The sequence below is a fragment of the Streptomyces sp. NPDC079141 genome, assembly GCF_040686775.1.
Classification (GTDB): domain Bacteria; phylum Actinomycetota; class Actinomycetes; order Streptomycetales; family Streptomycetaceae; genus Streptomyces.
This window is the reverse complement of the sequence record NZ_JBFBLP010000003.1, coordinates 669790-781709: the sequence shown is the minus strand read 5'-3', so window position 1 is coordinate 781709 and position 111920 is coordinate 669790. Positions and strand designations below refer to the sequence as shown.

Annotated in this window: 101 protein-coding genes and 6 pseudogenes (2 of these 107 only partly in view); 53 read left to right on the top strand and 54 right to left on the bottom strand. The window is 71.0% G+C overall.

Features of this window, described 5'->3' with window-relative positions; translation table 11 throughout:
- The 3 genes in view from AB0Q90_RS13285 to AB0Q90_RS13275 are tightly spaced (each overlapping or abutting the next) and all read left to right on the top strand, a layout consistent with a single transcriptional unit that may run on beyond the window.
- A protein-coding gene (locus AB0Q90_RS13285) for a cation-transporting P-type ATPase (RefSeq protein WP_363161933.1) crosses the window boundary here: on the top strand, window positions 1-495 show its 3' portion. The gene continues 2328 nt to the left of window position 1, outside the view; only the last 495 of its 2823 coding nucleotides appear in the window; the start codon falls outside the window, past its left edge; the stop codon is at window positions 493-495.
- The gene (locus AB0Q90_RS13280) at window positions 492-1151 is read left to right on the top strand and encodes a TrkA family potassium uptake protein (protein WP_363161932.1); all 660 of its coding nucleotides are present in this window, start codon (window positions 492-494) and stop codon (window positions 1149-1151) included. Before AB0Q90_RS13285 ends, AB0Q90_RS13280 begins: the two co-directional genes overlap by 4 nt.
- The gene (locus tag AB0Q90_RS13275) at window positions 1148-1807 is read left to right on the top strand and encodes a TrkA family potassium uptake protein (RefSeq protein WP_363161931.1); all 660 of its coding nucleotides are present in this window, start codon (window positions 1148-1150) and stop codon (window positions 1805-1807) included. The genes AB0Q90_RS13280 and AB0Q90_RS13275 overlap by 4 nt, the downstream gene beginning before the upstream one ends.
- A 103-nt stretch (window positions 1808-1910) precedes the next feature.
- On the opposite strand, the gene AB0Q90_RS13270 is transcribed toward AB0Q90_RS13275, so the two are convergent.
- From AB0Q90_RS13270 to AB0Q90_RS13255, 4 genes are all read right to left on the bottom strand, one after another.
- Window positions 1911-2333, bottom strand: a complete 423-nt coding sequence (locus AB0Q90_RS13270; RefSeq protein WP_363161930.1) for an Hsp20/alpha crystallin family protein — start codon at window positions 2331-2333, stop codon at window positions 1911-1913.
- Window positions 2334-2457: 124 nt separating this feature from the next.
- Entirely contained in the window at window positions 2458-3042 is a 585-nt protein-coding gene (locus AB0Q90_RS13265; protein ID WP_363161929.1) for a hypothetical protein, read from the bottom strand.
- Window positions 3039-3737, bottom strand: coding sequence for a CBS domain-containing protein (locus AB0Q90_RS13260; protein WP_363161928.1), 699 nt, complete (start codon window positions 3735-3737; stop codon window positions 3039-3041). The genes AB0Q90_RS13265 and AB0Q90_RS13260 overlap by 4 nt, the downstream gene beginning before the upstream one ends.
- A 46-nt stretch (window positions 3738-3783) precedes the next feature.
- Window positions 3784-4248 (bottom strand): cyclic nucleotide-binding domain-containing protein, encoded by a 465-nt coding sequence (locus AB0Q90_RS13255; RefSeq protein ID WP_363161927.1) that lies wholly within the window; start codon window positions 4246-4248, stop codon window positions 3784-3786.
- Between the two features lie 300 nt (window positions 4249-4548).
- On the opposite strand from AB0Q90_RS13255, the gene AB0Q90_RS13250 reads away from it, so the two are divergent.
- The gene (locus AB0Q90_RS13250) at window positions 4549-6456 is read left to right on the top strand and encodes a PAS domain S-box protein (RefSeq protein WP_363161926.1); all 1908 of its coding nucleotides are present in this window, start codon (window positions 4549-4551) and stop codon (window positions 6454-6456) included.
- A 7-nt stretch (window positions 6457-6463) separates the two neighbouring features.
- On the opposite strand, the gene AB0Q90_RS13245 is transcribed toward AB0Q90_RS13250, so the two are convergent.
- Window positions 6464-7456, bottom strand: coding sequence for a GerMN domain-containing protein (locus AB0Q90_RS13245; RefSeq protein ID WP_363161925.1), 993 nt, complete (start codon window positions 7454-7456; stop codon window positions 6464-6466).
- Between the two features lie 150 nt (window positions 7457-7606).
- On the opposite strand from AB0Q90_RS13245, the gene AB0Q90_RS13240 reads away from it, so the two are divergent.
- Window positions 7607-8554: an ABC transporter ATP-binding protein gene (locus tag AB0Q90_RS13240; protein WP_363161924.1), complete on the top strand. Its 948-nt coding sequence runs from the start codon at window positions 7607-7609 to the stop codon at window positions 8552-8554.
- Window positions 8551-10143, top strand: coding sequence for an ABC transporter permease (locus AB0Q90_RS13235; protein WP_363161923.1), 1593 nt, complete (start codon window positions 8551-8553; stop codon window positions 10141-10143). The genes AB0Q90_RS13240 and AB0Q90_RS13235 overlap by 4 nt, the downstream gene beginning before the upstream one ends.
- Before the next feature lie 127 nt (window positions 10144-10270).
- Here the strand turns inward: AB0Q90_RS13235 and AB0Q90_RS13230 are convergent, their stop codons facing one another.
- From AB0Q90_RS13230 to AB0Q90_RS13220, 3 genes are all read right to left on the bottom strand, one after another.
- The gene (locus AB0Q90_RS13230) at window positions 10271-10711 is read right to left on the bottom strand and encodes an SRPBCC domain-containing protein (protein ID WP_363161922.1); all 441 of its coding nucleotides are present in this window, start codon (window positions 10709-10711) and stop codon (window positions 10271-10273) included.
- An 89-nt stretch (window positions 10712-10800) separates the two neighbouring features.
- On the bottom strand, window positions 10801-11139 hold the full coding sequence (locus AB0Q90_RS13225; protein WP_363161921.1) for a helix-turn-helix transcriptional regulator: 339 nt from the start codon (window positions 11137-11139) through the stop codon (window positions 10801-10803).
- Window positions 11136-11600 carry an SRPBCC family protein gene (locus AB0Q90_RS13220; RefSeq protein ID WP_363162094.1) on the bottom strand — a complete coding sequence of 155 codons (465 nt, stop codon included), beginning with the start codon at window positions 11598-11600 and terminating at the stop codon, window positions 11136-11138. The genes AB0Q90_RS13225 and AB0Q90_RS13220 overlap by 4 nt, the downstream gene beginning before the upstream one ends.
- Window positions 11601-11821: 221 nt before the next feature.
- On the opposite strand from AB0Q90_RS13220, the gene AB0Q90_RS13215 reads away from it, so the two are divergent.
- The 6 genes from AB0Q90_RS13215 (at window position 11822) to AB0Q90_RS13190 (ending at window position 19139) form a co-directional block, all read left to right on the top strand.
- Window positions 11822-13252 carry a family 43 glycosylhydrolase gene (locus AB0Q90_RS13215; protein ID WP_363161920.1) on the top strand — a complete coding sequence of 477 codons (1431 nt, stop codon included), beginning with the start codon at window positions 11822-11824 and terminating at the stop codon, window positions 13250-13252.
- A gap of 38 nt (window positions 13253-13290) precedes the next feature.
- Window positions 13291-14631, top strand: a complete 1341-nt coding sequence (locus AB0Q90_RS13210) for an extracellular solute-binding protein (protein WP_363161919.1) — start codon at window positions 13291-13293, stop codon at window positions 14629-14631.
- Window positions 14632-14686: 55 nt separating this feature from the next.
- On the top strand, window positions 14687-15565 hold the full coding sequence (locus AB0Q90_RS13205) for a sugar ABC transporter permease (protein ID WP_363161918.1): 879 nt from the start codon (window positions 14687-14689) through the stop codon (window positions 15563-15565).
- A complete protein-coding gene (locus AB0Q90_RS13200) occupies window positions 15565-16479 on the top strand; it encodes a carbohydrate ABC transporter permease (RefSeq protein WP_363161917.1) in 915 nt (304 codons plus the stop codon). Before AB0Q90_RS13205 ends, AB0Q90_RS13200 begins: the two co-directional genes overlap by 1 nt.
- Before the next feature lie 5 nt (window positions 16480-16484).
- Window positions 16485-17510: a LacI family DNA-binding transcriptional regulator gene (locus tag AB0Q90_RS13195; RefSeq protein WP_363161916.1), complete on the top strand. Its 1026-nt coding sequence runs from the start codon at window positions 16485-16487 to the stop codon at window positions 17508-17510.
- 117 nt (window positions 17511-17627) lie between these two features.
- Window positions 17628-19139, top strand: a complete 1512-nt coding sequence (locus AB0Q90_RS13190) for a glycoside hydrolase family 32 protein (protein WP_363161915.1) — start codon at window positions 17628-17630, stop codon at window positions 19137-19139.
- Window positions 19140-19186: 47 nt separating this feature from the next.
- Here AB0Q90_RS13190 and AB0Q90_RS13185 read toward each other — a convergent pair whose 3' ends face one another.
- Complete coding sequence (locus AB0Q90_RS13185) at window positions 19187-19405, bottom strand: hypothetical protein (protein ID WP_363161914.1); 219 nt, start codon at window positions 19403-19405, stop codon at window positions 19187-19189.
- 214 nt (window positions 19406-19619) lie between these two features.
- Here AB0Q90_RS13185 and AB0Q90_RS13180 point away from each other — a divergent pair, with 214 nt between their 5' ends.
- Entirely contained in the window at window positions 19620-20624 is a 1005-nt protein-coding gene (locus AB0Q90_RS13180; RefSeq protein WP_363161913.1) for an alpha/beta hydrolase, read from the top strand.
- Here AB0Q90_RS13180 and AB0Q90_RS13175 read toward each other — a convergent pair.
- From AB0Q90_RS13175 to AB0Q90_RS13155, 5 genes are read right to left on the bottom strand one after another with little or no spacing between them, the layout of a single operon-like run.
- On the bottom strand, window positions 20621-21106 hold the full coding sequence (locus tag AB0Q90_RS13175; protein ID WP_363161912.1) for a hypothetical protein: 486 nt from the start codon (window positions 21104-21106) through the stop codon (window positions 20621-20623). The two genes, AB0Q90_RS13180 and AB0Q90_RS13175, sit on opposite strands and share 4 nt — an antisense overlap.
- A gap of 44 nt (window positions 21107-21150) precedes the next feature.
- Window positions 21151-21918, bottom strand: a complete 768-nt coding sequence (gene narI / locus AB0Q90_RS13170) for a respiratory nitrate reductase subunit gamma (protein ID WP_363161911.1) — start codon at window positions 21916-21918, stop codon at window positions 21151-21153.
- Window positions 21915-22628 carry a nitrate reductase molybdenum cofactor assembly chaperone gene (gene narJ / locus AB0Q90_RS13165; protein ID WP_363161910.1) on the bottom strand — a complete coding sequence of 238 codons (714 nt, stop codon included), beginning with the start codon at window positions 22626-22628 and terminating at the stop codon, window positions 21915-21917. The genes narI and narJ overlap by 4 nt, the downstream gene beginning before the upstream one ends.
- A complete protein-coding gene (gene narH / locus AB0Q90_RS13160; protein ID WP_363161909.1) occupies window positions 22625-24142 on the bottom strand; it encodes a nitrate reductase subunit beta in 1518 nt (505 codons plus the stop codon). The genes narJ and narH overlap by 4 nt, the downstream gene beginning before the upstream one ends.
- Entirely contained in the window at window positions 24142-27837 is a 3696-nt protein-coding gene (locus tag AB0Q90_RS13155) for a nitrate reductase subunit alpha (protein ID WP_363161908.1), read from the bottom strand. Before AB0Q90_RS13155 ends, narH begins: the two co-directional genes overlap by 1 nt.
- 219 nt (window positions 27838-28056) lie before the next feature.
- Between AB0Q90_RS13155 and AB0Q90_RS13150 the strand changes: the two genes are divergently transcribed.
- The 4 genes from AB0Q90_RS13150 (at window position 28057) to AB0Q90_RS13135 (ending at window position 31663) form a co-directional block, all read left to right on the top strand.
- Window positions 28057-29325 carry a NarK/NasA family nitrate transporter gene (locus AB0Q90_RS13150; RefSeq protein WP_363161907.1) on the top strand — a complete coding sequence of 423 codons (1269 nt, stop codon included), beginning with the start codon at window positions 28057-28059 and terminating at the stop codon, window positions 29323-29325.
- Between the two features lie 102 nt (window positions 29326-29427).
- On the top strand, window positions 29428-30321 hold the full coding sequence (locus AB0Q90_RS13145; protein ID WP_363161906.1) for a universal stress protein: 894 nt from the start codon (window positions 29428-29430) through the stop codon (window positions 30319-30321).
- A gap of 44 nt (window positions 30322-30365) precedes the next feature.
- Window positions 30366-31163, top strand: a complete 798-nt coding sequence (locus tag AB0Q90_RS13140; RefSeq protein WP_363161905.1) for a thymidylate synthase — start codon at window positions 30366-30368, stop codon at window positions 31161-31163.
- A complete protein-coding gene (locus AB0Q90_RS13135; protein ID WP_363161904.1) occupies window positions 31160-31663 on the top strand; it encodes a dihydrofolate reductase in 504 nt (167 codons plus the stop codon). The genes AB0Q90_RS13140 and AB0Q90_RS13135 overlap by 4 nt, the downstream gene beginning before the upstream one ends.
- Before the next feature lie 241 nt (window positions 31664-31904).
- Here AB0Q90_RS13135 and AB0Q90_RS13130 read toward each other — a convergent pair whose 3' ends face one another.
- The 3 genes from AB0Q90_RS13130 to AB0Q90_RS13120 all read right to left on the bottom strand — a co-directional run bounded on the left by AB0Q90_RS13130 (window position 31905) and on the right by AB0Q90_RS13120 (window position 35578).
- Entirely contained in the window at window positions 31905-33635 is a 1731-nt protein-coding gene (locus AB0Q90_RS13130) for a GAF domain-containing sensor histidine kinase (protein WP_363161903.1), read from the bottom strand.
- Window positions 33636-33759: 124 nt separating this feature from the next.
- The gene (gene gap / locus AB0Q90_RS13125; protein WP_363161902.1) at window positions 33760-34788 is read right to left on the bottom strand and encodes a type I glyceraldehyde-3-phosphate dehydrogenase; all 1029 of its coding nucleotides are present in this window, start codon (window positions 34786-34788) and stop codon (window positions 33760-33762) included.
- Between the two features lie 94 nt (window positions 34789-34882).
- Window positions 34883-35578, bottom strand: a complete 696-nt coding sequence (locus AB0Q90_RS13120) for a response regulator transcription factor (RefSeq protein ID WP_363161901.1) — start codon at window positions 35576-35578, stop codon at window positions 34883-34885.
- Window positions 35579-35825: 247 nt separating this feature from the next.
- On the opposite strand from AB0Q90_RS13120, the gene AB0Q90_RS13115 reads away from it, so the two are divergent.
- Together AB0Q90_RS13115 and AB0Q90_RS13110 are read left to right on the top strand one after the other, a co-directional pair.
- Window positions 35826-36188, top strand: a complete 363-nt coding sequence (locus AB0Q90_RS13115) for a hypothetical protein (protein ID WP_363161900.1) — start codon at window positions 35826-35828, stop codon at window positions 36186-36188.
- Between the two features lie 138 nt (window positions 36189-36326).
- Window positions 36327-36773 carry a pyridoxamine 5'-phosphate oxidase family protein gene (locus tag AB0Q90_RS13110; RefSeq protein ID WP_363161899.1) on the top strand — a complete coding sequence of 149 codons (447 nt, stop codon included), beginning with the start codon at window positions 36327-36329 and terminating at the stop codon, window positions 36771-36773.
- Between the two features lie 14 nt (window positions 36774-36787).
- Here AB0Q90_RS13110 and AB0Q90_RS13105 read toward each other — a convergent pair whose 3' ends face one another.
- From AB0Q90_RS13105 to AB0Q90_RS13095, 3 genes are all read right to left on the bottom strand, one after another.
- On the bottom strand, window positions 36788-37618 hold the full coding sequence (locus tag AB0Q90_RS13105; protein ID WP_363161898.1) for a universal stress protein: 831 nt from the start codon (window positions 37616-37618) through the stop codon (window positions 36788-36790).
- 109 nt (window positions 37619-37727) lie between these two features.
- Window positions 37728-38171, bottom strand: a complete 444-nt coding sequence (locus tag AB0Q90_RS13100; RefSeq protein WP_363161897.1) for a pyridoxamine 5'-phosphate oxidase family protein — start codon at window positions 38169-38171, stop codon at window positions 37728-37730.
- A gap of 113 nt (window positions 38172-38284) precedes the next feature.
- Window positions 38285-38959, bottom strand: a complete 675-nt coding sequence (locus AB0Q90_RS13095) for a pyridoxamine 5'-phosphate oxidase family protein (RefSeq protein WP_363161896.1) — start codon at window positions 38957-38959, stop codon at window positions 38285-38287.
- A gap of 593 nt (window positions 38960-39552) precedes the next feature.
- Here AB0Q90_RS13095 and AB0Q90_RS13090 point away from each other — a divergent pair.
- Window positions 39553-39945: an STAS domain-containing protein gene (locus AB0Q90_RS13090; RefSeq protein ID WP_363161895.1), complete on the top strand. Its 393-nt coding sequence runs from the start codon at window positions 39553-39555 to the stop codon at window positions 39943-39945.
- 128 nt (window positions 39946-40073) lie between these two features.
- On the opposite strand, the gene AB0Q90_RS13085 is transcribed toward AB0Q90_RS13090, so the two are convergent.
- Entirely contained in the window at window positions 40074-41057 is a 984-nt protein-coding gene (locus AB0Q90_RS13085; RefSeq protein ID WP_363164275.1) for a nitroreductase family protein, read from the bottom strand.
- 277 nt (window positions 41058-41334) lie between these two features.
- On the opposite strand from AB0Q90_RS13085, the gene AB0Q90_RS13080 reads away from it, so the two are divergent.
- Window positions 41335-41916, top strand: a complete 582-nt coding sequence (locus AB0Q90_RS13080; RefSeq protein ID WP_363164274.1) for a hypothetical protein — start codon at window positions 41335-41337, stop codon at window positions 41914-41916.
- A gap of 5 nt (window positions 41917-41921) precedes the next feature.
- Here the strand turns inward: AB0Q90_RS13080 and AB0Q90_RS13075 are convergent, their stop codons facing one another.
- Entirely contained in the window at window positions 41922-42776 is an 855-nt protein-coding gene (locus AB0Q90_RS13075; RefSeq protein WP_363164273.1) for a LysR family transcriptional regulator, read from the bottom strand.
- Between the two features lie 68 nt (window positions 42777-42844).
- Between AB0Q90_RS13075 and AB0Q90_RS13070 the strand changes: the two genes are divergently transcribed.
- The gene (locus AB0Q90_RS13070) at window positions 42845-43738 is read left to right on the top strand and encodes an EamA family transporter (RefSeq protein WP_363164272.1); all 894 of its coding nucleotides are present in this window, start codon (window positions 42845-42847) and stop codon (window positions 43736-43738) included.
- A gap of 29 nt (window positions 43739-43767) precedes the next feature.
- On the opposite strand, the gene AB0Q90_RS13065 is transcribed toward AB0Q90_RS13070, so the two are convergent.
- From AB0Q90_RS13065 to AB0Q90_RS13050, 4 genes and pseudogenes are all read right to left on the bottom strand, one after another.
- Window positions 43768-44364 carry a TetR/AcrR family transcriptional regulator gene (locus tag AB0Q90_RS13065; protein ID WP_363164271.1) on the bottom strand — a complete coding sequence of 199 codons (597 nt, stop codon included), beginning with the start codon at window positions 44362-44364 and terminating at the stop codon, window positions 43768-43770.
- A gap of 50 nt (window positions 44365-44414) precedes the next feature.
- The gene (locus AB0Q90_RS13060; RefSeq protein ID WP_363164270.1) at window positions 44415-44642 is read right to left on the bottom strand and encodes a hypothetical protein; all 228 of its coding nucleotides are present in this window, start codon (window positions 44640-44642) and stop codon (window positions 44415-44417) included.
- A 235-nt stretch (window positions 44643-44877) separates the two neighbouring features.
- A pseudogene (locus tag AB0Q90_RS13055) lies at window positions 44878-45063 on the bottom strand (DUF1918 domain-containing protein); the annotation flags it as partial.
- Window positions 45064-45123: 60 nt separating this feature from the next.
- Window positions 45124-45414, bottom strand: coding sequence for a DUF1876 domain-containing protein (locus AB0Q90_RS13050; RefSeq protein ID WP_363164269.1), 291 nt, complete (start codon window positions 45412-45414; stop codon window positions 45124-45126).
- 226 nt (window positions 45415-45640) lie between these two features.
- Between AB0Q90_RS13050 and AB0Q90_RS13045 the strand changes: the two genes are divergently transcribed.
- Entirely contained in the window at window positions 45641-47335 is a 1695-nt protein-coding gene (locus AB0Q90_RS13045; RefSeq protein ID WP_363164268.1) for a sigma-70 family RNA polymerase sigma factor, read from the top strand.
- On the opposite strand, the gene AB0Q90_RS13040 is transcribed toward AB0Q90_RS13045, so the two are convergent.
- Window positions 47332-48819 carry a long-chain fatty acid--CoA ligase gene (locus AB0Q90_RS13040; protein WP_363164267.1) on the bottom strand — a complete coding sequence of 496 codons (1488 nt, stop codon included), beginning with the start codon at window positions 48817-48819 and terminating at the stop codon, window positions 47332-47334. The genes AB0Q90_RS13045 and AB0Q90_RS13040 overlap by 4 nt on opposite strands.
- A 149-nt stretch (window positions 48820-48968) precedes the next feature.
- On the opposite strand from AB0Q90_RS13040, the gene AB0Q90_RS13035 reads away from it, so the two are divergent.
- Window positions 48969-50159, top strand: coding sequence for a helix-turn-helix domain-containing protein (locus AB0Q90_RS13035; RefSeq protein WP_363164266.1), 1191 nt, complete (start codon window positions 48969-48971; stop codon window positions 50157-50159).
- 39 nt (window positions 50160-50198) lie between these two features.
- Here AB0Q90_RS13035 and AB0Q90_RS13030 read toward each other — a convergent pair whose 3' ends face one another.
- The 3 genes and pseudogenes from AB0Q90_RS13030 to AB0Q90_RS13020 all read right to left on the bottom strand — a co-directional run bounded on the left by AB0Q90_RS13030 (window position 50199) and on the right by AB0Q90_RS13020 (window position 56587).
- Window positions 50199-53012 (bottom strand): glycoside hydrolase N-terminal domain-containing protein, encoded by a 2814-nt coding sequence (locus AB0Q90_RS13030; RefSeq protein WP_363164265.1) that lies wholly within the window; start codon window positions 53010-53012, stop codon window positions 50199-50201.
- 462 nt (window positions 53013-53474) lie between these two features.
- Window positions 53475-55112: pseudogene (locus AB0Q90_RS13025) on the bottom strand (glycoside hydrolase 43 family protein); the annotation flags it as partial.
- A gap of 149 nt (window positions 55113-55261) precedes the next feature.
- On the bottom strand, window positions 55262-56587 hold the full coding sequence (locus tag AB0Q90_RS13020; protein ID WP_363164264.1) for an alpha/beta hydrolase: 1326 nt from the start codon (window positions 56585-56587) through the stop codon (window positions 55262-55264).
- Window positions 56588-57220: 633 nt separating this feature from the next.
- Between AB0Q90_RS13020 and AB0Q90_RS13015 the strand changes: the two genes are divergently transcribed.
- Together AB0Q90_RS13015 and AB0Q90_RS13010 are read left to right on the top strand one after the other, a co-directional pair.
- Window positions 57221-59542 carry a beta-L-arabinofuranosidase domain-containing protein gene (locus AB0Q90_RS13015; RefSeq protein ID WP_363164263.1) on the top strand — a complete coding sequence of 774 codons (2322 nt, stop codon included), beginning with the start codon at window positions 57221-57223 and terminating at the stop codon, window positions 59540-59542.
- Window positions 59543-59572: 30 nt separating this feature from the next.
- Window positions 59573-59953 carry a hypothetical protein gene (locus AB0Q90_RS13010; RefSeq protein ID WP_363164262.1) on the top strand — a complete coding sequence of 127 codons (381 nt, stop codon included), beginning with the start codon at window positions 59573-59575 and terminating at the stop codon, window positions 59951-59953.
- 215 nt (window positions 59954-60168) lie between these two features.
- Here the strand turns inward: AB0Q90_RS13010 and AB0Q90_RS13005 are convergent, their stop codons facing one another.
- A complete protein-coding gene (locus tag AB0Q90_RS13005; protein WP_363164261.1) occupies window positions 60169-60822 on the bottom strand; it encodes a hypothetical protein in 654 nt (217 codons plus the stop codon).
- 105 nt (window positions 60823-60927) lie between these two features.
- Here AB0Q90_RS13005 and AB0Q90_RS13000 point away from each other — a divergent pair, with 105 nt between their 5' ends.
- Entirely contained in the window at window positions 60928-61698 is a 771-nt protein-coding gene (locus AB0Q90_RS13000; protein WP_363164260.1) for a transposase, read from the top strand.
- Window positions 61699-61801: 103 nt separating this feature from the next.
- On the opposite strand, the gene dnaN is transcribed toward AB0Q90_RS13000, so the two are convergent.
- Window positions 61802-62941, bottom strand: coding sequence for a DNA polymerase III subunit beta (gene dnaN / locus AB0Q90_RS12995; protein WP_363164259.1), 1140 nt, complete (start codon window positions 62939-62941; stop codon window positions 61802-61804).
- Between the two features lie 111 nt (window positions 62942-63052).
- Here dnaN and AB0Q90_RS12990 point away from each other — a divergent pair.
- Window positions 63053-63968, top strand: a pseudogene (locus tag AB0Q90_RS12990) (IS982 family transposase).
- 120 nt (window positions 63969-64088) lie between these two features.
- On the opposite strand, the gene AB0Q90_RS12985 reads toward AB0Q90_RS12990, so the two are convergent.
- Window positions 64089-65033 carry a hypothetical protein gene (locus AB0Q90_RS12985; protein ID WP_363164258.1) on the bottom strand — a complete coding sequence of 315 codons (945 nt, stop codon included), beginning with the start codon at window positions 65031-65033 and terminating at the stop codon, window positions 64089-64091.
- A gap of 102 nt (window positions 65034-65135) precedes the next feature.
- Window positions 65136-65528: a hypothetical protein gene (locus AB0Q90_RS12980; RefSeq protein ID WP_363164257.1), complete on the bottom strand. Its 393-nt coding sequence runs from the start codon at window positions 65526-65528 to the stop codon at window positions 65136-65138.
- 11 nt (window positions 65529-65539) lie between these two features.
- On the opposite strand from AB0Q90_RS12980, the pseudogene AB0Q90_RS12975 reads away from it, so the two are divergent.
- Both AB0Q90_RS12975 and AB0Q90_RS12970 read left to right on the top strand, forming a co-directional pair.
- Window positions 65540-65731: pseudogene (locus AB0Q90_RS12975) on the top strand (deferrochelatase/peroxidase EfeB); the annotation flags it as partial.
- A pseudogene (locus tag AB0Q90_RS12970) lies at window positions 65731-66523 on the top strand (FTR1 family protein). The pseudogenes AB0Q90_RS12975 and AB0Q90_RS12970, both read left to right, overlap by 1 nt.
- A gap of 98 nt (window positions 66524-66621) precedes the next feature.
- Here AB0Q90_RS12970 and AB0Q90_RS12965 read toward each other — a convergent pair.
- The 3 genes from AB0Q90_RS12965 to AB0Q90_RS12955 are packed head-to-tail and all read right to left on the bottom strand — an operon-like array spanning window position 66622 to window position 70281.
- Window positions 66622-67665, bottom strand: a complete 1044-nt coding sequence (locus AB0Q90_RS12965; protein WP_363164256.1) for an ABC transporter ATP-binding protein — start codon at window positions 67663-67665, stop codon at window positions 66622-66624.
- On the bottom strand, window positions 67662-69248 hold the full coding sequence (locus AB0Q90_RS12960; protein WP_363164255.1) for an iron ABC transporter permease: 1587 nt from the start codon (window positions 69246-69248) through the stop codon (window positions 67662-67664). Before AB0Q90_RS12960 ends, AB0Q90_RS12965 begins: the two co-directional genes overlap by 4 nt.
- Window positions 69249-69261: 13 nt before the next feature.
- Entirely contained in the window at window positions 69262-70281 is a 1020-nt protein-coding gene (locus AB0Q90_RS12955; protein ID WP_363164254.1) for an iron ABC transporter substrate-binding protein, read from the bottom strand.
- Between the two features lie 192 nt (window positions 70282-70473).
- On the opposite strand from AB0Q90_RS12955, the gene AB0Q90_RS12950 reads away from it, so the two are divergent.
- The 5 genes and pseudogenes from AB0Q90_RS12950 to AB0Q90_RS12930 all read left to right on the top strand — a co-directional run.
- Window positions 70474-73059, top strand: coding sequence for an AMP-binding protein (locus AB0Q90_RS12950; protein ID WP_363164253.1), 2586 nt, complete (start codon window positions 70474-70476; stop codon window positions 73057-73059).
- Between the two features lie 191 nt (window positions 73060-73250).
- A complete protein-coding gene (locus AB0Q90_RS12945) occupies window positions 73251-73595 on the top strand; it encodes a hypothetical protein (RefSeq protein WP_363164252.1) in 345 nt (114 codons plus the stop codon).
- The gene (locus AB0Q90_RS12940; protein ID WP_363164251.1) at window positions 73592-74038 is read left to right on the top strand and encodes a MerR family transcriptional regulator; all 447 of its coding nucleotides are present in this window, start codon (window positions 73592-73594) and stop codon (window positions 74036-74038) included. The genes AB0Q90_RS12945 and AB0Q90_RS12940 overlap by 4 nt, the downstream gene beginning before the upstream one ends.
- Before the next feature lie 920 nt (window positions 74039-74958).
- Complete coding sequence (locus tag AB0Q90_RS12935; RefSeq protein WP_363164250.1) at window positions 74959-76011, top strand: methyltransferase domain-containing protein; 1053 nt, start codon at window positions 74959-74961, stop codon at window positions 76009-76011.
- A 394-nt stretch (window positions 76012-76405) separates the two neighbouring features.
- Window positions 76406-76684, top strand: a pseudogene (locus AB0Q90_RS12930) (transposase family protein); the annotation flags it as partial.
- Window positions 76685-77091: 407 nt separating this feature from the next.
- Here the strand turns inward: AB0Q90_RS12930 and AB0Q90_RS12925 are convergent.
- Window positions 77092-80160: a tetratricopeptide repeat protein gene (locus AB0Q90_RS12925; protein WP_363164249.1), complete on the bottom strand. Its 3069-nt coding sequence runs from the start codon at window positions 80158-80160 to the stop codon at window positions 77092-77094.
- 610 nt (window positions 80161-80770) lie between these two features.
- On the opposite strand from AB0Q90_RS12925, the gene AB0Q90_RS12920 reads away from it, so the two are divergent.
- On the top strand, window positions 80771-82765 hold the full coding sequence (locus AB0Q90_RS12920; protein ID WP_363164248.1) for a hypothetical protein: 1995 nt from the start codon (window positions 80771-80773) through the stop codon (window positions 82763-82765).
- Between the two features lie 29 nt (window positions 82766-82794).
- On the opposite strand, the gene AB0Q90_RS12915 is transcribed toward AB0Q90_RS12920, so the two are convergent.
- From AB0Q90_RS12915 to AB0Q90_RS12905, 3 genes are all read right to left on the bottom strand, one after another.
- Window positions 82795-83391 (bottom strand): hypothetical protein, encoded by a 597-nt coding sequence (locus tag AB0Q90_RS12915; RefSeq protein ID WP_363164247.1) that lies wholly within the window; start codon window positions 83389-83391, stop codon window positions 82795-82797.
- The gene (locus AB0Q90_RS12910; RefSeq protein WP_365733055.1) at window positions 83388-84521 is read right to left on the bottom strand and encodes a hypothetical protein; all 1134 of its coding nucleotides are present in this window, start codon (window positions 84519-84521) and stop codon (window positions 83388-83390) included. Before AB0Q90_RS12910 ends, AB0Q90_RS12915 begins: the two co-directional genes overlap by 4 nt.
- A gap of 759 nt (window positions 84522-85280) precedes the next feature.
- Window positions 85281-85775, bottom strand: coding sequence for a Fur family transcriptional regulator (locus AB0Q90_RS12905; RefSeq protein ID WP_363164245.1), 495 nt, complete (start codon window positions 85773-85775; stop codon window positions 85281-85283).
- A gap of 212 nt (window positions 85776-85987) precedes the next feature.
- Between AB0Q90_RS12905 and AB0Q90_RS12900 the strand changes: the two genes are divergently transcribed.
- The 4 genes from AB0Q90_RS12900 to AB0Q90_RS12885 all read left to right on the top strand — a co-directional run bounded on the left by AB0Q90_RS12900 (window position 85988) and on the right by AB0Q90_RS12885 (window position 88808).
- Complete coding sequence (locus AB0Q90_RS12900; RefSeq protein ID WP_363164244.1) at window positions 85988-86101, top strand: hypothetical protein; 114 nt, start codon at window positions 85988-85990, stop codon at window positions 86099-86101.
- A 664-nt stretch (window positions 86102-86765) separates the two neighbouring features.
- Window positions 86766-87758, top strand: a complete 993-nt coding sequence (dhaK, locus tag AB0Q90_RS12895; protein WP_363164243.1) for a dihydroxyacetone kinase subunit DhaK — start codon at window positions 86766-86768, stop codon at window positions 87756-87758.
- 47 nt (window positions 87759-87805) lie between these two features.
- Window positions 87806-88405: a dihydroxyacetone kinase subunit DhaL gene (dhaL, locus tag AB0Q90_RS12890; RefSeq protein WP_363164242.1), complete on the top strand. Its 600-nt coding sequence runs from the start codon at window positions 87806-87808 to the stop codon at window positions 88403-88405.
- Window positions 88398-88808: a PTS fructose transporter subunit IIA gene (locus tag AB0Q90_RS12885; RefSeq protein ID WP_363164241.1), complete on the top strand. Its 411-nt coding sequence runs from the start codon at window positions 88398-88400 to the stop codon at window positions 88806-88808. Before dhaL ends, AB0Q90_RS12885 begins: the two co-directional genes overlap by 8 nt.
- 91 nt (window positions 88809-88899) lie before the next feature.
- On the opposite strand, the gene AB0Q90_RS12880 is transcribed toward AB0Q90_RS12885, so the two are convergent.
- A complete protein-coding gene (locus AB0Q90_RS12880) occupies window positions 88900-89529 on the bottom strand; it encodes a TetR/AcrR family transcriptional regulator (RefSeq protein WP_363164240.1) in 630 nt (209 codons plus the stop codon).
- A 136-nt stretch (window positions 89530-89665) separates the two neighbouring features.
- On the opposite strand from AB0Q90_RS12880, the gene AB0Q90_RS12875 reads away from it, so the two are divergent.
- Window positions 89666-90427: a glucose 1-dehydrogenase gene (locus AB0Q90_RS12875; RefSeq protein ID WP_363164239.1), complete on the top strand. Its 762-nt coding sequence runs from the start codon at window positions 89666-89668 to the stop codon at window positions 90425-90427.
- 27 nt (window positions 90428-90454) lie between these two features.
- Here the strand turns inward: AB0Q90_RS12875 and AB0Q90_RS12870 are convergent, their stop codons facing one another.
- The gene (locus AB0Q90_RS12870; RefSeq protein WP_363164238.1) at window positions 90455-91144 is read right to left on the bottom strand and encodes a glycoside hydrolase family 75 protein; all 690 of its coding nucleotides are present in this window, start codon (window positions 91142-91144) and stop codon (window positions 90455-90457) included.
- A 401-nt stretch (window positions 91145-91545) separates the two neighbouring features.
- Here AB0Q90_RS12870 and AB0Q90_RS12865 point away from each other — a divergent pair, with 401 nt between their 5' ends.
- Window positions 91546-92541, top strand: a complete 996-nt coding sequence (locus AB0Q90_RS12865; protein WP_363164237.1) for a fibronectin type III domain-containing protein — start codon at window positions 91546-91548, stop codon at window positions 92539-92541.
- Window positions 92542-92734: 193 nt separating this feature from the next.
- Window positions 92735-93280, top strand: coding sequence for a hypothetical protein (locus AB0Q90_RS12860; protein ID WP_363164236.1), 546 nt, complete (start codon window positions 92735-92737; stop codon window positions 93278-93280).
- On the opposite strand, the gene AB0Q90_RS12855 is transcribed toward AB0Q90_RS12860, so the two are convergent.
- From AB0Q90_RS12855 to AB0Q90_RS12840, 4 genes are all read right to left on the bottom strand, one after another.
- On the bottom strand, window positions 93268-93825 hold the full coding sequence (locus AB0Q90_RS12855; RefSeq protein ID WP_363164235.1) for a PadR family transcriptional regulator: 558 nt from the start codon (window positions 93823-93825) through the stop codon (window positions 93268-93270). The two genes, AB0Q90_RS12860 and AB0Q90_RS12855, sit on opposite strands and share 13 nt — an antisense overlap.
- 23 nt (window positions 93826-93848) lie before the next feature.
- A complete protein-coding gene (locus tag AB0Q90_RS12850; protein WP_363164234.1) occupies window positions 93849-95864 on the bottom strand; it encodes an NADPH-dependent 2,4-dienoyl-CoA reductase in 2016 nt (671 codons plus the stop codon).
- Window positions 95865-95952: 88 nt separating this feature from the next.
- Window positions 95953-96324 carry a hypothetical protein gene (locus tag AB0Q90_RS12845; RefSeq protein ID WP_363164233.1) on the bottom strand — a complete coding sequence of 124 codons (372 nt, stop codon included), beginning with the start codon at window positions 96322-96324 and terminating at the stop codon, window positions 95953-95955.
- A 119-nt stretch (window positions 96325-96443) separates the two neighbouring features.
- Window positions 96444-97319, bottom strand: coding sequence for a hypothetical protein (locus AB0Q90_RS12840; protein ID WP_363164232.1), 876 nt, complete (start codon window positions 97317-97319; stop codon window positions 96444-96446).
- Window positions 97320-97556: 237 nt separating this feature from the next.
- On the opposite strand from AB0Q90_RS12840, the gene AB0Q90_RS12835 reads away from it, so the two are divergent.
- Both AB0Q90_RS12835 and AB0Q90_RS12830 read left to right on the top strand, forming a co-directional pair.
- On the top strand, window positions 97557-99665 hold the full coding sequence (locus tag AB0Q90_RS12835) for a SpoIIE family protein phosphatase (RefSeq protein ID WP_363164231.1): 2109 nt from the start codon (window positions 97557-97559) through the stop codon (window positions 99663-99665).
- A 105-nt stretch (window positions 99666-99770) separates the two neighbouring features.
- Window positions 99771-100322, top strand: coding sequence for a hypothetical protein (locus AB0Q90_RS12830; RefSeq protein ID WP_363164230.1), 552 nt, complete (start codon window positions 99771-99773; stop codon window positions 100320-100322).
- A gap of 12 nt (window positions 100323-100334) precedes the next feature.
- Here AB0Q90_RS12830 and AB0Q90_RS12825 read toward each other — a convergent pair whose 3' ends face one another.
- Window positions 100335-101141, bottom strand: a complete 807-nt coding sequence (locus AB0Q90_RS12825) for a putative protein N(5)-glutamine methyltransferase (RefSeq protein WP_363164229.1) — start codon at window positions 101139-101141, stop codon at window positions 100335-100337.
- Window positions 101142-101348: 207 nt separating this feature from the next.
- On the opposite strand from AB0Q90_RS12825, the gene AB0Q90_RS12820 reads away from it, so the two are divergent.
- A complete protein-coding gene (locus AB0Q90_RS12820; RefSeq protein WP_363164228.1) occupies window positions 101349-101789 on the top strand; it encodes a MarR family winged helix-turn-helix transcriptional regulator in 441 nt (146 codons plus the stop codon).
- On the opposite strand, the gene AB0Q90_RS12815 is transcribed toward AB0Q90_RS12820, so the two are convergent.
- The gene (locus AB0Q90_RS12815; RefSeq protein WP_363164227.1) at window positions 101786-102460 is read right to left on the bottom strand and encodes a TetR/AcrR family transcriptional regulator; all 675 of its coding nucleotides are present in this window, start codon (window positions 102458-102460) and stop codon (window positions 101786-101788) included. The genes AB0Q90_RS12820 and AB0Q90_RS12815 overlap by 4 nt on opposite strands.
- 92 nt (window positions 102461-102552) lie before the next feature.
- Here AB0Q90_RS12815 and AB0Q90_RS12810 point away from each other — a divergent pair, with 92 nt between their 5' ends.
- Window positions 102553-103269 carry an NAD(P)H-binding protein gene (locus AB0Q90_RS12810; protein WP_363164226.1) on the top strand — a complete coding sequence of 239 codons (717 nt, stop codon included), beginning with the start codon at window positions 102553-102555 and terminating at the stop codon, window positions 103267-103269.
- Here AB0Q90_RS12810 and AB0Q90_RS12805 read toward each other — a convergent pair.
- On the bottom strand, window positions 103266-103988 hold the full coding sequence (locus tag AB0Q90_RS12805; protein ID WP_363164225.1) for a GNAT family N-acetyltransferase: 723 nt from the start codon (window positions 103986-103988) through the stop codon (window positions 103266-103268). The genes AB0Q90_RS12810 and AB0Q90_RS12805 overlap by 4 nt on opposite strands.
- Before the next feature lie 152 nt (window positions 103989-104140).
- Here AB0Q90_RS12805 and AB0Q90_RS12800 point away from each other — a divergent pair, with 152 nt between their 5' ends.
- The 3 genes from AB0Q90_RS12800 (at window position 104141) to AB0Q90_RS12790 (ending at window position 106692) form a co-directional block, all read left to right on the top strand.
- A complete protein-coding gene (locus AB0Q90_RS12800; protein ID WP_363164224.1) occupies window positions 104141-104746 on the top strand; it encodes a sulfite oxidase-like oxidoreductase in 606 nt (201 codons plus the stop codon).
- On the top strand, window positions 104739-105494 hold the full coding sequence (locus AB0Q90_RS12795; RefSeq protein WP_363164223.1) for a ferredoxin reductase: 756 nt from the start codon (window positions 104739-104741) through the stop codon (window positions 105492-105494). Before AB0Q90_RS12800 ends, AB0Q90_RS12795 begins: the two co-directional genes overlap by 8 nt.
- Window positions 105495-105723: 229 nt before the next feature.
- Window positions 105724-106692, top strand: a complete 969-nt coding sequence (locus tag AB0Q90_RS12790; protein ID WP_363164222.1) for an acetylxylan esterase — start codon at window positions 105724-105726, stop codon at window positions 106690-106692.
- 61 nt (window positions 106693-106753) lie between these two features.
- Here the strand turns inward: AB0Q90_RS12790 and AB0Q90_RS12785 are convergent, their stop codons facing one another.
- Complete coding sequence (locus AB0Q90_RS12785) at window positions 106754-107371, bottom strand: GNAT family protein (RefSeq protein WP_363164221.1); 618 nt, start codon at window positions 107369-107371, stop codon at window positions 106754-106756.
- A 201-nt stretch (window positions 107372-107572) separates the two neighbouring features.
- Between AB0Q90_RS12785 and AB0Q90_RS12780 the strand changes: the two genes are divergently transcribed.
- A complete protein-coding gene (locus AB0Q90_RS12780) occupies window positions 107573-108316 on the top strand; it encodes a GntR family transcriptional regulator (RefSeq protein ID WP_363164220.1) in 744 nt (247 codons plus the stop codon).
- Here the strand turns inward: AB0Q90_RS12780 and AB0Q90_RS12775 are convergent.
- The 3 genes from AB0Q90_RS12775 to AB0Q90_RS12765 form a co-directional block, all read right to left on the bottom strand.
- A complete protein-coding gene (locus tag AB0Q90_RS12775) occupies window positions 108286-109071 on the bottom strand; it encodes a thioesterase family protein (RefSeq protein ID WP_363164219.1) in 786 nt (261 codons plus the stop codon). The genes AB0Q90_RS12780 and AB0Q90_RS12775 overlap by 31 nt on opposite strands.
- Before the next feature lie 71 nt (window positions 109072-109142).
- On the bottom strand, window positions 109143-109868 hold the full coding sequence (locus tag AB0Q90_RS12770) for a class I SAM-dependent methyltransferase (protein ID WP_363164218.1): 726 nt from the start codon (window positions 109866-109868) through the stop codon (window positions 109143-109145).
- Between the two features lie 4 nt (window positions 109869-109872).
- Complete coding sequence (locus AB0Q90_RS12765; protein WP_363164217.1) at window positions 109873-110436, bottom strand: PadR family transcriptional regulator; 564 nt, start codon at window positions 110434-110436, stop codon at window positions 109873-109875.
- A 136-nt stretch (window positions 110437-110572) separates the two neighbouring features.
- Here AB0Q90_RS12765 and AB0Q90_RS12760 point away from each other — a divergent pair, with 136 nt between their 5' ends.
- A complete protein-coding gene (locus tag AB0Q90_RS12760) occupies window positions 110573-111400 on the top strand; it encodes a class I SAM-dependent methyltransferase (protein ID WP_363164216.1) in 828 nt (275 codons plus the stop codon).
- A 266-nt stretch (window positions 111401-111666) separates the two neighbouring features.
- Window positions 111667-111920: the 5' portion of a transcription termination factor Rho gene (gene rho / locus AB0Q90_RS12755; RefSeq protein WP_363164215.1), read on the top strand. 892 nt of this gene lie beyond the right edge of the window; the window shows 254 of its 1146 coding nt (coding positions 1-254); the start codon lies at window positions 111667-111669; the stop codon falls past the right edge of the window.

Sequence of the window (111920 nt, the reverse complement as noted above, 5' to 3'; positions counted from 1 at the left end):
CCGCCCCGCGCCCGCCGCGAGCGGCTGTTCTCCGCCGCACTCGTGCGTCGCTTCCTCTTCCTGGGGACCGTGATGTCGATCGGCGTGTGCACCGTGTTCTTCTGGCAGGTGAACTCCTCCGGGATCCCCTACGACGACTTCACCGCCGACGATCCCGCCTACCGCAAGGCCATCACGCTCACCCAGGCGGCGATCGTGGTCGGCCAGTTCTTCAACGCCCTGGCCGTGCGCACCGACCGGCTGAGCGTGTTCAGTACCGGGTTGTTCTCCAACCCCCGGCTGATCGCGGCCGGTTGCTTCGGCATCGGCCTGATGGCCGCCATCAGCTACGCGCCCCCGCTCCAGGAGGTGTTCAACACCGCGCCCCTCGCGCTCACGGACTGGGCCGTCCTGGTCTGCTTCGGGGTTCTGCTGCTGGCCGCGGAGGAGGCCCGCAAGTGGTGGGTGCGCCGCACCCCGGCCACCATCGAGAGGGAGAAGGAGGCAGCGCCATGAGAGTCATCGTGGTGGGCTGCGGCCGGGTCGGTTCCGCCCTGGCCTCGCAACTCGTGGCCGAGGGCCACGACGTCCGGGTCATCGACCGCGACCCGGGGACCCGGCGGCTGCTGCCCGCGGGCTTCGGCGGCCAGGTCCTGCACGGCAACGGCTTCAACCGCACCCTGCTGGAGGCCGCGGGCATCGAACTCGCCGACGCGTTCGTCGCCGTCACCTCCGGCGACAACACCAACATCGTCAGCGCCCGCACGGCGAAGGAGACCTACCGGGTGCCGATCGTGCTGGCCCGTATCTACGACCCCCGGCGCGCCGACATCTACCGCGATCTCGGCATCCCGACGATCGCCAGCGTCCGCTGGACGGTGCACCAGCTGCATCAGATGCTGCTGCACCGCCATCTGACCCCCGAACTGCACTTCGGCAACGGCGAGACGCTGCTGCTGCGCTCCCGGCTGCCCGACTACCTCACCGGCCGGCGGCTGGGCGATCTGGAGGTCGACGGCGAGATCCGGGTCGTCGAGGTGACGCGCGGCGGCCGGTCGTTCCTGCCCACCACCCACTCGGCCGCCGAGTCGGACGACCTCGTCACGTTCGCGGTGGCCGCCGACGCGCTGGGGCGGCTGCGCGGCTTCCTGGACAAGGAGCTGGGCACATGAAGGTCATCGTCGCCGGGGCGGGCCGCCTCGGCACCCAGATCGCCCAGGTGCTGGGCGGCGCCGGCAACCAGGTGGTGCTCGTCGAGCAGGACGAGGACCGTGTCGCCGACCTCCGGGCCCGTCGACTGCCCGTCGAGCTGTGTGTCGGGGACGCCTGCGAACCGAGCGTGCTGGAGGGCGCGGGCGCCCACAGTGCCGACCTCGTCGTCGCCACCACCGGGGAGGACGAGGACAACCTGGTCATCAGCCTGCTCGCCAAGCGCCAGTTCGGGGTGGCCCGGGTCATCGCCCGCGTCAACGACGAGGACAACGCCTGGCTGTTCACCTCCCGCTGGGGCGTCGACACCGCCGTACCGGCCGCCGCGCCGCTCGTCTCGCTGGTCGAGGAGGCCACCAGCGCCACCGACACGGTGCCCCTGCTGCGGTTGAGCAAGGCGGGGGTGAATGTGCTGGAGACCACCATCGGCGCGCACTCGCGTGCGGTCGGCCGCACGCTCGCGGAACTCGCCGTGCCGCCGGACATCGTGGTCGCCACGGTCGTTCGCGACGGTGACCCGCTGCCCCCCGCGCCGGATCTCAGGCTGCGCGAGGGCGACGAGATCCTCGTGGTCTCCCACGCGGCCACGGAGAGCGCGGTCCACGCCGTCTTCCAGTGACACCGCGGGCCGACCTCAGGGACGGCGGGCAGACAGCAACGTGTGCGTGACCGGGGGTCTCCCCGGCCGCGCACACGGCGTGCGGCTCGGCGCGCGACGGCGCTCAGACGGACCGCACCGGCACGGTCCTGGTGCCCGTCTTCTTCTCCGGCACCGGAACCGTGATCGTCAGGACACCGTCCTTGTACTCCGCGGTGGCCTCCTCGCCCTTGGCGCCGGCCGGCAGCTGGACCGAGCGGGCGAACGTGCCGTAGCGGAACTCGGTGTGGTGCTTCTCCTTGGTCTCCTCGGTGCGCTCGGCGCGCAGCGTGAGCAGGCCCTCCGTGATCGTGATCTCGACGTCCTTCGCGGGGTCGATGCCCGGAAGCTCGGCCCGCAGCACGTACGTTCCGTCCGTCAGGTGCTCCTCGATGCGGATGCCGTGTGTCCCCGGAATGGTGTGGGCAGCGGGGAACCCGCCCTCGACCCAGCCGAACAGGTCGGGAAGCATCGGCCAGCCGGGCAACCGCTCGATCATGCCGCTCATGTCACCCTCCTCTTCAATTCGTCCCACTTTCAGGGTCCCGTCGCGGGGCAGGGGCGCGCCTGGGCCGACCGGTCCTGCCGAGGGCCCAGTCGGCCCTGGCGGCGCGCTGCGTCGCGCGTCTGCGTCAGCCGTTCGTCCTGTTGTGCCACTGCGGGCCGATCCGGGCCCATTCCGTCTCCCAGTCCCGCAGGCGGCGCCGGTCCAGGCAGATACGGGCGAGCCGCCCGCAGCCGACTGCCGTGCCCGCGGCGATCAGACCGACCGAGGCGCCGACCAGGACCGGCTGCCAGCGCAGGTCCAGGGTGCTGGGCGGCGGGGCGACCAGGGTGCCCGCGGCGTCGGTCCACACGGTGGCCGTGCTGCCCGCCGCGCTGCCCGGCTCGGTCCTCGCCCGGCCCGTGTGTGTGACGCCGTCGGCGTCGGTCCAGCGCACCTTCGCCCACACCGTGCTGTCGGTCAGACCCTCTCCGGTCGTGACCGGGGTCTTGGGCGCGTCCTCGGTGAGCACGGCGGACACCGGGTGTGCCCGGGCGCGTCGCTCGGCGAGACCGTCGGCCACCGCTGCCCCGGTCGCCTGTGCCGCGGCCAGGCCGCCCAGCAGGGCGAGCACCCAGGTGGCCAGCACGATCCAGGCCTCCGCACGGTCGCTGCGGCGCCGCAGGGCGTTGCGCCGCCACCGCCACAGCCACCGTTTCCTGGTCCTGGTCATGGTCGGCGCCCCTCAGTGCCCGTCCCGGCGCCGTCGTCGGCGAGGTCCGGGTCCAGGGCGGGACGGCGGCGCGGGCCCAGCAGTTCGCAGTCCACGCCCACCACGCCCTCGACGGCCCGCGCCAGGCGTGCGGCGACGGGCACGAGCGTCGTACTGCGCACGCGCCCGGTGAGCCGTACGACCCCCTGGTGGACCTCCACATGGACGGCGTCGGACGCGTCGGGGAAGAGGAACGCGACGACCTCGCCGCGCACCTCCCGCTCGATGGAGGCATCGTCACGCAGGAACACCTTCAGCAGGTCGGCCCGGCTGACGATGCCCTTCAGCACGCCGTTCTCGTCGACCACGGGGAGCCGTTTGATCCCGTGCTGCGCCATGGTCCGGGCGGCTCGTGCCAGGGTGTCGTACGGGTCGGCGGTGACGGCCAGTGCCGTCATCAGATCCACGGCCGTGCGCGCCCCGGCCTTGGTCGGGCCGACGGGCCGGCCGGGGCCGACGCCGTGGGCTTCCTCCTTCACCAGCAGATCGGCCTCGGAGACCACGCCCAGCACTCGATTCGCGTCGTCCACGACGGGCATGCCGCTGACGTGCCACTGCCGCATGGTCCTGACGATGTCCTTGAACGCCGCCCCGCGCCGGACGGCCACGACCCGGTGGGTCATCACGTCGTTCACGATGGTGGGGGTGGCGTCCATGGTGTCCTCCGGCGAGGGTCCGGTGCGATCGGCGCCGGGACGGGGGTCAGGCCCGGGTCTCGCTGCCGTAGGGGGTGTCCAGGTCGAGCAGGCGGGCGCGGGTGGCCGTCAGACGCCGGGCCTCGGCCTCGGCGACCCACAGCGCGACCGCGCGGCCCATCGCGGGATCGTCCGCGCACATCCGGCGTACGGCCGCGGCGTGGAACTCGTGGGCGTGCACCGGTCCCACCGTCTGCGCGCCGAACCGCCACCGGTACGACGGGGACAGCCAGGACCAGCCGAGCAGTTCGCCGCAGCCCAGCGTCTCCAGTGCGACCGGACGGCGGCCGGGGGGCCGCACGTCGAGAGTCACGGCGCCGGACCGCACGATCCAGAAGAGGCCGGCCCGGGAGCCCTCGTCGAACAGACGGGTGCCGGCCGGATAGCGCGCCTCGTGGGCCAGGCCCATCAGACGCCCGCGGTATTCCGCGGAGAGCGTCCTGGTCAGCCGGGGTGTGATCGCGGTCGTCATGATGCGTCTCCTCGCATGCCGACGGGCGCGGCCGTCGTGGCGGGCGTACGTCTCCTCTCCTCAGCGTGGGCGACGGGCGCGGGCGGGGCATGAGCCGAGCGGCCCTGTTCCCGGGGCCCAGTGGGCATACCGCTGAGGCGGGCACCGGAATACGGTCCCGCTGCCGCTTCGATCCGCCCACGTTCCGGTCCGACAGCGGTCAGGATCGACCCGTGGACGGAGAGTAAACGACATCCGGGCGCGGACGCGGCACGAAGGCGCTGGTATGGCTCCACCACTGAGGATGGGGGTCGAGCGCCTATGACCGAGACCGTCGTGACGGAACCGGTACGGACCGCCGGAGCGACCGACGAGGAGCGCTTCCGCAGCCTCCTGGAAGCCGCCCCGGACGCCATGGTCATCGTCGACGACACCGGGATCATCAAGCTCGTCAACGCCCAGACCGAGGCCCTGTTCGGCTACCTCCGGGAGGAACTGCTCGACCACCCCGTCGAGTTGCTCGTACCGCACCGCTTCCAGGGCCACCACACCCGGCACCGCGCCGGCTACTCCGCCAACCGCCAGGTGCGGCCGATGGGCGCCGGTCTTGAGCTGCACGGACTGCGCAAGGACGGCACCGAGTTCCCCGTCGAGATCAGCCTCAGCCCGCTGCAGACCCCGGACGGGCTGCTGGTGTCGGCCGCCGTCCGGGACGTCAGCGACCGCAAGGCGGCCGAGCGGCGGATCAACGAGCTCGCCGCGCTGGTCGAGTCGTCACAGGACGCGATCCTCGCCAAGACCCTCGACGGACGCATCACGTACTGGAACGCGGCGGCGCAGCAGTTCTACGGCTACACCGCCGAGGAGGCCATCGGCCGGCACGTGTCCTTTCTCGCCCCGCCGCAGTGCCGGGACGAGGTCAGGGCGCTGCTGCGGCGGCTGCGGCGGGGCGAGAAGGTCGAGCGCTTCGAGACGCTGCGCGTCACCAAGTCCGGTGACCTGCTGGACGTCGACGTGACGCTGTGGCCGACCCGGGACACGGACGGCACGGTGGTCGGGGCGTGCGCCATCGTGCGGGACATCAGTGAGCGCAAGCGGGCGGAGGCCGAACTCACCGCCCTGTACGAGCAGCAGCGGCGGATCGCCCTCACCCTGCAACGCAGCCTGATGGGCACGCCGCCGGCCATCCCCGGGCTGGCCACCGCGAGCCGCTACCGGCCCGCGACACAGGGCGCCGGCGTGGGTGGCGACTGGTTCGACCTGGTCCCGCTGGGGGCCGGCCGGGTCGGGGTCCTGATCGGCGATGTCATGGGGCGAGGCCTGGAAGCGGCCGCCGTCATGGGCCAGTTGCGCTCGGCGGCACACGCGCTGGCCAAGACCGGCATCCAGCCGCGCCGGCTCATGCAGGCCCTGGACGCCTGTGTCGCCGACCTCGATGTCCCCGACCAACTGGTCACCTGCTGCTATCTGGTGATAGCGCCGGACGCCGGCACCGTCACCGTCTGCTCGGCCGGGCACCTGCCGACGCTCGTCGCCGTGCCCGGCGAGGGGGTGCGGCAACTGCCCGCTCCCGTCAACGCCCCGCTCGGCGTCGGCGGCGTCCTCTACCAGCAGTCCTGCACGGCCGTACCGGCGGGCGCGAGCCTGGTCCTGTACACCGACGGCCTGATCGAGACTCCCGACAGCGACATCGAGAGCAGACTGCACGAACTCACGTCGTTCCTGGAGGAGTTCTTCACCGAGCGGTCCTGCCTCGAATCGGCGGCCGACCATCTCCTGGCCGGTCTGGTGCCCGATCCCGAGAGCCACAACGACGACGTCACCCTGCTGCTGGCCCGGCTTCCCGCCCCGCCACTGGCCACCTTCGCCGCCGAGTTCCCCGCCGTGCCGTCCGCCGTGCCCGACGGCCGCGTGCTGCTCGGCAAGGCCCTCGTCGACTGGAACTGCACCGCGACGGCGGACGACGCCCTGCTGCTGGTGTCCGAGATCCTGACCAACGCCGTGCAGCATGCGGAAGGCCCGCTCGGCCTCCACGCCCGACGCACCGCCACCGACCTCACGGTCGAGGTCAGCGACCGCAGTCCGCACCTCCCCCAGCCCCGGCAGGCGGCCGAGAACGAGGAGTCCGGGCGGGGCCTGCTCCTCGTCCGCACGCTGGCCGACAGTTGGGGGGTGCAGCCCACGGACGAGGGGAAGACGACGTGGTTCTCGCTCAAGCTGGAGACGTGACCTCCGATCACCGCTTGACGTTCAGGTGCACGACGTCCTCGATGACCGCATGACCGTCCTCGGGGGAGTCCCACCACGCCGTGAGCGTGCCGGGACCCGAGCGGGTCGCCTGGTAGGGGATGGTCATGTCGAACGTGCCCCGCGTCCCGCTCCCCGAGGTCGCCAGGCCGTAGACGCTCGCCGCCGTGCGCCCCGCGGCATCGGTGATCTTCAGCCGGAACGTCGCCTCGAAGGTGTTGGCGCTCCCCCACACCCGTACGGGCGTGCGGACGGTGTCGCCGATCAGCGGCGACTCGACCAGGACGAGCGGCACGAGGTCCTCGAAGTCGGCGCGGCCCACGGGCTTGTTGAGGACGACGCCCTCGCCGCCGAAGGCCGTCACCGGCTTGCCGTCCAGCTCGAACTGCACCTTCTCGATGGCGGGGAAGCGGGTCGCGGTGAACACCACCTGGGCGAGCCGGGCCCGCATCGACAGGCTTCCGCCGCCGTCGTCGTAGCGCCCGGACAGGTCCACCGTGGCCACCTTCCGGTGCACGGCAAGGGAGTTCAGCGTCGTGCCCGAGGGAATGGCGGTGGTGTGCTCGTGGCCGCGTTCGTAGCCATTGGGGCCGGCCAGCAGGGCTCGCAGGGCGTTCGCGGCGGTGCTGGGCGCGGTCACGGTGCGCGGGGCGGGCGAGATCTTCTCACCCTGCATGAAGTACACCGCCGTACGCACCTGGCGCGGTTCGCCGCCGGGGCCGGACGGCGTCGCGGAAGGAGTGCGGGTCTCGTCCGGGGCGGGTGATGTGGGAGTGCCTCCGGTTGTGCCGCCGTTGGTGCCGCCGTTGGTGCCGTCGGGGCTCGACGCGCTGGGCCGGCCGGTTCCGGGAGTGGTGTCCGGGGCGCTGTCGCCGTTGCCGCACGCGGCCGCCGCGGATGACACGAGGAGGGCCACGGCAGCCAGGAGGGTCGGTCGCCGCAGCCGGTGGGACGTGTGCCAGGTGGAGATCTCGGTACGCATGGCTCCTCCTCCGACGCTTCCAGGGAACACCCTGGCCGCGCAGGTACCAAGGGCCGTACGGCCCAGGTGACGGGCCGCCCGGGACGTTCGGCCTCTGCCGTGCCGCCGCCCGTTCCGAGATCCTCGGAAGGAGCCGACACAGGAGGGTCCATGTCCACTGTTTCCGCACCACGACGCCGCAGCGTTCCCGACGGCACGGACGCCGCCGCCGTACGCGCCTCGGGATTGGTGAAGACCTTCGGACCGACCCGCGCCCTGGACGGGCTGGACCTGACCGTGGCCGAGGGCGAGGTGCACGGCTTTCTGGGGCCCAACGGCGCGGGGAAGACCACGACCATCCGTGTCCTGCTCGGGCTGTTGCGGGCCGACGCGGGTGAAGTGCGGCTGCTGGGCGGCGATCCCTGGCGCGACGCCGTCGCCCTGCACCGGCGTATCGCGTATGTGCCGGGCGACGTCAGTCTGTGGCCCAAGCTCACCGGCGGGGAGATCATCGACGTCTTCGGTCGGCTGCGCGGCGACCTCGATCCGGTCCGGCGGGACGAGCTGCTGGAGCGGTTCGAGCTGGACCCCACGAAGAAGGCGCGCACCTACTCCAAGGGCAACCGGCAGAAGGTGGGACTGGTGGCGGCGCTGTCCTCCCGTGCCGAGCTGCTGCTCCTGGACGAGCCGACCTCGGGCCTGGACCCGCTGATGGAGAACGTCTTCCAGGACTGCATCAGCGAGGTGAAGGCGGAGGGCCGCACGGTGCTGCTGTCCAGCCACATCCTGGCCGAGGTGGAGGCCCTGTGCGACCGGGTCAGCATCATCCGCGCGGGCCGCACGGTGGAGAGCGGCACGCTGGCCGAGCTGCGGCATCTGACACGCACCTCGATCGACGTGGAGACGGTCCGCGAGCCCACCGGCCTGAGCACGCTGACCGGCGTGCACGATCTGCGCGTCGAGAACCACCGGGCCCGCTTCGACGTCGACACCGACCACCTGGACGACGCGGTGCGCCGGCTCACCGACTTCGGCATCCGCACCCTCACCAGCCAACCACCCACGCTGGAGGAGCTGTTCCTGCGCCACTACGGCGACGAGCAGGGAGAGCGCTCATGACCCGGTCGACGGAGCTCACCGGCACGGGCACGCTCGTCCGGCTGATGCTGCGCCGTGACCGCATACGCGTCCTGGTGTGGACGGTGGCCGTACCCCTGCTGGTGCTGCTCACGGCGGCCAGCGTCAAGGGCCTGTACCCCACGCAGCACGATCTCGACGTGGCGGCCGAGGCCAGCGAGGACAACGCCGCGGCGATCGCCTTCAACGGGCCTCCTCTGGCGCTGGACACGCTCGGCGGCGAGGTGGCTTTCCAGGTCGGTGCCTCCGGGCTGGTCATGGTCGCCCTCATGAGCATCTTCATGACCGGACGCAGCACGCGGGCCGAGGAGGAGGCCGGCCGCGCCGAGCTGATCCGCTCCCTGCCGGTCGGCCGCCACGCGAACGCCGCCGCCACGCTGCTCGTCGTGGCCGGCATGAACGTGGCCGTCGGTGGCGCGGTCGCCCTCGGCCTGCTCGCCATGGACCTGCCCACGGCGGGTTCCCTTGCCTTCGGCACCGCACTGACCTTCCTCGGGCTGATGTTCGCCGCGTTCACCCTCGTCGCCGCCCAGATCTCGGAGAACACCCGGGTCGTGCACGGCAGCACCGGGGCCGTGCTGGGCGCGGCCTTCGTCCTGCGGGCGGTCGGGGACGTCGGCGACGGCACCGCGTCGTGGTTCTCCCCCATCGGCCTCGTCCAGAAGTCCCGTCCGTACGCGGGCGAACGCTGGTGGCCCCTCCTCGTCGCGGCCGTCGGTGTCGGCGCCGCGCTCACCGCAGCGGTCGCCCTGGCCGACCGGCGTGACGTCGGCGCGGGGCTCGTCCCGCCCCGGCCCGGCCCGCCGCGCGCGGCACCCGGACTCGGCCGGCCGCTCGGTCTGGCGCTGCGGCTGCAACGCGGCAGCCTCATCGGCTGGAGCTGCGGTGTGTTCCTCACCGGCCTCGCCTACGGCTGGGTCGCCGCCGACGTCGAGGACTTCATCGGCGACAACGAGACGATGGAGGACCTCGTCGCCCAGTTCGGGACCGCCGACCTGACCGACTCCTATCTCGCCCAGTCCCTGTTGATCGTCGCGCTCATCGGTACCGGTTTCGCCGTCCAGTCCGCGCTGCGCCCGCAGGGCGAGGAGACCGGGCTGCGGGCCGAGCCGCTGCTGGCCACGCCGGTCTCGCGGGCCCGCTGGATGGGCAGTCACCTCGCGGTGGCGCTGGCCGGAAGCGTCATCGTGCTGGCCGTCGCGGGCCTCGGCACGGGTCTCGCCTACGGCGCGACCGGCGGCGGATGGGATCAAGTCCCCCGGCTCACCGGCGCCGCACTCGCCTACACGCCCGCGCTGTGGCTCGTCGTCGGCCTGGCCATCGCGCTGTTCGGGCTGCTTCCCCGGGCCGCGGTCGCCGCGTGGGCTTTCCTGATCGTCTGCTTCGTCATCGGCCTCCTGGGCGGAGTCCTCGACCTGCCCGCCTGGGCCAGGGACGCCTCCCCCTTCGAGCACATCCCGCACCTGCCCGCAGACGACGCGACCATCGCCGCTCCCCTGCTGCTCACCGCGCTCGCCGCCGCCCTGACGGCAGCCGGCCTGGCGGGCTTCCGACGGCGGGACGTCGGCTAGCCGGTGCGCCGGCCCGCTCAGCGGCGCGGGGCCGTATCCATATGCGGCTCCGCCCCGTGGGCGCGGCCAGCCACAACGGCGCCGCGCACGACCGACGGCGCACATCGCGGCGCTACCGGCGGAGCGCTCAGTGCCAGTTGCTGATCCTGACGTCGTGCGGGGCGGGCTCTCCCTTGCCGGTTTCGACCAGCTTCTTGAGGCTCATCAGGAAGGTCGCCCACTTCGTGCTGCAGTGGTACATGAACTCCACCGGCTCCTTCCAGCCCTCGTGCCGGAACAGCACGATCGTGAACTCGCCTTCCTGCTTGAGGTCGAACCGAACGTGCGTGCCGATCCACTCCTCGGGGCCGTCGACGACCTCCCAGAGCACGCGCTCGGCGGGCCGGGCCTCCAGTACCTTCATGTCGAACCCGCCGGGCTCGAAGCGGAACCGGAGCACTCCCCCGACCTCAGCGTCGCCGTCCGTGTCCTGCGTCCACCAGCCGGCCAGCCCGTCGACCGTGGTCAAGGCGGCGTAGACGTCACCGGGGGACGACGTGATTCCGATCCTGTGCAGGATGTCCACCATCTCACTGCCTCTTTCTCGTCCATGCACCCCGCAACGGGGCGCGGTTCATCGGCGCCGCCCACGGATTGGCGACATTCGTTTCTGCGGGGTCAGCCCTCCTGGCTGCGCTGAATCGCCTCGGCGATCCGCTTGATGCGCTGCAGCCGGGCGTCCCAGGCGGCCCCGACCGACGACAGTTGCGCGACGGCACGGGCGAGCTGCGCCTCGTCCACCTGGTAGCGGCGCTCGCGTCCGGACGGGGTGACGTGGACCAGCCCGACGCGGTCGAGCACGCCGAGGTGTTTGGCGACCGCCTGCCGCGTGACCGGCAGTTGCTCGCTCAGCGTGGTCGCCGTCCCGCCGCCGCCGGTCAGCAGCAGGTCGAGCATCCGCCGGCGGGTCGGGTCTCCCACCGCCGACCAGAGCTCGTCGTCGATGGTGAGGCTCATGGCGTCGACACCAGTCGGGCCACATAGGTCACGAGGCGCGGCAGGAAGTGGTCCCAGCCGGTGACGTGTTCGCGGTACTGCTCTTCGAGCACGGCCGCCTCCCAGCCCTTCTCCCGGAACCCCGTCTCGCTGAAGCGCAGCAGCGTGCCCGTGCCCGACGGGACCAGATCGAAGGTCACCAGGAGCGAGTTGGCCGGGGTGGCCACCTCGCTCTCGTCGTACACCCAGCGGAAGGAGAAGCGCCGGGGCGGATCGGCCTCGATCACCGTGACGGGGACGACCATTGCGTCCGGCGCACTCCTGTCGCCGAACGAGATCACGCCGGTGGCTCCGGGCACCGGATCGAGCTCCGCTTCGTCGGGCCACCACTCCCGTAGGTGTTCGGGCTTGCTGACGACCTCGTAGACCACCTCGGGCGTGGCCTCGATGCGAATCTCCCGCTCAATGCTGCCGTACTCCATCCGGCTCACCCATCTCTCGCAACCTTTGGTTGCGTATGACTTTAGAGCGCCACCACCGGATGCGCAACCTTTGGTTGCTCTGGAACGGACGCGGCCGGAGACCCTTTCTCAACGTCCGGAACTGGACCTTCACGCAGAACAGGCAACCTCTGCTCAAACGCTTGACCAAGTGTTACGCCGACTTTACGCTCCTGCTCAAACGTTTGAGCAAGGGGGTCGCGGTGCGACAGCGCGTTTTCTTCCAGCCATCCGACGGCTGGGTGGGGGATGTCATTCCGTTCGAGCAGGACGGTGAGCTCCGGCTCTACTACCTGCACGAGCGGCGGGAGACTCCGAAGCCCGGTACCCCGTGGTCCCTCGTGACCACGCGGGATCTGGTGCGCTTCGAGGACCACGGGGTGGCTCTGGCGCACGGCACCCCCACCGAGGCCGACTTCAACGCCTACACCGGCAGCGTGGTCCGGGACGCCGACGGCGTGCACCACCTCTTCTACACGGGCCAGAACCCCGAACGGACCGGCGCCGACGGGCAGCCGCTCCAGCTGGTCATGCACGCCACGAGCGTGGACGGCATGCGTACGTGGGTGAAGCACCCCGAGCACACCTTCGGCGCCACGGACGGCTACGAGACCGCCGACTGGCGCGACCCGTTCGTCTTCCGCGACGAGCGCCACGGTGTGTGGCGGATGCTGATCGCCGCCCGCCACCGCACCGGCCCCGCACGGCGCCGCGGCGTCATCGCCCAGTGCGTGTCGGCCGACCTGGTGACCTGGGAGCCCGCCGAGCCGTTCTGGGACCCGCGCCGCTACATCACCCACGAGTGCCCGGAGGTCTTCCGGCTCGGCGACTGGTGGTACCTGGTCCACTCCGAGTTCTCCGACGCCTTCGCCACCCGCTACCGCATGGCCAGGAGCCCCGACGGCCCCTGGCTGACGCCGGACCGCGACACCGTCGACGGCCGCGCCTTCTACGCCGCCAAGTCGGCGGAGGTGGCCGGACGCCGCTTCTTCGCGGGGTGGATCGCGACCCGCGAGGGCAACACCGACGACGGCGCCTGGCAGTGGGCCGGCACCCTGTCGGTGCTGGAGGCGGTGCAGAACGCCGACGGGACGCTGGGCTTCTGCGTCCCCGCCGAGATCGTCGCGACGTTCGACGAGGACATCCCGGCAGGCCTTCCGCCCACAGCACTTGAGGCACCGGACGGCTTCGCGTGCGCCGTCGGCACCGAGCCGATGCCGGACCAGTACTACGTCCGCGCGGAACTCGACATCGCCCCCGGCACCACGGAGTGCGGACTGCTGCTCAGGGCGAGCGCCGACGGCGACCACGGCTATCTCGTCCGGCTGGAGCCGAAGCGCGGCCGGATGGTCCTCGACCGCTGGCCCCGCCGCGGCACGGGGGATGCCCAGTGGCAGATCTCCGGTGACGTGCCCTTCGTGATCGAGCTCGAACGGCCCGCCGACCTCGGCGGCGAGTCCCACACGCTCGAAGTGATCGTCGAGGACGACATCGCCGTGGTCGTCCTGGACCGCCAGGTCTGCCTCAGCACCCGGCTGTACGACGGCACCCAGGACCGGCTCGGGATCTTCGCGGGCGAAGGCTCCGTGAAGGTCCGCGATCTCCAGGTGCGCCGACGCGCCACCACGCAGTAACCCCCAGCGAAGCGGAACCCGTTCAAAGGAGAACGCCGATGAACAGAGCCCTCAGGTCGGCCTGGGTGACGTCAGCTGTCGCCTTCGCCCTCACGCTCGCCGGATGCGGCGGCAGCGGCGGTACGAGCCCCTCGGACGTCAACCCCTCGGGCAAGATCGAGCCGCGGGAGATCTCCTGGCTGCTCTCCCGCCCGGCGGACGGCGCGGTCATCCAGACCATGACCGAGATCGCCGACGAGTACGCCGAGGACCACCCCGGGTTCGAGCTGAACCTGATAACGACCCCGGACCGCCCGTCGTACATCCAGAAGTACGAGACGCTCGCCGCCGCGGACAAGCTGCCCGAGCTGTTCGACACCGACGCCACGCCGTATGCGCAGAAGCTCGCGAAGCAGGGCCGCATGATGGACGCCGCCAAGCTGCTCAAGAGCCTCGGGATCTACGACACTTACCGCAAACCGGCGCTGGACTACCAGCGCTTCGACGACGGCTCGCTCTACATGATCCCCTTCGAGTACCAGCTGGAGTTCTTCTGGTACAACAAGGCGCTGTTCACCAAGGCCGGTGTCGAAGTGCCCGAGTCGCTCGACGACTTCCCGGCCATGTGCACCGCGCTGCGCAAGGCGGGCGTCACCCCGATCGCGCTGGACGGTCAGGACCAGTGGCCGCTGGAGCGGTACGCCGCCTACCATCCGTTCCGCACCACAGGCCCGTCGTACGTGCGCGAACTGAAGCAGAACAAGGCGAAGTTCGGCGATCCGGCCGGGCTGCGGGCCGCCGAGTGGCTGAGCGCGCTGGGCAAGGCCGACTGCTTCGCCGAGGGCTTCTCCTCCACCGGCTACGCGGACGCCCAGAACCAGTTCACCACCGGCAAGGCCGCCGTCTACAACATCGGCACCTGGGAGCTCAGCAGCCTCGCGACGACCGAGCTGAACGAGGCCGTGCGCGACGACGTCGACTTCTTCACGCTCCCGACGACAGCCGGGTCGGCGACCGCCGCCAACGAGTTCGTCGCCCCCTCCGGCATCGGCATGGCGGTCAACGCCCGCACCTACGACCCGCTGGTGCGCGACTTCTTGAAGTTCGCACTCACCGAGTACCCGAAGCGGTACGCCGCCACGGGCGAGCTGTCACCGACGACGAACGCCGAGACGGCCGTACCCGAGAACGCCACGCCGCTGTACGAGCGTGCGGTCGCCGCGGCCGACGAGGTCGGCGCCGAGCTCGCCATGCCGTGGGACACCCAGCTCGACCCCACCACCAACACCCGGCTCCAGCGCGAACTGGTGCTGCTCGTCCAGGGTGATGCCTCCCCGTCCGACTTCGTCTCGACGATGGACGCCGCGCTCGCGCAGAACGCCCCGAAGTACTTCAAGTGATCCCAGCCGGCGGGGGTGCACGCCCAAACCCGCACCCCCGCCCGGAAAGGCCGTCATGCTTCCCAACCGCTCCAAGTTGTCGGTCGCAGTCTTTCTCCTTCCGCCCCTGCTCCTGTACGGCGTCGCTGTGCTGCTGCCGATCGTGCAGTCGCTGGTGCTCAGCTTCTTCTCCTGGGACGGCATCACCGACATGGAGTTCGTCGGGCTGTCGAACTACCGGTTCATGCTGTCCGGCGACACGACGTTCTGGACCACCTTCACCAACCAGCTCGGCTATGTACTGGTCTGCCTGGTCCTCCAGCTCGGCGGCGGGCTCGCCGTGGCCAGCCTGCTCGCCTCCCTCACCCGCGGCCGCGAGCTGCTCAAGGTGCTGTACCTGCTGCCCGCCGTGATCTCGACGATCGCCATCGCGTTCCTGTTCCAGCGCATCTACTCGATGGAACCGGTCGGGCTGCTCAACGAGCTGCTGCGCGCCGTCGGACTCGGCAGCCTGGAACGCCCCTGGCTGTCCGACACGAGCACCGTGCTGGCCGCCGTATCCGCCCCGGAGGGCTGGCGGTTCATCGGCCTGTACACGGTGATCCTGTACGCCGCCCTGCTCACCGTGCCGAAGGAGATCGAGGAGGCCGCCCGGCTCGACGGCGCCAACCAGTGGCAGATCTTCACCCGGATCCGGTTCCCGTACATCCGCCCGGTGTGGATGACGACGACGATCATGGCCACCACCTACGCGCTGCGCGGGTTCGACATCCCGTACCTGCTCACCAACGGCGGCCCCGGCCAGTCCTCCGAACTGGTCACCACCTACATGTACAAGACCGCGTTCACCAGCACGGACTTCGGCTACGCGAGCGCCATGTCGGTGTTCATCGTGATCGAGTGCCTGGTCGCCGTCGGTCTGATCCTGCTCGTTCTGAGGCGGAAGGCCGTCTGATGTCCACGCAGACCTTCACCCGCACCCGTGTCGCCCCGGCCAAGGACGGCACCCGCCCGCCGGCCCCGCGCCGCCCTGCCCGACGCCGCCCGGACGTCTACCGGGTGCTGTCCCGGGTGCTCGTCGCCGCCCTGGTCGTCGTCCAGGTGTATCCGCTGGTGTGGCTGTTCCTCACCAGCGTGCGCGACGAGCAGGACTTCGCCTCCGGCAACCCCTTCGGGCTGCCGACCACCTTCACCCTCGACAACTACACGCGGGCGTTCGAGCAGGGCGACCTCGGCCGGTACATCCTGAACAGCCTGATCGTCACCGCCGGCGCGGACGTGCTGATCGTGGTGTGCGGGATGATGGGCGCCTACGCGATCCAGGTGCTGGGCTTCCGGTTCAGCAACGCGGTGCGCGCCATGTTCCTCATCGGGATCATCGTGCCGGTGCAGATCGCGCTCGTCCCGCTGTTCATCGACTACACCGAGGTCGGGCTGCTCGACACCTACCCGTCGATGATCATCCCGCTGGCGGGTTTCTCGCTGCCGATGGCGATCTACCTGTTCTCGTCGTTCTTCCAGTACATCCCGCGGGAGACCTACGAGGCCGCCTCCCTCGACGGCGCCGGGCCGTACCGGATCTTTCTGCAGATCACGGCGCCCATGTCGGTCAACACGATCGTCACGGTGGTGATGGTCAACAGCATCTTCATCTGGAACGACTTCATCTTCGCCAATACGTTCGTACTGTCGGAGGACCTCAAGACGATCCCGCTGGGGCTGCAGAATTACATCGGCGCGATGGGCAAGACCGACTGGACGGCGACCTTCGCCGCCGTATGCATCACCGTGACACCGCTCCTGCTTGTCTTCCTGGTGCTCAACAAGGCCATGATCTACGGACTGGAGAGCGGAGCGAACAAGGGATGAGGCAGATGGACGAGAGCACACCACGAGCCGTCACCATGCGCGATGTCGCGCAGGCCGCCGGGGTGTCGGTGTCCACCGTGTCCCACGTCGTGAACGACAAGAAGGGCGCGCGGATCGGCAAGGACGCCCGGGAGCGGGTCCAGCGGGCCATCCAGGAGCTCGGCTACCGGCCGAACGCGATGGCCAAGGACCTGGTCAAGGGCCGCTCCCGGTTCATCGGGCTGGTCGCCGACGCCATCGCCTCCACGCCGTTCGCGGGACAGATCATCCGCGGCGCCCAGGACGAGGCCTGGAAGCACGGCTATGTGCTGCTCGTCGCCAACACCGAGGGCAACGCGGCGGCCGAGACGGAGGCCATCGCCATGATGCTGGAGCACAAGGTGCGCGGCGTCCTGTACTCGGCCTGGTACCACCGGGAGGTCAAGCTGCCCGCCGCGCTCACCGAGACCGACTGCGTCCTGGTCAACTGCTTCGCCTCGGACAGCGGCATCCCCGCCGTGGTGCCGGACGAGATCGCCGGCGGCCGGCAGGCGACGCGGATGCTGCTGGCCGAGGGCCACCGCCGGATCGGCTTCATCAACACCACCACGCCCTCGCCGGCCCACGACGGCCGCCTGGCCGGCTACCGCGAGGCGCTCGCCGAGGCCGGCGTGCCCTACGACCCGGGCCTGGTCGTCGACGCCCAGCCGGACCAGGAGGGCGGCTTCGAGGCGGTCGGCCGGCTGCTCGACCAGCAGGTGACCGGCGTCTTCTGCCACAACGACCGGGTCGCCATGGGCCTGTACGACGGGGTGCGCGAGCGCGGTCTGCGCGTGCCGGACGACCTGGCCGTCGTCGGCTTCGACAACCAGGAGGTCATCGCCGCCCATCTGCGGCCCCCGCTGTCGACCGTCGCCCTGCCGCACTACGAACTCGGCCGCGTCGGCGTACGGCTGCTGCTCGGCCTCCACCGGCCCGCCGACGGCGAGCGGGTGGCCGTCGACTGCCCGCCGGTACACCGCTCCTCGGTAACCGCCGCCCCCCGCGGCTGACGCTCCCCGACACCCGCCTGCCCACCGCACGTGGACGGGCAGCTCCGTCCTGCCCGCGTACCCGCTCTCGGTTGCGCCGCTCCACCGATCCCGATTCCGACAGGAAGGATCCGCACCGTGCCGAACCCCTCCCGACGCACCGTCCTACGGGCCGTCACCGCCGCCACACTGCTGGGCGCGGCGACCCGCATCCCGGCCGCGGCAGCCGCCGGGCCCTCGCTGCGCGCCGTGTTCCACATGACCCCGCCGTCCGGCTGGCTCTGCGACCCGCAGCGGCCGATCCACACCGGCGGCGCCTACCACCTGTACTACCTGCACAGCGCCGAGAACAACGCGCCGGGCTGGTGGCAGCACGCGACGACGACGGACAACGTCACCTTCACCGACCAGGGCATCGGCATCCCGATGGGAACCGACTTCCCCGTATGGACCGGCTCCGGGGTGGTGGACACCGCCGACACGGCCGGGTTCGGCGCCGGCGCGATCGTCGTCCTCGCCACCCAGCCCACCGGCGGCGACCGGTACGACCAGGAGCAGTACCTGTACTGGTCGACCGACGGCGGGTACACCTTCACCGCCTACGGGCCGCCGGTCATATCCAACCCCGACCACAACGACTGGTTTCGCGACCCGAAGATCCACTGGGACGCCGTGCGGAACGAATGGATCGCGGTCATCGGCCGCTGGCAGTCGATGTGGTTCTACACCTCGCCCGACCTGATCAACTGGACGTACAAGTCCACGTTCAGCTACACCACCCCCAACATCGGCGGCATGGAGTGCCCCGACCTGTTCGAGATGACCGCCGACGACGGCACCGGCCACTGGGTGCTCGGCGCCAGTACCCAGGGCGACTACAGCGGCCGACCCGACACGTTCGCCTACTGGACCGGCACCTGGAACGGCACCTCCTTCACCACCGACAGCCGCGACCCGCAGTGGCTGGACTGGGGCTGGGACTGGTACGCGGCCGTCACCTGGCCCAACGCCGCCAACCCGGCCACCAGCCGGTTCGCGATCGCCTGGATGAACAACTGGCACTACGCGGCCCGCGATGTGCCGACCGATGTCACCGACGGCTACAACGGCCAGATGTCCGTGGTCCGCGAACTGCGGCTGGCCAAGCAGCCGGGCGGCTGGTACTCCCTGCTCTCCCAGCCCGCCTCGACGCTGCAGAACCACGTCACCCGCACCCTCACCCCGAGCGACGTCACCACCGCCGGGAGCGTCGACCTGCCGTACCAGGGCTCGTCCTACCAGCTCGACCTCGACATCGGCTGGGACCAGGCAATCAACGTGGGCGTGTCGGTCGGGAAGTCGGCGGACGGCACTCGCCACACCAACATCGGCGTCTTCCAGGGGTCCGTCTACGTCGACCGGCGGCCTTCCGACCGGCCCGCCTACTCCTTCGGCTCCTACGGTCAGAGCAACGCGCCCATCGACCCGGCCGCACGGTCCGTGCACCTGAAGGTCCTCGTGGACAAGCAGAGCGTCGAGGTCTTCGTCAACGCCGGGCACACCGTTCTGTCCCACCAGGTGTACTTCGATACGGGTGACTCCGGGATCTCCGTCTACGCGGACGGGGGCACGGCGACGTTCTCCGGCATCACCGTCCGAGAGTTCGGCTGACGGCATCCTGCACAGGCCCGCGGGCGGGAGATCCGCCTGCACCAGCACTACACCGTGCTGTTCCAGTCGTAGGGTCCGCCGCCGCGCCAGTCGATCAGTTCAGGATCGTCGATCGCCGTGTCGGTGGCGGGCAGGCCCCCGCGGTGCAGGAAGTCCAGCACGTCGAAGAGGCTGTAGGCGGTGCCCATGCGCTCACCATGGATCGTCACCCGCCGTCCCCCGTCCTGCGCAGGCGGGAGCACCACTACGGGAGGGCGCACGTCCATGACTCCAGCGTGCCACGCCGGATGCGGGCACAGCGATCCGGCCTCGGCCTGCCTCTGCCGGCAAGGGCCGGAATGTGTGCGGTTTGGGGGCCGAACGGCTCTTCGGGCAGCCCGCCCGACCTCTCCCCCGCAGGTCCCCCCGGTCCCTAGTGTTCCCTTGAGCCCCGTGGGAACGGGCCTCCGGGGCAGCTGTACGGGGAGAGGAGGAAGCCCGATGCACGCCATCGCTGTCACCACGAACGACGGCGCCCGGATTCGCGCCTACGTGGCGGGAAATGTGAGCGGGCCGCTGACCGTGGTGCTCTGCCACGGCTACATGGTCGATTCGACTGCCTGGCACTTCCAAATCCCCGTCCTCGGCCGAGCCGCCCGGCTGGTGAGCTATGACCAACGCGGCCACGGCCGGTCGACCCTGGGCACCGCGCCCGTCACCATCGACCGCCTCGCCGAAGACCTCCATCACGTCCTGGCGGCAACCGCGCCGCAGGGGCCCGTGGTGCTCGTGGGCCACTCCATGGGCGGCATGGCGATCATGGCCCTGGCGGCCACCCACCCCGAACTGTTCGGCACCCGCGTCACCGGAGCCGCGCTGCTGTCCACCTCCGCCGGGCAGCTGAACGGCACCCCGATGGGGCTGCCGCCCGCCGCGGCCAAACTGCTGCACGTCGCGCTCGCCGCAGGCCTGCCCACGCTCGCACGGCTGCCCCGGACCGTGGACGCCGTGCGCCGCCGCACCGGGCCGCTCGCCTTCCACGTGACCCGCCCGCTGTTGTACGGGGCGCCGGTCGACCCGATCGCCGCGCGAGTCACCATCCGCGCGATGTCCCGGGTGCCCACCCTGACGATCGCCGCCTGTTACCCGGCCCTCATGGCCCACGACCAGCTTGCAGCCCTGCCCGCCCTGGGCCGGTGTCCGGTGCTCGTCGCGGTCGGCGCCGACGACCAGGTCACCCCGGCCTCCCACGCCCGTACCCTCGCCGAGCGGACCCCTTTCGCCGAACTCGCCGTCCTTCCCGGAGCAGCGCATATGCTCCCGCTGGAGCGCCCGGCCGAGGTCAACCGGATGCTGCTCGCGCTGGTGTCCCGCGGCATGGAGCCCTCGGCGCCGGGACCGACGCACACAGGCCCCGCAGGCGCTGATCCCTCGGCCGCCTTACGGCCCCTGGGCCCCTTCTTACGCACACCCGGGATCCGAGGCACGGTCGCCCGGACGACCTAGGATCCGGCGGACACCCGCGCCGCGCCCCTCGGCCACACCACCTCCACCGGGATGCCCCGGGCCCGGGCGTAGGCGACGAGGTGGGCGGTGGCGTCCCTGCCGTTCGTCGGGGAGCCGTCCCATACGGCCAGGAGTTTGTGGGCGGCGGCGACCAGTTGTTCGTCGGCGCCGATGCAGGCGCTTCGGTCGGCGGGGTCGAAGCCCAGCAGCCGTACGTGTTCGGCCAGCATGAGCAGTTCCGCGGCCGCCGAGCGGTCGGGCTCCGGCAGGACGGCGGGGACCGAGCGCTGGGTCGGCAGCAGCACGATCAGTCTGCGTCCCGCTGCCCGTACCGCGCGCCCGAACGCCAGGGGCAGTCCCGCCCCCGCGCGGACGAGACCGCCGGCGTCCTCGGTGAGCCGCCCCAGGCGGTCCTTCAGCTCGGTCTGCACCAACTCCAGCGTGGGCACGGTCAGATCGCCGTGCCCCACCACCACGATCACCGGTACCGCTCCGTCCCGACGAACATTCCTCGTCCTCTCCCTGGTCATGATCTGTCGGAGGCAGTGAACCGATCGGTCTCGGGCCGGCGGTAGGGCCGAACGGTCCCCCGACCAGGGCCCGTCGCCCCCGTGCGGCTCCGGTAGACCAGGTAGGGCCGCACGACATAGCCGACCGGCACGCTCCACACGTGGACGAGGCGGGTGAACGGCCAGGCGGCAAAGAGCAGGCAGGCGGTGAGGGCGTGGAGCTGGAACAGCAGCGGTGCGCCGCTGATCGCCTCGGGTTCGGGCTGGAGGGTGAACAGGCCGCGGAACCAGACCGAGACGGTGCCGCGGTAGTCGTAGCCGTCGCCGAAGACGTTGTGGGCGGCCGTCGCGGCGATGCCCAGGACCACGGTGGCCGACAGGAGCGGGAAGAGGACCTTGTCGCTGCGGTCGGTGCCGAGCCGGATCCGGCGGGTCAGCAGGCGGCGGGCGCAGAGCATGCCGAGGCCGGTGACCATGGCGAGGCCCGCGACCGAACCGGCCCAGACGGCGGTGGTGTGGTAGGTGTGCTCGTCGATGCCGGCGGCCTCGGTCCAGGAGGCGGGGACGGCGAGGCCGACCACGTGCCCGGCGATCACCATGAAGGCGCCGAGGTGGAACAGCGGGCTGCCCCAGCGCAGCCAGCGGTGTTCGAGGAGCTGGCTGGTGTGGGTGGTCCAGCCGAACTGGTCGTGCCGGTAGCGCCAGACGTGGCCGACGGCGAACACGGCCAGGCAGATGTAGGGGAAGGCGACCCACAGCAGGAGGTCGGTGCCGGACGCGTTCATCGGTGACTGTCCTCGGGGTTCACGGGGGTCGGGTACGGGGTCAGGCCGACGTCCTCGATCGGCGGGCCCTGCGCGGCCAGTTCGGCGACCGCCCGGAGGTCCGCGTCGGTCGGCGGCGGCAGCAGGGACAGCAGCGCGGCCAGGACGTGCCGGTAGGGCGAGTCGGCGTCGCACAGCGACCGGTGGATCAGTTGGAGCCCGCGCCGGTGCTGCCGCAGCGGCGCCTCGCCCTTGCCCGGCCCGGACAGCGCCGCGAACTCCAGGACGACCGGGAGGTAGTCGGGCAGTTCGCTGCCTTCGGTGTCCCAGCCGGCGGCCCGGTAGCGCTGGGCGAGCGACAGCAGGGCCATGCCGCGGCGCCGGGTGTCGCCGTGCAGGTAGTAGGTGAGGTAGAGGCTGCTCTTGCGGCGCAGGTCGAACATGTCGACGTAGTGCCGGGCGAGTGTGTCCGGCTCCTGGTGGGCGAACCAGTCGGTGAAAGCGGCCAGTTCGACGGCGGCCGGCGACTCGGGCAGGGCCGCGACCGCGTCGGCGATGCCGGGCCGGGCGGCGACGAGTTCGGGGTCGGGGTACTGGAGCATCAGGGACATCAGCCGCAGCAGCAGGCCGCGCCGTTCGGCCTCGACCGGATCCGTCGCCGCGTGGCGGCGGACGGCGGCCCGGATACGGGTGCGGACGATCGCCGGCACGGTTGTGGGCAGGGGGCTCATTGGGGGTCTCCCGTCGGGGTGCGGCGCAGGGTGGGGATGCCGAGCAGCACACGCCGGTCCGCACCGGACGATTCGACCGGGCAGCGGTTCTCCATCGCGGTCAGCGCGGCCGCGTCCTCCTTGTGCGCGGCCGGAACGACGTACCGGTCCTCGTACTTGGCGACGGCGAGCAGCCGGTGCAGGTCCTCCGCCTCCCGGGCGGTGAGCCCGACGGCCTTGAGCGCGCTCTCCTCGCCGCTCTCGCCGAGGGTGCGGGAGCGCATGTGCGAGCGCAGGGCGGTGAGTTTCATCAGCACGCCCGCCACGACGTCGGTGTCCCCGGCGGTGAACAGGTTCGCCAGGTAGTCCAGCGGGATGCGCAGCCGGGTGACGGCGGCGAACACGTGGTCGGGGTCGTCCTGGTTGCCGCCCGCCTCGCTCACCGCGTCCAGCACGGGCGAGAGCGGGGGCACGTACCAGACCATGGGCAGCGTCCGGTACTCCGGGTGCAGCGGCAGCGCCACCCTGTACCGGGAGACCAGGTCGTACACCGGGGAGCGGCGGGCGGCGGCCAGCCAGTCCTCGGGGATGCCGGACTCCCGTGCCGCGGCGGCCACTTCGGGGTCGTGCGGGTCGAGGAACACACCCCGCTGGGCGTCCAGCAGGTCCCGCTCGTCGGGGGTGGCGGCGGCCTCGCCGACGCGGTCGGCGTCGTAGAGGAGCAGGCCGAGGTAGCGCAGGCGGCCGACGCAGGTCTCGGAGCAGACGGTGGGCTGGCCGGCCTCGATGCGCGGGAAGCAGAAGGTGCACTTCTCGGCCTTGCCGGTGGCGTGGTTGACGTAGACCTTCTTGTACGGGCAGGCCGTCACGCACATCCGCCAGCCCCGGCAGCGGTTCTGGTCGACCAGGACGATGCCGTCCTCGACCCGCTTGTACAGCGCGCCCGACGGACAGGCCGATACACAGGCGGGGTTGAGGCAGTGCTCGCACAGGCGGGGCAGGTGGAAGAGGAAGGTCTGCTCGAACTCGAACTTCACCTTCTCGGCCCATTCGCCGGTCAGGTTGGGGTCGGCGCCCGCGTGTTCGGGCGCGCCGCCCAGGCTGTCCTCCCAGTTGGCGCCCCAGGTGATGGCGGTGGGTTTGCCGGTGAGGACGGAGCGGGGGCGGGCGACCGGGATGTCCTGGCCGGCGGGCGCGTTGACGAGGGTGTCGTAGTCGTAGGTGACCGGCTCGTAGTAGTCCTCGATGGCGGGCAGGTCCGGGTTGGAGAACAGCGACAGCAGGCGCTTGACGCGGCCGCCGGAACGCAGGACCAGGCGGCCCCGCCTGTCGAGCATCCAGCCGCCCTTCCACTGCTCCTGGTCCTCGTAGCGGCGGGGGTAGCCGACGCCGGGCTTGGTCTCGACGTTGTTGAACCAGGCGTACTCGACACCGGGCCGGTTGGACCACGTCTGCTTGCAGGTGACCGAGCAGGTGTGGCAGCCGATGCACTTGTCGAGGTTCATCACCATCGCGATCTGTGCCATCACACGCATCAGTACTGCACCTCCTGCGAGCGACGGCGGATGACCGTGACCTCGTCGCGCTGGTTTCCGGTCGGGCCGTAGTAGTTGAAGGCGTAGGTGAACTGGGCGTAGCCGCCCGCGAGATGGGTGGGCTTGAGCAGCAGCCGGGTCAGGGAGTTGTGGATGCCGCCGCGCTTGCCGCTGACCTCGGTCTTCGGGACGTTCACCGTGCGGTCCTTGGCGTGGTACATGTACACGGTTCCCGCGGGCATCCGGTGGGTGACCACGGCCCTGGCAGCGACCACGCCGTTGCGGTTGTACGCCTCGATCCACTCGTTGTCCTTGACGCCGATCTTCTCGGCGTCGGCGGTGGACATCCAGATCACGGGGCCGCCGCGGGAGAGGGCGAGCATGTAGGCGTTGTCCTGGTACTCGGAGTGGATGGACCACTTGGAGTGCGGGGTGAGGTAACGGACCGTCACCTCCGCCTGCCCGTCGTTCAGGTGCTCGTCGCCGTAGTGGCGGCGGGCGTCCAACGGCGGCCGGTAGACGGGGAGTTGCTCGCCGAGTTCGGCGATCCAGTCGTGGCTGACGAAGAAGTGCTGGCGTCCGGTGAGGGTGTGCCAGGGCTTCTTGTGCTCGGTGTTGATGACGAACGGCGAGTAGCGGCGCCCGCCGGTCTCGCTGCCGGACCACTCGTACGACGTCATGACCGCGCGGGGCTGGGTGCGGGTGTCGGCGAAGGTGATCCGCTCGGCCTCGCGCTCGGCGGCGAGTTCCACCAGTCCTTCGCTGCCGGTCTGCGCCTGGAGTTCCCGGAACCCCTCGGTGGCGAGACGGCCGTTGGTGGTGCCGGACAGGGCGAGGATCGCCTCGCACATTTCCGTGGCGGTGGCCAGCGAGGGCCGCCCGGCGGCCACTCCGTCGCGGACCGTGCCGCAGCGGCGGCGCAGTTCCTCGATCTCGCGGTCGGGGTGGACGGTGATGCCCTTGGTGGTGGTGCCGAGGGTGTCGAGGAGCGGGCCGATGGCGCGGATCTTCTCGGCGACGGCGGCGTAGTCGCGCTCGATGACCACGAGTTTCGGCATGGTCCTGCCGGGGATCGGCTCGCACTCCCCCGTCCGCCAGTCCCGTACGACGCCGCCGGGCTGGGCGAGTTCGTCGGGGGTGTCGTGCAGCAGGGGCACGGCCAGGACGTCGGTGCGGGTGCCGAGGTGATCGGCGGCCAGGGCGCTGAACCTGTCGGCGATCGTCAGGAACGTGTCGTAGTCGGTGCGGGCCTGCCAGGGCGGGGCGATGGCCGGGGTGAAGGCGTGCACGAAGGGGTGCATGTCCGTGCTGGACAGGTCGTCCTTCTCGTACCAGGTCGCGGCCGGCAGGACCACGTCGGCGAGCAGGCCGGTGGAGGTCATCCGGAAGTCCATGGTGACCAGCAGGTCGAGCTTGCCCTCGGGGGCCTCCTCCCGCCACACCACGTCCTTCGGGCGGGCGTCGGGCGGCGCCTCCTCGCTGCGAACGGCGCTGTCGGTGCCGAGCAGGTGGCGCAGGAAGTACTCGTTGCCCTTGCCGGAGGAGCCGAGCAGGTTGGCCCGCCAGACGGTGAGCACGCGCGGGAAGTTGGCCGGGTCGTCGGGGTCCTCGGCGGCGAACTTCAGCCGCTGGGCCTTCAGTTCGTCCACGATGTGCTCGGCGACCGGCCGCCCCTTGGCGGCCGCCTCGTCCGTCAAATCCAGCGGGTTGCGGTTGAAGCCGGGGTGGCCCGGCGTCCAGCCGAGCCGGACGGCCTGGGCGAGGCAGTCGGCGAAGCCCTTGCCCGCGAACCGGCCCTGCCCCAGCGGGGAGGCCAGCTCGTCGGGGCCGAAGGCCTCGTAGCGCCACTGGTCGGTGTTCAGGTACCAGTAGGAGGTGCCGGCCATGTGCCGGGTGGGCCGCTGCCAGTCGAAGGCGAAGGCCAGGTGCTGGAGTCCGGTGATCGGGCGGATCTTCTCCTGGCCGACGTAGTGGGCCCAGCCGCCGCCGTTGACGCCCTGGCAGCCGGTCATGGTCGTCAGCGCCAGGAAAGCGCGGTAGATCGTGTCGGAGTGGAACCAGTGGTTGGTGCCGGCACCCATCGCGATCATCGAACGGCCCTCGGTGCGCTCGGCGTTGCGGGCGAACTCGCGGGCGATGCGGGCGGCCTGCTCGGCGGGGACGGAGGTGATCGTCTCCTGCCAGGCGGGGGTGTAGGGCTGCGCGGCGTCCTCGTACGACGTCGGCCAGGCGCCGGGCAGACCGGGGCGGTGAACGCCGTACTGGGCGAGCATCAGGTCGAAGACGGTGGTGACGAGCCGTCCGCCGATCCTGCGCACGGGCACGCCCCGGACCATCGTCGAGCCGCCCTCGGTGGCGCCCTCGTCAAAGCGGGGCAGGGCGATCTCGACGGTGTCCTCGGGGCGGTCGATCAGGCTCAACTCGGGGACCACGTCGCCCAGGTCGAGGTTCCAGCGGCCGCGCCCGGCCTCCCCCCAGCGGAAGCCGAGCGAGCCGCCGGGCACCACCGGTTCACCGGTGGCCCGGTCCAGCAGCACGGTCTTGAAGTCGGCGTGCTCCTCCGAACGGCCGAGGTCGGCGGCCGTCAGGAACCCGTCGGGGACCAGACCGTGGTCGTGCTCGCGCAGCGTCACCAGGAACGGCGCGTCCGTGAACGTCCTCAAGTAGTTCTGGAAGTAGGGCACTTCGCGGTCGACCAGGAACTCGCGCAGGATCACATGGCCCATGGCCATCGCCAGCGCCCCGTCCGTGCCGGGGTGCGGGGCGAGCCACTCGTCGGCGAACTTGACGTTGTCGGCGTAGTCGGGGCTGACCGCGACGACCTTGGTGCCGTTGTAGCGGGTCTCGGTGAGGAAGTGCGCGTCCGGGGTGCGGGTGACGGGGATGTTGGAGCCCCACATCACCAGGTAGCCGGCGTTCCACCAGTCGGCGGCCTCGGGCACGTCCGTCTGGTCGCCGAAGACCTGCGGCGAGGCGATGGGCAGGTCGGCGTACCAGTCGTAGAAGGACAGCAGGGTGCCGCCGATCAGCGACATGAAGCGGGCGCCGGCCGCGAAGGACGCCATGGACATCGCCGGGATCGGGGAGAAGCCGGCGACGCGGTCGGGGCCGTAGGTCTTGATGGTGTGCACATGGGCGGCGGCGACCAGTTCGGCCACCTCGTCCCAGTCCGCGCGGACCAGGCCGCCCTTGCCGCGGGCGCGCTTGTAGGCGCGGGCCTTCGCCGGGTCGCCGGTGATCTCGGCCCAGGCGGCCACGGGATCACCGAGGCGCTTGCGCGCCTCGCGCCACAGCTTCAGCAGCTCGCCACGGACGTACGGGTAGCGCACCCGGCTGGGCGAGTAGGTGTACCAGGAGAAGGAGGCTCCGCGCGGGCAGCCGCGCGGCTCGTACTCGGGGCAGTCCGTACCGATCGACGGGTAGTCGGTGGCCTGGTGCTCCCAGGTGATGATGCCGTCCTTGACGTACACCATCCATGAACAGGAACCGGTGCAGTTGACGCCGTGCGTGGAGCGCACCACCTTGTCGTGCGCCCAGCGGTCCCGGTAGAAGCCCTCCCACTTGGGGTCGCCCTCACCGAACACGGCGCGGCCGTCGGCCGAGACCTCACGGCGGGTCAGCAGCCGGCGGGCGGCCAGGGGCCAGCCCTCTGCGGCGCGCCGGTGCGGCGAACGCGCCTTGTCTTCGTTCTCCATGGCCAGGAACGCTAGGCCGCCCTCCCCGCCGCCACCCTGGGCCGAACGGCCCGCCCTGGCGGACCGGTCGGTCCCGGGCTGCCGCCGAGGTCGTGGGCCGCCCGGACGGCCCACGAGGCCGTCCGGCCCACGGGCAGCGGGACCGGTGATCGGCGAATCTGATCACGGAGCCACCCGTTGACGGATGCGGCCGTACCGGCCCGCGGAAGGGACCCCGAGATGCCCAAGCCACCACCCGGCGAACCCGCCACTCCCCAGGTGTCCCCCCGTGCCTGGCTGATGCTGACCCTGGCCACGCTCGGGTTCGCCGTGAACTTCTGGGCCTGGGCCCTGCTCAGCCCGCTCGGACCGCGGTTCAAGGACACGCTGGAGCTGTCCTCGTTCGAGCAGTCGCTGCTGGTGGCCGTGCCGGTGGTGGTGGGCTCGCTGGGCCGGATCCCGGTGGGCGCGCTGACCGACCGCTACGGCGGGCGGGTGATGTTCCCGCTGGTGTCCGCCGCCACGGTCGTGCCGGTGCTCTATCTGGGGCTGGCCGGCCACTCCTCGCTGGCGGCGCTGCTGGCCGGCGGGTTCTTCCTCGGGATCGGCGGCACGGCGTTCGCCGTCGGCGTGCCGTTCGTCAGCGCCTGGTTCCCGCCCGAGCGGCGCGGGTTCGCCATCGGTGTCTTCGGCATGGGCATGGGCGGCACCGCGATCAGCGCCCTGACCACGGTGAAGCTGGTGGACGCGCACGGCACCGCGAACCCCTTCGTGGTCACCGCCGTGGTCCTCGTGGTCTACGCGGTCGTGGCCGCGGTCGTCCTCAGGGACGCGCCCGGACGCACGGCGCCGGCCGAGCCGATGCTCAAGCGCCTGCAGGCCACGCTCAGGCTGAGCATCACCTGGCAGGCCTCCGCCCTGTACGCGGTGGCGTTCGGCGGCTATGTCGCCTTCTCGGTCTATCTGCCGACCTACCTCAAGACCGCCTACGGCCTCTCCCAGTCCGACGCCGCCAACCGCATGGCCGGGTTCGTGCTGCTCGCGGTGGCGATGCGGCCGGTCGGCGGCTGGCTGTCGGACCGTATCGGGCCGGTGCGGGTGCTGGCCGGTTCGCTGGCGGTGGTCGTCGCGGGCGCGCTCGTGCAGTCCCTGACGCCCTCCCTCGCCCCGCTGGGCACCATCGCGTTCCTGTCGATGGCGGCAGCGCTCGGCGCGGGCAGCGGCGCGACGTTCGCCTTCGTGGCCCTGCTGACGCCACCGCAGCAGACCGGCTCGGTCACCGGCGTCGTCGGGGCGGCCGGCGGCCTGGGCGGCTTCGTACCGCCCCTGGTGATGGGCTCCCTCTACGGCGCCTACGACTCCTACGCCGTCGGCCTGCTGCTGCTCGCCGCGGTCGCGGCCGCCGCCCTGGTCTTCACCTGCACCGCGGTACGCCGGGCGGCCACCCCGCACGAGGCGGCCCCGGAACCCGTACTGACCAGCGGGAAAGGGTCGTTCGGCCCCGAGTGAGGGCCGCTGTGGCCCCTGGCCCGGGCGCTGCCCCGGCGGGGATGCTGGAGGCGAAGGAGCCCGCACAGCGGAGTGCGGGCACCGGCCCGGGGAGGTGTGGCCATGCGTCACCCCGTCGTCGTAGGGCTGGACGGTTCGCGTGAGAGCCTCGCCGCCGCCGACTGGGCGGCCCGCGAGGCGCTCCGGCGCGACCTGCCGCTGCGGTTGGTGCACGCCTGGGAGGGCGGTGCGTCGCCCGACGAGTCGGAGCTGCCCGAGCTGGAGGCGCCGCGTTACTGGTCGCGGCGGATCCTGCGCGGCGCCATGGACCGGCTCAACGAGCGTTACCCGCAGGTGTATCTGAGCGCCGACCAGGTCTCCCGCTCCGCGCCCGACGCCCTGGTCGCGGCGGGCGAGGAGGCCGAGCTGCTGGTCCTGGGCAGCCGGGCGTTCAGCGGGTTCGGCGGGTTCATGGCCGGTTCCGTGGCGCTGGCGACGGTGGCCCATGTGGCGCGTCCCGTCGTGCTGGTCCGGGCCGGGCAGTCCCTGGAGGACGAGCACCTGCCGGACGAGCACGGCCGGCCGTCGGCCCATGCGCCGTACCGCCCCGTCGTGGTGGGCGTGGACCCGGCGCAGCGGTGCGAGGACCTGCTCGCGTTCGCCTTCGAGAGCGCGCGGCTGCGGGCCGCACCGCTGAGGGTGGTGCACGCGTGGCGTCTGCCGTACGTGCCGACCGCGCTGGAGGCCAAGGCGCGCAGGGACGTGGGTCGGGCCGCCGAGCGGGCGCTCGATGCCGTGCTCGCGCCGTGGCGGGAGAAGTACCCCACGGTGGAGGTCGTGACGGTGGTGGAGGAGGGCCGTGCCGCCCAGCAGCTGCTGGACGCCACCCAGGACGCCGGTCTGCTGGCCGTCGGCCGCAAGATCCGCCCCGCCAGGCTCGGCATGCACACCGGGCCGGTCGCCCACGCGGTGATGCACCACGTCCGGTGCCCGGTCGCGATCGTGCCGCACGGGTGAGCCCGTGGGCGCTGCCCCGCAGCTGACCAGTAGAATCGTCGGCCGTGGCGAACACTCAGTACGAAGACCTGTTGCGACTGGTGCTCACCTCCGGGACGGCCAAGGCCGACCGGACGGGCACCGGCACCCGAAGTGTCTTCGGGCACCAACTGCGCTACGACCTCTCCCAGGGGTTCCCGCTGGTCACCACCAAGAAGGTGCACCTGAAGTCCATCGTGTACGAACTGCTGTGGTTCCTGCGCGGCGACTCGAACGTCGGCTGGTTGCACGAGCACGGCGTGACCATCTGGGACGAATGGGCGGACGCGAACGGCGACCTCGGCCCGGTCTACGGCGCACAGTGGCGCTCCTGGCCCACCCCGGACGGCAGCCACATCGACCAGATCAGCGAGGTCCTCGACACGCTGCGCCGCGACCCGGACTCCCGCCGGATGATCGTCTCCGCCTGGAACGTCGCCGAGCTGGACAAGATGGCCCTCGCACCGTGCCACGCCTTCTTCCAGTTCTACGTCGCCGACGGCAGGCTCTCCTGCCAGCTGTACCAGCGCAGCGCGGACCTGTTCCTCGGCGTCCCGTTCAACATCGCCAGCTACGCCCTGCTCACGCACATGGTGGCGCAGCAGGCCGGCCTGGAGCCGGGTGACTTCATCTGGACCGGCGGCGACTGCCACATCTACGACAACCATGTGGAGCAGGTGACCGAGCAGCTGTCGCGGACCCCGTACGAGTTCCCGCAGCTGCGGCTGCGCCGGGCCGACTCGCTCTTCGACTACGCCTACTCCGACGTGGAAGTGCTCGACTACCGGCACCACCCCGCGATCAAGGCCCCGGTGGCGGTGTGAACGTCGGGCTGATCTGGGCGCAGAGCCTCGACGGCGTGATCGGCGCGGGCAACGCGATTCCGTGGCGGCTGCCCGAGGACATGGCGCACTTCAAGGCGACCACCCTGGGGCATCCCGTGGTGATGGGCCGCAGGACGTGGGACTCGCTGCCCGCGCGCTTCCGCCCGCTGGCCGGCCGGCGCAACATCGTGGTGACGCGCAATCCGCGGTGGGCGGCCGAGGGCGCGGAACGCGCCGGGTCCGTCACCGAGGCGCTGGAGCTTGCGGCCGAGCCGCCGGAGACGGCCGCCTTGGGCGCGGTGTGGGTGATCGGCGGCGGGGAGATCTACCGCGCGGCCATGGAGCACGCCACGGCACTCTCGGTGACCGAGGTCGACACGAAGGTGGCCGGCGACACCTACGCCCCGGTGCCGGACCCGAGCTGGCAGGTCACCGAGGACCAGGGCTGGCAGTCCTCCGCCTCCGGGCTGCGCTACCGCATCCGCAAATACACGCGTTAACCGTCGCGGGATATGCCGGGCCCGCCATCCGCCCGCCCGCCGCGCGTCCCCAGCGCGGTAGTGTCGGTGCGGGCCCGGCAGGGGCAAGGGTGGCCGTCCTTGCCTCCCGAGGAGCCGCACTCGGCGGTCCCCAAACCGCCGTACCGTTCGTGGGCTCGGCGACAGCCTGGCACGGGCCACCCGTCGGTGGACAGATCCGAACGGCCCGTACATGGGGCCATTAGGCCCAAGCGCCGCCGCCTCAGGCCTCGCCCGCCGGCAGCGGCACCCGCCAGCACAGCCGGGTTCCGCCGCCCTCCGGAGTGCTCAGTTCCAGCTCGCCGCCGAGCTGCTCGGCCCGCTCGGCCATGTTGCGCAGGCCGCTGCGCCGCCCGTCCGGCGGGGTGCCCACGCCGTTGTCGGTCACCGTCAGACGCACCTCGCGGCCGTCGGTCTCCAGGACCACCTCGGCCCGGCCCGCCCGGGCGTGCCGGGCGACGTTGGTGAGGGCCTCGGAGAGCACGGCCACCACATGGTCGGCGATGTCCCGGGGCACGTCCGTGTCGACCAGGCCCTCCATCCGCACGCTGGGGGCGAATCCGAGCACCGGGGCGGCCTCCCCGGACACCCGTACGACGCGGGCCCGCAGCCCCGACCCGGCGGCGCCCTCGCGCGCCCGCAGCCCGAAGATCGTCGACCGGATGATCTTGATGGTCTCGTCGAGGTCGTCCACGGCCCGCGCCACGCGGTCCCCGGCCTCGGGGTGCTCGATGAAGCGGCCCGCGCTCTGCAATGTCATGCCGGTCGCGAACAGCCGCTGGATCGCCAGGTCGTGCAGGTCACGGGCGATCCGGTCGCGGTCCTTGAGCACCGCGATCACCTCGGCGTCCCGGCGGCGCTCGGCGAGTTCCATCGCGATCGCGGCCTGCGCGGCGAAGCCCCGCAACGGGACGGTCTCCTTGTCGGAGAACACCGGCCTGCCCGTCTCGCGCACGAGCAGCACGACACCGCGGACGACTTCTCCGGTCCCGATGGGGACGGCGACGGCCGGCCCGAGCCCGGTGAACCGGGGTTCGGGGTTGCTGACGCGCTCGTCGTGGACGACGTCGGGGCAGGTGACGGGCTCGGCGGCGGTGAACGCCTGGCCGATGAGGCTGTCGCCGACCGCCACGACCAGCCCGCGGTGTTCCTCCGCGTGCCGGCCGACGGCCAGTTCCACCCGCAGCGAGTCGGTGTCCTCCACCGGCATGGCGACCACGGCGAGCGCCGCGCCGATGATGTCGCTGGCCCGCCGGGCGATCAGACCGAGCGCCTCGCCGCGCTCGGCGCCGGACATCAGGCTGTGGGTGATCTCGGCATTGGCCTGGAGCCAGCGCTCCCGCAGCCGGGACTCCTCGTACAGGCGGGCGTTGTCGATGGCGACACCGGCCGCGACGGCCAGCGTCGACAGGACCGACTCGTCCTCCTCGTCGAACTGCGCGCCACCGGCCTTCTCGGTCAGGTACAGATTGCCGAAGACCTGGTCGCGCACCCGGATCGGGACGCCGAGGAAGCTGTTCATCGGCGGATGGTGGGGCGGGAAGCCGTAGGAGGCGGGGTGCTCCGACAGCTTCACCAGCCGCAGCGGCTCGGGATGCCGGATGAGCTCGCCCAGGATGCCGTGGCCCTCCGGGAAGGGACCGATCCTGGCGATCTGTTCCTCGCTGACGCCGACCGTGTGGAAGGCGGACAGCCGCCTGCCGTCCGGCCCGATCACGCCGAGTGCGGCGTACTGCGCGTCGACCAGCACGGCCGCGGCCTCCACGATGCTGTGCAGCACCTGTTCGAGGTCGAGTTCCCGGCCGACCGAGAGCACCGCCTCCAACAGGCTGTGCACCCGGTCGCGGGTGCCCCGGGCCGCGTCCAGGCGGGCCTGCAGCTCCTCCAGCAGCTCGTCCAGCTTCAGCTGCGGCAGCCGTACGCGGGCCTGACCGGCCTGCTCCTGGCTTTCCACCCGTGCTCCTCCACGTCCCCTCGACCCGTCGCCAACCCTGGCGGTCATGTGCCACGGTAACGGTCCATGGCGCGGGGCAACATGGCATCGGGCCGGGTCGCCCGGCGGGCAGGGGTGCTACTGGTCAGCCGCGCGGGAGGCGGGCGGCCACGTACTCGGTGAGATCGAGCAGCCGGTGGGTGTAGCCCCATTCGTTGTCGTACCAGCCGAAGACCTTGACGAGGTCGCCGTGCGCCTGGGTCAGCGGGGCGTCCAGGACGCAGGAGGCCGGGTCGCCCACGATGTCGCGGGAGACGATCGGGGCGTCGGAGACCCGCAGGATCCCCTTCAACGGGCCGTCGGCCGCCTCGCGGTAGGCCGCGTTGACCTCCTTGGCCGTCACGGGCCGCTCCAGGACCACACTCAGGTCGGTCAGCGAGCCGTCCTCCACGGGCACGCGTACGGCGATCCCGTCCAGGGTGCCGGCCAGCTCGGGCAGGACGAGGCCGACGGCGCGGGCGGCGCCGGTGGACGTGGGAATGATGTTGACGGCGGCGCTGCGGCCGCGGCGCAGGTCCTTGTGCGGGCCGTCCAGGACCACCTGGTCGTTGGTGTAGCCGTGGATGGTGGTCATCAGTCCCTTGACGATGCCGAAGTGCTCGTCGAGGACCTTGACCATGGGGGCCACGCAGTTGGTGGTGCAGGAGGCGTTGGAGACGACGTGGTCGTGCTCCGGGTCGTAGCTGCCCTCGTTGACGCCCATCACCACGGTGGCGTCGACGTCCTTGCCGGGCACGGAGAGCAGCACCTTGCGCGCGCCGGCCTTCAGGTGGGCTCCGGCCTGTTCCCGGGTACGGAAGCGGCCGGTGGACTCGATGACCACGTCGACGCCGAGGTCGGCCCAGGCCAGGGCGGCCGGGTCGCGCTCGGCGGTGACGGCCACGCGGTGGCCGTCCACGGTGATCGAGGTCTCGTCGTGCTCGACGGGGCGGCCGAGGCGGCCGTACGTCGAGTCGTGTGCCAGCAGATGGGCCAGCGTCGCCGGCGAGGTGATGTCGTTGACCGCCACGACCTCGACCGGTGTGCCGGCCGCGGTCTCCGCGCGCTCCAGCACGCAGCGCAGGTAGTTGCGTCCGATGCGGCCGAAGCCGTTGATGCCCACGCGCACGCTCATGTCCGTCGTCCTCCCCTGGGGTCGTCCGTGTCACCACCAGCCTCCCGGCGGCCCGTCGGCTCCGGCAGGGGCCGTACGGGGCCGGGCCCCGGGACTAACGCCCCTCTTGCTGCCGCAGCCGGTCCTGGGCCTGGGTGGCGATGACGGCGGCCTGGATGCGCCGTTCCACGCCGAGCTTGGCCAGCAGCCGGGAGATGTGGTTCTTGACGGTCTTCTCCGCGAGGAAGAGCCGCTGCCCGATCTGCCGGTTGGTCAGGCCCTCGCCGATCAGGGCGAGGATCTCCCGCTCGCGGCCGGTCAGGCCGGGCAGCGGCTCCGGTGCCGCCTCCTGCTGCTGCTCGTGGCGCAGCCGCGCCATCAGCTTGGTGGTGGCGCTCGGGTCGAGCAGGGACTGGCCGGCGGCGACCGTGCGCACGGCCGACACCAGGTCCGAGCCCTGGATCTGCTTCAGCACGTACCCGGAGGCCCCGGCCATGATCGAGTCCAGCAGGGCCTCCTCGTCGTCGAAGGAGGTCAGCATCAGACAGGCCAGCTCCGGCATCCGTGAACGCAGCTCCCGGCACACGGTCACGCCGTCGCCGTCGGGCAGGCGGACGTCGAGCACCGCGACCTGCGGGCGCAGGGCGGGCACGCGGACCAGGGCCTGCTCCACGGTGCCGGCCTCGCCGACCACCGAGATGTCCGGCTCATCGTTGAGCATGTCGTGCACCCCCCGCCGTACCACCTCGTGGTCGTCCAGCAGGAAGACCCGGATCGGGTTGTCGGGGCCCGGCCGTGCGCCGTCCGCCATCGGATGCTCCTCGTTCTGTTAGCCGTGCCGGGTGTGCCGTACACGGGTCGGTGTCCTGCTGCGATCTTCGTCCGGTCGGGGCCGGACGACCAGGGCCGGTCGGCCCTGATTCCGGTCCTTCGGCGCGGGTACCCCGCAGGCGCGACGGGACGCTCGGCCCGGTTGACCGGGGCCGGCCGGCCCTGGGGCGCGGCCGGTGATCGCAGGAGGGTGGAAACCCACCGGACGACCAGAAGGAGTGGGGCACATGACTGCCGCAGACAACGGGATCCGCGTGCGCGCGACGGGCGAGGTGGACGAGGAAGCTCTCGCCTACGTCCGGGCGAAGGTCGAAGCGGCCCTGGACCGTCCCGGGATCCCGGTGGGCGGCGAGGTGCGCGTCACCCGGGCCGCGGCCCAGCACGTCGACCTGCCGTGGTCGGCCGCGGCCGAGATCCGGGTGGGCGACGAGCTGGTGGTCGTCCATGCCACGGAGGCGAGCGCGCACGAGCTGGCGGACCGCCTGCAGGACCGGCTGCGCGGCCGGACCGATCGCGCGGTGCACCGGGGAGACACGGCACGCAGGTCGGCCACGCCTCCCCCGTGGCGCGGTGGCCCCGCCGATGCGTGAGCGAAGCGCTACGGGTCGGCCGGACCCGGGCCGGGGCCGAACGGCCCTAGCCCGACCGGCCGTTTCCCGGTTCGAATGATCTGATCGAACGCAGCCGCGCCGAAGGTTCACCCGCCACGACCCGTACGGAAACCCGCCATGCCCCACGACAACGGCTCACCGACGACCGCAGGACCGCGCCGGAGCATCGAGCTCGACAGCGCCGAGGCCCTGCGGCTGCTGGGCAGCGTCTCCTTCGGGCGGATCGTCTTCACGCAGCACGCGCTGCCGACGATCCGCCCGGTCAACCATGTCCTGGACGGCGGCGACATCGTCATCCGCACCCACGAGGGAGCGGCCCTGACCTCCCGGACCCGGCAGGCCGGCGCGCCCGGTGTGGTGGTGGCCTACGAGGCCGACGTCATCGATCCGCTCACGCACCTGGGGTGGAGCGTGGTCGTCACCGGGTACGCCCATCTGATCACCGACGCGGACGAACTGGCCCGCTACACGTCCGTGCTGCACCCGTGGGTGGAGCGGACGATGGACTACGCGATCCGCATCCGCCCGGACCTGGTCACCGGGGTCCGGCTCGACTCCGCCTGACCCCGGTGGTGTGATCAGGCTGCCGGCACCAGCACCACGGGACAGTGCCCGCGGTGCACCAGCGTGTGCGCGACGGGGCCGAGCTGCGGCCCGAACCGGCCATGCCGGCGGTGTGTACCGATCACGACGACGGCGGCCTCGCGCGTGGCCTCCAGCAGGGCGCGGGCCGGTCCGGTGCGGACCGTGCGGGCCTGCACGTCGACCTCGGGGTGGCGCTCCTGAAGGTCCGCCAGGCTGAACCGCGGCACCGCGTCCTCGGCCCGGCCGTGCCGGGCCTGTGCGCGCTGTCCGGGGCTGGTGGCGGGGATCAGCGAGGGCAGTTCGGGGGTGACGAACCGGTGGCTCCAGGAGTGCACGACCCGCAGCCCGACACCCCGGCGCTCGGCCTCCTCGAAGGCGTAGGCGGCCGCCTCGGCGTCGGCGTCGCTCTCCAGGCCGAGCAGCACCGGGCGCGTGCCGTCGCACGGGTGGTCGCCGCGTACGACGAGCAGCGGGCTCGACACGTGCGCGGCAAGACCCAGGCTCACCGAGCGGGCCAGCAGACCGGTGACCGCGCCGAGGCCCCGGGTACCGACGACGGTGAGGGCGGCGCCCTCGCTCTCCCGCGCCAGTCCGGCCGCGGCGCCGCCGGTCACGGACTTCGACGTCACCCGCAGACCGGGATGGCGTGCGTGGACGCGGGCGACGGCGGACGCGAGGACCGGTGCGGCCTCGTCCCGGTCGGGTACGGCGTACACGACCCGCAGAACGGCGGCGCGCCGCGCGGCCTCGTCCGACGCCCAGTCGAGGGCCCGTACGGCGATCAGGGTTCCGTCCGTTCCTACGACCACGTGCTGGGGAGTCATGGCTGCTCTCCCTTCCTCTCGGTGCTCCCGATGCTCGTCGCGTGCGGGAGTTCGCGGCAGGGGCCGGGCGAACCCTTGGGCGGGCCATACGGCCCAGGCGTCCCGCAGCTCAGCAGGACGACAGGTCGACGCCGTACAGCGTGCGTCCGCCGACCAGCTCGCGGCCGGTCACCAGTTCGGGCTCGATACGGACGAAGACCTGGTCCGGCGAGGGCACCCAGGAGCGCGGCCCGGTGCGCTCCAGGCGTGCGGTCTCGACGGGGTCGGTGACCACCGTGGCGGAGCCGGTGACGACGACGCTCCACCCGGAGTGCGTGACGGCGTCGACCTGGTCGGCCTCGAAGGCGACCACGGCGCCGTCGACGGCACGTACCAGCTCCGAGTCGGCGGCGGTGCACAGCAGCACCGTGCCGTCGTCCTCCAGGCCGAAGTTGACCGGCAGGACGGCCGGCAGCGCGTGGCGGGTGTGGACGATACGGCCGACCGGCACCTTGGCCAGCAGCCGCAGACACTCCTGCCGTTGGAGTTCGCGGAATCCGTCGTTGCGGTACATGGCCAGTCCGTCTTTCGCCGATTGAAGCGGTATGTGCTCTTTCTCCATCGTTCGTCATCGCCGGTGCCGTACGAAGGGCCAAGAGTCCCGGGCTCGCCCGACAACAGCCCTTGTCAGACCGCAATCCGGCGTCCACTGACGGTCCGGGGATCGATCCGCACCCACAGCGCGCGCCGACCGCCCGCCCAGGGGGCGCTGTACGCCCGCTCGTCGAGCCGGCGCACCTCCTCGGGGTCGGTCACGGTCCGGGCGTGGCCGCGGACGAGGACGCTCCAGCCGCTGCTGAAGGCGTCGTCGATGCGGTCGACCTCGAAGGCGACCTGGCAGCCGGCGGCCTGCGCCGGTGTCGTGCCGACGCGGGTACGGAAGACGATCGTGCCGTCGAGGACGGTGTAGTTGACGGGGACGACGACGGGTCCGGTCGCGGTGGGTACGGCGAGACGTCCCACGCCGTGCGTGGAGAGCAGGGTGCGGCACTGCGCCATGGTGAGCTCGGTGAACTCGGCGTGCGGGGCGGCCCGGCCCGGTCCGGGCGGCCGTGCGGCCTGGCCGCCGGTCAGTTCCGTGACCGTGGTGTGCAGCGCCTCGGCCAGCCGTATCAGCGCGCCGATGCCCGGTGCGGCGACGGACTGTTCCTCCAGATAGCGCAGATAGCTGGGGGCCATGCCGGCCCGGGCGGCGACCTCGTGCCGGGAGAGGCCGAGTCGTGCGCGCCGCAGCGCGAGGCGGCGTCCGAGGTCGCTCATGGGCATGCTCTCGGCCGCCGCCGACGAGACCGGTCCGCTCATGACCCGTCGCCTCCTCCAGTCGGTCCCCCCGACGGATACGGGTGGGTACCCCGCTCCTCCAGCGTGTGCGGCCGCGTGGTGCTCCGCTTGGGCCGGTCGGTCCCCGGGTGGGCGCCGGTCGGGGTCGAATCGGCGGGGAGGGGTGTGGGGGGCGGCGGGATGGGCGGCGGGGGCCGTGGCAGGTAGGCGGCGGGGGCCGTGGGAGGCGGCGGGATCATCGGCGAGGGCCGCCGGCCCCGGCATGACCGCCGACAAGGGCCGCCGGACCCCACGTAACCACCGGCGCGGACCGTGCGACACGACACGATCGCCGACGAGAGCCGCCGGACCCGGCATGACCACCGACAAGGACCGCCGGACCCCACGTAACCACCGGCGCGGACCGTGCGACACGACACGATCGCCGACGAGAGCCGCCGGACCCGGCATGACCACCGGCAAAGGCCGCCGGACCCGACGTAACCACGGGTGCGGACCGTGCGACACGACGCGATCGCCCGTAGGACCCGTAGAACTCATAGGACCCGACCGGATCGCCGGGCAGGGCCGACCGGCCCTTCCGCCACGCCGGACGCACGCACTTGGCTTTGACCATGAGCGAAAACCTCACCCCGACAGCGGCGTCCCTCACGGAACGCGTCGAAGGGGAGACGACCGTCGTGGAACTTCACGGCGAGCTCGACCTGTGGACGGCGCCCCTGCTGACGGCGCGGCTCGACACGCTGACCGTCGGCCCGTGCCCCGATCTGGTGCTCGACCTGTGTGATGTGTCCTTCATCGACTGCCGGGGCCTGAGCATCCTGTGCCGGGCCCGGACCCGCGCCCTCGCCCGCCAAGGACGGGTGCGGCTGGTCACGAACAGCCCGCACTTCCTGCGGGTGCTGCAACTGACCGGTCTGTCCGGGGTCTTCGAGCTGCACCGCTGCCTGCCGGACACCCTGGCCGCGGCACCGGAGCGGCCCGCCGCCTCCGTGCGGGTCGGCTGATCCGGGCACCGCGCCGATCGGCCGGCGGGCCGACGGTGCCGCGCGGGGTCGCCCGCCCCTGCGGCCGGCCCGCGGACCCACGCCGCAGGCAGCCGCCCCGGTACCGGCCGCGGCTGCCCTCCGGCGCGTCAGTCGAACAGCGGCTCCACCGTGCGCCGCGGGGTCGCCGGACCCTGCGGGCCGTGGCCGAGGCGGACGAGTATCTGGGCGTGGCCGGGGTGGTCGGGGGTGGGGCTGAGGGCCTGGCGGAGGTCGGGCCACTCCAGGGCCTGGTGCAGTAGCGATGTGCGCAGGCCGCGGGCCGTCGCGACCAGCAGGACGCGTTCCAGGGCCTGCCCGGCGCGCAGCCAGTCGGCGCGGCGGTCGTGCTCGGTGGTCAGCAGGGCGACGACCGGGGCCTTCTCGAAGGAGCGAGCGGGCAGCCGCTCCGGATGGCGCTGCGCGGTGAAATCGCGCATGGGCAGCTGTTCCCGGGCGTCCTGCGGGCCGAGCGCCTCCAGGGGTACGCCCGTGTCGGAGGCCGAGTACGGGTCCTCGCGCACCCATCGGCGGCTCTCCGCGGCGCGGTCGGCGTCGGAGTGGTTGCGGCGCTCGCCGTGGGCGGTGAGCGCGAGCATCCGGGCCGTCTCCGCCGCGTCGGGGAAGAACAGGGCCGCGCCCTCCGCCCCGGCCGCCGCCGCCAGTTCGGCTCGCAGCCGCTGGGTCGGCGGTTCGCCCGAGAAGGGCAGGCGGCTGCTGCGCCTGCGCCACAGGGCCGCGTACAGCTCGGCTTCGGCCACTTCCGGCTCCCCCGTTCTGCTCTCGGTCGGGCTCACCGTGGCCAGGAGCGAAGGGTCCCCGGGGGAGGGCAGCAGACGGGTGACGGGTGTCCAGCCGAAGTGCTCCATCGCGATCCGGAGGTTGAGGACACAGGCGCCCACCGAGACATGGAGGGCACGGCCCTCCGGGTCCGTGAACCGCAGGCTCTGGGCGGGCGCGGCACGGACGTGGAAGGTGACCGTTTGGGGATCCAGCCGGAAACGCCAGGGCTGGGAGTTGTACAGCGAGGGAGCGGCGACGGCCGCCGCGACGCAGGTCTCCAGGGCCGCGGCGTCAAGGGATGTGCTGTGCATGGTGCCCTCCTCGCGCCGAAATGGTTCTGTCCTTCGAGCGTGAGCACCCGTTTCCGGCACCGTGAGGGGCCGATGGTCCCCGGCCGGGGCCCGACGGTCCGCGGGTCACGGGTGGTACACGGCGAGGGACCCATGTCTGCGGGAGGGCTGAACGGCCCTCTCCGGACCTCGGGTTGGTCCCGACAGGTCCCCCGATCCCGCCTGATCGGCCCATGCCGCGACGGGGCCGCGACTGTCACCTTCGGGGAAGGCGAGGACCACGAGGAGGTGCGGACCGATGGATGGCACCGTGTGCACGAAGAAGCGGATGTGGCGGTGGCGGAGCAACCCGCTGCGCCGGCGCGACGACATCATCGAGGCCTGGATCGTGCTGGCCGTCTGGGTGGTCGTCGCCGTGGGCGGCGCCCTGGCCGGCCTGGTGACGGCGCACGCGGCCGACGAGACGTTCGCACAGCAGCGCAACGAGCGCCACCCCGCGCAGGCCGTCCTGCTGGCCGACGTCCCGCGCGCCACGACGTCGACCGGCACGACCGGGCAGCAGGCCCTGGCGAAGGTCCGCTGGACGACCGACGACGGCACCACCCGCACCGACCACACGCTGGTCCAGCGGGGCCGGCAGGCCGGTACCGAGATCGATGTCTGGCTCGACCGCGACGGCAGCCTCGTCACCGAGCCGCCCAGCCGTACGGAGGCCGCCGTCGAGGCCGCGGTCCTGGGCTCGGCCGCCGCACTCGCCCTCGCGGGCACGGCGGTCGGCATCGGCGCGGTGGCCCGCCGGCACCTGAACCGACGGTGCGTGGCGCAGTGGGGCCGGGAGTGGGAGCTGGTCGGGCCCGAGTGGGGGCGGCAGAACAGCTGACCCGGTCAGTCGTTCCGGTAGAGAGCCGTGAGCAGTTCGACCGCCGCCTGCGTGGCGGGATGCGGGTCGTCCCGCCACCAGCCGAGGCGTACGGCGATGGGCTCGGCGTCCCGCACCGGCCGGTACACCACCCCGGGGCGCGGGTACTGGTGGGCGGTCGCCTCGGCGGTCATGCCGACGCAGCGGCCGCTGGCGATCACCGTGAGCCAGTCGTCCACGTCGTGGGTGTCCTCGGTCGCGGGCCGGGCGTCCGGCGGCCACAGTTCCGCGGTGGTGGTGCCGGTGCGGCGGTCGACGAGCAGGGTGCGTCCGGCGAGGTCGGCGAGCCGGACCGAGCGCCGCCGGGCCAGCGGGTCGTCGGCGGCCACCGCGCACAGGCGGCGTTCCAGCCCGACGATGGCCGAGTCGAACCGGCGGTCGTCCAGCGGCCGACGCACGACGGACAGATCGCAGGCGCCCTCCGCCAGACCCGCCGTGGCCGAGTTGACGCGGACAAGTTGAAGGTCCGTCCCGGGCTGGGCGGCGGCCCAGCGGCGCTGGAGGGCCGAGGTGTGCCGGCCGAGGGCGGCCCAGGCGTAGCCGATGCGCAGCTGCCCGTGCCCGGAGGTGGCCTCCCGGACCAGCTCGTCCACCTCGCCGAGCACCCGCCGGGCGTGCGCCAGCACCCGCAGCCCGGTCCCCGTCGGGGTCACCTCGCGCGAGGTGCGCCGCAACAGCCGTACTCCCAGGGCCCGTTCGAGCGAGGCGAGGGTGCGCGACACGGCGGCCTGGGAGACGCCGAGCGCGAAGGCGGCGTCGGTGAAGCTGCCCTCGTCGACGATCGCGACGAGGCAGCGCAGCTGGCGGAGCTCCACATCCATGACTCAAGCGTATGGATGGATCGGCCTACGCATTTTGCGTATCCGGGCCACGGCGGCACGATCCCTGCATGCGCGTCCGAACCGCACCCGCCCGCACCCCTCAAGTCCCCCTCCCCCGGCCCCGGTCCGCCCGCACCGGCTTCGCGGGCGTGGCCACCATGGTCGGCAGCGGCCTGGCCAACCAGACCGGCGCCGCGATCGGCTCGCTCGCCTTCCCCGTGCTCGGCCCGATCGGCGTCGTGGCGGTACGCCAGTACGTCGCCGCCGTGGTGCTGCTCGCCGTCGGCCGACCGCAGCTGCGCAGTTTCACCCGGCACCAGTGGCGGACGGTCGTGCTGCTGGCCGTCGTGTTCGGCACGATGAACCTCTCGCTGTACACCGCCGTCGACCGTGTCGGCCTGGGCCTGGCGGTGACCCTGGAGTTCCTGGGCCCGCTGGCCATCGCCCTGGCCACCTCGCGGCGGCGGGTGGACGCCCTGTGCTCGGTGCTCGCCGCGGCCGGTGTCGTCGTACTGATGCGGCCGCAGCCCTCCGCCGACTACGTCGGCATGGCGCTGGGCCTGGTGGCCGCCGCCTGCTGGGCGTCGTACATCCTGCTCAACCGGACCGTCGGGCGGCGCATCCCCGGCGCGCAGGGCTCGGGGGCCGCGGCGGCGCTGTCCGCCCTGCTGTTCCTGCCGGTCGGCGTCGTCCTCGTCGTACGGCAGCCGCCGACCCTCCCGGCTGTCGCGTGCGCCGTCGCCGCCGGGGTCCTCTCCTCGGCCGTCCCCTACCTGGCGGACCTGTTCACCCTGCGCCATGTACCGGCGCGCGCCTTCGGCCTCTTCATGAGCGTCAACCCCGTCCTCGCCGCGCTCGTCGGTCTCGTCGTCCTCGGCCAGGGCCTCGGCTGGGCGGAGTGGTCCGGCATCGGGGCGATCGTGGTGGCGAACGCGCTCAGCATCGCCACCTCGCGCGAGTGACGCCGGGGCAGGGTCACGCGGCCGACCGCTCAGCGCCCATGGGCGCCGACACCCGCGAGGACCAGGTCGACGACCCCGTCCAGAAAGGCATCGTCGAGGGGCTCGCGGGTGAGCAGGAGGCGCATGTGGACGGGGCCCAGCAGGGCTTCGAGGGCGAGTCTGCGGTCGACGCCGGGGCGCAGTTCGCCTCGCCGTTCGGCACGGTCGAGGACCTCGGCTCCGGCGGCGAAGCGGTGGTTCCAGAACCGCTCGCGGGCCCCTTCGTACTCGGCCATGTCCTCGCGCACGGCCATCCGCAGCAGCAGCTCGCCGAGCGGCGTGCGGGCGAACGCCGCTGTGTGGCGCAGCAACGCGCCCAGATCTGCCGGCAGGGCTCCGGTGTCCGGGACCGGCAGTTCCGCGTCCGTCCGGTCGAGTACGGCGTCGAGGGCCAGGTTGGCCCTGGTCCCCCAGCGCCGGTAGATCGACGTCTCGTGCACGCCCGCGCGCCGGGCGACCTCACCGATCGACAACGCGTCCAGGCCGCCGTCGAGCAGCACGTCCACCGTCGCGGCCAGCACCGAGGCGCGCACCCGGGCACTGCGGCCGCCGGGTCTGCGCACGCGTGGCTGAGGTGGGGCCGGCATCGTGCCAACGTAACGCAGGCGTCGGCTGTCCGACCCCCGGCGGAGGCGGATCAGCTCGCTCGCCGCTGCGGCTTGTGAGCGTGCGCGCGGTGCTCTGCGCGCAGGGACCGCACCGGAGCGTCGGGCTGTGCGCTCATCGGCCGGGCAGGCCCGGGCCGGTGCGCCGTGGTGCGCCCGGACGCGCGTACCGAGATCAGCACCGCCGCGACCGCCGTGGCCGCCATGCCGACCAGCACGACGAGCGTGAACGACATCCAGAAACCTTCGGGGAGAAGCATGAACCTCACCCTCTCGCTAACGCAGTCACACTTGCGTTAGTAGTGTCCCGCTCTCCCGCCGCACGGAGCAAGTCCGCCTGGGCCCATGCGAGTTGTCGTTCTCAAAATGGCCGGAACCGCCCCCGGACATGAAGCCGCCGCGGCCTCGTTCGAGGGGCCGCGGCGCTTCGCTTCGCTCTGGTTGTCGACCGCCGAACCGAGCGGCTCAACCGGCCTGTGGGACCCCCTTCCGGTGTTCCACATGACGGATGTGCGCGTCGGGGCCGGGGAACACGAGCGTCACCTCGTGCGTGTCGGACCAGCGCACCTCGTAGGGAGGGGTGCCGTCCTCGTGGCGCAGTCCGACGATCTCGCCGTCGCGCCTGGTGGCACCCGTGGTCGGGCTTTCGACAACGAGCCGATCACCGAGTTGGGCCCGCATGATCACCACCCGCTTCCTCACACTGTTCCTGCCACCGCGGTCCTGCGGCCGCCGGACGCGTCAGATGGCCCAGCCGACTACCGGCCCGGGCCCCGGTCCGGGCACGGACGCCTCCATGCCCTCGATGTCATGAGCGGCGGCCGCCACCAGCTGCCCACCCAGGTCGTGCAGGGCCCTGCCTGCCGCCAGCTCGTCGCCGATCTCCGGCACATCCTGGTCGGCGGGATTGCGGTGCGCCGTTCCATGACCGGTCAACGATGTGCTCCCGGTGTCCACGACCACCCGCGCCTTCGTCGTTCCCTCCTCCTCGAAGAGGTAGAGGCGAAGCTTCCATTCCGTGGTGTGGTTCATCGCGTTCTCCTCCTGTCGGCCCCCCTCCCCCCTTCATGGTCATCCGGCGGCAGGGACCGCGCCAGGTTCCCGAAGGTCCCGCCGCAAGGGCCGTTCGGCTCTCTGCCGTGTCCGGGCTCGTGGACGACGAACGAGCCGGCCGTTTTCTGTTATGGCACCCCCGGCCGGAGGTCTCCCCTTGTACCGGGCGAAAGAATGCGCGAACCGGAAGGGGATGTGGTCAGGCATGGCAGCAATGGGAGAGCACGAGTACGCCGTGGTCGAGGCGGCGCAGCGTGGTGCGCTGTGGGCGCAGGACGAGCTGGTCGGCGCGTATCTGCCGCTGGTGTACAACATCGTGGGGCGGGCGCTGAACGGGCATGCCGACGTCGATGACGTCGTGCAGGAGACCATGCTGCGCGCGCTGCGCGCTCTCGGCTCGCTGCATCACCCGGGCAGTTTCCGGTCCTGGCTGGTGGCCATCACGATGAACCAGATCCGCACACACCAGTACCGGCAGCAGGTGGCCCCGGCCGGGCAGGACCTGCAGGACGCCTACGACGTGGCCGACCCGGGTGCGGATTTCGTGGACCTGACGATCGTGCGCCTCGGTCTGGAGGGCCAGCGGCGCGAGGTGGCGCAGGCCACTCGCTGGCTGGACGGCGACGACCGGGTGCTGCTGTCGCTGTGGTGGCTGGAGGCCGTGGGTGAGCTGAGCCGGGCGGAGGTGGCCGCGGCGCTGGAGCTGCCGCAGCAGCACACGGCCGTGCGGGTGCAGCGGATGAAGGCTCAGCTGGAGACCGCCCGACTGGTGGTGCGTGCGCTGTCCGCGACGCCGTTGTGCGCGCACCTCGGCCAGGTGATCGGGGTGTGGGACGGCCGCCCGTCGCCGCTGTGGCGCAAGCGCATCGCCCGCCACGCACGGGAGTGTGTGCAGTGCTCGGGCCACCGTGCCGAACTCGTCCCGGCCGAGGGGCTGCTGGTGGGGCTGGGGCTGGTGCCCGTGGCTGCCGCGCTGACCAGCCTCGCCGGGCTGACCGCCTTCCAGGGCGCCGAAACCGCGGCCTTCGGAATGCCCGAGTATGGGGACCACGGTCATTCCGCTGCCACGACGGACCACGACTCCGCGCTCGCCCACCCGGAGTCCGGCACGGCTTCCGGAACCGGGGACCCCACGGCCGTACTCGCGCCGGTGCGCGCCGCACGCTCCCGGGGTCGGCACGGCCACCGTCAGCCGCGGCGAATACCGCAGCGACGCCGCATCACCGGCGTCGCCGCCGCGGTGGCCGTCCTGATCACCGGAGGCACCGTCGCGACCTTGAGTGTGCAGCCGGACGGGGAGGGCGACACGGTCCGCTCCGCCGCCGACACGCTGTCCGAGACGCTGCCCCGGACGGCCTCCTCCGCTTCGCCCGCCCCCTCGACGTCATCGCCCTCCCCGTCCCCCAGCAACTCCCCCTCCCCCAAACCCAGCGCCACGTCCCCGAAGCCCACGCCGACACCGTCGCGCACGAAGCCCGAGCCGACGACGCCCGCGCCCCGCCCGCCCGCAACCCTCGCCGCCACCCCCGCGGACACTGCGGCCGCGCAGGTCCTTGCTCTCGTCAACGCAGAGCGGGAGAAGGCCGGTTGCGAGCCCGTGAAGCTCGACGACCGCCTCGCTCGTGCCGCTCAACTGCACAGCGAGGACATGTCCCAGAACCAGTACTTCGACCACACCAGTTTGGACGGCCGCACCTTCGTCGACCGGGCCACCGCCCAGGGACACCCGTCACCCGGAGCCGAGAACATCGCCCGGGGGCAGAGCACCCCGGAGGCCGTGATGGAGTCGTGGATGAACTCCCAGGGCCACCGGGACAACATTCTCAACTGCTCCCTGACCACCATGGGCCTGGGCCTGGTCGAGGACGACTGGACCTGGACGCAGGTGTTCGGCTTCTAGCCGGCCGGCGCGCTGATCTCCCTCTTGAGGATCTTGCCGCTGGGGCCGGTCGGCAGGGCGTCGACGAGCCACACCTGGCGCGGGTACTTGTACGCCGCCACGCGCTCCTTGACGAACTCCCGCAGCTCGTCGATCGTGGCCTGCGCCTTCGGGCGCAGCACGACCGCGGCCGCGATCTCCTCGCCCAGGTGCGCGTCGGCCACGCCCACCACGGCGGCCAGCGCGACGGCCGGGTGCTCGTGGAGCACTTCCTCGATCTCTCGCGGGTAGACGTTGTAGCCGCCGCGGATGATCATGTCCTTCTTGCGGTCGACGATGTACAGATAGCCGTCCTCGTCCTGGCGCGCGAGGTCGCCGCTGCGCAGCCAGCCGTCCGGGATGGTGACCGCCGTCTCCTCGGGGCGGTTCCAGTAGCCCTTCATCACGTTCGGCCCGCGGACGGCCAGTTCGCCGATCTCGCCGGGAGCCACGTCCTGGCCCTTGTCGTCGAGGAGCCGCACCTCCACGTCCTTGATCGGGGTGCCGATGGACCCGGCCTTGCGCGGCCGGTCGGGGTGGTTGAAGGTGACGACCGGGCTGGTCTCGGACATGCCGAAGCCCTCCAGCACGATGCAGCCGAAGCGCCGCTCGAAGCCGTGCAGGATCTCCACCGGCAGCGAGGCTCCGCCGGAGACGCACATCCGCAGCGTGGAGACGTCGGCGTCCGACGGGTGCTGGAGCAGCGCCGCGTACATGGTCGGCACGCCTTCGAAGATCGTCGCCCGGTCGCGGGCTATGGCGTCGAGCACGGTCTGCGGGTCGAAGCGAGGGATCAGGGTGAGCGAGGCGCCGGCGCGGACGGTCACGCTCATCGTGCAGATCTGGCCGAAGATGTGGAACAGCGGCAGACAGCCCACGATCACGTCGTCCGCCGTCACCTGTTGCACATGAACGGTGTTGACGTCGGTGTTGTGCCGCAGTCCGGTGTGAGTGAGCGTGGCGCCCTTGGGGCGGCCGGTGGTGCCCGAGGTGTACAGCAGTACGGCCACGTCCTCGCCGTCCGGCTCGCACACCTCCGCCAGCGGCTCGTGACCGGCGAGCAGGCTCGCGAAGGCGGCGGGCTCGACGGCCACGTGCCGCACGCCGGCGGCGGCCGCGCCCTGTGCGCCCTCGCCCGGCGCCTGATGCCACTCGAAGAGCAGCCCGGCGCCCGAGTCCCGCAGGTGGTACTCGGCCTCCCGCGTCTTCAGCAGCGGGTTCATCGGCACGACGACCGCCCCGGCGCGCAGCACGCCGTAGTACAGGACGACGAACTCGGGAACGTTGGGCAGCATCAGGGCGACCCGGTCCCCCGGTCGTACGCCCTCGGCCCGCAGCAGCGCGGCGGCGCGGGCGCTGCGCTCGTCGAGCTCCGCGTAGCTGATGACATGGCCCCCCAGCCGCAGTGCGGGGCGTTCCGGCTGCCGCCGGGCCGTCTCCACCAGGAACTCAGCCAGATTGGCCATGACCGCCTCCACGAATGTCACCGTCGAAATCCGCTGTTCACGCTGACGACATCGTGCAGATGTCCGTGGCGACGGCCTATGTGCGCTCTGACAGCATCTGCCCCCGCGGATTGTTTCCGAGGCCAAAACATGGGCGTTACGCTGCGGGAATGAACATCTCAGGCGTGGTCGCGGCGCTTACGGCGAGGCTGCCGGAACTGGGCGAGGTGATGGCGCAGCGCATCCGCTCGGACGTCGACGCCTACCAGGACGAGTCGCTGATCCCCTTCGACTCGCTGCGCCGCTCGTGCACCGCCAACGCGGACATGCTGCTGCACCAGCTCGGCCGCGCGGACGCCCGGGACCTGAGCCCGGCCCGGGAGACCGGCCGCCTCCGCGCCGAGCAGGGCGTGCCGCTGGCGGACACCCTGCATGCGTACCGGATCGGCTTCGAGCTCGTATGGACGGAGATCCTCGCCGAGGCACGCAACCGTCCCGAGGTCGACGACGCCCAACTGGTGTCCCAGTCCGCGGAGATCTGGGCCCTGTTCGGCGCATACGCGGAGGCGGTGGCGGCGACCTACCGGGAGACCACCGCCGAACTGACCTCGCGGCGTCAGGCGCGCCGTTCGGCACTGGTGGAGGCACTGTTCACCGGCGTCATCGCCGACCGCACGCTGTGGGAGGCCAGCCGCGAGCTGGGCCTGCCCGACCGCGGGCCCTACCTGGTCGCCGCGGCGGCGGCCGACGCTCCCGGCGAGGAGCCGCTGGCGGGGACGGAAGCGGCGCTGCGGCAGGCCCAGGTCCACTTCGCCTGGCGGCTGCTGCCCGACCAGCAGATCGGTCTGGCCGCCGTACCCACGAAGGCGGTGGAGAGCGCCTGCCTGCGCATCCTGCGCCGGGCGGGCGCCCGTGTGGGCATCAGCCCGTGCTTTCACTCGCTGCGGGACACCCCCCAGGCCCTGCGCTTCGCCCGGCTGGCCCTGGCCGGCCTCCCGGGCACCGGCCCCGGCGTCGCCCGGTTCGACGACAATCCGCTGGCGATGGTCGTCGCCGCGGCCCCGGCCGAGGCAGCGCACCTCGTGGAGGTGGTCCTGCGGCCCCTGCTCGACCTTCCGGCCGCGGAGCGTGCCCGCCTTCTGGAGACCGTGGAGCACTGGTACGACGCCGCGGGCTCCGCCCCGGACGCGGCGCGCACCCTCTTCGTCCACCCCAACACCGTCCGCTACCGGCTGCGCCGCGTCGAGGAACTGACGGGCCGCTCCCTGTCCGATCCGCGAGCGACGGCGGACATCCGCGCGGCGCTCCTGGCGGTGCGCCGGGCGGGTACGTCGTCTGGTGACGTCATTCACGGGCGCTGAACCGGACGTCGGCCGTGGGCACGGTCGGCGTGCCGGCGGTCATCCGGTGATCAGGTCGAACGACTCCCAGACGCCGATTGCGGTGCGGTTGGCCGTCAGGGGCGCGGCTCCCCCGTTCTCCGCGCAGACGTACTGGTTGTTGGCCCGGGCGCGCAGGCTGACGGTGCCGTCGGAGTTGTTCACGCGCTGGAAGGTCTCCCAGAGGCCGATCGCGGTGCGGTTGGCGATGAGTGGGTCGGCTCCGGCGTTCTCGGCGCAGACGTAGCGGCCGTTGGCGTGGGACAGCAGCGCGAGTGCGCCGTTCCCGAGGTCGATCAGGTCGAAGCGCTCCCCGGCGCCGATCGTCGTGCGGTTGGCGGTCAGCGCGGACGAACCCGTGCTTCCGGCGCTCACGTACTGGTTGTTGGCCCGAGCACGCAGACTGACCACCGGGGCGGGTGCCGGCGACAGCCGGTACGTGGTTCCGGCTGTCGCGTCGAAGGAGACCACCGTGGGCTCCACCCGCTGCACGGACACCGCTTCGCCGCCCGCCGACACGTTCACCGGGACACTGGTGCGGACGCGGACGGTGCCGGTGTGCCGGGGGCGCAGGCCGGCCTGGGTGATCACCCCGCCCGCCCAGGTGATGTCGACGGTGTGGCCTCCTCTGGCCGCCAGACCGGTGACCTGGCCGGCCGGAAGTTCGGGGGGCAGCGCGGGCAGCAGCTGGACTTCGCCGGCGTGGGACTGCAGCAGCCATTCGGCGATGCCCGCGGTGGCGCCGAAGTTGCCGTCGATCTGGAAAGGGGGGTGCAGACAGAACAGGTTGGGAGCGGTGCGGTCCGGTGTCAGTTGGTCGCGCAGCAGCTTGTAGGAGCGACGGCCGTCCTCCAGCCGGGCCCAGAAGTTGATCTTCCATGCGAGGGACCAGCCGGTGCCGGCGTCGCCGCGGCGTTCCAGGGTGGTGCGGGCCGCCTGGGCCAGGGACGGGGTGCCACGGACCGTGATCTGGTTACTGGGGTGCAGGCCGTACAGGTGCGAGACGTGCCGGTGGTTCTGTTCGGGGGCGCCGGCGTCCCAGTCCGCCTGCCACTCCTGGATCTGCCCCTGGGCGCCGACCTTGGTGGGTGCCAGGCGGCCGCGCAAGGTCAGCACCCGGCTGCGGAAGTCCGCGTCGGTGCCCAGCAGCGTCGAGGCGTCGGCGACCGCCTGGAAGAGATCCCGCAGGATCTGCATGTCCATGGTGGGACCGGCGCAGACGGAGACCCCCGAGTGATGGGAGTTCTCCGGGGAGTTGGACGGGCAGGTGACCATGTGGCCCGTGCCCGGGTCCTGGACGAGGGTGTCGAGGAAAAACTGCGCGGCGCCCTTGAGGACCGGGTAGCGCCGGCGCAGTGCGTCCAGGTCCCCGGTGAAGCGGTAGTGCTCCCAGATGTGCAGTGCCATCCAGGCACCACCGGTCTGCCACATGCCCCACAGCGCCCCGTCGACCGGTGCGGTGCCGCGCCATCCGTCGGTGTTGTGGTGGGTGACCCAGCCGCCCGCGCCGTACTGGATCCGGGCGGTGCGCGCCCCGGCGACGGACAGGTCGTCCAGCATCCGTAGGACCGGTTCCGTCATCTCGGCGAGGTTGGTCGGACCGGCGGGCCAGTAGTTCATCTCGGTGTTGATGTTGACGGTGTACTTCGAGCTCCACGGCGGGCGGAGCGCGTCATTCCAGATTCCTTGGAGGTTGGCCGGCTGACTGCCGGGCCGGGAGGAGGAGATCAGCAGGTACCGGCCGAACTGGAAGAAGAGCGTGACCAGTTGCGGGTCGTTGCCCGCCGCGAAGCCCGCGACCCGCTGGTCGGTGGGCAGGTCGGCGGCGGATGTGGTGCCCAGGTCCAGACTGGTCCGGCCGAAGTACTGCTGATGGTCGGCCACGTGGCGGGACCGCAGCTGGTCGTAGGGCTGGGTGGCCGCGGCGGTCAGCGGGGTGATGGCACGGCCGTTCTGGTCGGCGGTCAGGTCCGTGTAGGAGTTGTAGTTGGTGCCGATCGAGATCAGCAACGTCACCGCGTCGGCGTTGCTGACGGTCAGGGTGCCGTTCGAACTGCTCACCGAGCCGCCGGTAGCGCGCACGGTCGCCAGCGCGCGGAACCGTATCCGGCCGGTGAGCCCGCTCACGCTCTCACCGGACCCGTCCAGCGCGACGGTCTGCGGGTCGGGCGAGTTACGGGAACTGGACTGAGGGCTGTCGAAGGTCGCCGTGAACGAGATGCGCCCGGTGGTACTCGCGGTCAGCCGGACCACGATCACCTGGTCCGGAGCGCTGGCGAAGACCTCCCGGGTATGGGTGACGCCGTCGCGGGTGTAGCGGGTGAGGGCGACGGCGGTGGCCAGGTCGAGTTCGCGGTGGTAGCCGGTGACCGTCCCGCCGGAGGGGAAGGTCAGCCGCAGGTTGCCCACCGTCTGGTACGGCATCTGGCCCAGCGGCGTACCCATGAAGGTGCTGTCGATCAGCGACTGGGCGCCGGACCAGTCGCCGGCGAACACCCGGCGTCTGATCTCCGGCAGGTTGGCCAGGCCGCGTGAGTTCGCCGGGTCGTAGGGGCCGCCGCCCCAGACAGTGTCCTCGTTGAGCTGAAGCTGTTCGCTCTGCACACCGCCGAAGACCATGGCGCCGAGCCTGCCGTTGCCGACCGGCAGCGCCCGGAGCCATTCGCTCGCCGCGCTCGTGTACCACAGGCGTAACGGGCCCACGGCCAGGGGCCGGTCGGCGTCGGCAGGAGAGGCCGCGTGCGCGCTCGTGGCCGACGCTGCGCCGGAGACACCGGCGGCCACGCCCGCGGCGGAGAGTGCCAGGAAATGCCTGCGATTCGTGTGAGGAGACATGGTGTGCTCCTGGGTCGGGACGCCGGTGAAGGGCGCCGGTACGTGAGAGTTGACCGGTCAGCCGTTGATGAGGTCGAACGACTCGGAGGGTCCGATGGCCGTGCGGTTGGCGATCAGCGGGTTGGCCCCGGCACTGACGTACTGGTTGTTGGCCTGTGCGCGCAGGCTGACAGTGCCGTCGGCGTTGTTCACCCGCTGGAACGTCTCCCACAGGCCGACCGCGGTGCGGTTGGCGATCAGCGCGCCGGCACCGGCGTTCTCGGCGCACACATACCGGCCGTTGACCCGGGCACGCAGTGCAACAGCGCCCCCACCGAGGTCGATCAGGTCGAACCGCTCCCAGTCACCGACGGCGGCACGGTTGGCGACGAGCGGGTCGGCACCGGCGTTCTCGGCGCACACGTACTGGTTGTTGGCCCGGGCACGAAGGCTGACCACGGACGTCGGGTTGGTGGCCGTCCCGGTGGCGAGTTCGAAGCGTGCGATGCGTACGGTGCCGCCCAGGGCCTGGGTGGCGTGGTTGAAAAGGGCGAAACGGTAGCCCATGAAGAACTGCCACTCGTTCTTGAGGGTGAAGCCGGTACCGAGGCGGGTGTAGTTGGTGCCGTCGGTGCTGTAGGAGAAGAGGGCCTGTCGGCCGGCGCCCGGGCGGATGTCGGCAGTGGCGCGTAGCCATATGCGGCCGCCGGAGACGGCGGTGCCTGCGACTTCGGTGCCTGTGCTGGTGGTGTTCCAGTTGCTGTCCATGGTGATGTTGTTGACCATCACCACTCTGGTGGTGCCGTTGTCGCGTTTGATGCCGATCCACGCGGAGGAGTCGCGCAGGAGGGCGAGTCCGGTGCGGTCGCCGTCCCGCATCGCGGAGTAGTCGAGCGTGATGGTGGCGGTGGAGGTGGGGCCCTGGATCCGGTGCGTGAGGGTGTTGCGGGCGGAGTAGAGGTCGCCTGTGACGGTGGCGGTCTGCAGGGTGAGTCCGTTGTTGACGGAGTACTTGGTGGTGTCGGGGTTGTGGTTCCACTCCCACTTCGGTTTGAGGGTGGTGCCGTCGAAGGTGTCGACGCCGGTGAGGGGTTCAACCTGGCGCGGCGGCGGGGGCAGGTCGGGGGCGGGGTAGGTGGTGCCCCAGGCGCCGTTGACGAGTTGCAGTTGGGGCCAGCCGTCCGCGGTCCAGGTGAGGGGGGCCAGGACGGGGACGCGGCCGCCGGGGTAGGCGTCGACGAAGGCCATGTAGTACCACTGGCCGTTCTGGGTCTGTACGAGTCCGCCCTGGTGGGGAACACCGCCGCCGGAGATGGGGCCGGGGAGGTCGAGCAGGAGCTGCCGCAGCGCGTAGGGGCCGAAGGGGCCGGAGGTGGACCTGAGGATGTACTGCCCGTTGGCGGGGCGGGTGAGGAAGATGTAGTAGTTCCCGTTGATCTTGTAGAAGCGGGAGCCCTCCAGGGTTCCGATGCTGGACGGCGTGCTGAAGACCTGCTGTGCGCGGACCTGGGTGCGCGCGTCCGCGGAGAGCTGGGCGACGCTGATCTGGGTGTTGCCGTAGGCCACGTACATGGTGTCGTCGGTGTCGACGAGGAGCCCGGCGTCGTAGTAGGTGGGCAGAGTGGTGTGCCGGGTCCAGGGCCCTTCGACGGTGGAGGCGGTGTAGATGTACGTCTGGGCGAAGTCGATCTGGCCCAGCCAGTAGAAGGTGTTGTTGCTGGGGCGGTGGGCGAGGGAGGACGCCCAGACGCCGCGGACGTAGCCGCGCCCGCCGTTGAGGTCGTACTTGGTGCCGAAGTCCAGGCGGGGCAGGGAGTGGCCGGCGAACTCCCAGTTGACCAGGTCGTAGGAGCGCAGGATGGGCGCACCCGGGGAGTAGTGCATGGTGGAGGCGGAGTAGTAGTAGGTGTCGCCGACGCGGATGATGTCGATGTCCGCGAAGTCCTGCCAGATGACGGGGTTGGTGATCTGCGTGGCGGCGGGCCCGACGGACCCCGCGGCCGTGCCGGTGGACACGGTGGCGGCGCGGGCCGCCGTGGCGGGGACCAGAGGTGCCGCGGCGAGGCCGGCCGCGGAGGCGAGCACCCCTCTGCGGCTGTGCGGGTGGTTGAGCCAGGACATGGGCGGGTGTCTCCTTCAGCGGTCTGGACGGAACGCCGGCGGACCGAGGCGGCGGGGTGGCTCGCACAGCGCTCGCGGCCGTCGGGCCAGGACGGCTTCCCACGCGGTGGCGTCGCAGGGACCAAGGTCGCCGGCGGCGTCGCGGGGCATCAGCCGTTGATGAGGTCGAACGACTCGGAGGGTCCGATGGCCGTGCGGTTGGCGATCAGCGGGTTGGCCCCGGCACTGACGTACTGGTTGTTGGCCTGTGCGCGCAGGCTGACAGTGCCGTCGGCGTTGTTCACCCGCTGGAACGTCTCCCACAGGCCGACCGCGGTGCGGTTGGCGATCAGCGCGCCGGCACCGGCGTTCTCGGCGCACACATACCGGCCGTTGACCCGGGCACGCAGTGCAACAGCGCCCCCACCGAGGTCGATCAGGTCGAACCGCTCCCAGTCACCGACGGCGGCACGGTTGGCGACGAGCGGGTCGGCACCGGCGTTCTCGGCGCACACGTACTGGTTGTTGACCCGGGCACGAAGGCTGACCACCGTTCCCGTGGGCTGCGGGGTGAGGACGGCTTCCCAGGTGGTCGTGGTGGTGTTGGAGGTGGCGTCGGCGGGAAGGCGGTCGCGGGCGGCGGTGTCTGCGTACAGACTCCAGCGCATCCAGTCCACGTAGGTGGCGACGGTCTGGGTGTGGTTGTAGCCGCTCCAGATGTACTGGTCGTGGCCCGTGCCGCGGTGGGTGAGGAACGCCTTGGGCGCGGGCAGTTCGCTGTAGGCCTGACGCGCGGAGGAGTACTGGCAGATGGCGTCCTGATCGCCGTGGACGAACAGGACCTTGGCCTTGACCGTGGCGCTGGGGTTGCCCATGTCGACACAGGCGAAGGGGACGGCCGCGGCTATCCGGCTGTCCGGCCAGGCGGTCAGCAGCCCGTGGGTGGTCATGCCGCCCAGCGAGTGCCCCGCGACGCCGACGCCGGTGGTGGTGTCGAGGTGCCCGGCGAACGGGTCGCCGGCCTTGGTGTTGAGGGCGAGGGTGTTGGTGATGACCTGGGAGACGTCCATGGACTGGTTTCCGTTGTAGACGTCCTGGATGTTGCCCGAGGTGCCGCTGGAGGTGGTGGGGAAGACGGGCGCGGGGACGACGAATCCGGCCTCGGCCAAGGGGCGGATCAGCGGTGCGTAGCTCTCCGGGTTGCCGCCGAGGCCGTGGCTGAACTCGCAGACGGGAAACACCCCGGCCGCGATGGGGGCGTTGACGACGGGACTGCCGCCCGGGGTGCCGGTGGCGGGGTAGAAGATCCGGGTGGTCAGCCGACGGCTGCCGCGGCTCCAGGCGTACTCCCTCACCCCGATGGCGAAGCGCTGGGTCGGCGCGGCTGTCGGGGATGACGAGGACGCCGTTGCCGTGGGGGCACCGTACGCATGGACGGCGGCCACGGCTCCGGCCGCGCCGAGGCCGCCCAGGAACATGCGTCTGTTGATGGCCATGGGGAGCTCCCTGTTGGACGGTGCGAGTGGATGGGGGCTGGTCCGGTCCGGTCGGTGAAGGTGTGTGGCGTGCGCCGGACTTCAGGGGGTTTCGGTGCCGGCGCGCCTGAGAACGGCGGCTCGTCGGCCGCGTGCCGAGACGGAAAGCGAGCAGCTGTCGCCTGGGACGTCCCACCGGCCCGCGTGACAGCTGTTCGGTATTTCGTTCAATGTTCACCAACCTGAACGGAGATTAGGTTGGGGCTCATGGGGTGTCAATCGCCGGATGCGACGCCTTACGGTCAACGTTGCCCGCGGCGCTGAGGCGCCAGGACGCAAGGAAGGCTCGAAACACCAACGAAATTCCATGCGGGAGCCGGCGATACGGGACATGGACACCGGTTCACCGGCGCTCACTCAGGGCTCCGCTTCCGAAAGTCAACGAAATTGAACTTCCCGATCGCTGTCCGAAATCCATCAGGCGGCATCCGGTGCACCCAGTGATCGGACGTGGCGATCCTCGAAAGTTTGCGTGTTCCAAAACGAGGGATTGTGTTGATGGTGAAGTAGCGCAAGGATGAGGCGCCGGTTGCGTAAAGAGGCAATCGCCAACAAGGACGCATGTACTTTCCTTGATCACGGAAAGGGCGCAGCATGTCCTCCTCAGTCAGTCGGCGACGATTACTGCAGGTCGCCGGGGCCGCGGCCGTCGCCTCCGCCGCCGGACCCACCATCGCAAGCTCACCCGCCCGAGCCGCCGTCCCCCCGGCCCGGACGGAGATCGGGGTGTCCGCGTACCCCTTCGCGCTCGGTCAGGTCCGGTTGACCGCGAGTCGATGGCTGGACAACCAGAACCGCACACAGACCTACCTGCGGTTCGTCGATGTCGACCGGTTGCTGTACAACTTCCGGGCAAACCACCGCCTGTCCACCAACGGCGCCGCCTCCAACGGCGGCTGGGACGCGCCGACGTTCCCGTTCCGCACCCACATGCAGGGGCACTTCCTCACCGCATGGGCGCAGTTGTATGCCGTGACAGGGGACACCACGTGCCGGGACAAGGCCGCCCACATGGTGACGGAACTGGCCAAGTGCCAGGCCAACAACGGCGCCGCAGGGTTCAACAGCGGGTACCTGTCCGGCTTCCCCGAGTCCGACTTCAGCGCTCTTGAGGCGCGGACCCTGTCCAACGGCAATGTGCCGTACTACACCATCCACAAGACCCTGGCCGGTCTGCTGGACGTGTGGCGCCACATGGGCAGCACCCAGGCCCGTGACGTGCTGTTGAGTCTGGCGGGCTGGGTCGACTGGCGCACCGGGCGGCTGAGCGGCCAGCAGATGCAGGCCATGCTGGGCACCGAGTTCGGCGGCATGAACGCGGTGCTGACCGACCTCTACCAGCAGACCGGCGACGCGCGGTGGCTCACCGCCGCGCAACGGTTCGACCACGCCTCGGTGTTCGACCCGCTGGCCTCCAACCAGGACCAGCTGAGCGGGCTGCACGCCAACACCCAGGTGCCCAAGTGGATCGGCGCCGCCCGGGAGTTCAAGGCCAGCGGCACCACCCGCTACCGGGACATCGCCGCCAACGCCTGGAACATCTGCGTCAACGCGCACACCTATGTCATCGGCGGCAACAGCCAGGCGGAGCACTTCCGCGCTCCGAACGCGATCGCCGGCTACCTGAACCAGGACACGTGCGAGAGCTGCAACACGTACAACATGCTCACGCTCACCCGGGAGTTGTTCACGCTGGACCCGAACCGGGTCGCGCTGTTCGACTACTACGAGCGGGCGTGGCTGAACCAGATGATCGGGCAGCAGAACCCGGCCGACGCCCACGGCCACGTCACCTACTTCACCCCGCTCAACCCGGGGGGCCGACGCGGCGTGGGTCCCGCGTGGGGCGGTGGCACCTGGAGCACCGACTACAACAGCTTCTGGTGCTGCCAGGGCACGGGCCTGGAGATGCACACCAGACTGATGGACTCCATCTACTTCTCCAGCGACACCACGCTGATCGTCAACCTGTTCGTGCCCTCGGTGCTCAACTGGTCGCAGCGCGGCATCACGGTCACCCAGACCACGTCGTACCCCGTCAGCGACACCACGACCCTGCAGGTCACCGGCAACGTCAGCGGGACCTGGTCCATGCGCGTCCGCATCCCGAGCTGGACGACCCAGGCCACCATCAGCGTCAACGGCACGGCACAGAACATCACCGCCACGCCCGGCAGCTACGCCACCCTGACCCGCTCCTGGACGTCCGGCGACACGGTCACCGTCCGCCTGCCCATGCGGGTCGTCATGCGGGCGGCCAACGACAACGCCGGTGTCGCCGCGGTCACTTACGGCCCGGTGGTGCTGTCCGGCAACTACGGCAACACCTCGCTCAGCTCCCTCCCGTCGCTGAACACGTCCTCCATCACACGGACCGGCAGCAGCTCGCTCGCCTTCACCGCCACCGCCAACGGCTCCACCGTCAACCTGGGCCCGTTCTACGACGCCCATGGCCACAACTACACCGTCTACTGGAGTGCCGACGGCCAGGCCGGCGCCACCGTCCGCCTCGTCAACGTGGGCAGCGGCTTCGTGCTGGGCGTCCAGAACATGTCCACGGCCGATGGTGGCCGTGCCCTGCAGTGGTACGACTCGGGTACCGCGGATCACAACTGGGAAATGATCACCGACGGAAACGCGGTCCGGTTCCGCAATGCCCACAGCGGCAAGGTGCTCGGCGTTCAGGACATGTCCACGGCCGACAACGCGAATGTCCTCCAGTGGTCGGACAACGGCACCGCCGACCACCGATGGATACTGCTCGACCAGGGAGACGGGACATTCAAAATACGTAACGGGAACAGCGGCAAGCTGCTCGGCATTCAGAACCATTCCACCGCTGTCGGCGCGTTCGCCGTCCAGGATTCGGATAACGGCACTTCCGACAACAGGTGGAGACTCGTCCGAAACAGTTGACTCATTCGTGGGCTGCAAGCCACGGCCGCGGTGCTCAAGGGCATCGGCCGCGAGTCCCACACGGAGGTGCAGGCACGGCTGCTCCAAGCGTTCCGAGCACAGCAGAACACCACGATCGCGACCTCCGACGGTCAAAACCAACGGTACGGGGACGCCGCCGCAGCACTCGCCGGACTGAACCTGCTCACCCTCGCATCCGCGCTCGGCTACGTGAAGAATTCCTCCGACATCGACCAGACCCTCAAGGCCATCGCGGACGGCCTTGAGTGCGACGCGCGCAAAACACTGCCCGATTCCTCTCAGACGTACACGGACGCCCGGTTGGAAGGCATCGACCAACTTCTGCGAGCAGATTACGCGCGCCTGCACGAGGCAATGTGGGCCCACGACAATGCCGCCACCCGACCTTGACCTGACCGTGCCGCTCTCGAACTCGACCAGTTCGCCCTCACACGCTAAGCGGCTTTCCAGAGGTTGTGTCGGTAACTGGTCGGGAAACAGGGGCTGGTCCAGGGCGCGGCGGTGGTCAGGAGCTGGCCGGCCTGCAGACGCCAGGTCCACGCCTTCTTCTCCAGCCGCTCACCTAAGGGCTGTCCCGTAACTGTCAGGAGGGGTAAGAGTCGGGCTCAGATTTCCTCGCGGTCTGCTGCTGCGGCCCAGCGACGGATGTGTGGGTCGGGATGGACCCCGGCGGATGTGAGTGTGCTTTCAAGTAGTTCGTGCAGGTGTGGCGGGTATGCCGCGCGGGAGGTAGGCAGGCCCAACAGGACACGGTGGCGCATCCGCAGGTCGGTGGCTTCGGCGAACACCCGCAGGGATGCCTCCAGCCAGGCGGCCTTGATGTCCTGTGACTCGTCCAGCGCGGGATCACGTACCCCGCCGGGTCCGTACGCCGGAGACCGATCTGCACGCAACGGCACATGGGCGCTGTACCAGGCCCGCACGGCACCGGCTCGCTCGGCATCCGTGCCGACCTGCAGGTAGTCGACCAATGCCGCCATCACACGGCGGCGTCCGAATGCGTAGACCGCCGGCTCGACGAACCAGCGGCAGAAGCTGGGATCCGGGTCGTATACGGCTGCCGCCATCAGCGGGACGAACCACTCGTCGGGCAAACTCGCACGTTCGAGCAGGGGCTTGCGCACCGCATGGGCAAGGTGGCGGGCATGCCGGTCCTCCGGCTCCATACTGACGTCTCCGACGCCCAGCAGCTGGGCCAGCTCTGTCACGTATGTCAGGAATGAACGCGGTTCTATGCCGCTCTGCTCGTCTCCGGCCACGACAGCATTCTGGACCGGCCACGTCGGCAGGCACAGGTCCGATGGCCGCCGGCGCTGGGGCGGAAGAGGACTCGCGCAGCCTCCCTTGGGTGGAACGATCACGGTGTGAATGGTGTGATCACGGCGTCGGAGCCGTCCTGGATAGCCCCGTTCTCAGGGCTGAGCCCTCGCGCCTTCGGGAAGCTGGTGACCGTGCTGCGACGTGAGGGTGCGGATGTGGTCCGCAAGGGCCGACCGTGGAGCCTCCCACTGGAGGACCGGGCCCTGCTGGTGGCCGCGTACTGGCGCACGAACCTGACCATGCGACAGCTCGCCCCGCTGTTCGGGGTATCCAAGTCGGTGGCGGACCGGATCATCGACCACCTCGGGCCGATGTTCGCGCTCCAGCCCCGTCAGCGTTTCGCCAAGGACGCCGTGCTCATCGTGGATGGGACCTTGGTCCCCACCCGGGACCACACCATCGCCGAGCGGTCGAAGAACTACCGGTACTCCACCAACCATCAGGTCGTCATCGACGCCGACACCCGGCGCGTCGTCGTAGTCGGTCAACCGCTCGCCGGGAACCGCAACGACTGCAGGGCCTGGGAGGAGTCCGGCGCCAAGGCCTCCGTCGGCAAGACCCTCGTGATCGCCGACGGCGGCTACCCGGGCACCGGGCTTGTCATCCCGCATCGCCGAGAGCGCGGCCAGACCGAACTGCCGGACTGGAAAGAAGAGCACAACCGGTCCCACAAGCAGGTCCGGGCCCGGGTCGAGCACGTCTTCGCCCACATGAAGACCTGGAAGATCCTCCGCGGCTGCCGCCTCAAGGGAGACGGTGTCCACCACGCGATGCTCGGCATCGCCCGGATGCACAACCTCGCTCTCGCCGGATAGGCCAAGGGGCTTCACCGTGATCAGCCATGCCCGAGGCGACCCGAAGATCATTTACGGGACAGCCCTTAGATGATCTATTCCAAGGGGTCGCTCCGGCTGTTCGTCAGCTCAGTTGCCGTACCGATATGAGTAGATGGCGGTGGTCTTCGCGTGCCGTGTCATCCTCGTCCGGTACGCCACTGAGTAGTGCCCGCTGGCCGGGGCCCAGAAGTTCAAAGCGCACTTGGGAGGTGTTGAAGGAGTTGAGGGCTTCCAGCAAGTACGCGGGGTTGAAGGCGACTGCCAGATCATCGGCGTCGGCCAACGTGGCCGCGAGCTGCTGCGAAGCGATGTCGTCTTCGTACCCCGCTTGCAGGAGGACGGTTCCCTGGGCGGAGAAGTCGAGCCGGATCGGGCTGTTCGGCTCCGCGACGACCGCGACACGGCGGACCGCGTCGGCGAGCGCCTCCCGCTCCGTGACGGCGACTGCCGGGCTGTCGAGTGTGAACAACTTGTCGTAGCGCGGCAGCCGCCCTTCGAGCAACCTCAGTGTCGTACGCATCCCGGTTCCCTCGAAGGCGATCAAGCCACCACCCGAGCCGCCTGAACCGGTCAGCCCGATGCGGAGCAGCCCCGACTTCGTCAGCGAACGGGAGATCTCGGTCAGCCTGCGGCCGGGAACCACTACCTCCGCCGCATCGGAAACCGCCCCCTCCGGCTTCCACGGCACCGTGCGCACGGCATACCGGTATCGGTCCGTTGCGGCCAACGTCATGGACTCGCCATCCAGCCGGAGCTGGATCCCCGTGAGCACCGGGAGGAAGTCGTCACGGCCGGCGGCTATCGCGACCTGTGCGACCGCCGCCGCGAACTCTGCCGCATCCAACGTTCCGCGAAAGGCGGGAAGCTCGGGAAGGGCGGGATACTCCTGCGTGGGCAGGGTCGACAGCCCAAAGCGCGTACCGCCCCCTTCCATCGTGAAGCGCGCTCCTTCCAGCGCGCACGCCACCATCGCATCGGGCAATACCCGGCAGATATCCAGCAGTCTGCGCCCGAGCACGAGCACCCGACCGGCTGTCAGCGTCTGCGCCGGGACCTCGATGGTCGCGGACGCCTCGTAGTCGAAGCCCGAGATACGCAGCCGTCCCTCCGCCGCGTCCAGCATCAAGCCACCCAGCACAGGCACAGGCGAACGTGCGGGCAACGACTTGGCCGTCCAGGCCACGGCCTCGGCGAGAGCGCCTCGCTCGATCCGGAACTCCATCCGTACATCCCCCATCGCGTCGCACCAGTTGGTCCGCGCACGCTATCTGTCGCCACTGACAACGCTCGGTCCGTCCCGGCACACCAGGGCGAGGGAGCCCACGATCTGGTGGTGACGCCCGACTTGGACTCCCTCGCGACCGCGCTCTATGCGCGAAAACCGACGACCTGCTGAAGGAGTCGCCGCATCTCGCGCCATGGCGGCCCACGGTAGGGATCGTGCCGCAGCTGACCGACGCCGAGCTGGTCACGCTCGCGATGACGCAGGCCATGCTCGGCTTCACCTCCGAGGCCAAGTGGCTCCGCCATGCTCGCTGCCACCTGCGGCATCTCTTCCCGTACCTGCCCCAGCAGCCCGGCTACAACAAGCGGCTGCGCAAGGTCGCCGAGCTGCTCCGCCGGGTCACCAGGCTTCTTGCCACCGACACTTCCGCGTGGAGCGATGACGTGTGGATCGTGGACTCCACACCCGTCGAGTGCGGTCGCTCGCGCGAGACCGTCAAGCGCTCCGACCTGGCCGGATGGGCCGAATACGGCTACTGCGCCAGCCACAGCCGCTTCTTCTGGGGCCTGCGTCTGCACCTGGTATGTACCCTGCAGGGACTGCCCGTCGCCTTCGCACTGACCGGAGCGAAGGCCGACGAGCGCGAGACCCTGCTCGACCTGCTCGCGGCCGAACCCGGCATCGTCGCCGCCCGGCCGGGCAGACGCTGATCGGCGACAAGAACTACTTCGGTCGCGACGTCGAACATCAACTGGCCGAGCACGCCATCCAACTGCTTCGGCCAGCCCACAAGGGCGAGCCCGAGCGGCCTGGAGCACCCTTGTTCAAGCCGTTGAGGCAGGTCATCGAGTCGATCAACGAGACCTTCAAGGGCCAGCTCGATCTCGAACATCACCGCGGCCGCACACCCCGCGGCGTCATCGCCCGGGTGATGCAGCGGATCCTCGCACTGACCGCCGCGATCTGGCACAACGACCGCACGCGACAACCCGTCCTACGCTCACTGATCGCCTTCGATCACTGACCCCTTGGAATCGATCATCTAGGGGACTATGCCCCCGACCTGGGCCTTTACCGTGAGAGTGGCACCGCGCGACGTGGGGCATGCCGGTCCCACCGCCGACGGGCAGGGAAACTGGTGGCCTCAGAACAGGCCGGGGTGCCAGCTCGTTGGAGTCCCGTAGGCGCGCAGGGTGAGCAGCGCGTCGACGGTCACCATCGGGCGGGCTTCGACGCGGATGGTCGGGGACCATTCCGCCCAGCGGATGGGCCAGCCGCCATCGGCTTCTTGGGCGGCCGCGAGGGCGCGGAGGCTGGTGCGCATCTCGTCGTCGGTGAACCAGTCGCGGGCCAGGCTCTCCGGACGTGTCGCATAGTCGTGCGGAAAGTGATACTCCCCGGGCGCGTAGCCGGGGGCGATCCGGGCGGTTTCGGGCCGGTCCGGGTCGAGGAGCACGAGCCGTTGCCGGCGCACGAGCTCGCCGAGGCGCGCTGCCTGCGTTTTGGCCCAGGCGCGGTCGGGGGTGCCGTCGAGGTAGGCGATGGCGGCGTGGACCTCGTAGGGATGCGTCTCGTCGCCGAGGTTCTGCACAGCGGTCCGGCAGAACGCCGATGCCCCTTGGACCCACGGGTGTTCCAGACCCGCGCCGAGCATGGGGCCCGTGATCCAGCCCGTCGGCAGGAGGCCGCCGGCCGGCTCCTCCGGGATCTGCACCCACGGCGGACGCGGGTACGGGCGCAGGCTCGGCAGCGCGGCAGGCACCCCTCCGTCCGCCGCAGTCACCTTCGTCAGCCAGTCACATAGGTCGTGGCCGATGGGGCCGGCCAGCGCGCCTGTCTCGGCCAGGATGGGAACGCCCGTCCGCAACGTGGCAGGCTGCGGGGCGGGGCCGCGTACGTCGGGTTCCAGGCCGTACGCATAGCCACCTTCCTCGGCCCGGTAGGCCTCCAGCGCGGCCGTCGCTCCCTCTGGGCCGCCCTCGCCCAGGAAATGCCAAGCGAAACGGCGCTGTTCCAACACGCGTCCCGAGGTCCACAAGAACCGCCCAGCGCGTTCGCTCACGTTCTCGTTCTGATCGATCTGTCCCATGGGGCGACCGTACGAAGCCCGATCCCCGGCGGTCTTGAACGAATCGGACGCGCCTTGTGGGTGTATCGGAATCATGTGCCGAGGGCGCATGCACTCAATGACCTACCGGCCTGTTGACGGGGCCAGTTCGGTTTCCAGGGCTTTAGCCAGGTGGTCGATCTGGTCCAGATCGCCTGTGCACGAGAGCAGGACCAGATCGTCGCATCCGGCGCGGGCCAGCCGGGCGATTTCCTCCGCCAAGGTGTCCGGTGCGGTGTGGGCGTCCGCGCGGACATGGGGGAAGTAGTCGGAGCCGTAGTAGTGGTGGAGATAGGCGTCGGCGGCGGGGCCCAGGCAGAAGTACCGTTCCACAGTGATGCGCGGGCTCCCGTCACGCCCTGCCGCGTCCCATGCCTCGCGTACCCCGGCGATGCCCGATGTGAGGGTCTCGAACCCGAACGAGGGCGTCACCCACCCGTCGGCGAACGCCGCCACGCGGCGGTACGCCGCAGGCACGAGACCGCCGAGGGCTGTTCTTCCTCGCCTATCAGCGCGACGTGCGCCACGGGTTCATCCCGGTGCAGCGCAGCCTCGCGCGCGAGGACGTGCTGAACGAGTACATCCAGCACGTCGGTTCGGGGATCTACGCCGTTCCGCCGGGTGTCCGTGACCAGGACGACTGGTGGGGCCGACAGCTCTTCGAAAGGACGGCCTCCTGATGTTCGCCAACTACCTGATCGGCCTGCGCGAGGGCCTTGAGGCCAGCCTCGTCGTCTGCATCCTCATCGCGTACCTGGTCAAGACCGACAACCGCGGCAAGCTGCCGCCGATCTGGCTCGGCGTCGGCATCGCGGTCGCGCTCAGCCTGGGTGTGGGTGCGGCCTTGCAGTTCGGCTCCAGGCAACTGACCTTCGAGGCCCAGGAGATGCTCGGCGGCGGCCTGTCCATCCTCGCCGTGGCCCTGGTGACCTGGATGGTCTTCTGGATGCGCCGCACCGCTCGCCATCTCAAGGCCGAACTGCACGGGAAGCTGGACGAGGCCCTGGCCATCGGCACCGGCGCCCTCGTGGCCACGGGTCCAGGCGACCGACGACGGAGTCCGCCCGCTGGTCGGCGCGATCCTCGGCCTGCTCACGGCCGTCGTCCTCGGCTGGCTCTTCTACCGCGGCGCGCTGCGGATCAACCTGGCCTAGTTATTCACCTGGACCGGCGCCATGCTGGTCGTCGTCGCGGCCGGCGTCCTCGCGTACGGCATCCACGACCTGCAGGAGGCGCGCATCCTGCCCGGCCTGGACAACCGCCTGTTCGACATCAGCGCCACGATCCCGCCGGACAGCTGGTACGGGACCCTGCTCAAGGGCATCTTCAACTTCCAGCCCAACCCGAGCGTGCTACAGGCCCTGTTCTGGGTGCTCTACCTCGTACCGGTCCTGTTCTTCTTCCTGCGCCCCGCCCGCCCGCGGGCCGTCACACCCGCCACGGCCCAAGCGGGGGCAAGTACCGCTGGGTAGCGGACGGTCACTCAAACCCGCCCAACAGGGCCGCCGCCCGGATCAGCTCGGCAGGCGCCTCGCCGTCGAGGCGCCTGCCGGCACTGAGCACCCCGGTCTCAGGGGTGCAGGGTCGCTTCCCCCTTGACCCGAATGCCGGTGCGGTCACCAGGCCGTACGGCAAGGGGGCCGGCCGCCCGGATGTCCACAGGGGCGTCCAGGCGGTCGACGGCTACGACGACCATGGCGTCATGGCCGTAGAAGCGCACGTCAGTGACCGTGCCGGCTACCTCGGCGGACGCGGGCTCGGTTAGTTCGAGTTGTTCCGGACGCAGCAGCAGCGTTCCCGTTCCTGTGCCCATGCCCTCGACGAGCGGGACGGTACCCAGGGGCGTTTCCGCGGTGCCGCCCCGCGCGGTCGCCGGGAGGAGGACGGCGTCACCGACGAAGCCAGCGACCCATCGGTCGACCGGGCGCCGGTAGACCTGCTCCGGCGTGTCGCACTGGGCCACGCGGCCATCCCGTACGACGGCCACAAGGTCGGCGGTGGACAGTGCCTCTTGCTGGTCGTGGGTGACGAGTACGGCGGTGGCACCGCTCAGCCGCAGCGCGGTGCGGACGTCGGCCCGGACTCCCGCGCGCAGAGCACTGTCTAGGGCGTTGAACGGCTCGTCCAGCAGAACCAGTGCCGGACCCGGTGCCAGGGCGCGGGCCAGCGCGATGCGTTGCTGCTGGCCGCCGGACAGCTCGTGGGGCATCCGTGAGCCGTAGCCGGACAATCCCACCAGATCCAGCATCTCCCCGGTGCGCCGACGGCGTTCGGCTCTGCCGTGGCCGAGCAGTCCGAAGGCCACGTTGCGTTCGACGCTCAAGTGCGGGAAGAGCGCGCCCTCTTGGGGGACGACGCCGATACGCCGCCGCTCGGGGGGCAGCTGCGCACCCGGGCCGGTCAGGACTCGTTCCCCGAGTGTGACGCTGCCCGCGTCGGCTTGCAGGAAGCCCGCGATGATGCGCAGCAGGGTGGTCTTGCCGCAGCCGGAGGGGCCGAGCACCGCGGCCAGGGCGCCGCCGGGGACAGTCAGGTCGAGTGCGTCGAGAACGGGCGGCGCGTCTGGGCCGCCGTAAGACTTGGACAGTCCTTCGATGCGCAGATCGTCCGTCATGGGCGGTGCCTCCCGAGGAGGTAGGAGGGGATCGCGGCCAGCAGGATGAGGGCGGCGGCGTAGGGGGCCGCGGCGGCGTAGGAAGCGGTTCCGGTCTCCGTCCACAGGCGGGTGGCCAGCGTGTCCATGCCGGTGGGGCGCAGGAGAAGGGTGGCGGGCAGTTCCTTCATGCAGACGACGAAGGTCAGGGCGGCGCCCGCGGCCACTCCGGGGGCCGCCAGGGGCACGGTGATCTCGGCCAGGACCCGCCAGGGACGGCGGCCGAGTGAACGTGCCACGTCCTCGACACCGGGCGGGGCCTGTAGTACCGCGGCGCGGGTGGCGGCGACCGCCACGGGGAGGAAGAGCACAGCGTACGCGCCGACCAGCAGCGGGAGTTCCTGGTACAGCGGGTGGGCGTAGCGCACGGCGAAGAAAACGAGGGAGAGGGCGATAGTGATGCCCGGCAGGGCGTGGCCAGCGTACGCGGCCTGCTCCAGCAGATGGGCGACGCGGCCCCGGTGACGGGCGGCGATCACACCGACGGGCAGGGCAAGCAGGGTGGTCAGCGCCGCGCCCGCCGCCGCGACGCCAAGGGTGGCCGTGGCCGTCTCGGCGAGGCGAGCCGGGTCCCAGGTGGCGGAGTTCCCGGCGGCGAGCCAGTAGCCGAGCGTGGCGAGCGGGAAAGCGACAGCCGCGGCCGCGACGGCGGCGCACCAACCGAGCGACGGCACCAGCCACTTGCCCAGGCGGGCGGGTTCCGCCCGGCGTGCAGTGCCGGTGCCGGTCCGCGCGTACCCGGCCCGGCCGCGGGTGCGTGCCTCGGCGGCGACCAGGGCCACGGTGAGCACGACCAGGACGACGCTGAGGGCTGCAGCCGGGGTGCGGTCGAAGGACGCCCGGTAGGAGGTGTAGATGCCGCGGGTGAAGGTGTCGTACCGCATCAGCGAGACCGCGCCGAAGTCGGAGAAGACGTACAGCGCGACGAGGACCGCGCCACCCGCCGCCGCGGGGCGCAGTTGGGGGAGGGTGACGCGCCAGAAGGTGCGTACCGGACCGAGGCCGAGCGAGCGGGCCGTCTCTTCCTGGGCCGGGTCGATGCCACGCAGGGCGGCGGCTACGGGCAGATGGACGTACGGGAAGCTGACCAAGGTGAGGGAGAGTGCGGCCCCCGCGAACCCGGCCAGCTCGGGTACGGCCGACAGCCAGGCGAAGGCGGCGACATAGCTGGGCACGGCCAGCGGCAGGGTCGCCAGTACCGCCCAGCCGCGCGCCCACGGCAACGTCGTACGGGTCGTCAACCAGGCCAGCGAGACGCCGAGGACCAGGCAGGCGGCCACGACGACGGACGCGAGGCCGATGCTGCGGCCGAGCAGCAGGGCCGTGCGCTCGGTGGTGACGATGTCCCAGGCGTAGCCCGGGCCGTGTTCGAGGGCGCGCACGCAGAGGTACGCCAGCGGAAGCACCGCGAAGACGGCGGCCACCGCCGCCGGCAGGCCCAGCACCCACGGGACCCTTCGGGCCGGACCGAGCCGCGGCAGCCAACGGGTACGCAGCTTCTTGGCGATCGCCGCTTCGGACGTGACGGGCGTACCGGCATCCATGGCTGACCGGGCCTCAGACCAGCCCGGTTTCCTGGAGCATGGCGAGGGTCTCCTTGAGCGAGTCCAGCTCACCGAGGTTGATCTTGGGCGCTTCCAGGGAGTCGAGCGGGGGTACGCCCTCCGCCGCGGCGACGCCCGCGGCCAACGGGTACTCCTTGGTCTCCTCGGCGAAGTAGGACTGTGCGTCCTTGCCGAGCAGGAAATCCGCCGCCTTCTGCGCGTAGGCGGCCTCCTTCTTGTCAGCGCCCTTCAGCAGGCCGACGCCCGCGACGTTGACGAGCGCGCCCGGGTCACCGCCGGGCAGGAAGTGGAGCTTGGCGGTGAGCTTGTCCGCGCCCTCCTCCGCGGCCTTCTCGTACCAGTAGTAGTGGTTGATGAGACCGACGGAGACCTCCCCGGAGTCCACGGCTTCGAGGATCTCCGTGTTCTGCTCGTATGCCTTCGGGGAGTTGGCCTTGAGGCCCTTGAGCCAGTCGCGGGTGGCGTCGTCGCCTTCCAGGACGCGCATGCCGGTGACGAACGCCTGGAAGGAGGCGTTGTTCGGGGCGAACCCGACCTTGGCCTTCCACTCGGGCTCGGTCAGCTCGTGGACACTGTCCGGGGGCGTGGGGACCTCGCCCGGGTGGTAAGCGAGGACGCGAGCACGGCCCGAGACACCGACCCAGTCGCCCTCGCCGCCCCGCCAGGCCGCGTCGACCTTGTCGAGCGTCGACTGCGGAAGTGCCGTCAGGCGACCCTCCTTCGACAGGGCACCGAGGGCCCCGGCGTCCTGCGAGAAGAACAGGCCCGCCTCGGTCTTGTCGCCCTCCTCCAGGATCTGCGCGGCCAGTTCGGCGCTGTCGCCGTAGCGCACCTCGACGTTGGCGTCGAGGTGCTTCTCCAGCTTCTCCAGCAGTGGTGAGACCAGGTCCTCGTTGCGGCCGGAGTAGATGACCAGGTCGGCCGGCTCGTCGCTGCACCCCGCCAGCGCCGGGGTGAGCAGGCCGAGAGCGAGGAGCGGCACGGCGAGACGTCTGACCGAAGGGCGTCGCATGGTGAGGCCTTCCTGACGGGGCTCACTTCCTGTGAACGCCCTATGAATAAGGTAAAGCTAACCTCACCGTCAAGAACGGCTCGATAACGGCGATTGCACATTCATCGAGGCACGCTCCTGTGAGCCTCTCATGCTCTGACTGTGATGTCCCCATGTCTTTCCTTAGAGGTTAGGCATACCTAATATGCGCCTGTGCTCAATCCCTCCGGCCTGCTTTCAGGCCTCTCAGACGCAGCATCTCCCCTGCTGGCAAGGGATCTCGCCAGGTTCGGCGACCGTACGGCCCTGCTGACCGGTGACGGCGACGCGCTGACCTACCACGAACTCGCCGAGCGCGTGAAGGAATTGGCCACCCGTCTGGGTACGCGACGGCGGCTGGTGCTGCTCGCGGGCGCCAACACCGTCGACGCCGTCGTTACCTACCTGGCCGCACTGTCCGCCGGTCACCCGGTCTTGCTCGTACCCGGCGACAGCGACGAGGCCGTAGGCTCGCTGACCGCCGCCTACGACCCGGACGTGGTGGCCCGCGTCGACAGCACGGGGCATTGGCGGCTGGACGAGCGGCGGCCGGTCTCCGCGCATGAACTCCACCCGGATCTCGCCCTGTTGCTGAGCACCTCCGGCTCCACAGGCTCACCCAAACTCGTCCGGCTGTCGTACGAGAACGTGCAGGCCAACGCCGAGTCCATCGCCACATACCTGGGCATCGGCGCCGACGACCGCGCCGCCACCACCCTTCCCATGCACTACTGCTACGGCTTGTCGGTCATCAACAGCCATCTGCTGAGCGGCGCCGCGCTGATCCTCACCGACCTCTCCGTCGCCGACGAGGGCTTCTGGGACCTCTTCACCGCGGCGCACGGCACGACCTTCGCCGCCGTCCCCTACACCTTCGACCTGCTGGACCGTACCGGCTTCGCCGACCGCGACCTGCCCCACCTGCGCTACATCACCCAGGCCGGCGGCCGCCTCGCCCCCGAACGGGTCCGCCGGCACGCGGAACAGGGCCGCCGCGCGGGCTGGGACCTGTACGTGATGTACGGCCAGACCGAGGCCACGGCCCGCATGGCCTACCTGCCCCCGGACCTGGCGGAACGCCACCCCGAGGCAATCGGCGTCCCCATACCGGGCGGCTCCTTCCGCCTCTCGTCCCACTCCGACTGGCCCGACCCCCACACCGGCGAACTCGTCTACTCCGGCCCCAACGTCATGCTCGGCTACGCCGAACACCCCGCGGACCTGTCCCTGGGCCGGACCATCACAGCCCTGCGCACCGGCGACATCGCCCGGCGCACCGAGGACGGCCTGTACGAGATCATCGGCCGCAGCAGCCGTTTCGCGAAGATTTTCGGCCTGCGCATCGACCCCGAGCGCGTCGATGCGCTGCTCGCCCGCCACGACATCTCCGCCCTGTGCGCGGGCACCGACGACCGCCTGGTCGTGGCCGTGGCCGACGGCCCCTTCGCCGAACCCGGCCGGGTCCGGCGCCTGGTGACCGGCACGTTCGGACTCCCGGCCCGTGCCGTAGCCGTCCATGTGCTGCCCGAACTGCCCCGCCTGGCCACGGGCAAGCCCGACCACCAGGCCGTACGCGAACTCGGCGCGGCGGCCGAGGAGGCGGGCCGCGGCGAGGACCTGCGCGCGCTGTACGCGACGATCCTCGACCGCGCCGACGTCACCGACGACAGCACCTTCGTCTCACTGGGCGGCGACTCGCTCTCGTACGTCGAGATGTCGCTCAACCTGGAGCGAGTGCTGGGCCATCTGCCGCCCGACTGGCACACCACGCCGATCCGCGACCTGCGCCACGGCGAGACCGAGGAAGCCGCCCCGCCGAAGGGCAGACGCACCCTGGAGACCGGCATCGCGCTGCGGGCGCTGTCCATCGTCATCATCGTCGGCTCGCACATCCCCGATGTCTTCTACATCAAGGGCGGCGCCCACCTGCTGCTCGCTCTCGCGGGCTACAACCTGGCCCGCTTCCACCTGACCCCGACCTCCGAACGCCACGAACGCGTACGGCACGGAGTGCGCAGCATCCGCAGGATCGTCGTGCCCAGCCTGGCGTGGATCTACCTGGTGTTCCCTTTCACCGACGACTACGTGATCGCGAACCTGTTCCTGCTGCACAGCGTGCTCGGCCCGCACGAGCACGAGACGGCAGTGCACTTCTGGTTCGTCGAGGCCCTCGCCTACATCCTCGTGGCGGCCGTCGCCTTGCTCGGCCTGCGCGTCGTGGACCGCGTCGAGCGACGCCACCCGTTCGCCCTGCCCATGACGATCGCGCCGCTCGGCCTGATCACCCGCTACGACCTCCTCGGCCTCGGCGACCGGATGCATCTGCCGTCCGCAGTCGTCATCTTCTGGCTGTTCGCCCTCGGCTGGGCCGCGGCGAAGGCCACCACCGACCGACAGCGGACCCTGGTGACCGCGACGGCGGTGGCGACCATCCCCGGCCTCTTCCCGGGCGAGCCCTTCCGCAACGCGGTCGTAGTGGCCGGGTTCGTGGTCCTGGTGTGGGTCCGGACCCTGCCGAGCACCGAACGCGTCAACAAAGTGGCCGGAGTCCTGGCGAGCAGCTCGCTCTACATCTACCTGACCCACTGGCAGATCTATCCCCTGATCGACGACTTCTCCGGCTGGCTGGCGCTGCTCGCGTCGCTGCTGTTCGGCATCGGGTACCACGCCGTGGCCACTCGGGTGATGCGGTGGCTGTCCGGCCTGCACGCACAGCGCCGACGCCGTGCGGCGGCTCTCTCACAGGTCGCCGAGGAGTAGCCCTCAGCGTCGGCGGCCCCTCGAAGCTCGGCCGCGACGAATCGGCGACTCGCCCAGGTACAGGGTGCGTTCATTGGCGGAGATCGCCGTCACGACAGCGTCACCCTTCCGGCCTTGCATCCGGTACGCAGGTACAGGTTTACCGTCGATCGTGCGCCCGCTGGCGGCGCGAAAGGAGGGAGGCGAAAGCGATGACCGACCTGGACTGGGTGCCGTCCGACTGCACCCTGCCCACCGAGGAGCGCCCCTTGCGGATAGCGCAGTGGGACGAGTTGCTCGCCGGGCATCTGACCGCGCTGAACCGGCCCGCGCCGACCCTGCTCCGCCTGTCATTGTCCGAGGCCGCGGCGCTTGAGGAACGAGTCTGGGAGCTGGCCGACCGGGAGAGCGGCTGCTGTGGGTTCTTCACCTTCGTGGTCACCGAAGCCGACGGCGCCGTCCTGCTCGACATCGCCGTGGATCCGGGCCACGAGGCGGTTCTCCAGGCTCTGTCCGCGCGAGCGGCCGACCTGGCCGGGCTCGGAGACCGGCCGTGAGCAGCGGCCTGCGCAGTGGCCAGGTCGCTGAGGCCGCAGGCGTGAACATCCAGACCCTGCGCTACTACGAGCGCCGCGGGCTGCTCGCCGAGCCCGAGCGCAGCAATGGCGGCCACCGCCTCTACGACGAGGAGACGGTGACCGTGCTGCGGGTGATCAAGGGCGCACAGCGACTTGGTTTCACGCTGGACGAGGTTGCCGAACTGCTGGAGGCCGGACAGCACCGGCACGGCCGCGTCGTGCCTGGGCTTCAGAACCTAGCCCGAGCCAAGCTCACGGAGGTCGACGCGAAGATCGCCAGCCTCACCACCATCCGTACCACGCTCGCCACCGCCCTCGAATCGGGCTGCGACGACCTCACCGTGTGCGCCGCGAATGCGTGCTGCCCGATCCCCTTCACCGACCTCGCCGAGGAGAACCGCCGTGCCAGCCCCCGCCGCTGACAGCCATCGCTCCCGCCGGGCCCCGATGGCGCTGGCGGGACTGGCCTGCCTGGCATGCTGCCTGCTGCCCGCCCCGCGACACGCACAACCGATGCAGATCAGGAGGAGCCACCGCCGCGGGCGGGGCATGGGGCAGCGCGCTCAGGACGTGCACCGAGCCCACCACGACCCCCGGGGACGCCACCGGCGCGGACACCGAGGGACCGTCCTGAGCGGGGATCCCCTTCGGAGCGACGCATTGTTCCTCGACCGCGGGGCAGTCCGGCATCCCGGCCGGCACCGCGACCGCGGTCGCATCGTCCGCGTGCGCCGAACCCACCATCGGCATGGCCGCGGTCATGGGCATCGGCGTGGCCATCGGCATGGAAGCGGCCATCGCAGGCCGCGTCATCCCCGACAGGCAGGCGAAGAGCGCGCACACCAACAGCACGCCGGACAACGTCCGGAGTGACAGGGGCAAGCGGCTCGACATGCGCGCCATGCCAGGCCATCGACACGGCATCTCCGCATGCTGGACCTTGGATCTGCCCCGGCCGGTCGTCCTCGGGGTTCGGGCGCACTCCTCGGGCTCACGTCCGGGCTGTTCGCCAGCCTCGCGGTCTGCGGACACCGCGGCTGGCTCGCGTATCTCATGCTCGCCTGGCGTCGGCACCTGCCCCGCCTGTACCTGAAGATCGACGCGCAGGCCGACCGACGCGGCGGCAGCGAACACCGGCGCCGCCTGCTCGCCAGACTGACGGTCGTTGCCGGGGCGGCTCGGCAGCTCGCCCGCTTGCCGACACCGCCCGTGGAGTGGACTTCACGCCGCCGCCCGCCGTGGCAGACGGCCGCGGCCTCAGCTCGGTGTTTGGCTTGCCGGGCCGGTCGCCCGGCGATCGTGCTCGACAGTCAGGAGGGACATCGTGGCGGCAGCGAGCGAGTTGGACGAGGTCAAGGTCGAAGCCTTCATGGAGAAGGCACTCGGGGACCTCAGTGGGACGATGGCGATCGGTCTGTGCCATCTCGGCGACCGGCTGGGCCTTTTCAAAGAGCTCGCGGCCCATGGCCCCGTCGGCAGCCGGGAGCTTGCGGACCGTCTCGACCTCAACGAACGCTACGTACGCGAGTGGCTTCGCGGGCTCACCGCCGCGGGCTATCTGGAGGAGCACCAAACCGGCCTCTTCGCCATGCCCGCCGAGCACGCCCCTGCCCTGGCTGACGAATCAGGACCCATGTTCCTCGGCGGCGTCTACCAGATGATGCCCGCCGCCTTCGCGCCGTACGAGCGACTGTACGAGGCGTTCCGGAGCGGGGGCGGCGTGCGGCAGCGCGACTATCCGGACATCTTGTGGGACGGCATGAGCCGTTTCACCGGCAGCTGGTTCGAGAGCGTGATGGTCGACGACTGGCTGAGCACCTTCCCCCACGTCGTCGAGAAGTTGGAGAAGGGCATCGAGGTCGCAGACGTGGGTTGCGGCGCGGGCCGCGCCCTGATCGTGCTCGCCAAGGCGTTTCCCGAATCTCGCTTCCTCGGGTTCGACAACTTCCCGGGCCAGGTGGAGCGTGCCCGAGAGAACGCGGAGAGGGCCGGTGTCGCCGACCGCGTGGCCTTCGAGACGATCGACGCGGCCCAGGGCCTTCCTGGGCGCTACGACCTCGTCACCACCTTCGACGTCATCCACGACGCAGCTGAACCGAGGCGGCTTCTCTCCGCCATCAGGGCCGCAGTCAGAGATGACGGCGACTACCTCATGCTCGAAGTCAACTGCCAGGACCGCCCCGAAGACAACGTGGGCCCCATTGCAGCGATGCTCTACGGGTTCAGCGTGTTCTACTGCATGACCACGTCCCTCGCCAACGAAGGAGCGGCCCTCGGAACGTGCGGCATGCCGGAGTCGGTCGTACGCCGTCTCTGCGCAGAGGCGGGCTTCAGCGACGTGGCCCGCTCCACTGTTGAAGACCCATTCAACGTCCTGTACGACATCAAGCCGTAAACCGGCACAGACACTCTGCCGGAGCGCCCTGGCAATGGCCACGGTGATCGTGAACTGCCGGGTAGAGGCAGGACCCGCGCCCCAAGATGCTCCGTCGGCTCGGATGCAAGTCGGGGCTCACCTGCCGCCCCGACTTGATCCATGGCCATTTGACGGTAAAGACCACGACCGGCGCGACGAGCATGGCCAGCAACCACAAGCCCACGCTCGCTGGAGAGTAAATGGAGTGGCGCCAATGCTCTGGCAGGGGCGAGGGCGCGGGCAGGAGCGCGATCAGCGCGGTCCATGTGACCAGCACTGCCGCTGCCAGGCCTGCTTCGGGCATCCCTGTCGGCCCCCTCGTCGGCCGCTGTTCTCTTGAATCGGATGATAGGACGGCTCAGATGATCTCGCTGTGGCCGGCGTGATCACGGCGTCGGAAGGCTCCTGGATACACCCGTTCACCAAGCCCAGCCCACGTGCATTTGGGAAACAGGTGACGGTTCCACGGCACCAGGGCGCGGACGCATTCCGCAGCGGCCGGCCGTGGAGCCTTCCGCTGGAGGACCGAGCTCTGCTTGTCGCGACTTATCGGAGCACGAACCTGACCATGCGGCAGTGCGCCCCGTTGTTCCGGGTGTCCAGGTCGGCGGCCGACCGGATCATCGACCACCTCGGGCCAATGCCCGCTCTGGCCACGGTCCAGCGCCGTCGCGGTCTCGCGTTCGTGCCGCACTAGCGCGCGGTCGCCCTCTCCTGCAACCACCCGCCCTCCGAAGCCACCCGCGCATTGCCCCGGAGCCTGTCGGCCAGGCGCTGACCGACCAACAGTTCCGGGCCGGTGTCCGGTACCGCGCCATGGGTCGGCGAAAGGTACTGGACACCGGGTCCTTCATGCGCTGAAGTTAGTGGGGAAGGTGCCGCTAACGATTGCGTATGCAATGCATGTAAATGTAACCGCCGCGACGGCGTGCAGGTATTTCACGAACTCTGTACCTCTCGGTCTTTCAGGGTTAGCTGTTCGGCGTCTGACGCGAGATCACCCTAGCGCCTCACTCGGTCATACGTGCACGCCGTTGACAACTCAGCGGGACTCTGAATTTACTGCGCGGTAACTTCACCTCGCAGGTCCGTCAACAATCCAGCAGCCCGGGCTTCCTCGACGGGAGCCCCTATGCGTCGGCTCACCGCCAGACTCTCCTCCAGATGAGCCACGGCTCGGACGACAAGTCCGGCATCCCGTTCGGCGAGAGCCAGCTCGTAGAGCACGTCAGCTTCTTCGCCCGCCGCATGAATGGCACGTGCCACCTCAAGTGCGGCGAGGTGCTGCCGCAGCGCCTCGTCTGTGCGGCCGGCCACCCTGTGCGCCCTACCGATTCCGGTGAGCGCGATCGCCTCCGCCCGCCGGTCTCCGACATCCCGCAGAACCGGCAGCACAACGGCGTACATCGCGAGGGCCTCATCCGTCCGGCCAAGGAAATCTGTGATGGACGCCAAATTCATCTGGAGCGTGGCTTTGTCTCTCGGATTCCCCATCCGCTCCGCCACGACCATCGCCTGCCGATAAGCTCGTTCCGCCGCCTCCGGCCGTCCCGCCTTCTTGTGGATTTCCGCCATATTGTTCAACGCGCTGTACCTTCCCCGCTCGTCCCCTATCGCGGTGAATTCAGCGAGGGCCGAGGTGAAGCACTGCAAGGCTTCATCATGCTCCGCCAGGTGGAGGTGAAGTATTCCAAGTAAGTTTCTGCAGCGTGCGATCCGTAGAACATTTCCCGTTTGCGACAGAAATTTGAGCGATCTCTTCTGGAGCGAACGGGCCAGTGCGTACTGTCCTGTCTGCCACAAGGAGATCGAGAGTCGGTGAACGCACTCGCTCTCCAGTTCCCGGTCACCGAGCGACCGTGCGAGGTCACGGGCCTCCCGCGCGGCCGAGATGGCCTCGTCATACCGCGAGCCGTGGGTGTACACAGCGCAGAGGTCGAGCAGGGCTCGCGCCCGAGCGACGCTGTCACCTGCGGCGTTCCAATGAGCTGCGGCACGTCGCAGCAACGGCTCGGCCGCGCCGAGGTGTCCCTCCATGTCCAGGAATCCCGCCAACGCATGGACAGATAAGGCGAGTTGATGTTCCGAGCCATGGTTGACAAGCCATTGCAGGGTGTCCAGGAGATTGGTCGACTCGGTGATCAGCCACTGTTCCGCGGACTGTGCATCGGCAATTTCCGGACATGCCGCGATCGCGGGATCGCCGGCATCGAGGTCCGTGCGCGAACGGAAGGGGTAAGCCAGTCGGTCCGCCTGGTCCGCGGTGTGAATGTAGTGATCCGCGAGGCCTTGCACGGCCCGCCTGACATCACTCTCCGAATCGGCGCCACCGGCGTCGACCAGCGATCGCGCGTAGTCGCGCAAAAGATCATGCATGGTGAAACGGTGTGGAATGGGCTCGGACACGAGGTGGTGAGCCAGAAGCTCTTCGAGAACGCGTTCTACTGTGTCCAGAGGGAGTCCTGTGAGCACGGCGCTGGCCCGAGTCCCGAACTCCACTCCCACGTGCAGTCCGAGACGACGGAACACCATCTGCTGCTCGGCGTTGAGCGCGTCGTACGAGACGGCGAAGACGTGGGTCAATGTTCTTTCCACGTCCCGCAGTTGCGTCAGCCGGCCACTTTCGCCGCCCAGTTTGAGCAGTAGTTCGGAGGTGGTCCACGAGCCATGGGCGAGCATCCGGCTCGCGGCGATCTCGATGGCCAGGGGGTGGTACCCGAGCATCCTGACGATCGTCATCACGTCAGATGGATCGGTCTGCCGGCCTGTGCCCAGCCGTTGCACGAAAAGCGCGGCCGCGTCCTCGGGCGGCAGCACGTCGAGTGATACCGGCCGTACTCCGGGTAACCCAGGCAGCCGTCGGCGGCTCGTCACGATGACCGCTGTCGGGGAAGCCCCCGGAAGCAGCGGTCCGATCTGGGCGGAGGAGGTGGCGTCATCGAGGATCACCAGCATGCGGCGGTCACGCGTCGCCGAGCGCCAGAGCCCGACCAACTCGTCGAGCTCACATGGCAGTTCCCTGGTGGCCATGCCGAGCAGCCGCAGCAGTTCGGTGAGCGCCCGGACCGGTGTCGGCGGTGTCCGGTCCGTGGCACACCCGCCGAGGTGCAGAAAGAGGCGGCCGTCCGGGAAACGGTCTCGCAGCCGATGCGCGAGATGGACGGCCAGTGCCGTTTTGCCGACACCTCCCATCCCGTGGATGGCCTCGACGGTCACAATGTCCGAGGCTCCCCGTCCCTCGTAGAGCGCCGAGGTCAGCCGTTGCAGTTCGGCGTCCCGCCCGGCCCACGGAACATCCCGCGGCAGGTTGTCCGGCAGCCGAGGTTCCCGGCCCGGTGGCGTCTTCTCACGGGCTCCGGGCCCGGAGAGCAGGGCCGTCGCAGGGGTCCCCGCCAGGATTCCCTGGTGGACTCGGTGAAGCCCGCGGCCGGCGTCGAGACCGATGTCACGGACCACGCGCTGCCGCGTCCGCTGAAGAATTCTGGTCGCCTCGGCCGTCCGGTTGCTGCCGTACAGGGCGACGGCCAGTCGTTCGGCCAGGGCCTCGTCCACCGGATGGGCCTCGGCCAGCGGCAGCAGTACGGGAACGGCGTCCGCGAACTTCCCACCGCCGAGGAGGATCTCCGCTCTGGTCATCGCGGCCACGAGGCCCGTCTCACGGCTGGCGGTGCGCAGATGTTCGGCCCAGGTTCCGGTGATGCCGGCCAGTGGTTCGCCATGCCAGAAGCGGTCCGCCCGGTCCAACAGGCGCAGGGCGGTCTCCTCGGCGCCGTTGTCCCGAACGGCCCGCGCTCGCTCAACACAGCTCGTGTAGCAGCGCAGGTCGACCTGGTCCGGGTCAGCCTCCAGGGAATAGGAGTTCGTGCGACTGACGATCGCGGGTGCATCACCCCCGGCGATCCGCAGGGCGCCGCGGATCCGCGAGATGTGGGTGTGCAGCGCCTCCCTGGCCTTGCCGGGAGGGTGCTCGTCCCAGATACGGTGGATCAAGGTGTCCACGCTCACGGTGCGGCCCGCGTCCCAGGCGAGGGCGGCGAGCGTCGACCGTGTCTTCGTCGATCCAAGATCGCTACGACGGCCCGCTGCCCGAATCTCCACTGATCCCGAGAGCCTGATCTCGAACTCCACCAGCGTCCTCCCCGCCGGTAGGGCCTGTGATAGCCGAGCATTCGAGAGTGTCAGACCTTACTGCTACTGACCACAAGAGGGCGCTGCGAGCTAAAAGTTGACCGATAAGTGACCTCTTTAGTTCATACCTCGTCGGGAGCGGGGAGTGACCCTGGAAGACTCGAAAGGAGTTGCGAAGGTGGGTTCCCTCTCCTCGGACGGACTGGAGGCGTTGCTGGCGGCCATTGCCGCCTGTGGCGCCGACTCGGAAGCCCCGGAGTGCCGCGATCTGGCCCGAGTGGTGAACGTCGCGGCCCGAGTGGACCCATCGTTGACGCGCCTCTGGCCCCCGCATGCCGAGAAGGGACAGCCCGTCAAGGGGGCACTGTCACAGGAGCTGGCACAGACACTCCGTGAATTGGCATCTCGTGACCCTTCGACAAGGCAGGCGCTGACCGCGTGGCTGCGCCGGCATCCCGCCGCCACGTCCGCGACGACCAACATCGTTGATGGCGGTTCCGTGCTCCATGGCCCCACCGTGCAGGCTCGGGACATCCACGGGGGCGTCCACTTCCACCAGCCGTCCCCATCGCCCCCGCCCCGTCCCCCGGTGCCCTGGCAGCTACCGCCGGTGACACCACGGTTCATCGACCGGGAGGCCGACCGCCAGGCCCTCGACGTCCTGCGTGCCCAAAGGCCGGCACACGCACCGCAGGTCGTGGTGGTCAGCGGTCTGGCGGGCGTCGGGAAGACCGCCTTCGCCACCCATTGGCTGCATGAGCACGCGGACAGCTTTCCCGACGGCCAGTTCTATGCCGACCTGGGCAGACAGGACGCCAATGGAGAAGCAGAGCCCGCCTCCCCCGCCTCCGTCCTGGAAGCCTTCCTGGTCACACTGGGCGCCTCGGCAGTCCCGGCCGGGCTCGCACAGCGCAGCGCGCTGTGGCGTTCGCTGACCTCAGGACTGCGGCTGGCCGTCCTGCTGGACAGCGCCTTCACGGCCGCCCAGGTACGCCCTCTGTTACTCGGTACGCCGACCGGCCTCACTGTGGTGACCAGCAGAAGTTACCTGACCGGCCTGCGTGTCGACGGAGCGTCCGTGCATCGGTTGGAAGGGCTGCCTGCGGCATCCGCCGTCGAACTCCTCGCCGTCGGTGGCGGAACTCGCGTGGAGCGGGAACCGGCCGCCGCACGGGAAGTGGTCAGGCTGTGCGGTCATCTGCCGCTGGCCGTGGGCCTGGCCTCCGCCCGGCTCGCCCTGCGGCCTCACCATTCCGTGTCCGCCCTCGCCGACAGTCTCTCCCGTGGACAAGGTGCCGCCGACACACTGCGCGTGGATGGGGAGGCCGTGATGCGTACAGCCCTGGACATGTCCTACGACAGCCTCCCGGACGGGAGCCGAGCACTGTACCGCCTGATGGGCATACTGCCCGCGGACCGTTACGACCTATCTCTGCTGACGGCCCTCGTGGACAGCGGCGAGGGATCTCCGGACACCGGGCACGCAGCCGATATGGCCATCCACGCTCTGTTGGAGGCCAATCTCTTGGAGGAGACGGGTCCGGGCACGTATCGATTCCATGATCTCGTCCAGTCCCATGCCCGTCGGCTCGGCGAAGAATTCGAGGACCCTGACGAACACGAGTGCGCCCTGCGCCGCTTCGTCGGCTGGTGCCTGTCCACGGCGGCTTCGGCGGAGAGCATTCTCACGCCCAGCCATCGGCTGCCGGGGCACGACGTGCTCACGGGAACGGTGCCGCCGAGCCCACTCGCGGGTCCCGCGGAGGCGCTCGCCTGGCTGGACACGCACCGCAACGGCCTGATGGGCGCCGTACGGCACGCGGCTCGCGCCGGCTGGTACACCTCCTGCTGGCGTCTGACGGACGCCATGTGGCCCCTGTTTCTGCGGTTACGTCCCTCAGAGATGTGGATCGAGGCGCACCGACTCGGACTCGACGCGGCACGCCGGAGCGGTGCGAGGCAGGGTGCGGGCCGCATGCTCACCTCCGGCGCGATCGGGTTGCGTAACGCCGGGCGATACGCGGAGGCGGCTGACTGGTACGGACAGGCGCTGGACATGGCCGCCGCCGACGGGGACGTACGCCAACAGGCGCAAGCAGTGAGCGGATTGGGACACATCGGCCTTCTGACCCACCAACTCGACTCCGCACACGATCACTTCGAGCATGCCCTGCGGCTGAGGGAGTCGATCGGCTACCGGCGCGGTGCCGCTCTCTCCCGCCGCCGGCTCGGCGAAACCGCCCTGGCCGCAGGAGACTTAGCTGCGGCAGCTGAGCAACTCCAGCGGGCCCACGCCGAACTGGACTCTTTGGGAGAGACGTACGAGGCGACCCGCGTCCTGGCCCTTCTCGGTCATGTGCTGGACCGCGGCGGGGACCACGACGAAGGCATCCGGCAGCTCCGGGAATCTCTCGCCCTCTTTCGAACCGCGCAAGCCAGGTCAGAGCACTGGGAAGCACGCTGTCTGGAATGGCTCGGCCAGGCCGCCGAATCATCCGGTGATCGCGCGGCATCGGTGCACCACTACGAGGCCGCCCGGGAGCTCTTCCGGCGGCTGAGCCCCGAGGACGCGCAGCGGCTGGACGACCGGCTGCGGCAGAGATGAACGCCCGCCGCGGCCGGCCGCCCTGCCGGTCAACGGCGTGTCGTCGGGATGACGGACCGCAGCACGCGCGGCGATCCTCCGGACATCACCCAAGCGTGGACGACCGAGCCGACCGTGTGCGGAGAAGCCGGGGTGTCCGCGTCGCCCGGCTCGGACCGTACGACCCACACCACATCCGCGCGATTCCGTACGCCGATGACGCACGTCGAGTCGGTGTCGCGTACGGCGGCGGCCATGCATCCGGGATGGCCCGCCAGCAACTCGTGCACCCGCCGATGCGCCGACTCCGGTGCCAGTAGCTCACGGCTGACCAGCACATCGGCCAGTTCCCTGAACGCTGTCCGATCCGTGGTGTCCGCGTCCACCCACAGGTGCACATCGCAGGGAATCGGGCGGGGTGCGTGACGGCAGGCGGGCGGGCCCGGATACGCGTGGCGTCCCGCGTTCGAGGCCAGCGGGTCGGATCGGACGAGTACCGGTCCGTACGCCGCCTCCGAGCGCCAGACGACGAGCGTCGACAACTCGTCCATGCCGTCGTCACGGGGTGTCGCGCCGCCCTTCACCGGCCCGAAGCACACCGTGGCCCACGCGGCATCATGCTCCTGGATCGCGCGCCGACCGCTCACAGTGCCGCCCCGCTGCCGGCGGGCGTCTCCCAGCTCGTCAGCAGCGGCGGCAGCGGGGGCGGCGCGACGAACGGCGGACGGGCGGGTTCCCCCAGCCCCAGCATGCGGTAGAGGACGGAACGCATCAGTCGATGGAACTGGCCCGGCGCTGACGACAGCGAGGCGGCGACATGGTCGTACTGTCCCGGACCGTGCAGCTGTGCCGCGTATTGGAGTTGCTCCGCCAAGGGGTAGGCCGGAGAGACCACGGGGGCGACGGCAGCCAGCAACGAGGCCGGCGAGTAGGCCGACACCTCGGGCCGGGCTCCGGCTATCAGGACCATCGTGGCGTCCGTGAGCGTCCCGTACGCGGTCAGTGATCCGTGATCGCCGAGGACCCAGTCAGCCGCGATCAGCAACGCCTGCCAGTCGGCCTCCGGAGGGACGACTGCAATCCCCTGGCGCCGGCAGCTGGACAGCCAACCGCGCACCTGCCGGATGCCATGCCCTGCGAACACATTGGGATGCACCAGCATCGCCACGCGGTACTCACGCCCCGGCAACTGGCTGAGCAGTTGCGGCAGGAGGGAGTCGAGCCGCCCGAAGGTCGATGCCGGTCCCCAGGTGGAGGTGACGACCACGAGCCGCTGTCCGTCCTCGATTCCCAGCGCACGGCGATAGGACTCCCGCCCTGGCCTGCCCGCCCTGATCCGATCGACGCACGGATCGCCCACCACGTGGGCCACGCAAAGTGCCTCGGGGCAGGAGCGGGCGAGTTCCTCCACATCGCGGTTGTGGGCGTACACGACCGCCGCCGGCACCAGCCGCCCCTGGTGCAGCAGGTGCTGGCGGCTCAGCATCCCGGGCGACCTCCGCTCTCCCGGAGCCAGCGCGGTGACGTCGGTGAGCAGTTTGATTTGTCCGGCCCCGTGCGAGATGCGTACGACCGGGGTCCGTAACTCATGCACTCCGCGGGAGCCCGCCGCAATCGCGAGGTCGAACTCGGCGCGCAGGGCCTCCTCCCAGGGCACCGTGGTGATGCCCAGGCCTCGCAGGAACTCGGTGACTCCGTTGCCGAAGGCATGTGGTGCGATCGTGAAGAGCAGTTGAATGCGCAGGTCGGTCTCCAGCAGTTCGAAGACCTCGCGCAAGCGTTGAGCGAAGGTCACGGTGTGCACGACCACCAGGACCCTCTTGCAGTCCCGAATCGTCAGCCAGTGCCCTTGCTCGATCAATGCTGGTTTCGTCGTTCCGACGGACACGCGATCCCCCATCGCTCGTCGCTGCGTATAACGAACGGCAGGGAGGTTCCCCGTACGCACGGTGCTTTCCTTGCATGTCCCTTGCAGCACCCTTGCCTGGGCGTGTGGAGCTTGGCAGGTGTTGAACAGGCTGAAGCTGCGAGTGAAGGTGGCCTGCTGGTTCTCGACTCGCGCGATAGCCGAACGAGCCTCCCTAGGTCAGCTGTGCCCGTGTGGTGAGAGGGGCATCAACTGGCAGGCCAGCAGGTCGCGTTCCAGAAGCAAGACGCCGGAGCATGCGCTCCGATCACCTGGACAGGACCTGACCTGCCCCGAAGATCGCCTGACACCCCATCAGAACGAGCGTCAAGATATCGCCCGTAACGCCCACACCGCACATAATGCCCACACGCAAAACCACAGGTCAGGCGCCCTTCACGGCCGGTTCAAGGATGGCGACGCACTCCACATGATGCGTCATCGGGAAGGTGTGCATTTAGGCCTGCTCCAGACAACATGCAGGTCAGAGACGGTTTTCCAGCCCCCTTCAGGCCCCGCGAAAAGCTTCGTGCGTCATAAGCGGCGGGCAGCCCGGTTCGGTGCAGGCGAGCTGACGGACCATGACGGCGGTGTCGTCGTCGAGTCCGAGCAGAGTGCGCACGGCCTCCTTCAGCTCGCGCAGCCGCGCACTCGGCTCGGCCGGTCCGAGGCGTGCTCCCAGTGGCATGGCGGCTCTCCTCCTTCGCCCCTGGACGGTCGGCACGCGTCCGCGCGGGGCAGACAGTCGGCGCAGACGCCGGTGAGTTCGACGGTGTGCTCGACCGCGGCGAAGCCGGTCTCGGCCGCGATCCGGCCCGCCCACTCCTCGACGACCTCGGAGTCCACCGGGCGGCTGCGGCCGCAGTCACGGCACATCAGGTAGTGGCGGTGTCCGTCGGCGGGGCACAGTCGGTAGAGCCGTCCGCCGGCCTCCTCGCGTACGACGTCGACGCCGCCCTCCGCCTCCAGTTCGCGCAGGGCGCGGTAGACGGTGGTCAGGCCGACTGCGTGGTCGCCGGCCAGGAGAAGTGCGTACAACTCCTGAGCCGACACGAAGTCCTGGCAGTTCGCGAGTGCGCGCGTGACCGCATCGCGCTGTCGGCCCGTCCTGCCGCGACCGCCCATGGCGCATCACCTCCTGCGACTCGCACGGAGTCGGCACCCTCAAGATAAATGAAAATGAATTCCATGTCCATATGAATGGCTGGTCATGCATCGCGATCGCGCGTCGCCACCCTTCACTGTGAGACCCTGCCGCCGACACCTTCAAGAAGATCGACAGCCCGGCGGACCTCTTCTGCGGCGGCCACACCCAACTCCCCGACGGCAAGGTGCTCGTGGCCGGCGGCGCCATGCTGGTCGACAACGAGGACCCGGACCGCGCCCGCAGTTTCCCCAAGGGCATGCTCTTCCACTCCCCGTCGAGCGCCGAGCCGGGCACTCCAACGTGATGCCCGGGCGTCACACCAACCCGTGATCACCCTCGCAACGGCCGCTTGACATAGGAGCGATGGGACGATCCCGATGACTGTCGCGAACGCCCAGCTCAAAGGCCTCGTCCGCCCCTGACCTCCAGGGATTTTTCAGGAACTCTCAGCCCTGCCCGAGGCACTTCCGAGGAACCTCTTGCCGCCTGACGCGGCAAGCCGCTGAAAGACCGGAAAGGGCCTCCGTCCCAGATCGGAGGCCTTTATCCAGGCAAAGCCGCAGGTACCAGCAGACGAGTCGGGCTATACGCCGGTCCCGTTCCCCCGGGAACGGAGAGGGTCTGGCCACGTCTCACCCGGGCTTTCACATGTCGCGTTCTGGGCTCTTGCCGCGCGGTCCATCCACAGACCCAGCCGGAGACCCCAGGCGCGCTCAACTGCGTCCGCGCACGTGACCTTCACTACCGCAAGGTCGATACTGCCGACAACGGCGTCCCCCGACCACCCCGTTCCGACGACCCAGGGAACTGGCAGACCCTCATCAAAGTCAGCATTGAGTCAGCATCAGCACCGCCAGGACTCGCCTCGCGCCGCCACGAACCGCCCAGATCAAATATCGACCTGACCTCCTCTGACCTGCTGAAACACAGGCCAGAGGCCCATCTGCCAACTTCACCAGGAGGTACCCATGAGGATGCTCATCAACGTCCCCGAGACCGTCGTCGCGGACGCCCTGCGCGGCATGGCGGCCGCGCACCCCGAGCTGACCGTGGACGTCGAGAACCGTGTGATCGTACGGCGGGACGCTCCCGTGGCCGGAAAGGTCGCCCTCGTCTCCGGTGGCGGTTCGGGGCACGAGCCGCTGCACGGTGGGTTCGTGGGACCGGGGATGCTGTCCGCGGCCTGCCCGGGTGAGGTGTTCACGTCGCCCGTGCCCGACCAGATGGTGCGTGCCGCGGCGGCCGTGGACAGCGGCGCGGGCGTGCTGTTCGTCGTGAAGAACTACACCGGCGACGTCCTCAACTTCGACATGGCCGCCGAACTCGCCGAGGACGAGGGCATCCAGGTGGCGAAGGTGCTGGTCAACGACGACGTGGCCGTCACCGACAGCCTCTACACGGCCGGGCGGCGCGGCACCGGCGCGACGCTGTTCGTGGAGAAGATCGCGGGTGCCGCGGCCGACGAGGGCATGCCGCTGGAGCGGGTGGAGGCGATCGCCCGGCAGGTCAACGAGAACTCCCGCAGCTTCGGCGTCGCGCTGAGCGCGTGCACCACGCCCGCCAAGGGCAGCCCGACCTTCGAACTGCCGCCCGGGGAGCTGGAGCTGGGCATCGGCATCCACGGCGAACCCGGCCGGGAGCGGCGGGCGATGATGACGTCGGGCGAGATCGCCGACTTCGCCGTGCACGCGATCCTGGAGGACATGAGCCCGAGCAACCCGGTCCTGGTCCTGGTCAACGGCATGGGCGCGACCCCGCTGCTGGAGCTGTACGGCTTCAATGCCGAGGTCCAGCGGGTGCTCACCGAGCGCGGCGTGGCCGTCGCCCGCACCCTCGTCGGCAACTACGTCACGTCCCTCGACATGGCCGGCGCCTCGGTCACCGTGTGCCAGATCGACGAGGAGCTGCTGCGGCTGTGGGACGCGCCGGTGAAGACGGCGGGGCTGCGCTGGGGCATGTGAGCGGACGGCATCCGGCTGGCAACGTACCTACCACGCAAGGAGATCCTGTGCTCGACGCCGACTTCTTCCGCCGTTGGATGGCCGCGACCGCCGTGTCCGTCGACCGCGAGGCGGAACGGCTCACCGCCCTCGACTCGCCCATCGGCGACGCCGATCACGGCAGCAATATGCTGCGCGGCTTCCGCGCCGTGACCGCGACGCTGGAGAAGGAGTCCCCGGACACGCCCGGCGCGGTCCTGACCCTGGCCGGACGGCAGCTGATCTCCACGGTGGGCGGCGCGTCCGGCCCGCTCTACGGCACGCTGCTGCGCCGCACCGGCAAGGCTCTGGGAGACGCCGCCGAGGTCGGTGAGGAGCAGTTCGCGGAGGCCTTCCGTACCGGCGTGGACGCGGTGATGACGCTCGGCGGCGCCGCGCCGGGCGACAAGACCATGATCGACGCGCTGGTGCCGGCCGTGGACGCGCTCACCGGCGGCTTCGCCGCGGCGCGGGCCGCCGCCGAGGAGGGCGCCCTCGCCACGACGCCGTTGCAGGCGCGCAAGGGCCGGGCGAGCTATCTGGGCGAGCGCAGCATCGGGCACCAGGACCCGGGCGCGACGTCCTCGGCGCTGTTGGTCGCGGCTCTCGCGGAGGCGAACGGTGAGTGACGGCAAGCTCGTCGGGATCGTGCTGGTCTCGCACAGCGCCGAGGTGGCCGCGTCGGTGGCCGAGCTGGCGAAGGGGCTCGCGGGCGGCGGCACCGCGGTGCCCGTGGCTCCGGCGGGCGGCACCGAGGGCGGCGGCCTGGGCACCAGCGCCGAACTGATCGCCGCGGCGGCCGCCTCCGTGGACCGCGGCGCCGGGGTCGCCGTCCTCACCGATCTCGGCAGCGCGGTGCTCACCGTCAAGGCGCTGCTCGCCGAGGGCGACGAACTCCCCGACAACACCCGCCTGGTGGACGCCCCGTTCGTCGAGGGCGCGGTGGCCGCGGTCGTCACGGCGTCCACCGGGGCCGACCTGACGGCCGTGGAGGCGGCGGCAGCGGAGGCCTACACGTATCGCAAGCAGTGACGGCCGACGGTCCAGCGGGGCACCCCGGTACGGGTAGCCCCGCTGCACCGTCGCCACGTCAGATGCCGGCGCGCCTCCGGCCCGCCGACCCTCACTCGATCCCGCGTGCCGCCACCACCAGGGCCGTGCGGATCGTCGCCTCCAGCTCCTCCCCCCTCGCCGCGCCCTCCGCCTCGCTGTGCCAGGCGTGGTGTTCCACGGCCGCGCGCAGGGCCGCGTTGAACATGGCTGCCTGGATCACCGGCCGGAGGTCGTCGGCGGGCAGGCCGGCACGTTCGGCGAGGGCGCGGGCGAAGACCGGTTCGGCCTCGTCGTAGGTCTGGAGCCAGACGGCGCGCAGGCCGGGCTCGGTGCGGGTGAGTCGTACGAGGGCGCCGGCGGTGGCGCGTTCGGGGCCCGCGACCAGGCCGTCCCCGGTCGCGAACGGCCCGTCGAGGAGCCGGTCCAGGGGCTGTCCCGGCTGCCAGTCGCGCAGACAGCCGGCGATGACGTCGATGCCGGCCGAGAACAGCGGCCGTACGCAGCTCTCCTTGCTCGGGAAGTAGCGCCACACGGTCCGCGCGGAGACGCCGACCGCCTGGCCGATCTGTTCGCCGGTGGTCGCCGTGACGCCCTGGGCGACGAACAGGTCCACCGCGGCACGGGCGATCTCCAGCCGGATCTCGGCCTTGCGCTCCGCGGTGAGGGGCGGCCGTCCCGTGCGTCCGCTGGCTGCGGTCATGTGTTCCTCCGGCTGGCGACGATCACTCTCCCGGAATTCTCCACCACCACTTTATGTCACACAGAGACATTAAGTCGTAGAGTGGGCGACCACAGGGCACACGGCCCTGGCGCAGGGACACGGACAGGAGCACTTCATGGCCGGCGAACTCGACGGACGCAGCGTCATCGTCACCGGGGCGGGCTCGGGCATCGGGCGGGCCGCCGCCCTGGCCTTCGCGGCCCAGGGCGACCGGGTGGTGGTGGCGGACCTCAACGCCGAGGGCGTGCAGGCGGTCGTGAAGGAGATCAAGGAGGCGGGCGGCACCGCGGTCGCCGTGACCGGGGACCTGAGCGAGCAGTCGGTGGTCGACGAGGTGACGGCCACCGCCGTGGAGCGCTTCGGCGGGGTGGACGTCCTGGTCAACAACGCCGGGATCATGGACCGCATGTCCGCCCTGGCGGATGTGAGCGACGCGGAGTGGGAGCGGGTCATTCGCGTCAACCTCACGGCCCCGTTCCTGCTCACCCGGGCCGTGCTGCCGCACATGCTGGCCGCGGGCAAGGGGGCGATCGTGAACACCGCCTCCGAGGCCGGCCTGCGGGGCAGCGCAGCAGGCGCCGCGTACACGGCCTCCAAGCACGGGATCGTGGGTCTGACCAAGAACCTCGCGGTGATGTACCGCAAGCAGGGCGTCCGCGCCAACGCCATCGCCCCGGGCGGCACCCGGACCGGCATCGTGGTCGACGCCGAGCAGAGTGCGCACGGGCCGACGGCGCTCGGCCCGCACTTCGTCAATGTCGGCCGCCTCGCGCAGCCCGAGGAGCAGGCCGCCGCCATCGTGTTCCTCGCCTCGGACGCGGCGAGCAACATCAACGGTGCGGTGCTGCCCGTCGACGACGGCTGGTCGGCGGTCTGACCGCGCGGGAGCGGGGTGCCCGTCGGCTCACTTCCCGTTCACGAACCGCCGCGCCAGCCGCTCGCCGACCGCCACGGCGGCCTCGTGGTCCTCGATGGGCTGCACCCTGGTGCCCTTGAAGACGATGTAGGTGACGTCGGCGTTGGTGCCGCCGCCGCGCGGGTCGGGGTCAATACCGAGGGCCTGGGCGGTGGCATAGGAGGCCTCGCCGATGATGCCGTGCGGGCCGACGTCGCCGACGACCGCGTACTGCACGCGGTCCCGGTGCACCACGGCCACGACGGAGCCGCCGCGCACACCGTGCTCCCGGTAGTCCCAGATGCGGCTCGCGGCGGGCACGACGACGTACGGGAGACGTTCGGCGCTCAGGTAGCGGCCGTCGGACTGCTGGAAGGCGGTGGCGTCGGAGAAGAACGGGTCGCTGCGGCGGTTGCAGCGGCGGCCGGGCCGGCCGTCGCAGTCGATGTCCATGTCGGCCTTCCAGAAGACGGCGTCCCGGGTGCCGCAGACCGGGATCGTCGCGGGCCTGCCGTCGTCACTGCGGTAGCGCCCGCGCGAGATCCGGTCGCAGTCACGCACCTTGGCCAGCAGGTCGGCGGCGCGTACGTCACCCTCGCGCACCACCGGCCTCTCCTCGGCCAGGGGCTCGGCGGGCAGCGTGGTCGGGGCAAGCAGCGCGGCGCCTGCCGCGGCCAGTGTCAGCGACTGGACACGCACGATAAGGGACCCTCTCCTGGGGGACACTGACGGACACTCAGCCCACCCTGGTGCCGCAGTGCCGAGGCGGCCACCTTTGGGGGGCCGGACGGTGCACGGTCCCGTCCAATGGCGGCACGCGGCCGAAATTCCGGCAGGGGCCGGGGGCCTGAGCCTGTGCCGGCTCCTGCCCCCGACCACCCACGGCCGGCGCGGGATCAGCGACGACAGCGGTCCGCGCCATCGGCGTGAACTCCCGATCCGTCCAAGGGAGTTCAGCCGTGAGGGGCCAGCATACGTAACTCCCGGGAACGGTCACCAACCCCTCCCCCCTCTTGATGTGATCGCGTCAGAGGCGCATATTGGTCCGGACCAATGCCGCGCGGGCTGTCGCGGCGCGCCGTCCCCGGGGAGGCAGAGTCGTGCGACCGGTTGCCGTTTCCCTCCGCCGCCTTGCCGTGTACTGCGGCACGCTCGCCCTGGTCACGGCCTGCGGCTGGTCGAGCCAGGACGAGGCCGTACCGCTGCCCGGCGCCCCCACGGGCGTCACGGCCGAGGCGGGCAGCGCGACCAGCGTGCACGTCATGTGGAACGCGGTGGCCGGGGGCCGGGACATCGACGGCTACGAGGTGTATCGCGGCACCACCAAGGTCAAGGACGTGCCGGGTGACGCACACATGGTGGACGTCGTCCGGCTCCGCCCGTCCACGGCGTACGTCTTCACCGTGCGCGCCCGGGACACCGACGGACGCCTCGGGCCACCCAGCCGGGAGGTCGGGGCGACCACTCCCGCTTCCGCCGCCGCGGACACCTCGGCCCCGACCGCGCCGGGCGGGCTGAAGGGCCGTGCGATCGGCGGCCGGGCCGTCCAGCTGTCCTGGTCCGCGTCGCAGGACGACCGCGCAGTGGTCTCGTACGACATCCACCAGGGCGGGACGAAGATCCACAGTGTGGGCGGGAACCAGACCGCGGCCGTGCTGACTGGGCTGCGGCCGGGCACCCGCTACTCCTTCACGGTCCGCGCCCGCGACGCGGCGGACAACCTCTCCCCCACCGGCGCCGCCGTCCGCCTCACCACCGCGCCCGGCGCCGACGACGGCCGCGGCACCGCACCCGCCGACTTCCGCGCCACCACCCACCGCGACACCGCCGACGGGGCGTACTACATCGACCTCAGCTGGGTCCCGCCGCGCACGGACGGCATGGTCACCGAGTACGAGGTCCGCCTCGACGGCCGTACGGCCACCTCGGTGGTGTTCGGCGGCCGGGCGCCGCGCGAAAAGGCGACGTACAGCTTCTACGCGGGGCGCGAGGCGGGGGTGAGCCACCGGGTGCGAATCCGGGCCCGGCTGCCCGACGGGTCGTGGGGCGGGTTCTCGGCGGAGCGGACCGTGACGACGGGCGGCGTACGGCCTTGAGGTTCCCCTCCCGCATACGGCCGTGACGGACCCCGAGCCTGGGCCGGACGATGGAATCCGTCACCTGCCCGGGGGCGGTCCGCATGCGGGCCCGGCCGGGGGGACGTTGGCTTCCCCTGAGGCAGCACGGGCGTTCCCGACCTCGGCGGCGCAAGGGATGTACCGCCAACCGTGCAGCCGGAGGGCAGTCCACATGCGCAACTCATCGCCACTCCTCCGCTCCGGCCTGACCGTGGCGGCCGCCGCCGCGCTTCCGCTCGCCCTGAGTGCCGGGGCTGCCGCCGCCCAGTCCGGCATCTCGGTCAGCACCAGCGGCTCGACGGTCTCGGTCACGACCAGCGCGTGCAACCAGACCAACTCCACCGGCAGCTGGGGCACCGCCTCACTGCTCACCAGCAGCCAGGCCAACTTCGCCCAGGGGCGTCAGGTGGCGCTGTCGGGCACGACCAGCCAGCAGTCCGCCGCCTGGTCGAACGTCAGCCCGGGCACGTACACCGTCATCGTCATGTGCGCGTACAACAACCAGACCGCGGGCACGCAGTCCGTCATCGTCTCCGCCGGCTCCACGCCCACCATCTCGGCGACGGCCTCTCCGTCCCGCGGCGTGATGGGCGGTCTCGGCGGTGCCGCCAAGGACTACGGCACGCTGACGCTCGCGGCGGGCGGGGGTCTGGTGGCGGTGGGCGCCGTGGCCACGGCCTGGTTCCTGCGCCGCCGGGCGAAGCCCTACCGCCTCTGACCTTCACCGTCCGACAACGCGTCGAACTCCTCCAGGGCGTGGGCGAGCCACTGCGTCCAGAAGGTCTCCAGATCGATGCCGGCCCGCAGGACCAGGTGCTGCAACCGGTCCTGGGGGCTGTCCCGCTCCGGCGGGAAGTCACGCTGCTCGATCTGCTGGTACTCGGCCAACTGCCGCCGGTGCAGGTCGAGATGGCGCTCCAGGTCACCCTTGAGGCCCTCCGTGCCCACGACCGCGCCCGCGCGCATCCGCAGCAGCAGCGTGTCCCGGTGCGGCTTGGGGTCCTGGGAGGCGGCGGTCCAGCGGGCCAGTTCGGCGCGGCCCGCGGGCAGGACCTCGTAGCTCTTCTTCTGCCCGCGGGCCGGCTGCTCGGACGGCAGGGCGCGGATGAACCCGTCGGCCTCCAGTTTTCCCAGCTCGCGATAGATCTGCTGGTGCGTCGCCGACCAGAAGTACCCGATCGACCTGTCGAACCGGCGGGTCAGCTCCAGCCCCGACGACGGCTTTTCGAGCAGGGCGGTGAGGATCGCGTGCGGGAGTGACATGGGCTCATCCTAGGGAGGGCCCTCTACAGGGCGGCCGCCACTTCCGTGCCCTGCTTGATCGCGCGCTTGGCGTCCAGTTCGGCCGCCACGTCGGCGCCGCCGATCAGATGCACGCTGCGGCCGGCCGAGACCAGCTCCTCGTACAGGTCGCGGCGCGGCTCCTGGCCGGTGCACAGGACGATCGTGTCGACCTCCAGGACCGTGCTCTCCTCGCCGACGGTGACATGCAGTCCGGCGTCGTCGATACGGTCGTAGCGCACGCCCGGGACCATGGTGACGCCGCGGTGCTTGAGCTCGGTGCGGTGGATCCAGCCGGTGGTCTTGCCGAGGCCGGCGCCAACCTTGGTGGTCTTGCGCTGGAGCAGGTGGACGGTGCGCGGCGGGGCGGGGCGCTCGGGGGCGGCGAGGCCGCCGGGGCCGGTGTAGTCGAGGTCGACGCCCCAGTGGCGGAAGTACGTCTCGGGGTCCTCGCTCGCCTTGTCGCCGCCGTCGGTGAGGAACTCGGCGACGTCGAAGCCGATGCCGCCGGCGCCGAGGATCGCGACCCGGTCGCCGACGGGCGCCTTGTCGCGCAGGACGTCGAGGTAGCCGACGACGCTCGGGTGGTCCACGCCGGGGATCTCCGGGGTGCGCGGGGTGACGCCGGTGGCGACGACGACCTCGTCGTAGCCGGCGAGGTCCTCGGCCGTCACCCAGGTGTTCAGGCGGACGTCGACGCCGCGGGCGTCGAGCTGGTGGCGGAAGTAGCGCAGGGTCTCGTCGAACTCCTGCTTGCCGGGGACCTGGCGGGCGACGTTCAGTTGGCCGCCGATCTCGCTCGCGGCGTCCAGGAGGGTGACGTCGTGGCCGCGTTCGGCGGCGCTCACCGCGCAGGCGAGGCCCGCCGGGCCCGCGCCGACGACGGCGACGCGCTTGGCGAGCCGGGTCGGGGCCAGCACCAGCTCGGTCTCGTGGCAGGCGCGCGGGTTGACCAGGCAGGAGGTGATCTTCCCGCTGAAGGTGTGGTCGAGGCAGGCCTGGTTGCAGCCGATGCAGGTGTTGATGGCCTCGGAGCGGCCCTCGGCGGCCTTGTTCACGAAGTCCGGGTCGGCGAGCATCGGGCGGGCCATGGAGACCATGTCCGCGTACCCCCCGGCGAGCAGCTCCTCGGCGACTTCGGGGGTGTTGATGCGGTTGGTGGTCACGAGCGGGACGGACACCTCGCCCATGAGCCGCTTGGTGACCCAGGTGTAGGCGCCGCGCGGCACGGAGGTGGCGATGGTGGGGATGCGGGCTTCGTGCCAGCCGATGCCGGTGTTGATGATCGTCGCTCCGGCGGCCTCCACGGCCTTGGCGAGGGTGATCACCTCGTCGAGCGTGGAGCCGCCCGGGACCAGGTCCAGCATGGACAGCCGGTAGATGATGATGAAGTCCTCGCCGACGGCCTCGCGCACCCGGCGGACGATCTCGACGGGGAAGCGCATGCGGTTCTCGTACGAGCCGCCCCAGCGGTCGGTGCGCCGGTTGGTCTGCTGCGCGATGAACTCGTTGATGAGGTAGCCCTCGGAGCCCATGATCTCGACGCCGTCGTAGCCGGCCTGGCGGGCGAGGCGGGCGGTGCGGGCGTAGTCGTCGATGGTCCGCTCGACGTCGGCGTCGGTGAGCTCGCGCGGCGGGAAGGGGCTGATCGGGGCCTGGAGCGGGCTCGGGGCGACGAGGTCCTGGTGGTAGGCGTAGCGGCCGAAGTGCAGGATCTGCAGGGCGATCCGGCCGCCCTCGCGGTGGACGGCCTCGGTGATCGCGGTGTGCTGTGCGGCCTCTTCCTCGGTGGTGAGCTTGGCGCCGCCCTCGTAGGGCCGTCCCTCGTCGTTGGGTGCGATACCGCCGGTGACGATGAGGCCCACGCCGCCGCGCGCCCGCTCCGCGTAGAACGCGGCCATGCGCTCGAAGCCGCGCTCGGCCTCCTCCAGGCCCACGTGCATGGAGCCCATCAGGACGCGGTTGGGCAGCGTGGTGAAGCCCAGGTCGAGCGGGTTCAGCAGGTGCGGGTAACGGCTCATCGGGCCCCTCCGTGCGCGGTGTCGTCCCCCTGTTGTAGAGGACCGCGCACGGTTTATGCAACTAGTTGCACAACAAGGGAGACCCAGGTCACCGACTCTCCAGCCGGACGTGCAGCTCCCGCTCCTGATCGCCGGAGGCCGTGCTGAGGTCATGGACCGTGAACAGGTCGTGCAGGGTGGTGCGGAAGCGGTCGATCGCCCAGTAGCCGCCCTGTACGTCGGCCTCGACGGAGGCGGACAGGCGGGCGGTCGGGTGAGCGCCCTTGTGCGGCTCGGAGACCTCGAACGTGCCCAGCCACACCGTCGGCCGGGTCTCGTGCCAGTCCTTCGGTACGTCCTCGTCGCACCGGTCGGAGTCGAAGCAGGCGCACAGGGCGTCGAACACGACCCGGGCGTCCTCCTTGCTGCATCCGCTGATCTCCACCGAGACGGATTCCGGGTGCAGTCGCGCACTGTCCATCGTGATCGCTCCTCTCAGGGCCGCGCCGCGGTACGGCTGCGGGTTCCCCCGCGGCACCGTGCCGCACTCCCAGAAAACCACTACATTCCGGGATGTACAGCCCCGAGAGGGGCGCGGTGTCAGCTTCGGGTGAAGCGGTAGGTCTTGCTGTCGGTCAGGATGCAGAAGCCCGGCGACAGGACGATCACCCGCAGGGTGCCGCTGCGGCGGTCGTAGTCGACGCCCTCCGTCTCGAAGGTGCCCGAGCAGCCGCTGCGCAGCGGGAGCTGACGCAGGGCGGTGACATGGCCGGTGACGTCGGAGGTGCCGTTCGGTTCGGCGGACAGGTCGATCTGCAGCAGCGGCTTGGTCATGCCGAAGAGCGTGCCGGCGGGGTCGTCGGAGGAGCACAGCAGCGTCGTCGGCCCGGAGAAGTCGCAGCCCTGGAGGTCCCGTACGGCGTGGTCGAGGCGGACGGTGGAGGCCTGCGGGAGGTTCACCGAGGGCGAGGTGCCCGGGTTGACTCCGGGGGTCGGGAAGACCAGCAGGCGGTTCATGGTGCCCCACTCCCCCGCGAGCATCCACTGGCCGCCGGGCGCGACGGCGACCCAGGAGTTGTTCAGCGCCTCACCGCTGCTCAGCGTGTGGACGTACTCCGACCAGGCACCGCCGGGCGCCTGTACGCGGAACATCTTCGCGGTGCCGGAGTCGGCCTGGTAGGGCTCGATGTAGTAGCCGTCGTAGGAGGCGTCCGGGTCGCCCACGTGATTCCAGCCGCGGCTGCTCACCCCCCAGGGGATGGTGCCGATGCCGGTGTAGCGGTTGGGGCTGCCGGCCGGGACCTCGACGGAGGTCAGTCCCTGGCTCTCGGTCAGCGGGTCGGCGCGGTCGGAGCCGACCTCGGTCCAGGTGTCGGCGGCGAAGGCGGGCGGGGCGGCGGAGAGGACGGCGGCACTGGCGAGGGCGGCGAGGCAGGCCAGGACGGCGTGACAACGTTGCCGGGCGCGCAGGGGCATGGACGGGCTCCTTGTCGGGGGGTGGGTGCGCTCGGCGGACAGTGTGGCGTGCTCAGATGGTCATGTACAGACCAATCATGGTCTTGTTCCCAGCACTTCCCGGGACGGCCACCTCCGTGTTGAGGGATGGTGGAGGTGAGCGACGCGGAGGTAGCGGAGACGGTTGAGCGCGGTAGAACAAGGGGAGTCGGCACGGGGGACGGCGTGCCGTGGAAGAGGGCGAAGGCGGTGCGTGGGATGACTGCAGCCGGATCTCCCGTGACCCGGGGCGACGAGCCGCTGCGCGAACCCGCGCGGCAGGACGAACCGGTGCGCGGTCCCGTACGGCCGAGCGGGCTGCTCGACGTGCTGGGCGTGGCCTCCGTGGTGCTCGACCCCGAGGGCCGGATCGTGCTGTGGAGCCCGCAGGCCGAGGAGCTCTTCGGCTACACCGCCCAGGAGGCGCTGGGCGAGCTCGCGGTCCGGCTGATGATCCACGAACAGCATGCCGACCTCGTGGTCAAGCTGTTCGCCGACGTGATGGAGACCGGCGAGGGTTGGGCCGGGGCCTTCCCGGTCCGGCACAAGGACGGCAGCACCCGTCTGGTGGAGTTCCGCAACATGCGGCTGCTGGACGACCGCGGCGATGTGTACGCGCTGGGCCTGGCCGCCGACCAGTCGACCGTGCGCCGGCTGGAGCGCGACGTGGCGCTGTCGACGCGGATGGTCACCCAGTCCCCGATCGGGCTGGCCGTCCTCGACACCGATCTGCGGTACGTCTCGGTCAACCCGGCGCTGGAGCGCCTGAACGGCAGACCGGCGAAGGAGCACCTCGGCCGTACCGTCCGCGAGGTCCTGCCGCAGGTGGACGCCGACGCACTGGAGGCAGCCGCACGGCAGGTGCTCGACAGCGGTGTGCCGCTGGTGGACCAGTCCAGCGTCGGCCGGACCCCGGCCGACCCCGACGAGGACCACGTCTGGTCGGTCTCGCTGTACCGGCTGGAGGACGCCCTCGGCACGGTGCTGGGCGTGGCCTGCTCGGTCGTGGACATCACCGAGCAGCACCGGGCGAGCGTCGAGGCCGAGGCCGCGCGGCGGCGGCTTGCCGTGATCGCCGACGCCTCCACCCGGATCGGCACCACGCTGGAGCTGGACCGCACCGCCTTCGAACTGGCCGACGTCGCCGTGCCGGAGCTCGCCGACATCGCGGCCGTGGATCTGCTGGACGCGGTGGTGGCGGGCCGACGCAGCAGCCTGGGCCCGGCCGAGCCGGCGGTGATCCGCGCGCTGGCCGTACGGGCGGCGGGACCCACCGAGGCGCTCGCGGCGGCCGACCCGCCCGGCCGGATCGCCCGGTACGGGCCCGACCGGCTGGTGACCGAGTGCGTGCGCACCGGCAGCCCGGTCATGGTGCCCGAGGTCCGGGCCGCGGACCTGCCCCGGATCGCCCGCGACCCGGAGGCGGCCGAACGGCTGGCCGCCGCGGGCGTGCACTCCTATCTGGCCGTGCCGCTCATCGCACGCGGCGAGGTGCTCGGCGCCCTCGACCTCAAGCGCACCGGCAACCCGTTGCCGTTCGACGCGGACGACCTGCTGCTGGCCCGCGAACTCGCGGCCCGCGCCGCCGTACAGATCGACAACGCCCGCTGGTACCAGAACGCCCGCGACACCGCCCTGACCCTCCAGCGCAGCCTGCTGCCCAGCCATCCGCCGGTGACGGGCGGCCTGGAGGTCGCCTCCCGCTACCAGCCCGCCGGTGCCACCGCCGAGGTCGGCGGCGACTGGTTCGACGTGATCCCGCTGGACGACGGCAAGACCGCGCTGGTCGTCGGCGACGTCATGGGCAGCGGGGTCAGCGCCGCCGCGACCATGGGCCGGCTGCGCACCGCGACCAACACCCTGGCCTACCTCGACCTCGATCCGGCCCGGCTGCTGGAGCATCTGGACCGGACCACCGAGGGCCTGGACCACTCCATCGCCACGTGTGTGTACGCCGTCCACGACCCGCATCTGCGCCAGTGCCGGATCGCCAACGCCGGGCATCTGCCGCCGGTGCGGCTGCGCGACGGACAGGCCCCGGAGCTGCTCGAACTGCCCACCGGGGCGCCGCTGGGGGTGGGCGGGGTGGCCTTTACGACGACCACGGTGGCGCTGGAGCCCGGCGACCGGCTGGTCTTCTACACGGACGGGCTGGTCGAGACCCGGCAACACCCCCTCGACGAACGGCTCGACGCGCTCCTGGAACTCCTCGCCGGCCCCGACCGCCCGCTGGAGGAGGTCTGCGACCTTCTCCTGCGCACCTTGCACCAGCCTGACAACAGCGACGACGTGGCCCTGCTCATCGCCCGGGTGCAGACGCCGAGTTGACCTTCGCAGCGTCCCGGGAACTCGTTACCTTGGTCTTACGGTCCGCATTCCACCCTCACCGGTAGGCATGGGGGTGCCGGGGTGCGTGGCCCACGGGAGCGAGCCATGACGCACGATCCGGATCACGAAGCGCCACCGCCCGAGGTCCTCGCCGGGCGGGGCGACGACACCACACTCCAGGAGCGTTGGCGGCACCTGTCCGTGCGGGCGCGTGCGGTGACCGCGGCGGCGGCGGTCGCCGCACTCGGCCTCGGCGGCACCCTCGCCTACTCCGCGGCCTCGGGCGAGGGCACGACGCCGGCGGCCTCCGGGGCGCCCTCGGCGTCCGAGACGTCCGACCGGCGCGGTGAATGGTTCAGCCGGGGCATGTGGTTCGGCCTCGCCGTGCACGGCGAGGCGACCGTCGAGGACCCGGACAGCGGCGCGTGGGTCGTCCACCTCTGGCAGTGGGGCACCGTCGAGAGCGTGGCCGGCGACCGGGTCACCGTCCACAGCGATGACGGCGCCGAGTGGACGTGGGCCGTCGACTCGGACATCGACCTGCTCGGCGCGGCCACGCAGGTCGAGGGCCTGGCGGAGGGGGACATCGTCCACCTGGCCGGTACCCGCGCGGCCGACGGCACCCGGACCGCCGACCACATCCTGGTCAGCGACTGAGCGGACGCCCTCCTACGCCACGGTGCCGACCACGACGTGGGCGTACCGCTCCTCGCACACGGCCCGACGGGCCGTCAGGCCGCCCCGGGTGAAGGCCTCGACGGCCGCCGGAGCCTGCCGCTCGCTGGTCTCCACCAGCAGGCAGCCGCCCGGCGCGAGCCACAAGGGCGCCTCGACGGCGACCCTGCGCAGCACGTCCAAGCCGTCCGTGCCGCCGTCCAGGGCGACCAGCGGTTCGTGGTCGCGCGCCTCGGCGGGCAGGAGCCCGACCTCGCCGGTGGGGACGTAGGGCACGTTGGCGGCGAGGATGTCCACCCGGCCGCGGAGCCTGTCGGGCAGCGCGTCGAAGAGGTCGCCCGCGTGGACATGACCGCCGTAGGGGGCGATGTTGCGGCGGGCGCAGCGCACCGCGGCGGGTTCGATGTCGGCGGCGTGCAGCTCGACCGGGCCGAGCGCGGCGGCCAGGGCCGCGCCCACCGCGCCCGAGCCGCAGCACAGGTCCACCACCACTGTGGCGTCCGGGACCTGGGCGAGGGCCTGTTCGACAAGAAACTCGGTGCGGCGCCGGGGCACGAAGACACCCGGTTCCACGGTGATCCGCAGTCCGCGGAACTCGGCCCAGCCGACGACGAGTTCGAGAGGTGCGCCCGCGGCACGGCGGTCCACCATCGCGGCGAGCTCGTCCGGTGTGCGGGCGGCGGCGAGGATCAGGCGCGCCTCGTCCTCGGCGAAGACGCAGCCGGCGGCGCGCAGAGCGGCCACGACGGAATCACCGGAAGCGGCGAAGTCGTGCGTGGAGGAAGGGGAAAAGGGAGGCATGGAAGCCGAGAGCCTTTCGGTAGCCGAAGGGCGCTCCGCGGTCACCTACGGCCGGTGAACCGCGCCGAATCGAGGGAGAGCACCCGACCTGACACAGCGGTAATGGGTCTCACCTCCTCGTTCCGTGCGTCCGGGACAGCCCGCGGACGGCCCGCCCACCCTACCCCAACGATCTTCGAGAACCCCGGCGAGTTGTACTCTGCAACCATGAGCGCAAGTCAGCCCTCCCCGGCGGCGGACGCGGCGGTGGAGACGATCCAGCGCGAGATGACGGCCTTCGCCCGCCGTGCCCGCGCCTCGGCGGGGCGCATGCACCCGGAGCTGTCCCTGGTGTCGTACACGCTGCTCGGGCATCTGGAGGAGAGCGGCGGCTGCCGGGCCACCGACCTGGCCGCGCACTATGCCCTGGACAAGTCCACCGTGTCCCGGCAGGTGGCGGCCCTGGAGCGCGCGGAGCTGATCGGGCGGAGCAGCGACCCGGAGGACCACCGGGTGCAGCTGCTGCATCTGACGGACGCCGGCCGGCGCATCCTCGCCCGGGTCACCGAGCGCCGCCGAGAGGTCGTGCGGGGGCGGCTCGCGGACTGGGCGGAGGAGGATCTGGAGCGGTTCGCCGGGTATCTCGTGCGGTACAACGCCGAGCGCTAGGCTCCCGCGGTCTCGTCCGGGCGGAGTGCGTCCAGGATGAGGGTGAGGCCGTAGGTGAACTCGTCGGCGTAGTCGTAGCCGGGCCTGAGGACGTGCTCGGTGGCCAGTTCGGTGAGGTGGGGGTAGGTGTCGGCGGGCATCTCGCGCAGGATGGCGCCGGTCACCTCGTCCAGTTCCGCCGCGCCTTTGAAGGGCAAGCTCAGTTCCTGGAGCACGAAGCCGTAGAGGTAGCTGTCGATCAGTGAGACGGCGTGCGCGGCCATGGGGACGGAGAAGCCGCCGGCGCGCAGTGCTCCGATGACGGCGTCGTGGTGGCGCAGGGTCGCGGGGCCGGGCCGGGAGCGCGAGTCCATCAGGCCGACGGCCCACGGATGGCGCCGCAGGGCCGCTCTGGCGGAGGTCGCGCGGTCGCGCATGGCGCTCTTCCAGTCGGTGCCGCCCGGCGGCAGGTCGATCTCGCCGAACACCGCGTCCACCATGCCGTCGAGGATGTCCTCCCGGCCCGCGACGTGGTGGTAGAGCGACATCGCCTCGACTCCCAGCGGTTCGGCGACGGCCCGCATGGTGAGCGCGGCCGAGCCCTTCTCGTCCGCCACCGTCACCGCGGCGGCGATCACCCGCTCGCGGCTGAGCGGGGTACGTGCCGCCGCCTTGCGCCGACCCTCGCGCATTCGCCCTCCTTGCCAGCACCTTGACCGCCTTACAGCATAAGGCTACCGTCCCTTACAACATAAGGTGAGCAGGTCGGCGAAGGGCTGCGCCCATGAGCACGGATCGTGTGAAGAAGGTCTGCATCGTCGGAGCCTCGGGGAAGCTCGGGCAGTACATGGTCGGGCACGCGCTGGAACGCGGCTACGAAGTGGTCGGTGTGTGCCGCGAGGCCAGCGTGCCGAAACTGGCCGCCTTCGCGGACCGGATCACCGTCGTCCCCGGGCGCACGAACGACCCGGAGGTGATCCGACGGGCGGTCGCCGGGTGCGACGGAGTGCTGACGGTGCTGGTGCCCTGGGGTGTGCAGCAGTACTCGTCGGGCACGGCACAGGCGGTGCTCGACCACGCACGGCCCGGCGCACGCCTGGTCTTCTCCTGCGGCTGGCACATCACGCGCGACGGCAAGGACAAGTACTCACGGATGTTCACCTGGGGCGTCCGGATCGTCACCGTGCTGGCCAAGCTCGTCCGTGCCGTCGAGATCGACGACCAGGTGGAGGCATGCCGGCGGGTGTTCGCCAGTGACACCCGCTGGACGGTGGTGCGCGGCAGCACACTGAAGGAGGGCGAGAGCGAGGGCCTGCCCGTGTGGAGCCGGCATGTGGGCGACCCCGTGCTGGCCAGCAACCTCACGCGCCGGGTGGACTTCGCCCTGTTCATGGTGGAGGCGCTCACCGACGACACGCTCGTGCAGGAGGCCCCGGCGATCGTGGGCTGCCGGACGCCGAGCGCCCTGGCCCATGCCGATGGCGGGCGGGAAACCGCCTAACCCGCCGTCACCAGCCGTCCGTCGGCACGGTGTTCGGGCACGCGCGTGCCCATGAACACCGTGCTGCCGCTCAGCCGGAAGCCGAGGGACTCGTACAGGCGGATCGCGTTGGTGTTGTCGGCCGCCGCCTGCAGGAACGGCGTCTCTCCGCGCTCCTGGATGCCGTGCGCGACGGCGAGGACCAGGCGCCCGGCCAGTCCCTGGCCGCGGGCGGCGGGGTCGGTGCAGACCGCGCTGATCTCCGTCCAGCCCGGCGGGTGCAGCCGCTCCCCCGCCATGGCGACGAGGACGCCCTCGCGCCGGATGCCCAGGTAGGTGCCGAGTTCCAGGGTGCGGGGCAGGAAGGGGCCGGGCCGGGTCCGCGCGACCAGGTCGAGCATGTCGGGCACGTCGGCGGGGCCGAGGCGGACCGCCTCCGGATCGGGTGCGGCGGCCACGCCGTCGTCCACCATCTGCACGCCCTCGGCGCGGAAGATGATCTCCCAGCCGTCGGGGACCCGGCCGCGGAAGCCGATCAGCAGGGCCTCCGCCCCGGGGCCGGCGAGCGCCGCGACGTCGGCCCAGTCGCCGTCCACGGGATCGTCGGGCAGGGCCACCCAGGACGACACGTCGGCGGGGTAGCGCAGCACCCGGCCGCGCCGCTCGGCGAACCGCGCATGCGGGCCGGTCAACGAGGCCAGGGCCGGATTGCCGAGGACCCGCTCGTACGCCTTGGACATCTGCTCCCACTCTCCTTCGCCGCCACACAGACCAAGCAAGATCGGCCGGTGGCTATTCCCGCGCGGTGGGACACGTACGGTTGAATGAACAACGTACTGATCACGCTCGACCCACGGGCCGCGGCGCACGGCGGCCTGGAGGCACCACTCGCATGAACGTCACCCGAGGCTTCACCGGGCGTCCACGCGTCGACAACCCCGGGCTGCCGCCCGGCCAGTACGACGCGGGCGACGACTGGCCCGTCCTGTCCGCCGAGGTCACACCCGACCTCACACCCAAGGAGTGGACCTTCCGGGTCGACGGCCTGGTCGAGGAGCCCCGCACCTGGAACTGGGCCGAGGCGCACGCCCTGCCCGCGTCGGCGTACGAGGGTGACATCCACTGTGTGACGAGCTGGTCGAAGTTCGGGGTCCGGTTCGGCGGCGTCTCGCTGGACGCCTTCCTGGATGCGGTCCGGCCCCACGGTTCGGCCACCCATGCCGTTGCCTACTCACACACCGGGTACACCACGAACCTGCCGCTCGCGGACCTCACCGGCGGGCGGGCCTGGATCGCCTGGGAGTACGACGGGCAGCCGCTCGCCGCCGAGCACGGTGGTCCCGCGCGGCTGCTGGTGCCGCACCTGTACTTCTGGAAGAGCGCCAAGTGGATCGCCGGGCTGCGGCTCCTCGACCACGACGAGCCGGGCTTCTGGGAGCAGAACGGCTATCACGCGCGCGGCAACCCCTGGGAGGAACAGAGGTACTCCGGTGACTGAGACCTTCACTCCCCCCACGAAGTTCGCCGTGCCCGGGCGTATCGCCGTGAACAACCGGACGGCGACGCTGTGGCAGACCGCCACGCTCACCGGGATCCGGCGCGAGACCCCGCACGCCTCGACCTTCCGCTTCGCGGTGCCGGACTGGGCGGGCCATCTGCCCGGCCAGCACCTCATGCTGCGGCTGACCGCCGAGGACGGCTATGTCGCGCAGCGCCACTACTCGATCGCGTCCGCGCCCGACGACCCGGGGCACATCGAGCTCACCCTGGACCACGTCGAGGGCGGCGAGGTCTCGGGCTGGTTCCACACGGTGGCCGAACCCGGCGACCAGGTGCAGGTGCGCGGCCCGCTGAGCGGCTTCTTCGCCTGGCCCGGCGACCGGCCCGCGCTGCTGATCGGCGCCGGATCCGGGGTCGTACCGCTGATGTCGATGGTGCGCCACCACCGGGCGCGCGGCCTGGACGTGCCGCTGCGGCTGCTGGTCTCGGCGCGCGGCCCCGAACAGCTCATCTACGGGCGGGAGTACGGCGCGGAGACGACGCCCGTGTTCACGCGGAGCGCGCCCCACGGTGTACCCGTGGGTCGTGTGTCGGCGGCACATGTGGCGACACTCCTGGCCGAGCAGCCGCCCGGTGGGTGGGAGGCCTATGTGTGCGGCTCGAACGGGTTCGCCGAGCACGCCTCGCGCCTGCTCGTCGAGGCCGGGCAGCCGGTGGACCGCATCCGTATCGAGCGCTTCGGCTGACACCCAGGGTGACCCGACCACCTGAGAGGGCACCTCGGCCGTCCGAGATCTCGCACATCTCGTCCACGACGATCAGCTCAACTTCGCTGACCAGCACTTACGTGCCGCTGACCGGCATGTCGGCCGCAGCGGTCCGTAGGGCCGGGACGGTGCAGCACCCTGGCGAGAGGTCGGATGACCCACGTAACGTGTGATCATCCGCACCTCCTCTTCACAAAGGTGGTCCCTCATGGCCCTGTTCGACCTCCCGCTCGACGAACTGCGCGAGTACCGCAGCGATTCCGTCGAGCCCGAGGATTTCGACGCGTTCTGGTCGAAGACGCTCCAGGAAGCCCGCGAGCACGATCTGGACGCCCGATTCGAGCCGGTCGACACGGGCCTGTCCACGGTGACGGTGTACGACGTGACGTTCGCCGGGTTCGGCGGCCACCCGGTGAAGGGCTGGCTGACGCTGCCCGCGGCGGCGGAGGAACCGGTGCCGCTGGTGGTGGAGTTCATCGGCTACGGCGGTGGGCGCGGACTGCCGCACGAGCATCTGCTGTGGGCGTCCACGGGCCGGGCGCACTTCGTGATGGACACCCGCGGTCAGGGCAGCGCGTGGGGCGGTGGCGGCGGTACCCCGGACCCGGTGGGCGGCGCTCCCGCGTACCCGGGTTTCATGACGCGCGGTATCGACGCTCCCGAGAACTACTACTACCGGCGGGTGTTCACGGATGCGGTGCGGGCGGTGGAGGCGGCCCGCAGCCATCCCCTCACCGACGCCTCGCGGACGGTCGCGCTGGGTGGCAGCCAGGGCGGCGGGATCACGATCGCGGTGGGCGGCCTGGTGCCGGACCTGGCGGCGATCGCGCCGGACGTGCCGTTCCTGTGCGACTACCCGCGCGCGGCGACGCTGACAGACCGTCACCCGTACCGGGAGATCGGCCTGTACCTCAAAACGCACCGCGGCCGCTTCGCGGACGCCCTGCGCACCCTTTCCTACTTCGACGGCGTGCACTTCGCGGCCCGCGGCCGGGCCCCGGCCCTGTTCTCGGCCGCCCTTGAGGACCAGACCTGCCCGCCCTCGACCGTCTACGCCGCCTTCAACGCCTGGGCGCACGACGACAAGAAGATCGAGGTCTACGACTTCAACGACCACGAGGGCGGCGGCCCGTACCAGGAGGCGGCCAAGCTGCGCTGGTTGCGGTCGTACGCCTGAGAGGCGGCCGAGTGGTGCGTCCGTGTCCGTCGACGGGTGCGGACGCACTACCGCGCCTCGGTCAGGCAGACGTGCGGCCGGCTTCTTCCGGCCGCCCCCGGTGCCGGGACCACTCCGGCGCCAGGATCGACATCACGGTCGCGTCCACCCGCTCGCCCTCCCAGAGCAGCGCATCGCGCAGTACGCCCTCGGCGACGAACCCCGCCTTCTCGTAGGCGCGGCGAGCCCGCGGATTGAAGGCGTAGACCTCCAGCGAGATGCGGTGCAGACCCAGTTCCTCGAAGCCGTGTCCGACGATCAGCCGGGTCGCTTCCGTCCCCAGGCCGCGTCCGTAGGTCCCGGGTACGAGGCAGATGCGGAAGTTGCAGCTTTCGTTGCCCGGATCCCACTCGTTGAGCACGACCTCGCCCACGACGCTCCCCGTCGCCTGCTCGACCACGGCGAGGTCCAGCCGGTCGTCCTGGTGCCGACGGGTGTCGTACCAGGTGCGGATGCGCGCCTCGTCGAGTTCGGCGCCGTCGTGGTGGCCGGTCAGCCGTGACGCCTCCGCGTCCCGGAACATCGGCATCAGCGCGGGCACGTCGTCCACGGTGACCGCGCGGAGCAGGACCTGTTCCCCTTCCAGGGTGGGTTTGCTGAGGAAGTCGGGGCGTGGGGCGGTTCGAACATGATCAGCCATGGCCGCATTGTGTACGGCCGCTTCGGCCGACGTCCTCCCGTTTTCCGCGCCCCGTCTTCCGTGCCGCGTCGCACCCGCCGACGCGGACCGGTTTCGGCCGAACCGGCCCGACACCCTTCCCTACTGGTTTAGACCAATGCTAGATCTGGTGGCGCAATGAGCCCGCACGGCTACGGCACGTCACCAACAGGAGGGCGCGGCATGGCCCGCACCACCCCGCACGACCATCCGCTCACCGAGGGACAGCCCCTCTACTGGCGCATCGCGACGCAGCTGCTCGGCGAGCTGCGCGACGGCATCATTCCGCCCGGCGAACGACTGCCGGGCGAACGGCAGTTGGCGCGGCACTTCGGGGTCAGCAGGGAGACCGTACGGCAGGCGCTGGAGGTGCTGCGCCACGACGGTCTGGTCGCCACCGACCGGCGCGGCAGCCACGCCACGCTGCCCGGTCCGCCGAGGGAGAACCCCTCGGCGCTCGCCTTCCCGGTCGGCGCCCGGGCGGCGGACCCGAACGCCGTCGACCGGACGACGGTCACCTGGGAGGCTCCCCCGCCGGGCCACGCGGAGGCCCTGGGACTCGCCCCCGAGCGGCCGACGCTCGTGCACCGCTACGAGTCCGCCGCCGCCGACGGACGCGGCCGGCGCACGGCCGTGACCTCGTTCTCGGCCGTGGCGCTGGCCGAGGTCGAGGAGCTGGCCCGCTACCGGGACCGCGCCAGCGACTCCGCGTCGGCCCAGCTCCGGCGCGCCTACGACTGGATGCGCAAGGCCGGTCTGACGCTGCACCACCGTGACTGCATCACACCCCTGGCGGGCGCGTCGTCGGTCAGGGTCACCCGGCGCGTGCACGATCAGTACGACCGTCCGCTGGAGATCACCGACCTCGTCGTGGACGCCCGACGGGACGCCCTGGTCTACGAGTTCACGCTGCCGGCGGCCGGCTGACCCCGGACGACCCGGGACTGCCGGCCCAGCGCGAGCAGCCGCCCGTCCGCCGCCCAGACCGCGCTGTCGTCGACGGCCCAGCCGGCGCCGGCGTGGTCGGTGCGGATGCGGACCAGTGCCCAGCCGTCCGGGGCGTCGGCATCGAGGGCGTCGGTGAGGTGGACGGTCAACTCCGCCGTGGGCACCGGGCGCGGGGTGCGCCAGCGGGCGTACAGCGCGGGCGGCAGGACGTCGGTGAGGGTGACGGCCGCCGCGGCGTCGAGCGGGCGGCCGTCCAGGAAGCGCACCCAGGCCACGAGTTCGGCCGTGTCGCCGCCGGCGAGCGGGCGGGCCGGGGTGGCGGGCCGTATCTCCAACTGTCGGGCGAACGGGGAGAGTTCCACCGGCAGACCGAGGGGCCGGCAGTCGTCCGGCCCCGGCACGTCCGGGGCCGGCTGCCCGTCGTACGACGGTCCCGTGCGCCCCGGTCCGAACAGCGCGGAGCCGACGACGACCGGCGCGCCGTCCTGGTGGCCACTGAAGACGCAGGCGGCGGTGCGGCGGCCGGATGCCGGCGCGGTCCCGGAGAAGTGCAGCGGGCCGGCGCCGACGGGGGCCAGGAAGTGGGTGGTCAGGGTGCGGACCGGCCGGTCTCCGCCGGTGAACCGGTCGCGTACGGCGGTCAGGGCGACGGCGGCGACATGACCGCCGTGCGCTCCCTCCCAGGACCACCACAGGGGGTCAATGCGTGTCTCGGGCTCGATCGTCGCGGTCACGGGCCCACCATAACCTCGTCGGTTGGAAAAACAAACCCACTCGCGACCACTGCGTTGGAAAACCCAACCCGCTAGTCGGGGCGCCGCGCGACGACCATGCGGACCCGCGGGCTGCCGTCGCGCCGCCTGCCGAACTCGGGCAGGTCCTCCAGGCCGACGGCGAATCCGGCGCGCTCCAGCTCCCGGCACACGTCGCCGAACCTCAGCGCCCGGTAGTACATGACGAACGGCGGACGCCACACGGCGTTGCGCACCCGCATGACCGCGTCGAAGCCCAGCAGCATCCAATAGGCGCGCGATCCGGGGCGCGGCGGGGCGATCACCGGGAAGACGAAGCGGCCGCCCGGCCGCAGCACCGAGTGGACCTGGGCGAACAGGCCCGGCACCTCGGACGGCAGGAAGTGCCCGAACGCCCCGAAGCTGACCACGAGATCGAAGGCCGGGGCGAACGGGAGGGCGCGGGCGTCGGCCCGGACGTAGGTCACGGGCGGCCCCGCCGACGGTGTGCGCCCGCGGGCGACGGCGAGCATGCCCGCGCTGAAGTCGACCCCCGTGACGCCGCGTCGGCACACGCGCGCGAGGACGTCGATCCCGGCGCCCGTGCCGCAGCACAGGTCGAGTCCGGCTTCGAAGGGGCCGAGCCGCTCCAGCGCGGCGCCCACGGCGTCGAGCACCGAGTCCGGTGTGCGGAAGGGGGTGTGGTCGAACTTCGGCGCGAGCAGGTCGTAGCCGCGCTCGACCGACGACAGCGCCTGGACGGCGAGTTCGCGCAGGCTGGGGCCTTCGGGGCTGAACATCGCGTCAGCCTAGGGGAGCCCGCTCCCGCAGGACGGCGAGAACGCGCTCGCACCAGCCGACGTTCTCCCGCTCGTAGGCGATGCCGCCCAGCAGGGTGAGGTAGGGGCCGACGCGGTCGGTCTCGCGGAGGTACTCCTCCTCGGTCCGCCCGGCCAGCATGCGCTCGCGCACCCGCTCGTAGCGGGCGAGCTTGCCCTGCGCCCAGGACAGGCGCTCCTCGACCAGCGCGCGGGCCGGCGCGGGGTCCGAGTCGTCCATGGCCTGGATCTTGATCAGCAGCTCGTCACGCATCGCGGCGGGCCGGCGCACCGGCTCGGCGGCGAAGGAGCGCAGCTCCTGCCGTCCCGCGTCGGTCAGCGTGAACATCCGCTTGTTGGGCCTGCGTTCCTGCTGCACCACCCGGGCCTCGATCAGCCCGTCCTGCGCGAGCCGCTCCAGTTCCCGGTAGAGCTGCTGGGGAGTCGAGGCCCAGAAGTTCGCGAACGACACGTCGAAGACCTTGGACAGCTCGTACCCGGAGGCCTCCCCCTCCAGGAGAGCGGCCAGAACGGCGTGCTTGAGAGACATATGGGCACGCTAGCAGGAAGCGATTAACCCCATGCACACCTACTCAACTAATTGAGTAACTGATCGCCAAGGAGACTCAGGCGGGTTCTGCCCGAGTCGACGCCCCTGCCGCGCCCGTTCGCGGTTGGATGTCCCCATGAGCACCGACGAGCACGCACGGCTGATGCGGGCCAACCAGGCGAACTGGGACGCCCGCACGCCCGTCCACCTCGCCAGCCGGTTCTACGGGCTCGACCGGGACCTCGATCCGGACCGCTGGTTCGCCCCCTTCGAGTGGGAGGACCTCGGCGACCTGGCCGGCCGTGACGTGCTCCATCTCCAGTGCCACCTCGGCACCGAGACACTCGCTTTCGCCCGGCGCGGGGCCCGGGCGACCGGCCTGGACTTCTCCGCCGCGTCCGTGGCCGCCGCGACCGGCGTCGCGGCGCGGGCCGGCCTCGACGTGACCTACGTACAGGCCAATGTGTACGACGCGGTGAAGGCGCTGGGGCGACGGCGGTTCGACGTCGTGTACACCGGCAAGGGCGCCCTGTGCTATCTGCCCGACCTGGCGCGCTGGGCGGGGATCGTGGCCGAACTCCTGCGCCCCGGCGGCGTGTTGTACGTCGTCGAGTTCCATCCGCTGCTCAACTCGCTGGGCCCGAAGCCCGCTCCGGGCGAGGGACCCGAGCTGCTGCTCCGCCACGACTACCTGGGCGGCCGCGGCCCCGTGCACCGGGACGCCACCCACACCTACACCGACGGCCCGGCCGTCGAGGGCGCCACCGACAGCTATGAGTGGATGCACGGAATAGGAGAGGTCGTCGACGCGTTGACATCGGCAGGACTGACCGTGCGGCGGCTGCGGGAGAGCGAGGAGCTGCCCTGGCAGCGCTGGCCGCAGATGGTCCGGACGCCGTCCGGCTGGTGGCGTCTCACCGAACCGCGGATCCCGCTCCTGTACGGCCTGCTGGCCGCTCGCTGAGCCCACCCCGTCCGCACCGTGTGGTACGGTGCGGCTAGCACTTGTGTACGCCCTGCTACGGGCGCCGGTGCCAGTTCTCCTTCAGTTCGCTGATCCGCCGCCGTTCTCCGACCGGCGCGTCGGCTTCTCGTCACCACCTCGCAAGCCCTGCTCACGAGGTGCTGTTTCCCGCCGCCTGAAGGCGCTCTGTCCGCCTTCCCCTCGCGGCTTCTCCCCCCTTCCTTCCGCATGTCTCATGCCTCGTGTCCGTGAAAGGACCCACTCCGATGACCACCACACTCGAACCCCCTGTCCAGAAGTCCACGCCCCAGGCCGTCACCGGTGTCCTCGACATCGACGCGAGCGGAAAGGGGCACCTGCGGGCCGTGAGCTGCCTGCCCTCGTCCTCCGATCCCCAGGTCCCCCCTGCACTGATCCGCCGTCACGGCCTGCGCAAGGGCGACCTCGTCGACGGCCTGCGCGGCGACCGGCGCACGCTCTCCGAGGTCGTGCACGTCAACGGCCGTACGCCCGAGGAGCT

Excerpts from the sequence above, each read along its gene's own strand:
- AB0Q90_RS13280 (WP_363161932.1), top strand. The coding sequence starts at position 492 with ATGAGAGTCATCGTGGTGGGCTGCGGCCGGGTCGGTTCCGCCCTGGCC.
- AB0Q90_RS13275 (WP_363161931.1), top strand. The coding sequence starts at position 1,148 with ATGAAGGTCATCGTCGCCGGGGCGGGCCGCCTCGGCACCCAGATCGCC.
- AB0Q90_RS13270 (WP_363161930.1), bottom strand. The coding sequence starts at position 2,333 with ATGAGCGGCATGATCGAGCGGTTGCCCGGCTGGCCGATGCTTCCCGAC.
- AB0Q90_RS13265 (WP_363161929.1), bottom strand. The coding sequence starts at position 3,042 with ATGACCAGGACCAGGAAACGGTGGCTGTGGCGGTGGCGGCGCAACGCC.
- AB0Q90_RS13260 (WP_363161928.1), bottom strand. The coding sequence starts at position 3,737 with ATGGACGCCACCCCCACCATCGTGAACGACGTGATGACCCACCGGGTC.
- AB0Q90_RS13255 (WP_363161927.1), bottom strand. The coding sequence starts at position 4,248 with ATGACGACCGCGATCACACCCCGGCTGACCAGGACGCTCTCCGCGGAA.
- AB0Q90_RS13250 (WP_363161926.1), top strand. The coding sequence starts at position 4,549 with ATGACCGAGACCGTCGTGACGGAACCGGTACGGACCGCCGGAGCGACC.
- AB0Q90_RS13245 (WP_363161925.1), bottom strand. The coding sequence starts at position 7,456 with ATGCGTACCGAGATCTCCACCTGGCACACGTCCCACCGGCTGCGGCGA.
- AB0Q90_RS13240 (WP_363161924.1), top strand. The coding sequence starts at position 7,607 with ATGTCCACTGTTTCCGCACCACGACGCCGCAGCGTTCCCGACGGCACG.
- AB0Q90_RS13235 (WP_363161923.1), top strand. The coding sequence starts at position 8,551 with ATGACCCGGTCGACGGAGCTCACCGGCACGGGCACGCTCGTCCGGCTG.
- AB0Q90_RS13230 (WP_363161922.1), bottom strand. The coding sequence starts at position 10,711 with ATGGTGGACATCCTGCACAGGATCGGAATCACGTCGTCCCCCGGTGAC.
- AB0Q90_RS13225 (WP_363161921.1), bottom strand. The coding sequence starts at position 11,139 with ATGAGCCTCACCATCGACGACGAGCTCTGGTCGGCGGTGGGAGACCCG.
- AB0Q90_RS13220 (WP_363162094.1), bottom strand. The coding sequence starts at position 11,600 with ATGGAGTACGGCAGCATTGAGCGGGAGATTCGCATCGAGGCCACGCCC.
- AB0Q90_RS13210 (WP_363161919.1), top strand. The coding sequence starts at position 13,291 with ATGAACAGAGCCCTCAGGTCGGCCTGGGTGACGTCAGCTGTCGCCTTC.
- AB0Q90_RS13205 (WP_363161918.1), top strand. The coding sequence starts at position 14,687 with ATGCTTCCCAACCGCTCCAAGTTGTCGGTCGCAGTCTTTCTCCTTCCG.
- AB0Q90_RS13200 (WP_363161917.1), top strand. The coding sequence starts at position 15,565 with ATGTCCACGCAGACCTTCACCCGCACCCGTGTCGCCCCGGCCAAGGAC.
- AB0Q90_RS13195 (WP_363161916.1), top strand. The coding sequence starts at position 16,485 with ATGGACGAGAGCACACCACGAGCCGTCACCATGCGCGATGTCGCGCAG.
- AB0Q90_RS13185 (WP_363161914.1), bottom strand. The coding sequence starts at position 19,405 with ATGGACGTGCGCCCTCCCGTAGTGGTGCTCCCGCCTGCGCAGGACGGG.
- AB0Q90_RS13180 (WP_363161913.1), top strand. The coding sequence starts at position 19,620 with ATGCACGCCATCGCTGTCACCACGAACGACGGCGCCCGGATTCGCGCC.
- narI (WP_363161911.1), bottom strand. The coding sequence starts at position 21,918 with ATGAACGCGTCCGGCACCGACCTCCTGCTGTGGGTCGCCTTCCCCTAC.
- narJ (WP_363161910.1), bottom strand. The coding sequence starts at position 22,628 with ATGAGCCCCCTGCCCACAACCGTGCCGGCGATCGTCCGCACCCGTATC.
- narH (WP_363161909.1), bottom strand. The coding sequence starts at position 24,142 with ATGCGTGTGATGGCACAGATCGCGATGGTGATGAACCTCGACAAGTGC.
- AB0Q90_RS13155 (WP_363161908.1), bottom strand. The coding sequence starts at position 27,837 with ATGGAGAACGAAGACAAGGCGCGTTCGCCGCACCGGCGCGCCGCAGAG.
- AB0Q90_RS13150 (WP_363161907.1), top strand. The coding sequence starts at position 28,057 with ATGCCCAAGCCACCACCCGGCGAACCCGCCACTCCCCAGGTGTCCCCC.
- AB0Q90_RS13145 (WP_363161906.1), top strand. The coding sequence starts at position 29,428 with ATGCGTCACCCCGTCGTCGTAGGGCTGGACGGTTCGCGTGAGAGCCTC.
- gap (WP_363161902.1), bottom strand. The coding sequence starts at position 34,788 with ATGAGCGTGCGCGTGGGCATCAACGGCTTCGGCCGCATCGGACGCAAC.
- AB0Q90_RS13120 (WP_363161901.1), bottom strand. The coding sequence starts at position 35,578 with ATGGCGGACGGCGCACGGCCGGGCCCCGACAACCCGATCCGGGTCTTC.
- AB0Q90_RS13115 (WP_363161900.1), top strand. The coding sequence starts at position 35,826 with ATGACTGCCGCAGACAACGGGATCCGCGTGCGCGCGACGGGCGAGGTG.
- AB0Q90_RS13110 (WP_363161899.1), top strand. The coding sequence starts at position 36,327 with ATGCCCCACGACAACGGCTCACCGACGACCGCAGGACCGCGCCGGAGC.
- AB0Q90_RS13105 (WP_363161898.1), bottom strand. The coding sequence starts at position 37,618 with ATGACTCCCCAGCACGTGGTCGTAGGAACGGACGGAACCCTGATCGCC.
- AB0Q90_RS13100 (WP_363161897.1), bottom strand. The coding sequence starts at position 38,171 with ATGTACCGCAACGACGGATTCCGCGAACTCCAACGGCAGGAGTGTCTG.
- AB0Q90_RS13095 (WP_363161896.1), bottom strand. The coding sequence starts at position 38,959 with ATGAGCGGACCGGTCTCGTCGGCGGCGGCCGAGAGCATGCCCATGAGC.
- AB0Q90_RS13090 (WP_363161895.1), top strand. The coding sequence starts at position 39,553 with ATGAGCGAAAACCTCACCCCGACAGCGGCGTCCCTCACGGAACGCGTC.
- AB0Q90_RS13085 (WP_363164275.1), bottom strand. The coding sequence starts at position 41,057 with ATGCACAGCACATCCCTTGACGCCGCGGCCCTGGAGACCTGCGTCGCG.
- AB0Q90_RS13080 (WP_363164274.1), top strand. The coding sequence starts at position 41,335 with ATGGATGGCACCGTGTGCACGAAGAAGCGGATGTGGCGGTGGCGGAGC.
- AB0Q90_RS13075 (WP_363164273.1), bottom strand. The coding sequence starts at position 42,776 with ATGGATGTGGAGCTCCGCCAGCTGCGCTGCCTCGTCGCGATCGTCGAC.
- AB0Q90_RS13070 (WP_363164272.1), top strand. The coding sequence starts at position 42,845 with ATGCGCGTCCGAACCGCACCCGCCCGCACCCCTCAAGTCCCCCTCCCC.
- AB0Q90_RS13065 (WP_363164271.1), bottom strand. The coding sequence starts at position 44,364 with ATGCCGGCCCCACCTCAGCCACGCGTGCGCAGACCCGGCGGCCGCAGT.
- AB0Q90_RS13060 (WP_363164270.1), bottom strand. The coding sequence starts at position 44,642 with ATGCTTCTCCCCGAAGGTTTCTGGATGTCGTTCACGCTCGTCGTGCTG.
- AB0Q90_RS13050 (WP_363164269.1), bottom strand. The coding sequence starts at position 45,414 with ATGAACCACACCACGGAATGGAAGCTTCGCCTCTACCTCTTCGAGGAG.
- AB0Q90_RS13045 (WP_363164268.1), top strand. The coding sequence starts at position 45,641 with ATGGCAGCAATGGGAGAGCACGAGTACGCCGTGGTCGAGGCGGCGCAG.
- AB0Q90_RS13040 (WP_363164267.1), bottom strand. The coding sequence starts at position 48,819 with ATGGCCAATCTGGCTGAGTTCCTGGTGGAGACGGCCCGGCGGCAGCCG.
- AB0Q90_RS13035 (WP_363164266.1), top strand. The coding sequence starts at position 48,969 with ATGAACATCTCAGGCGTGGTCGCGGCGCTTACGGCGAGGCTGCCGGAA.
- AB0Q90_RS13030 (WP_363164265.1), bottom strand. The coding sequence starts at position 53,012 with ATGTCTCCTCACACGAATCGCAGGCATTTCCTGGCACTCTCCGCCGCG.
- AB0Q90_RS13020 (WP_363164264.1), bottom strand. The coding sequence starts at position 56,587 with ATGGCCATCAACAGACGCATGTTCCTGGGCGGCCTCGGCGCGGCCGGA.
- AB0Q90_RS13015 (WP_363164263.1), top strand. The coding sequence starts at position 57,221 with ATGTCCTCCTCAGTCAGTCGGCGACGATTACTGCAGGTCGCCGGGGCC.
- dnaN (WP_363164259.1), bottom strand. The coding sequence starts at position 62,941 with ATGGAGTTCCGGATCGAGCGAGGCGCTCTCGCCGAGGCCGTGGCCTGG.
- AB0Q90_RS12985 (WP_363164258.1), bottom strand. The coding sequence starts at position 65,033 with ATGGGACAGATCGATCAGAACGAGAACGTGAGCGAACGCGCTGGGCGG.
- AB0Q90_RS12965 (WP_363164256.1), bottom strand. The coding sequence starts at position 67,665 with ATGACGGACGATCTGCGCATCGAAGGACTGTCCAAGTCTTACGGCGGC.
- AB0Q90_RS12960 (WP_363164255.1), bottom strand. The coding sequence starts at position 69,248 with ATGGATGCCGGTACGCCCGTCACGTCCGAAGCGGCGATCGCCAAGAAG.
- AB0Q90_RS12955 (WP_363164254.1), bottom strand. The coding sequence starts at position 70,281 with ATGCGACGCCCTTCGGTCAGACGTCTCGCCGTGCCGCTCCTCGCTCTC.
- AB0Q90_RS12945 (WP_363164252.1), top strand. The coding sequence starts at position 73,251 with ATGACCGACCTGGACTGGGTGCCGTCCGACTGCACCCTGCCCACCGAG.
- AB0Q90_RS12905 (WP_363164245.1), bottom strand. The coding sequence starts at position 85,775 with ATGGGCGGTCGCGGCAGGACGGGCCGACAGCGCGATGCGGTCACGCGC.
- dhaK (WP_363164243.1), top strand. The coding sequence starts at position 86,766 with ATGAGGATGCTCATCAACGTCCCCGAGACCGTCGTCGCGGACGCCCTG.
- AB0Q90_RS12880 (WP_363164240.1), bottom strand. The coding sequence starts at position 89,529 with ATGACCGCAGCCAGCGGACGCACGGGACGGCCGCCCCTCACCGCGGAG.
- AB0Q90_RS12875 (WP_363164239.1), top strand. The coding sequence starts at position 89,666 with ATGGCCGGCGAACTCGACGGACGCAGCGTCATCGTCACCGGGGCGGGC.
- AB0Q90_RS12860 (WP_363164236.1), top strand. The coding sequence starts at position 92,735 with ATGCGCAACTCATCGCCACTCCTCCGCTCCGGCCTGACCGTGGCGGCC.
- AB0Q90_RS12855 (WP_363164235.1), bottom strand. The coding sequence starts at position 93,825 with ATGTCACTCCCGCACGCGATCCTCACCGCCCTGCTCGAAAAGCCGTCG.
- AB0Q90_RS12850 (WP_363164234.1), bottom strand. The coding sequence starts at position 95,864 with ATGAGCCGTTACCCGCACCTGCTGAACCCGCTCGACCTGGGCTTCACC.
- AB0Q90_RS12845 (WP_363164233.1), bottom strand. The coding sequence starts at position 96,324 with ATGGACAGTGCGCGACTGCACCCGGAATCCGTCTCGGTGGAGATCAGC.
- AB0Q90_RS12840 (WP_363164232.1), bottom strand. The coding sequence starts at position 97,319 with ATGCCCCTGCGCGCCCGGCAACGTTGTCACGCCGTCCTGGCCTGCCTC.
- AB0Q90_RS12835 (WP_363164231.1), top strand. The coding sequence starts at position 97,557 with ATGACTGCAGCCGGATCTCCCGTGACCCGGGGCGACGAGCCGCTGCGC.
- AB0Q90_RS12830 (WP_363164230.1), top strand. The coding sequence starts at position 99,771 with ATGACGCACGATCCGGATCACGAAGCGCCACCGCCCGAGGTCCTCGCC.
- AB0Q90_RS12825 (WP_363164229.1), bottom strand. The coding sequence starts at position 101,141 with ATGCCTCCCTTTTCCCCTTCCTCCACGCACGACTTCGCCGCTTCCGGT.
- AB0Q90_RS12820 (WP_363164228.1), top strand. The coding sequence starts at position 101,349 with ATGAGCGCAAGTCAGCCCTCCCCGGCGGCGGACGCGGCGGTGGAGACG.
- AB0Q90_RS12815 (WP_363164227.1), bottom strand. The coding sequence starts at position 102,460 with ATGCGCGAGGGTCGGCGCAAGGCGGCGGCACGTACCCCGCTCAGCCGC.
- AB0Q90_RS12810 (WP_363164226.1), top strand. The coding sequence starts at position 102,553 with ATGAGCACGGATCGTGTGAAGAAGGTCTGCATCGTCGGAGCCTCGGGG.
- AB0Q90_RS12805 (WP_363164225.1), bottom strand. The coding sequence starts at position 103,988 with ATGTCCAAGGCGTACGAGCGGGTCCTCGGCAATCCGGCCCTGGCCTCG.
- AB0Q90_RS12800 (WP_363164224.1), top strand. The coding sequence starts at position 104,141 with ATGAACGTCACCCGAGGCTTCACCGGGCGTCCACGCGTCGACAACCCC.
- AB0Q90_RS12790 (WP_363164222.1), top strand. The coding sequence starts at position 105,724 with ATGGCCCTGTTCGACCTCCCGCTCGACGAACTGCGCGAGTACCGCAGC.
- AB0Q90_RS12785 (WP_363164221.1), bottom strand. The coding sequence starts at position 107,371 with ATGGCTGATCATGTTCGAACCGCCCCACGCCCCGACTTCCTCAGCAAA.
- AB0Q90_RS12780 (WP_363164220.1), top strand. The coding sequence starts at position 107,573 with ATGGCCCGCACCACCCCGCACGACCATCCGCTCACCGAGGGACAGCCC.
- AB0Q90_RS12770 (WP_363164218.1), bottom strand. The coding sequence starts at position 109,868 with ATGTTCAGCCCCGAAGGCCCCAGCCTGCGCGAACTCGCCGTCCAGGCG.
- AB0Q90_RS12765 (WP_363164217.1), bottom strand. The coding sequence starts at position 110,436 with ATGTCTCTCAAGCACGCCGTTCTGGCCGCTCTCCTGGAGGGGGAGGCC.
- AB0Q90_RS12760 (WP_363164216.1), top strand. The coding sequence starts at position 110,573 with ATGAGCACCGACGAGCACGCACGGCTGATGCGGGCCAACCAGGCGAAC.